Annotated in this window: 102 protein-coding genes and 4 tRNA genes; 17 read left to right on the top strand and 89 right to left on the bottom strand. The window is 70.4% G+C overall.

The window, feature by feature from the left end:
- Positions 1-185: 185 nt before the first annotated feature.
- From ADK86_RS09505 to ADK86_RS09485, 5 genes are all read left to right on the top strand, one after another.
- On the top strand, positions 186-866 hold the full coding sequence (locus ADK86_RS09505) for a response regulator transcription factor (protein WP_030589720.1): 681 nt from the start codon (positions 186-188) through the stop codon (positions 864-866).
- 64 nt (positions 867-930) lie between these two features.
- Complete coding sequence (locus ADK86_RS09500) at positions 931-2,358, top strand: sensor histidine kinase (RefSeq protein ID WP_053696165.1); 1,428 nt, start codon at positions 931-933, stop codon at positions 2,356-2,358.
- A gap of 55 nt (positions 2,359-2,413) precedes the next feature.
- The gene (locus ADK86_RS09495) at positions 2,414-3,727 is read left to right on the top strand and encodes an LCP family protein (RefSeq protein WP_234345781.1); all 1,314 of its coding nucleotides are present in this window, start codon (positions 2,414-2,416) and stop codon (positions 3,725-3,727) included.
- Between the two features lie 50 nt (positions 3,728-3,777).
- Positions 3,778-5,298 carry an FtsW/RodA/SpoVE family cell cycle protein gene (locus ADK86_RS09490; RefSeq protein WP_078951959.1) on the top strand — a complete coding sequence of 507 codons (1,521 nt, stop codon included), beginning with the start codon at positions 3,778-3,780 and terminating at the stop codon, positions 5,296-5,298.
- A gap of 60 nt (positions 5,299-5,358) precedes the next feature.
- Entirely contained in the window at positions 5,359-6,567 is a 1,209-nt protein-coding gene (locus tag ADK86_RS09485; RefSeq protein WP_053696164.1) for a class I SAM-dependent methyltransferase, read from the top strand.
- A gap of 5 nt (positions 6,568-6,572) precedes the next feature.
- Here the strand turns inward: ADK86_RS09485 and ADK86_RS09480 are convergent, their stop codons facing one another.
- The 4 genes from ADK86_RS09480 to tsaB form a co-directional block, all read right to left on the bottom strand.
- On the bottom strand, positions 6,573-6,938 hold the full coding sequence (locus tag ADK86_RS09480) for a hypothetical protein (RefSeq protein WP_053696163.1): 366 nt from the start codon (positions 6,936-6,938) through the stop codon (positions 6,573-6,575).
- Between the two features lie 409 nt (positions 6,939-7,347).
- Positions 7,348-8,487 (bottom strand): tRNA (adenosine(37)-N6)-threonylcarbamoyltransferase complex transferase subunit TsaD, encoded by a 1,140-nt coding sequence (gene tsaD / locus ADK86_RS09475; protein WP_053696162.1) that lies wholly within the window; start codon positions 8,485-8,487, stop codon positions 7,348-7,350.
- Positions 8,480-9,019 (bottom strand): ribosomal protein S18-alanine N-acetyltransferase, encoded by a 540-nt coding sequence (rimI, locus tag ADK86_RS09470; protein WP_078951958.1) that lies wholly within the window; start codon positions 9,017-9,019, stop codon positions 8,480-8,482. Before rimI ends, tsaD begins: the two co-directional genes overlap by 8 nt.
- Positions 9,020-9,072: 53 nt before the next feature.
- Positions 9,073-9,732, bottom strand: coding sequence for a tRNA (adenosine(37)-N6)-threonylcarbamoyltransferase complex dimerization subunit type 1 TsaB (tsaB, locus tag ADK86_RS09465; protein ID WP_053696161.1), 660 nt, complete (start codon positions 9,730-9,732; stop codon positions 9,073-9,075).
- An 86-nt stretch (positions 9,733-9,818) separates the two neighbouring features.
- Here tsaB and ADK86_RS09460 point away from each other — a divergent pair, with 86 nt between their 5' ends.
- Positions 9,819-10,385 (top strand): hypothetical protein, encoded by a 567-nt coding sequence (locus ADK86_RS09460; RefSeq protein WP_053696160.1) that lies wholly within the window; start codon positions 9,819-9,821, stop codon positions 10,383-10,385.
- 165 nt (positions 10,386-10,550) lie between these two features.
- Positions 10,551-10,769, top strand: a complete 219-nt coding sequence (locus ADK86_RS43035) for a hypothetical protein (protein WP_158712055.1) — start codon at positions 10,551-10,553, stop codon at positions 10,767-10,769.
- A 137-nt stretch (positions 10,770-10,906) separates the two neighbouring features.
- Here the strand turns inward: ADK86_RS43035 and tsaE are convergent, their stop codons facing one another.
- From tsaE to glmS, 6 genes are all read right to left on the bottom strand, one after another.
- On the bottom strand, positions 10,907-11,452 hold the full coding sequence (gene tsaE, locus ADK86_RS09450) for a tRNA (adenosine(37)-N6)-threonylcarbamoyltransferase complex ATPase subunit type 1 TsaE (protein WP_030375650.1): 546 nt from the start codon (positions 11,450-11,452) through the stop codon (positions 10,907-10,909).
- A gap of 85 nt (positions 11,453-11,537) precedes the next feature.
- Entirely contained in the window at positions 11,538-12,800 is a 1,263-nt protein-coding gene (locus ADK86_RS09445; RefSeq protein ID WP_053696159.1) for an alpha/beta fold hydrolase, read from the bottom strand.
- Positions 12,797-13,957 carry an alanine racemase gene (alr, locus tag ADK86_RS09440; protein ID WP_053696158.1) on the bottom strand — a complete coding sequence of 387 codons (1,161 nt, stop codon included), beginning with the start codon at positions 13,955-13,957 and terminating at the stop codon, positions 12,797-12,799. The genes ADK86_RS09445 and alr overlap by 4 nt, the downstream gene beginning before the upstream one ends.
- A gap of 92 nt (positions 13,958-14,049) precedes the next feature.
- On the bottom strand, positions 14,050-15,477 hold the full coding sequence (locus tag ADK86_RS09435) for a bifunctional ADP-dependent NAD(P)H-hydrate dehydratase/NAD(P)H-hydrate epimerase (protein ID WP_053696157.1): 1,428 nt from the start codon (positions 15,475-15,477) through the stop codon (positions 14,050-14,052).
- Between the two features lie 60 nt (positions 15,478-15,537).
- On the bottom strand, positions 15,538-15,906 hold the full coding sequence (locus tag ADK86_RS09430; protein WP_004571857.1) for a holo-ACP synthase: 369 nt from the start codon (positions 15,904-15,906) through the stop codon (positions 15,538-15,540).
- Positions 15,903-17,750 carry a glutamine--fructose-6-phosphate transaminase (isomerizing) gene (gene glmS / locus ADK86_RS09425; RefSeq protein WP_053696156.1) on the bottom strand — a complete coding sequence of 616 codons (1,848 nt, stop codon included), beginning with the start codon at positions 17,748-17,750 and terminating at the stop codon, positions 15,903-15,905. Before glmS ends, ADK86_RS09430 begins: the two co-directional genes overlap by 4 nt.
- A 158-nt stretch (positions 17,751-17,908) precedes the next feature.
- Here glmS and coaA point away from each other — a divergent pair, with 158 nt between their 5' ends.
- On the top strand, positions 17,909-18,907 hold the full coding sequence (gene coaA, locus ADK86_RS09420; RefSeq protein WP_030589689.1) for a type I pantothenate kinase: 999 nt from the start codon (positions 17,909-17,911) through the stop codon (positions 18,905-18,907).
- Positions 18,908-18,951: 44 nt separating this feature from the next.
- Complete coding sequence (locus ADK86_RS09415; RefSeq protein WP_053696155.1) at positions 18,952-19,887, top strand: DUF389 domain-containing protein; 936 nt, start codon at positions 18,952-18,954, stop codon at positions 19,885-19,887.
- 3 nt (positions 19,888-19,890) lie between these two features.
- Here the strand turns inward: ADK86_RS09415 and glmM are convergent, their stop codons facing one another.
- The 5 genes from glmM to ADK86_RS09390 form a co-directional block, all read right to left on the bottom strand.
- A complete protein-coding gene (glmM, locus tag ADK86_RS09410; RefSeq protein WP_053696154.1) occupies positions 19,891-21,249 on the bottom strand; it encodes a phosphoglucosamine mutase in 1,359 nt (452 codons plus the stop codon).
- A gap of 142 nt (positions 21,250-21,391) precedes the next feature.
- A complete protein-coding gene (rpsI, locus tag ADK86_RS09405) occupies positions 21,392-21,898 on the bottom strand; it encodes a 30S ribosomal protein S9 (RefSeq protein ID WP_030589680.1) in 507 nt (168 codons plus the stop codon).
- A gap of 41 nt (positions 21,899-21,939) precedes the next feature.
- Positions 21,940-22,383: a 50S ribosomal protein L13 gene (gene rplM, locus ADK86_RS09400; protein ID WP_004571851.1), complete on the bottom strand. Its 444-nt coding sequence runs from the start codon at positions 22,381-22,383 to the stop codon at positions 21,940-21,942.
- Positions 22,384-22,588: 205 nt separating this feature from the next.
- Positions 22,589-23,845, bottom strand: coding sequence for a glycosyltransferase 87 family protein (locus ADK86_RS09395; RefSeq protein ID WP_053696153.1), 1,257 nt, complete (start codon positions 23,843-23,845; stop codon positions 22,589-22,591).
- Positions 23,846-23,924: 79 nt separating this feature from the next.
- The gene (locus tag ADK86_RS09390) at positions 23,925-25,544 is read right to left on the bottom strand and encodes an ABC-F family ATP-binding cassette domain-containing protein (RefSeq protein ID WP_053696152.1); all 1,620 of its coding nucleotides are present in this window, start codon (positions 25,542-25,544) and stop codon (positions 23,925-23,927) included.
- Between the two features lie 56 nt (positions 25,545-25,600).
- Here ADK86_RS09390 and ADK86_RS09385 point away from each other — a divergent pair, with 56 nt between their 5' ends.
- Entirely contained in the window at positions 25,601-26,422 is an 822-nt protein-coding gene (locus tag ADK86_RS09385; protein WP_053696151.1) for a hypothetical protein, read from the top strand.
- A 21-nt stretch (positions 26,423-26,443) separates the two neighbouring features.
- On the opposite strand, the gene truA is transcribed toward ADK86_RS09385, so the two are convergent.
- From truA to ADK86_RS09220, 33 genes are all read right to left on the bottom strand, one after another.
- Positions 26,444-27,295: a tRNA pseudouridine(38-40) synthase TruA gene (truA, locus tag ADK86_RS09380; protein ID WP_053696150.1), complete on the bottom strand. Its 852-nt coding sequence runs from the start codon at positions 27,293-27,295 to the stop codon at positions 26,444-26,446.
- A 72-nt stretch (positions 27,296-27,367) separates the two neighbouring features.
- Positions 27,368-27,862, bottom strand: coding sequence for a 50S ribosomal protein L17 (rplQ, locus tag ADK86_RS09375; RefSeq protein ID WP_030589665.1), 495 nt, complete (start codon positions 27,860-27,862; stop codon positions 27,368-27,370).
- A gap of 231 nt (positions 27,863-28,093) precedes the next feature.
- Complete coding sequence (locus ADK86_RS09370; protein ID WP_003956430.1) at positions 28,094-29,116, bottom strand: DNA-directed RNA polymerase subunit alpha; 1,023 nt, start codon at positions 29,114-29,116, stop codon at positions 28,094-28,096.
- Positions 29,117-29,312: 196 nt separating this feature from the next.
- A complete protein-coding gene (rpsK, locus tag ADK86_RS09365) occupies positions 29,313-29,717 on the bottom strand; it encodes a 30S ribosomal protein S11 (RefSeq protein WP_004571845.1) in 405 nt (134 codons plus the stop codon).
- 64 nt (positions 29,718-29,781) lie between these two features.
- On the bottom strand, positions 29,782-30,162 hold the full coding sequence (rpsM, locus tag ADK86_RS09360; protein WP_004571844.1) for a 30S ribosomal protein S13: 381 nt from the start codon (positions 30,160-30,162) through the stop codon (positions 29,782-29,784).
- 206 nt (positions 30,163-30,368) lie between these two features.
- A complete protein-coding gene (gene rpmJ / locus ADK86_RS09355) occupies positions 30,369-30,482 on the bottom strand; it encodes a 50S ribosomal protein L36 (RefSeq protein WP_003956441.1) in 114 nt (37 codons plus the stop codon).
- A 59-nt stretch (positions 30,483-30,541) separates the two neighbouring features.
- Entirely contained in the window at positions 30,542-30,763 is a 222-nt protein-coding gene (infA, locus tag ADK86_RS09350; protein ID WP_003956442.1) for a translation initiation factor IF-1, read from the bottom strand.
- A gap of 196 nt (positions 30,764-30,959) precedes the next feature.
- Positions 30,960-31,796: a type I methionyl aminopeptidase gene (map, locus tag ADK86_RS09345; RefSeq protein WP_004571843.1), complete on the bottom strand. Its 837-nt coding sequence runs from the start codon at positions 31,794-31,796 to the stop codon at positions 30,960-30,962.
- 125 nt (positions 31,797-31,921) lie between these two features.
- Entirely contained in the window at positions 31,922-32,575 is a 654-nt protein-coding gene (locus ADK86_RS09340) for an adenylate kinase (protein ID WP_053696149.1), read from the bottom strand.
- The gene (secY, locus tag ADK86_RS09335) at positions 32,575-33,888 is read right to left on the bottom strand and encodes a preprotein translocase subunit SecY (RefSeq protein WP_053696148.1); all 1,314 of its coding nucleotides are present in this window, start codon (positions 33,886-33,888) and stop codon (positions 32,575-32,577) included. Before secY ends, ADK86_RS09340 begins: the two co-directional genes overlap by 1 nt.
- Before the next feature lie 235 nt (positions 33,889-34,123).
- The gene (gene rplO / locus ADK86_RS09330) at positions 34,124-34,579 is read right to left on the bottom strand and encodes a 50S ribosomal protein L15 (protein ID WP_004571840.1); all 456 of its coding nucleotides are present in this window, start codon (positions 34,577-34,579) and stop codon (positions 34,124-34,126) included.
- Between the two features lies 1 nt (position 34,580).
- A complete protein-coding gene (rpmD, locus tag ADK86_RS09325) occupies positions 34,581-34,763 on the bottom strand; it encodes a 50S ribosomal protein L30 (protein ID WP_004571839.1) in 183 nt (60 codons plus the stop codon).
- The gene (rpsE, locus tag ADK86_RS09320) at positions 34,763-35,368 is read right to left on the bottom strand and encodes a 30S ribosomal protein S5 (RefSeq protein ID WP_004571838.1); all 606 of its coding nucleotides are present in this window, start codon (positions 35,366-35,368) and stop codon (positions 34,763-34,765) included. The genes rpmD and rpsE overlap by 1 nt, the downstream gene beginning before the upstream one ends.
- 78 nt (positions 35,369-35,446) lie before the next feature.
- Entirely contained in the window at positions 35,447-35,830 is a 384-nt protein-coding gene (gene rplR, locus ADK86_RS09315; protein ID WP_004571837.1) for a 50S ribosomal protein L18, read from the bottom strand.
- Positions 35,831-35,833: 3 nt separating this feature from the next.
- The gene (gene rplF / locus ADK86_RS09310) at positions 35,834-36,373 is read right to left on the bottom strand and encodes a 50S ribosomal protein L6 (RefSeq protein WP_004571836.1); all 540 of its coding nucleotides are present in this window, start codon (positions 36,371-36,373) and stop codon (positions 35,834-35,836) included.
- Positions 36,374-36,395: 22 nt separating this feature from the next.
- Positions 36,396-36,794 (bottom strand): 30S ribosomal protein S8, encoded by a 399-nt coding sequence (gene rpsH / locus ADK86_RS09305; RefSeq protein WP_004571835.1) that lies wholly within the window; start codon positions 36,792-36,794, stop codon positions 36,396-36,398.
- 265 nt (positions 36,795-37,059) lie between these two features.
- Entirely contained in the window at positions 37,060-37,245 is a 186-nt protein-coding gene (locus tag ADK86_RS09300; RefSeq protein ID WP_004571834.1) for a type Z 30S ribosomal protein S14, read from the bottom strand.
- Positions 37,246-37,247: 2 nt separating this feature from the next.
- Complete coding sequence (gene rplE, locus ADK86_RS09295) at positions 37,248-37,808, bottom strand: 50S ribosomal protein L5 (protein WP_004571833.1); 561 nt, start codon at positions 37,806-37,808, stop codon at positions 37,248-37,250.
- Entirely contained in the window at positions 37,808-38,131 is a 324-nt protein-coding gene (gene rplX / locus ADK86_RS09290; protein WP_004571832.1) for a 50S ribosomal protein L24, read from the bottom strand. Before rplX ends, rplE begins: the two co-directional genes overlap by 1 nt.
- A gap of 3 nt (positions 38,132-38,134) precedes the next feature.
- Entirely contained in the window at positions 38,135-38,503 is a 369-nt protein-coding gene (rplN, locus tag ADK86_RS09285; RefSeq protein ID WP_003974257.1) for a 50S ribosomal protein L14, read from the bottom strand.
- A 131-nt stretch (positions 38,504-38,634) separates the two neighbouring features.
- Complete coding sequence (gene rpsQ / locus ADK86_RS09280) at positions 38,635-38,916, bottom strand: 30S ribosomal protein S17 (protein WP_030589651.1); 282 nt, start codon at positions 38,914-38,916, stop codon at positions 38,635-38,637.
- Positions 38,916-39,140 carry a 50S ribosomal protein L29 gene (rpmC, locus tag ADK86_RS09275; protein WP_004571830.1) on the bottom strand — a complete coding sequence of 75 codons (225 nt, stop codon included), beginning with the start codon at positions 39,138-39,140 and terminating at the stop codon, positions 38,916-38,918. The genes rpsQ and rpmC overlap by 1 nt, the downstream gene beginning before the upstream one ends.
- Positions 39,140-39,559: a 50S ribosomal protein L16 gene (gene rplP, locus ADK86_RS09270; RefSeq protein WP_004571829.1), complete on the bottom strand. Its 420-nt coding sequence runs from the start codon at positions 39,557-39,559 to the stop codon at positions 39,140-39,142. Before rplP ends, rpmC begins: the two co-directional genes overlap by 1 nt.
- A 5-nt stretch (positions 39,560-39,564) precedes the next feature.
- The gene (rpsC, locus tag ADK86_RS09265) at positions 39,565-40,389 is read right to left on the bottom strand and encodes a 30S ribosomal protein S3 (protein ID WP_030589649.1); all 825 of its coding nucleotides are present in this window, start codon (positions 40,387-40,389) and stop codon (positions 39,565-39,567) included.
- Positions 40,389-40,736 (bottom strand): 50S ribosomal protein L22, encoded by a 348-nt coding sequence (gene rplV / locus ADK86_RS09260; protein ID WP_009997296.1) that lies wholly within the window; start codon positions 40,734-40,736, stop codon positions 40,389-40,391. The genes rpsC and rplV overlap by 1 nt, the downstream gene beginning before the upstream one ends.
- 44 nt (positions 40,737-40,780) lie before the next feature.
- Positions 40,781-41,062, bottom strand: coding sequence for a 30S ribosomal protein S19 (gene rpsS / locus ADK86_RS09255; RefSeq protein WP_004571826.1), 282 nt, complete (start codon positions 41,060-41,062; stop codon positions 40,781-40,783).
- A gap of 12 nt (positions 41,063-41,074) precedes the next feature.
- Positions 41,075-41,911: a 50S ribosomal protein L2 gene (rplB, locus tag ADK86_RS09250; RefSeq protein ID WP_004571825.1), complete on the bottom strand. Its 837-nt coding sequence runs from the start codon at positions 41,909-41,911 to the stop codon at positions 41,075-41,077.
- Between the two features lie 39 nt (positions 41,912-41,950).
- Positions 41,951-42,274 (bottom strand): 50S ribosomal protein L23, encoded by a 324-nt coding sequence (rplW, locus tag ADK86_RS09245; protein ID WP_030589643.1) that lies wholly within the window; start codon positions 42,272-42,274, stop codon positions 41,951-41,953.
- On the bottom strand, positions 42,274-42,924 hold the full coding sequence (gene rplD, locus ADK86_RS09240) for a 50S ribosomal protein L4 (protein ID WP_030589640.1): 651 nt from the start codon (positions 42,922-42,924) through the stop codon (positions 42,274-42,276). The genes rplW and rplD overlap by 1 nt, the downstream gene beginning before the upstream one ends.
- 8 nt (positions 42,925-42,932) lie before the next feature.
- Positions 42,933-43,577 carry a 50S ribosomal protein L3 gene (gene rplC, locus ADK86_RS09235; RefSeq protein WP_030589636.1) on the bottom strand — a complete coding sequence of 215 codons (645 nt, stop codon included), beginning with the start codon at positions 43,575-43,577 and terminating at the stop codon, positions 42,933-42,935.
- 17 nt (positions 43,578-43,594) lie between these two features.
- Positions 43,595-43,903, bottom strand: a complete 309-nt coding sequence (rpsJ, locus tag ADK86_RS09230) for a 30S ribosomal protein S10 (RefSeq protein ID WP_004571821.1) — start codon at positions 43,901-43,903, stop codon at positions 43,595-43,597.
- Positions 43,904-44,371: 468 nt separating this feature from the next.
- Entirely contained in the window at positions 44,372-45,283 is a 912-nt protein-coding gene (locus ADK86_RS09225) for a helix-turn-helix transcriptional regulator (RefSeq protein WP_053696147.1), read from the bottom strand.
- Positions 45,284-45,430: 147 nt separating this feature from the next.
- Positions 45,431-45,709, bottom strand: a complete 279-nt coding sequence (locus ADK86_RS09220; RefSeq protein ID WP_030589628.1) for a hypothetical protein — start codon at positions 45,707-45,709, stop codon at positions 45,431-45,433.
- Between the two features lie 753 nt (positions 45,710-46,462).
- Here ADK86_RS09220 and ADK86_RS09215 point away from each other — a divergent pair.
- Positions 46,463-48,298 carry a nucleotidyltransferase domain-containing protein gene (locus tag ADK86_RS09215; RefSeq protein WP_053696146.1) on the top strand — a complete coding sequence of 612 codons (1,836 nt, stop codon included), beginning with the start codon at positions 46,463-46,465 and terminating at the stop codon, positions 48,296-48,298.
- A 70-nt stretch (positions 48,299-48,368) separates the two neighbouring features.
- Here the strand turns inward: ADK86_RS09215 and panD are convergent, their stop codons facing one another.
- The 16 genes from panD to ADK86_RS09135 form a co-directional block, all read right to left on the bottom strand.
- Complete coding sequence (gene panD, locus ADK86_RS09210; protein ID WP_053696145.1) at positions 48,369-48,800, bottom strand: aspartate 1-decarboxylase; 432 nt, start codon at positions 48,798-48,800, stop codon at positions 48,369-48,371.
- A gap of 182 nt (positions 48,801-48,982) precedes the next feature.
- Positions 48,983-50,176 carry an elongation factor Tu gene (gene tuf, locus ADK86_RS09205; RefSeq protein WP_030589621.1) on the bottom strand — a complete coding sequence of 398 codons (1,194 nt, stop codon included), beginning with the start codon at positions 50,174-50,176 and terminating at the stop codon, positions 48,983-48,985.
- A gap of 161 nt (positions 50,177-50,337) precedes the next feature.
- Positions 50,338-52,458 carry an elongation factor G gene (gene fusA / locus ADK86_RS09200; RefSeq protein ID WP_030589618.1) on the bottom strand — a complete coding sequence of 707 codons (2,121 nt, stop codon included), beginning with the start codon at positions 52,456-52,458 and terminating at the stop codon, positions 50,338-50,340.
- 39 nt (positions 52,459-52,497) lie between these two features.
- Complete coding sequence (rpsG, locus tag ADK86_RS09195; protein WP_004571813.1) at positions 52,498-52,968, bottom strand: 30S ribosomal protein S7; 471 nt, start codon at positions 52,966-52,968, stop codon at positions 52,498-52,500.
- A 2-nt stretch (positions 52,969-52,970) separates the two neighbouring features.
- Entirely contained in the window at positions 52,971-53,342 is a 372-nt protein-coding gene (gene rpsL, locus ADK86_RS09190; protein ID WP_003948652.1) for a 30S ribosomal protein S12, read from the bottom strand.
- Positions 53,343-53,765: 423 nt separating this feature from the next.
- Positions 53,766-54,239 carry a DUF1707 and DUF4190 domain-containing protein gene (locus tag ADK86_RS09185; RefSeq protein WP_053696170.1) on the bottom strand — a complete coding sequence of 158 codons (474 nt, stop codon included), beginning with the start codon at positions 54,237-54,239 and terminating at the stop codon, positions 53,766-53,768.
- Positions 54,240-54,540: 301 nt separating this feature from the next.
- Positions 54,541-58,440: a DNA-directed RNA polymerase subunit beta' gene (locus tag ADK86_RS09180; protein ID WP_030589612.1), complete on the bottom strand. Its 3,900-nt coding sequence runs from the start codon at positions 58,438-58,440 to the stop codon at positions 54,541-54,543.
- A 96-nt stretch (positions 58,441-58,536) separates the two neighbouring features.
- A complete protein-coding gene (gene rpoB / locus ADK86_RS09175) occupies positions 58,537-62,019 on the bottom strand; it encodes a DNA-directed RNA polymerase subunit beta (protein ID WP_030589609.1) in 3,483 nt (1,160 codons plus the stop codon).
- Between the two features lie 606 nt (positions 62,020-62,625).
- A complete protein-coding gene (gene rplL / locus ADK86_RS09170) occupies positions 62,626-63,015 on the bottom strand; it encodes a 50S ribosomal protein L7/L12 (protein ID WP_030589606.1) in 390 nt (129 codons plus the stop codon).
- An 89-nt stretch (positions 63,016-63,104) separates the two neighbouring features.
- Complete coding sequence (gene rplJ / locus ADK86_RS09165) at positions 63,105-63,656, bottom strand: 50S ribosomal protein L10 (RefSeq protein ID WP_030589603.1); 552 nt, start codon at positions 63,654-63,656, stop codon at positions 63,105-63,107.
- Positions 63,657-63,973: 317 nt separating this feature from the next.
- Positions 63,974-65,032: a hypothetical protein gene (locus ADK86_RS09160; protein ID WP_234345780.1), complete on the bottom strand. Its 1,059-nt coding sequence runs from the start codon at positions 65,030-65,032 to the stop codon at positions 63,974-63,976.
- A gap of 66 nt (positions 65,033-65,098) precedes the next feature.
- Positions 65,099-65,821 (bottom strand): 50S ribosomal protein L1, encoded by a 723-nt coding sequence (rplA, locus tag ADK86_RS09155; RefSeq protein WP_053696144.1) that lies wholly within the window; start codon positions 65,819-65,821, stop codon positions 65,099-65,101.
- A 106-nt stretch (positions 65,822-65,927) separates the two neighbouring features.
- Positions 65,928-66,362, bottom strand: coding sequence for a 50S ribosomal protein L11 (gene rplK / locus ADK86_RS09150; protein ID WP_004571802.1), 435 nt, complete (start codon positions 66,360-66,362; stop codon positions 65,928-65,930).
- Positions 66,363-66,531: 169 nt separating this feature from the next.
- Positions 66,532-67,434, bottom strand: coding sequence for a transcription termination/antitermination protein NusG (gene nusG / locus ADK86_RS09145; protein ID WP_053696143.1), 903 nt, complete (start codon positions 67,432-67,434; stop codon positions 66,532-66,534).
- 72 nt (positions 67,435-67,506) lie between these two features.
- A complete protein-coding gene (gene secE / locus ADK86_RS09140) occupies positions 67,507-67,800 on the bottom strand; it encodes a preprotein translocase subunit SecE (protein WP_030589592.1) in 294 nt (97 codons plus the stop codon).
- Positions 67,801-67,909: 109 nt separating this feature from the next.
- Positions 67,910-67,982: transfer RNA gene (locus ADK86_RS09135), tRNA-Trp, on the bottom strand.
- 184 nt (positions 67,983-68,166) lie between these two features.
- On the opposite strand from ADK86_RS09135, the gene ADK86_RS09130 reads away from it, so the two are divergent.
- Together ADK86_RS09130 and ADK86_RS09125 are read left to right on the top strand one after the other, a co-directional pair.
- Complete coding sequence (locus ADK86_RS09130) at positions 68,167-69,399, top strand: pyridoxal phosphate-dependent aminotransferase (RefSeq protein WP_053696168.1); 1,233 nt, start codon at positions 68,167-68,169, stop codon at positions 69,397-69,399.
- A 119-nt stretch (positions 69,400-69,518) separates the two neighbouring features.
- Positions 69,519-70,541, top strand: a complete 1,023-nt coding sequence (locus ADK86_RS09125) for an adenosine deaminase (RefSeq protein ID WP_053696142.1) — start codon at positions 69,519-69,521, stop codon at positions 70,539-70,541.
- Between the two features lie 6 nt (positions 70,542-70,547).
- On the opposite strand, the gene ADK86_RS09120 is transcribed toward ADK86_RS09125, so the two are convergent.
- The 6 genes from ADK86_RS09120 to ADK86_RS09095 form a co-directional block, all read right to left on the bottom strand.
- Entirely contained in the window at positions 70,548-71,603 is a 1,056-nt protein-coding gene (locus ADK86_RS09120) for a UDP-N-acetylmuramate dehydrogenase (RefSeq protein WP_053696141.1), read from the bottom strand.
- Between the two features lie 71 nt (positions 71,604-71,674).
- A complete protein-coding gene (locus ADK86_RS09115; RefSeq protein ID WP_053696140.1) occupies positions 71,675-72,109 on the bottom strand; it encodes a MaoC family dehydratase in 435 nt (144 codons plus the stop codon).
- A gap of 4 nt (positions 72,110-72,113) precedes the next feature.
- The gene (locus tag ADK86_RS09110) at positions 72,114-72,569 is read right to left on the bottom strand and encodes a MaoC family dehydratase N-terminal domain-containing protein (protein ID WP_030589579.1); all 456 of its coding nucleotides are present in this window, start codon (positions 72,567-72,569) and stop codon (positions 72,114-72,116) included.
- Between the two features lie 151 nt (positions 72,570-72,720).
- Positions 72,721-72,885 carry a 50S ribosomal protein L33 gene (rpmG, locus tag ADK86_RS09105; protein WP_004571794.1) on the bottom strand — a complete coding sequence of 55 codons (165 nt, stop codon included), beginning with the start codon at positions 72,883-72,885 and terminating at the stop codon, positions 72,721-72,723.
- An 87-nt stretch (positions 72,886-72,972) separates the two neighbouring features.
- A tRNA-Met gene (locus ADK86_RS09100) sits at positions 72,973-73,045 on the bottom strand.
- 47 nt (positions 73,046-73,092) lie between these two features.
- Positions 73,093-73,165, bottom strand: a tRNA-Thr gene (locus ADK86_RS09095).
- A gap of 181 nt (positions 73,166-73,346) precedes the next feature.
- On the opposite strand from ADK86_RS09095, the gene ADK86_RS09090 reads away from it, so the two are divergent.
- Positions 73,347-74,636 (top strand): hydrolase, encoded by a 1,290-nt coding sequence (locus tag ADK86_RS09090; RefSeq protein ID WP_053696139.1) that lies wholly within the window; start codon positions 73,347-73,349, stop codon positions 74,634-74,636.
- Between the two features lie 66 nt (positions 74,637-74,702).
- Entirely contained in the window at positions 74,703-75,362 is a 660-nt protein-coding gene (locus ADK86_RS09085; protein WP_053696138.1) for an SDR family oxidoreductase, read from the top strand.
- Positions 75,363-75,541: 179 nt separating this feature from the next.
- On the opposite strand, the gene ADK86_RS09080 is transcribed toward ADK86_RS09085, so the two are convergent.
- Positions 75,542-75,623, bottom strand: a tRNA-Tyr gene (locus ADK86_RS09080).
- 191 nt (positions 75,624-75,814) lie between these two features.
- On the opposite strand from ADK86_RS09080, the gene ADK86_RS09075 reads away from it, so the two are divergent.
- Positions 75,815-76,303 carry a YajQ family cyclic di-GMP-binding protein gene (locus ADK86_RS09075; RefSeq protein WP_030589571.1) on the top strand — a complete coding sequence of 163 codons (489 nt, stop codon included), beginning with the start codon at positions 75,815-75,817 and terminating at the stop codon, positions 76,301-76,303.
- Between the two features lie 159 nt (positions 76,304-76,462).
- Positions 76,463-77,191, top strand: coding sequence for an antibiotic biosynthesis monooxygenase (locus tag ADK86_RS09070; RefSeq protein ID WP_053696137.1), 729 nt, complete (start codon positions 76,463-76,465; stop codon positions 77,189-77,191).
- Between the two features lie 79 nt (positions 77,192-77,270).
- Here ADK86_RS09070 and ADK86_RS09065 read toward each other — a convergent pair whose 3' ends face one another.
- From ADK86_RS09065 to ADK86_RS08980, 18 genes are all read right to left on the bottom strand, one after another.
- Entirely contained in the window at positions 77,271-79,835 is a 2,565-nt protein-coding gene (locus ADK86_RS09065; RefSeq protein ID WP_053696136.1) for an ABC transporter permease, read from the bottom strand.
- Positions 79,836-79,904: 69 nt separating this feature from the next.
- Positions 79,905-80,687, bottom strand: coding sequence for an ABC transporter ATP-binding protein (locus tag ADK86_RS09060; protein ID WP_053696135.1), 783 nt, complete (start codon positions 80,685-80,687; stop codon positions 79,905-79,907).
- 291 nt (positions 80,688-80,978) lie between these two features.
- Positions 80,979-81,257, bottom strand: coding sequence for a hypothetical protein (locus ADK86_RS09055; protein ID WP_159393822.1), 279 nt, complete (start codon positions 81,255-81,257; stop codon positions 80,979-80,981).
- A gap of 224 nt (positions 81,258-81,481) precedes the next feature.
- Positions 81,482-82,750 carry a sensor histidine kinase gene (locus ADK86_RS09050; protein WP_420718831.1) on the bottom strand — a complete coding sequence of 423 codons (1,269 nt, stop codon included), beginning with the start codon at positions 82,748-82,750 and terminating at the stop codon, positions 81,482-81,484.
- A 5-nt stretch (positions 82,751-82,755) separates the two neighbouring features.
- A complete protein-coding gene (gene cseB / locus ADK86_RS09045) occupies positions 82,756-83,424 on the bottom strand; it encodes a two-component system response regulator CseB (protein ID WP_234345782.1) in 669 nt (222 codons plus the stop codon).
- A gap of 295 nt (positions 83,425-83,719) precedes the next feature.
- Entirely contained in the window at positions 83,720-84,112 is a 393-nt protein-coding gene (locus ADK86_RS09040) for a YccF domain-containing protein (protein ID WP_053696132.1), read from the bottom strand.
- A 113-nt stretch (positions 84,113-84,225) separates the two neighbouring features.
- Positions 84,226-85,089, bottom strand: a complete 864-nt coding sequence (gene htpX / locus ADK86_RS09035) for a zinc metalloprotease HtpX (protein ID WP_053696131.1) — start codon at positions 85,087-85,089, stop codon at positions 84,226-84,228.
- Positions 85,090-85,386: 297 nt separating this feature from the next.
- Complete coding sequence (locus ADK86_RS09030) at positions 85,387-86,922, bottom strand: NADH-quinone oxidoreductase subunit N (protein ID WP_053696130.1); 1,536 nt, start codon at positions 86,920-86,922, stop codon at positions 85,387-85,389.
- Entirely contained in the window at positions 86,922-88,571 is a 1,650-nt protein-coding gene (locus ADK86_RS09025) for a complex I subunit 4 family protein (RefSeq protein ID WP_053696129.1), read from the bottom strand. Before ADK86_RS09025 ends, ADK86_RS09030 begins: the two co-directional genes overlap by 1 nt.
- 17 nt (positions 88,572-88,588) lie before the next feature.
- Positions 88,589-90,622, bottom strand: coding sequence for an NADH-quinone oxidoreductase subunit L (locus ADK86_RS09020; protein WP_053696128.1), 2,034 nt, complete (start codon positions 90,620-90,622; stop codon positions 88,589-88,591).
- Complete coding sequence (gene nuoK / locus ADK86_RS09015; protein WP_053696127.1) at positions 90,619-91,017, bottom strand: NADH-quinone oxidoreductase subunit NuoK; 399 nt, start codon at positions 91,015-91,017, stop codon at positions 90,619-90,621. Before nuoK ends, ADK86_RS09020 begins: the two co-directional genes overlap by 4 nt.
- A complete protein-coding gene (locus tag ADK86_RS09010) occupies positions 91,017-91,655 on the bottom strand; it encodes an NADH-quinone oxidoreductase subunit J (protein ID WP_053696126.1) in 639 nt (212 codons plus the stop codon). Before ADK86_RS09010 ends, nuoK begins: the two co-directional genes overlap by 1 nt.
- The gene (locus ADK86_RS09005; RefSeq protein WP_053696125.1) at positions 91,652-92,281 is read right to left on the bottom strand and encodes a NuoI/complex I 23 kDa subunit family protein; all 630 of its coding nucleotides are present in this window, start codon (positions 92,279-92,281) and stop codon (positions 91,652-91,654) included. The genes ADK86_RS09010 and ADK86_RS09005 overlap by 4 nt, the downstream gene beginning before the upstream one ends.
- Positions 92,281-93,246: a complex I subunit 1/NuoH family protein gene (locus ADK86_RS09000; RefSeq protein ID WP_030589547.1), complete on the bottom strand. Its 966-nt coding sequence runs from the start codon at positions 93,244-93,246 to the stop codon at positions 92,281-92,283. Before ADK86_RS09000 ends, ADK86_RS09005 begins: the two co-directional genes overlap by 1 nt.
- Entirely contained in the window at positions 93,243-94,529 is a 1,287-nt protein-coding gene (locus ADK86_RS40620; protein WP_053696124.1) for an NADH-quinone oxidoreductase subunit C, read from the bottom strand. The genes ADK86_RS09000 and ADK86_RS40620 overlap by 4 nt, the downstream gene beginning before the upstream one ends.
- The gene (locus tag ADK86_RS08990; protein WP_063788970.1) at positions 94,526-95,290 is read right to left on the bottom strand and encodes an NADH-quinone oxidoreductase subunit B; all 765 of its coding nucleotides are present in this window, start codon (positions 95,288-95,290) and stop codon (positions 94,526-94,528) included. Before ADK86_RS08990 ends, ADK86_RS40620 begins: the two co-directional genes overlap by 4 nt.
- Positions 95,281-95,682, bottom strand: a complete 402-nt coding sequence (locus tag ADK86_RS08985; protein ID WP_003983386.1) for an NADH-quinone oxidoreductase subunit A — start codon at positions 95,680-95,682, stop codon at positions 95,281-95,283. The genes ADK86_RS08990 and ADK86_RS08985 overlap by 10 nt, the downstream gene beginning before the upstream one ends.
- A 166-nt stretch (positions 95,683-95,848) precedes the next feature.
- Positions 95,849-96,683 (bottom strand): hypothetical protein (locus ADK86_RS08980; protein ID WP_053696123.1); only part of this gene is annotated, 835 nt, incomplete at its 5' end.

The raw sequence follows: 96,683 nt of genomic DNA, 5'->3' as shown, positions 1-96,683 counted from the left end.
GTCCATACATTTCGGCCGCTCCAGGCAACGAGGAGAGACCCCTGCGGGGCCCCGAGCCCCCACCCACCGAACCCAAGGCGCCAAGGCGCACCCCCACCGAGGCAACCGCACACCACCGGAGCCAACCGCACACCCCCACCCCCAACCGGCACCACAAACCAGGGCACACCCGCCACAATGGCCCCATGCACATACTGGTCGTGGAGGACGAAGAGGGCCTGGCCGACTCGTTGCGCCGGGGGCTGGCCGCCGAGGGGCACTGGGTGGACGTGGCCCGGGACGGGCATCGGGGGCTGGAGCTGGCGCTCTCCGCGGCGTACGACGCGATCGTGCTGGACGTGATGCTGCCGGGGCCCAGCGGATACGAGATCTGCGGCCGGCTGCGGCGCCGCGACGACTGGACGCCCGTACTGATGCTGACCGCCAAGGACGGCGAGTACGACGAGGCCGAGGGGCTGGACGCAGGCGCCGACGACTACCTCACCAAGCCGTTCTCCTTCGTCGTGCTGCTCGCCCGCCTCCGCGCCCTCACCCGGCGCGGCCGCGCCGCCGAGCGCCCCCGTACGCTCCAGTGCGGCGATCTCACCCTGGACGCCGAGGCCCGCCGCTGCCGCCGCGGCGACACCGACATCGAGCTGACGGCCCGCGAACTGGCCGTACTGCGCTGCCTCATGGCGGGCGACGGCCAGGCGGTCGCCAAGCGCGACATCCTCGACGAGGTGTGGGACTCACCGGCCGACGTGGACCCCAACATCGTCGAGGTGTACGTCTCGTCCCTCCGCAAGAAGGTCGACACCCCGTTCGGCCGCCACTCGATCCGTACGGTGCACGGCACGGGTTACCGAATGGCACCCGGTGAGGACTGAACCCCGTTCACGGAACCGGAGCCAGAACCGGACCACCCGGTTCTGGCACCGGCATCCGACGTCCATGCGCGGCCGCACCGCCGCAGCCGCCGCCCTGGCCATGGCGCTCGTGCTGGCGGTCGGCGGCGGCTGGCTCTATGTGCTGCTGCGCGCGAACCTGCTGGACAACACGACCAGCCGCACCGAGGTGGCCGCCCGCAAGGTCGCCGCGCAGGCCGACACCGGGGCGCTCCCCGGCGTACTGACGTCGCCCGCCGACGGCGTCGACCTGGTGCTGGTCCTGGACGAGGCGGGCCGGGTCGTCGCCACGAGCCTGCGGTCCGCCGATCCGCCGGCCGCCGAACTGCGGGACCTGCGCCCGCCGCCGGGCCAGGATTCCGCCGACCGTGTCCTGACCGGCGCCCCGGCCGCGACGGCGGGCGGCTCGCGTGCGGACGTGGTCGTGGTGCGGGCCACGCCGCCGGGCGAGGGCGGCCGGGTGCGGTACGTGTACGCGGTCACCGTGCTCTCGGACGTGGACGACGCCACCCACGCCATCGGCGTGGCCCTGCTCGCCAGCGCCCCGCCGCTGATCGCGCTCGCCGCCGCCATCGCCTGGGCGGTGACGGGGCTGGCGCTGCGTCCGGTCACCGCGATCCGCACGGAGCTGGCCGCGGTGAGCGAGAGCGAGCTGGACCGGCGGGTGCCCGATCCGGCGGGCGGTGACGAGATCGCGCTGATGGCCCGTACGGTCAATGCCACGCTGGACCGGCTGGAGCAGGCGGTCACCCGGCAGCGCCAGTTCGTCGCCGACGCGTCGCACGAGCTGCGGAATCCGATCGCGGCCGTGCGCTCCCGGCTGGAGGTCGCGCTGGCCGCCGACCCGCCCGCCGGCGATCTCCGTACCTCCGTGCAGGCGGCCCTCCGCGACACCGAGCGCCTCCAGCGGATCGCCGCCGACCTGCTGCTTCTCGCCCGGCTCGACGCGCATGCCCCGCGCGCCGCCGAGCCGGTCGACCTGGCTCTGCTGGCGGCCGAGGAGGCCGCGCGCCGACCGGCGGACGGCGGACCCCGGCTGGTGGTGGTGGCCGACGAGCCCGTACCCGTACGGGGTGATCCGGCGCAGCTGGAGCGTCTGCTGACCAATCTGGTCGACAACGCGCTGCGCCACGCGGCTTCAGAGGTCCGGGTTGTCGCGCGAGCCCGGGAATGTGCCGCCGCAGAGAACCAGGCCGTAGAGAACCAGGCCGTCCTCGAAGTGATCGATGACGGCCCCGGCATCCCGCCGCCCGCCCGCGAGCGCGTCTTCGAGCGCTTCGCCCGCCTCGACGCGGCGCGCGACCGCGAGAGCGGCGGTACGGGGCTGGGCCTGGCCATCGCCCGCGGCATCGCCCGCGCGCACGGCGGCGAGCTGTCCGTACGGGACCGGGAGGAGGACGGGCGCTCCGGCGCGCGCTTCGTGGCCGTACTCCCCGGGACGCCCGGAAAGCCCGGGGCCCCCGCCCGATCCTGAACCCGCCTTCAGAACCTTCAGGCTTCTTTCAGCCCCGCCCGGCCAGCCTGTTCGAATGAAGCACCGTCGCAGGCCCACCGCCCCGGACGCGCCCCGCCCGCAGGGGCGCCCGCAGGGACGCCGGCACGGGCGCAGACCGCGGCGCCGTGCTCTGCGCAGGCTCGCGCTGTGCGTCTGCGTGCTTCTGCTGTGCACCGCCGGTGCGGGCTGGTACTTCTACCGGGACCTGGCCGGGCAGATCGGCTCGTCGCGGGCGCTCGGCGACGGCGCGCCGAAGTCGTCCGGCGGGGCGACCAACATCCTGCTCATGGGGCTGGACAGCCGTAAGGACCGCAACGGCGACGATCTGCCGAAGGACGTACTGGCGAAGCTGCACGCGGGCGCCTCGTCCGACATCGGCGGCTACAACACGAACACGCTGATCCTGCTGCATGTGCCCGCCGACGGCGGGCGGGCCACCGCGTTCTCCATTCCACGCGACGACTTCGTCGACATTCCAGGGCACGGCAAAGACAAGATCAAGAAGGCGTACGGGCTGGCCAAGGCCGCCGCGCAGGACCGGCTCGCGCGCCAGGGCGTCACCGACCACGACCGGCTGGAGCACGAGGGGCGGGAGGCGGGCCGCCGCGCCGAGATCGAGACGGTCCGCACCTTCCTGGGCGTGCCGGTCGACCACTTCGCCGAGGTCAATCTGGTGGGCTTCCTGCACATCGCGGACGCGCTCGACGGTGTGCCGGTGTGTCTGAAGCACCCGGTCAAGGACCGGTACTCGGGCGCCGACTTCCCGGCCGGGCGGCAGACCCTCGACGGGCCGCAGTCGCTGGCGTTCGTACGGCAGCGGCACGGCCTGCCCGCGGGCGACCTGGACCGTACCCGCCGCCAGCAGGCGTTCCTCGCCTCCGCCACGCACAAGCTGAACTCGGCGGGCACCTTCACCGACCCGCTGCGGCTGCTGAAGCTGATGGATGTCGCCAAGCAGGACCTGGTCATCGACGATGGCTGGGACCTGCTGTCGTTCCTCAAGCAGGCGAAGAACCTTTCGGGCGGTAACGTACGATTCTCCACGCTGCCCGTCGAGGGCTTCGCCAAGCACCGCGGCGAGGACGTGAACCTGGTCGACCCGGAGAAGATCCGGCGGCTGGTCGCCCGGGAGACCGGGGCGGCGAACGGCGGCAGTGCCGCGCCCGGCACCTCGGCCGGGTCCGGTGAGACATCCGGCACCTCCTCCGCCGCACCCCGCTCACCTGCGGGAACCCTGCAACCGTCACCCTCGTCTTCCCCATCGGCGGCGGAGTCCGGTTCCGGGGCGGGAGGTTCCGGGCAGACGGCTCCCATGATCGATGGCGGAGGCATCCCGTGCGTGGACTGACGAGCTCGCTCCGGCCCCAGGAGGGCCCGGAGAGCGACGCCGAGCGCACGATGACGTTCGCCGCCCTGGCCCAGGCCCCCAACCGGCGGCGTACGGAGATGTGGCTGCTGGCCTTCGCCGTGCTGATCACGGTGTTCGGCTACACGTACACCGGCCTGTCGATGACCGGCAAGCTGCCCGACGGGCTGCCCGGCTTCGCCACCGCGATGTTCTTCATGGCGCTCGTCCCGCACCTGGTCGTCCGCCGCTTCGCGCCGCGCGCCGACCCGCTGATCCTGCCGCTCGCCACACTGCTGTCCGGCATCGGCCTGGTGCTGCTGAACCGCCTCGACATCACGTACGCGGCGAAACCGAGCCTTCACATGGCCCCGGCGGCGGGCGGGCAGCTGGTGTGGACGGTGATCGGGGTGGCGGTGTGCACGGGCACGCTGATGCTGCTGCGCGACCACCGCTTCCTCCAGCGCTACATCTATCTGACGATGGCCGTCGCGCTGGTGCTGCTGATGGCACCGGCGTTCTTCACCGCGGACACGTACGGCGCCAAACGCTGGATATTCATCGGGCCGCTGTCGCTGCAGCCCGGCGAATTCGTGAAGATCATGATCGCGGTGTTCTTCGCGGGCTATCTGACCCTGAACCGCGACGCGCTCGCGCTCACCGGGCGCCGGGTGATGGGCGTCCAGCTGCCGCCCGGCCGCCAGCTCGGGCCGATCTTCACGATATGGATCATCAGCCTGCTGGTGCTGGTCTTCGAGCGCGACCTCGGTACGTCGCTGATCTTCTTCGGCCTCTTCGTGATCACCCTCTACATGGCCACCGAACGCACCAGCTGGGTGCTGTGCGGCCTGGCCATGGCGGTGGCCGGCGCCGCCGTCGTCGGCACGACCGAGCCGCACGTCAAAGGCCGGGTCATGGCCTGGCTGCACCCCATGGACATCTTCCTGCCCGAGAAGGAGCGGCCGCCGGGCCTGATATCCGACCAGGCCGCACAGGCGCTCTTCGGCTTCGGCAGCGGCGGCATCAGCGGTACGGGCCTGGGCCAGGGCCACCCCGAACTGATCGGCTTCGCGGGCAACAGCGACTTCATCCTCACCACCGTCGGCGAGGAACTGGGCCTGGCCGGCGTGATGGCCGTACTGCTCCTGTACGTCCTGCTCGCGCAACGCGGCCTGCGGGTGGGGCTCACCGCCCGCGACCCCTTCGGCAAGCTGCTCGCGGTGGGCCTGGCCAGCGCGCTGCTGCTCCAGGTCTTCGTGGTGTCCGGCGGCGTCACCGGGCTGATACCCCTCACCGGCAAGGCGCTGCCGTTCCTGGCCAAGGGCGGGTCGTCGCTCGTCGCGAACTGGGTGATGGTGGCGCTGCTCATCCGTATCAGCGACAGCGCGCAGCGGCGGCGCGAACCGGTGGGGCCGCCGGGCGGGCAGGGCGGCTCGCGGCGGAGCGCGCGGGCGGCTGACCCCGACGAGACACAGGCCACGCCGCGAGTGGTGGCGGCGCTGCCGGGACCGGCCGTGCAGGGAGGCGGCAGCCGCGGCGGCGGTCATGGGCGCCGCGCCCGCCGACGCGGCTAGAACGCGCTGCGGGGCCGCCCGAACCGCCCCGCCTCTCCCCCACCCGCCCCCTGGCCCACAATGGACCGGGTGAACCAGGCGAACGACCTCGACTCCTTCTCAGCGCTGCACACGCCCGAAGGGCAGGCGCTACTGGCCGAACTGCGCGATCACGACCCGGCCGACGAGCTGGCGACCGCCACCCGGCTGCGGCGCGACCACCCGGCGTCGCTGGTCTCCGCCGCACTGGGCCAGGCGCGGCTGCGCCAGCGCGCTGCCGCCAAGTTCGGGGCGGACGCCGCGCGCATGTACTTCACGCCCAACGGCGTCGAACAGTCCACGCGCAGTACGGTCGCCGCCCACCGCGCCACCCGCCTCGCCGCCCTCGGCGTCCGCTCCCTCGCCGACCTGTGCTCCGGCATCGGCGGCGACGCGATCGCGCTGGCGCGCGCCGGCATCCACGTCCTGGCCGTCGACCGCGACCCGTTGGCCTGCGCGGCGGCCCGCGCCAACGCGGAGGCGCTGGGGCTGGCCGACCGGATCGAGGTGCGCTGCGCCGATGTCACCGAGGTGGACACCTCGGCGTACGACGCGGTGTTCGTCGACCCGGCGCGGCGGGGCGGTCGGGGTGGACGCGGCGGCCGGATCTTCGACCCCGAGGCGTACTCGCCGCCGCTGTCCTGGGCCGTACAGGCCGCCCGTACGGCGCCGCACGCCGCCCTGAAGATCGCGCCGGGCATCCCGCACGAGATCGTCCCCGACGAGGCGGAGGCCGAGTGGATCTCCGACGGCGGCGACGTGAAGGAAGCCGTCCTGTGGTTCGGCACCGCGCCGGGCGCCCGCCGCGCAACCCTCCTGCCCGCCGGCGACTTCCTGCTCGGCACCGGCCTGCCCGACCCCGAGCCGGGCCCGGTCGGGCGCTGGCTGTACGAACCGGACGGCGCCGTCATCCGCGCCCACCTCGTGGCCGAGGTCGCGCAGCGGGTGAACGGCCGCCTGATCGACCCGACGATCGCCTACGTCACGGCCGACGAACACCACCCGACCCCGTACGCCACGGCCTACGAGATCACCGACACGCTGCCCTTCAACGTCAAGAAACTGAAGGCACTGCTGCGCGAGCGCGGCATCGGAATCGCCGTGATCAAAAAGCGGGGTTCGGCCGTCGAACCCGACGACCTGCGCAAAAAGCTCAAGCTCTCCGGACCGAACTCCTGCGTGGTCTTCCTGACCCGGGTGGCCGGCGCGCCCACCATGCTGCTGGGCCGCGAGGCACCGGCCGCCTCCTGAGGCGCTTACGCCCGGTCCGTCAGCTCCTCCGCGTACACCTGCGAGAGGGGCTGCGGGCCGACGTACTGCTGGCAGGTGCACTGCCCCGGCTCGTACGCGACCGGCTTCTTCTCCGCGTCCCAGGCCGTCGGCACCTGCGTCACCTCGTGGCACCGGCCCCGCTTGTCGTGCTTGGCCAGATGATGCGTACACCCGCACACCGGCTCCGGCGGCCGCTGCGCCGCCTCCAGCTCCAGCCGGTCCCGCCGCGCGAGCTCCAGCCGCTCCATCTTCCGCGAGTGCCGCGCGCTCATCGCCTTGCGCCCCACGTCGACCACCTTGGCGAAACCCCCCGCCATGAAGAACGCGAACACCCACCAGAACCAAGGCACAGCCTGCCGCCTCCCCGTATGTCTGCATTTCGGCTTGGCCAGGGTATGACGTGGTGTCGTGGGGTGAACGGGGCGGGGCGCGCGTCTTCACGGCGCTTCCCGCGCCACGGCGGCGTGGGCTGCGTCCAGGATGCGGCCGAGTTCGGCCACGGCGCTCGGCGGCCTGGATCAGTTCACGGGCGAAGGCGGGCAGGGCGGCTGGGGCGATCTGCGCCACGGCGTCGCGGAGCAACCTGATCGATGCCGGCGGCTGCGGAATCAGGGGCTGCTCGGAGGCACTGGCGGACATCGGTTCATCCATGGCCCGGATTCTGGGCCGGGGGCCCGGAGCAGCCAGTGGGAACCGGACTGCTTCATGCGAACGAGCAGTGCCGTGACCGCCCCGGCCCAACCCGCCACAGCCCCCCGCCTACGAGTACAAGTTCCCCTTGCTCAGCTCATGGAAGTGATCGTGGTCGTGCGCGTGACCATGACCATGCCCGCGCCCGTCCCCATGATCATGATCCGTCCCCGGCACATGCGGCTCCGTCACCGGCAGCGACGAGTCGGCCGGGAGGTCCCAGGAGGACGCGGGGCGGTTGCGGGCGACCATTTCGGCGCCCAGGGCGGCGACCATGGCGCCGTTGTCGGTGCAGAGTTTGGGGCGGGGGACGCGGAGGGTGATGCCGGCGTCCTCGCAGCGGCGCTGGGCCATCGCGCGGAGGCGGGAGTTGGCCGCTACGCCGCCGCCGATCATCAGGTGGTCGACGCCGTTGTCCTTGCAGGCGCGTACCGCCTTGCGGGTCAGTACGTCGACGACCGCCTCCTGGAAGGACGCGGCGACGTCCGCGACCGGGACCTCCTCGCCCGCCGCGCGCTTGGCCTCGATCCAGCGGGCGACGGCGGTCTTGAGGCCGGAGAAGGAGAAGTCGTAGACCGGGTCGCGGGAGCCGGTCAGGCCGCGCGGGAAGCGGATCGCGTCCGGGTCGCCCTCGCGGGCGTAGCGGTCGATGACCGGGCCGCCCGGGAAGCCGAGGTTCAGGACGCGCGCGACCTTGTCGAACGCCTCGCCCGCCGCGTCGTCGATGGTCGAGCCGAGGGGGCGCACGTCGGCGGTGATGTCGGGCGCGAGGAGGAGGGAGGAGTGGCCGCCGGAGACCAGCAGGGCCATCGTCGGCTCGGGCAGGGCGCCGTGTTCGAGCTGGTCGACGCAGATGTGCGAGGCGAGGTGGTTGACGCCGTACAGCGGCTTGCCGAGGGCGTAGGCGTACGCCTTGGCCGCCGAGACGCCGACGAGGAGGGCGCCGGCCAGGCCGGGACCTGCCGTGACGGCGATCCCGTCGAGGTCGGACGCGGCGACGCCGGCCTCCTTCAGGGCGCGCTGGATGGTGGGGACCATCGCTTCCAGGTGCGCGCGCGAGGCCACTTCCGGTACGACGCCGCCGAAGCGCGCGTGCTCGTCGACGCTGGAGGCGACGGCGTCCGCGAGGAGGGTGTGCCCGCGCACGATGCCGACGCCGGTTTCGTCGCAGGAGGTCTCGATGCCGAGGACGAGCGGTTCGTCAGCCATGGGTCGGGGTTCCTTGCGCGGTGGGAGGTTCGGAGGACGGGGAGGTGGCGGCCGGGGTCCCGGGCGCGGAATCGGCCGGAGATTCGGAGGGGGACTGGGTGGTACGGCGCATGACGAGGGCGTCCACGTTGCCGGGCTGGTAGTAGCCGCGCCGGAAGCCGATCGGCTCGAAGCCGAAGCGCTCGTACAGCCGCTGGGCCCGCGTGTTGTCGACGCGTACTTCGAGCAGCACCTCGGCGCATTCGAAGGCGGTCGCGGCGGACAGCAGCTCGGTCAGCAGCCGGGAGCCGAGGCCGGTGCCCCACTGGTCGCGGGCGGTGGCGATGGTCTGGATGTCGCCGGTGCCGTCGACGGCGGCCAGTCCGCCGTAGCCGACCAGGCGGCCGTCGAGTTCGGCGACGACGTAGCGGCGGTTGGCGGCGGGTCCGCGCGCGTGCGCCAGCTCGGACCAGAACATGCCTGCCGACCAGGCGTCCTCGGGGAACAGCTCGCGTTCGAGTTCCAGTACGGGGGCGATGTCCCACCAGCGCATCTCACGGAGTACGGCGCCGTCCCGCGCGCCCTCTCCGGCTGCCACCCGCGCGGTCACTTCGGCGTGACCACCTTGTAGTTGGCGGGCACCTGCGCGTCCGGGCGGCGCAGGTACAGCGGCTGCGGCGGCAGCATGTCCTCGCCGCGCGCCAGCTTCTCGGCGGCCAGCGAGGCGAGCGCGCCCGCGGACTGGTGCTCGGGGGCGCCGTCCCGTACGCCGGTGAAGGTGCCGGCGTACAGCACCGCGCCCGCACCCACCGCCGGCACGCCGCCGACCTGGTCCGCGATGTCCGCGGGGCGGTCCACGGCGGGCTCGGTGAGGCGCGTGCGGGCGTCGGCGTAGCGCGCCCAGTAGACCTCCTTGCGGCGCGCGTCGGTCGCCACCACGAACGGCTCGTCGAGCCCGGCGGCGTACGCGATGCCGTCCAGCGTGCACAGGCCGTGGACCGGCACGTCGAGGGCGGCCGCGAAGGTCGCCGCGGTGACGAGCCCGACCCGCAGCCCGGTGTACGGGCCGGGGCCGACGCCGACCACGATGTCGCTGACCGCGTCGAGTTTCACGCCCGCCTCGGCGAGCGCCCGGTCGACGGCGGGCAGCAGCAGTTCGCCGTGCCGGCGCGCGTCCACCTGACGCTCCTCGGCGAGTACGCGGGAGCCGTCGTGGACCGCGACGGTGACGGCGGGGGTTGCGGTGTCCAGAGCAAGCAGCAGCACGCCTTCAAGACTACGGCGCGGCCGGGGGTGCCCTGCCGGGTGCTACCGTCACCCGTAGTCACGCGCGTACGAAAGGTGGCACGGCGGTGTCCGGTAAGAGCAGCACGATCGTCACCGCTTTGACCGCGGCCGCGCTCGCCGCCGTCGGCTTCCTGGCCTATCAGGCGTCCGCCTCGGCCCCGGACCACACCACCGCGGGCAAGCACCCGTCGGCCTCCGCGAGCCCGTCCCCCGGCAAGGGCAAGGACGGCGCGGACCAGCAGAAGACCGAGGTCCCGGTCCCGCCGAACTCGGGCGAGGGCGAGCGGGTCGTCTACGCGCTGGGCGCGCGCCGGGTGTGGCTGGTCACGGCGGACGGCAAGATCAAGCGGACGTTCGAGGTCACGCCGAGCAGCGTGAGCCCGGCGCCGGGCACGTACAAGGTCACCGGGCGCTCGCTGAAGATCCCCGGCTCGGACGGCGTGCCGATCGAGCACGTGGTGCGCTTCACGGTCGCCGAGGGCGTGGTGATCGGCTTCAGCTCGGCGGTCGACGGCTCGATGCCGACCCCGAACGCGAAGAAGAAGACCGGCGGCATCCGGGAGACCCGCGAGAACGGCACGGCGCTGTGGGACTTCGCGCTGGGAGGGACGAAGGTCGTCGTCGTTCCCTGAGGGGCGACACCGGCGGGGCGGCCTGAAGGGCACCGGCCGAGCGGCGACGTCCCAAGGCGTACGGGCTCAAGACGCACGAGCTGAAGTCGTACGGGCGAAGGCGTACGCGTCCGAGGCCGTACGGGCCCCTACGCCGCGTCCCGTCTCCCGGCCTCCTGCGGACCGATGACCCGCGGTCCACCCGCTTCCGCGGCCTCCGCGTCCTCCTCCGCGCGCGACGGCGGCTCCGGCGGCGTCGAGACCGCGCTGGCCGCGGCGCACGCCGCCAGCAGTTCGTTCATGGTCGGGGTCGGCTCGGTCGCGCCGCTGCGGACCCCTGGGGTGACGGGCTGGTGGGCCGACATGGATGCCTCCCGTGGCTCCTGGGCGGGCAAGCGGGCGTAGTTAGGCAGACCTAACCGGCTCTCTCTTCACCCATGTGACCACGTTCGGCGCCGCGCGCGCAACATCTTCCCGACGGCTTGTCGGAAACTACGGTACGACCGGAGCCCGCTCCCCCGCCCGGCGCGGCCCCTGCCCGCCTACTCCCCGGCCAAGACCGTCAGGTCCACGTCCGCCCAGCGGGCACCGACACCGCGTACGGTGACCTCGCGCACGTCGTCCTCGTCCGTGACCACGTCGGAGTGCGCGCCGTCCGGCAGGCCCGGCGCGTCCGCGCCGACCGTGCGCTCGATGACCAGGTGCAGCCGGTCCTCGGACAGCTCCTCGACCTTGTCCTCGCCCCACTCCACGACGACCACCGACTCCGGCAGCGACACGTCGAGGTCCAGGTCCTCCATCTCGTCCAGCCCGCCGCCGAGCCGGTACGCGTCCACGTGCACCAGGGCCGGGCCCTGGGCCAGCGGCGGGTGCACCCGGGCGATCACGAACGTCGGCGAGGTGACCGCGCCGCGCACGCCCAGGCCCTCGCCCAGGCCGCGGGTCAGCGTCGTCTTGCCCGCTCCCAGCTCCCCGGTCAGCATCACCAGGTCACCCGGCCGCAGCAGCCCGGCCAGCCTGCGGCCCAACTCCTGCATGCGGGTGGGCGACTTGACGGTTACGTGCACGGTCGTCTCGGTGGCGCTCATGCGCCGATGGTACGGCGCACACAACCGGCATTCCGAACCCGGCGCCCCGGACCCGTCCGCGGCGGGCGGGCGCCGGAACGCCGCCCTACGCCCGCGCCGACCGCGCCGCCGCGGCCGCCGCCGCGGCCCGTTCGATCAGCGTCTCCAGGTGGCCGGTGACCACCTCGGGGCGCTCCAGCATCACCAGGTGGCCCGCGCCCGGCTCGCACACCGACTCGGCGCCCGGCAGCAGCTCGGCGATGGTGTCGCTGTGGTCGGACGGGGTGATCAGATCCCGGTCGCCGGCCAGCACCAGGGCCGGCACGGCGTCGAAATTGGCCAGCGCCTCGGTCTTGTCGTGCACCGCGAAGGCCGGGAAGAACTCGGCGACGACATCGATCGGCGTCGCCTCGATCATCCGCTCGGCGAACCGGGCCACCCCCGGGTCCACGTCCTTCGGCGTACCGAAGGAGTAGCGTTTGACGAGCCCGGCGAAGAGGTCGGCGGTCGCCCGGCGGCCCTTCTCGACCAGTTCGCTCTGCGAGCCGAGCGCCTTCAGCACGCCCGGCGCCAGCTTGTGGAACGCCTTGACGCCCAGCGACGGCAGCCCGAAGGCGACCTCGCTGAGCCGGCCCGCCGAGGTGCCGATCAGGGCGACGCCGGCCACCCGCTCCGCGACGTAGTCCGGATACTGGTCGGCCAGCGCCATCACGGTCATGCCGCCCATGGAGTGCCCGACCAGCACGATCGGCCCCTCCGGCACGGTGGTGTCCAGCACCGCCTTCAGGTCCCGGCCGAGCAGGTCGATGGTGACCCGCTCGGTGCCGTCGCGCTGGGACCTGCCGCGCTCCGAGCGGCCGTGGCTGCGCTGGTCCCAGTGGACCGTGCGCACCGCGCCGCGCAGGGCCGCGCGCTGGAAGTGCCAGGAGTCCTGGTTGAGGCAGTAGCCGTGGCAGAAGACGACCGTGGGCGCCTCGGCGCGGCGCCCGAGCAGCTTCAGCAGCCGCTTGCGGCGCGCGCTGCCGGTGCCGCCGCCCTTGGTGTTCTTGCCGTCGCCCGGCTCGTCGATCTCGTAGTGCAGCTCCGTGCCGTCCTCGGCCACGGCCGTGCCCGGCGTGCCGCGCAGCGTGCCGTACGGGCCCGCCGCGTCCAGCGCGAGCCGCGCCTTGCGCCGCATGCCCCGGCCGACCGTCAGCCGCTCTATGGCCACGCCCGCCGCGGCACCCGCCGCCACCACGCCGATCGCCGCCCCGGCGATGCCCGCGTGGCGCCCGGCCCGTGTCCAGCCGCCGACCGCCGTGGCCGCCCCGGCCGCCGCCTGCGCCGCGTCGATCGCGGTGTCGGCGGCCGCCCCCGTCCTGTCGCTCATGTCCCGCTCCCCGTGTCCGCGCGCTCATCAACATAGACGCGTGGCACCCGGGTACCGATCCGCGTGACGATTTCGTACCCGATGGTGCCCGTCGCACGCGCCCAGTCCTCGGCGGTCGGCTCGCCCCGGTCCCCCGGGCCGAACAGCACAGCCACGTCTCCCACCTGGGCCGGGTCCCCACCAAGATCGACCACAAACTGATCCATCGCGATCCGGCCGGCGACCGTCCGCCATTTGCCCGCGACCAGCACCGGTCCGCTGCCCGACGCATGCCGCGGGATGCCGTCGGCGTAGCCGAGCGGCACCAGGGCGAGGGTGGTCTCGCCGGACGTCGTGTACCGGTGCCCGTACGAGACACCGTGGCCGCCGGGTACCCGCTTCACCGACGCCAAAGATGCCTCCAGCGTCATCACCGGCCGCAGTCCGAAGTCCTCCGGCACGCCCATCTCGGGGCTGGGCGAGAGGCCGTAGACACCGATTCCGGCGCGCACCAGGTCGAAGTGCGCCTGGGGCAGGCTGAGCAGCGCCGGGGTGTTGGCGTGATGCCGTACCTCAGGGTCCAGTCCGGCCTTGCGGACCACCGCGTCGGCCTCGGCGAAGGCCGCGAGCTGGGCGTCGATGGAGGGGTGGCCCGGCTCGTCGGCGCAGGCGAAGTGCGACCAGACGCCGGTGACGCGGATCGCGCCCTCGGCCTCGGCGGCGCGCGCGGCGGCGACCAGTTCGGCCCAGTCGGCGGGCTGGCAGCCGTTGCGCCCCAGCCCGGTGTCGACCTTCAGCTGTACGCGGGCGGTACGGCCGCAGGCCCGCGCCGCGTCCGTGACCTCGCGCAGCGCCCACGTCCCGCTGACGGACACGTCGATGTCCTGCTCGACGGCCTGCCGCCAGGGCCCGCCGGGCGTCCACAGCCAGCACATCAGGCGGCCGGTGTCGCCCGCCTCCCGCAGCGCGAACGCCTCCTCCGGCAGGGCCGTGCCCAGCCACGTCGCCCCGGCCTCCCGCGCGGCACGGGCGCACCGGACGGCGCCGTGGCCGTACCCGTCCGACTTCACCACGGCCATCAGCTCGGCCCGCGGCGCGCGGGCCCGCAGCGCCCGCACATTGGAGCGCACCGCGGCGAGGTCGATGGCCGCACGGGCACGCATGGCTGTGTGGTTCATCCACCCAGTGTCTCAGGACGGCGGTTGGGGCCTGGAGAGGCAGGTGCGCGGGGCCGCGGGCAGCGGGCCTGGCGGCAGCTCGCGGGCACGCCTCAGAACCGGCTGATGTCCCGCCACGCCTCCCCCAGCGCCCCCGCCACGTCCGTGGCCAGGATCGGCGCTCCGTCCGGGGTGGCCGCCAGCCGGGCGGCCAGGCCGTGCAGGTACGCGCCCGCGGAGGCGGCGTCGCGCGCCGACAGGCCGGTGGCCAGGAGGGAGCCGGTGAGGCCGGACAGCACGTCGCCGCTGCCGGCGGTGGCCAGCCAGCCGGTGCCGGTGGGGTTGGCGCGTACGGGGCCGCCCGCCGGGTCGGCGACGAGGGTGGTGGAGCCTTTCAGGAGGGCCGTGGCGCCGTACCGCCCGGCCAGTTCCCGTACGGAGCGCAGGCGGGACGCCTCCACGTCCGTCCGGTCGGCGCCGAGCAGCGCGGCGGCCTCCCCGGCGTGCGGTGTCAGCAGGGTCGGCGCGGCGCGGTCCCGTACCCGTGCGGCGTCCAGGAAGCGCAGCCCGTCGGCGTCCACCAGCACCGGTACGTCGGAGTCGAGCACGTCCGCCACCGCGTCGCCGTCGTCGCCGATGCCGGGGCCGATCACCCAGGACTGGACGCGGCCCGCCTTCGACGGCGGCCCGGCGTGCACCAGGGTCTCCGGGAACTGGGCCAGCACTTCGTCGGCCGCCGGGCCCACGTACCGTACGGCTCCGGCGCCGCCCCGCAGCGCCCCGGACACGGCCAGCACCGCGGCGCCCGGATAGCGCGAGGACCCCGCGACCACGCCCACCACACCGCGCCGGTACTTGTCGCTCTCCGCCGAGGGCCGGGGCAGCAGCGCCGCCACGTCCGCGTACTGGAGCGCTTCCACCGCGGCCTCGGCAGGCAGGCCGAGGCCGATGTCCACCAGCCGCAGCGCGCCCGCGTACTCGCGTGCCGGGTCGATCAGCAGGCCCGGCTTGTACGCGCCGAAGGTCACCGTCACATCGGCCCGTACGGCCTCTCCCGGCACCTCCCCGGAGTCCGCGTCCACGCCGCTCGGCAGGTCGACGGACACGATCATGGCCTGCCGGGCCGCCTCCGCCAGCCGCGCCGCCTCCGGCCGCAGGCCCCCCTTGCCGCCGATGCCGACGATGCCGTCCACGACGAGGTCGGCGCGGGCGATGTCCGCGAGGGCGTCGTCGGACACCCGGCCGCCGGCCGCCCGCAGGGCCGCCAGGCCGCCCGCGTGCGCCCGTTCCGGAGAAAGCAGGACGGCGCGTACGCCCGCGCCGCGCCGGGCCAGCCGGGCGCCCGCGTACAGCGCGTCGCCGCCGTTGTCGCCGCTGCCCACGAGCAGCACGACCCGCGAGCCGTACACCCGCCGCAGCATCTCCGCACAGGCCACCGCCAGCCCGGCGGCGGCCCGTTGCATCAGGGCCCCTTCGGGCAGCCGCGCCATCAGGTCCCGCTCGGCCGCCCGTACGACATCCACGCTGAACGCAGTCCTCATGACCCCAGTCTCACCCCGCGCGGCGCCGGCATTCCTGTCGGCTCGCCCGGCCGCGGCCGCTCACCCCTCCGCGATCACCACCGCCGAGGCCACGCCCGCGTCGTGACTGAGCGACACGTGCCAGGACCGTACGCCCAGTTCCGCGGCCCGCTCGGCCACCGTCCCGCGGATCTGGAGTATCGGCTGCCCGGACTCCAGCACCGCGACCTCCGCGTCCGTCCAGCGCAGCCCGCCGGGCGCCCCCAGCGCCTTGGCCACCGCCTCCTTGGCGGCGAACCGGGCGGCGAGCGAGGCGATGCCCCGGCGCTCCCCGCTGGGCAGTATCAACTCCCGCTCGACGAACAGCCGGTGCGCCATCTCCGGGGTGCGCTCCAGGGCCGCCCCGAAACGGTCGATCTCGGCCACGTCGATACCGACCCCGATGATCATTCGACGGTCACCGACTTGGCGAGGTTGCGCGGCTGGTCCACCTCGTTGCCGCGCGCCGTGGCCAGCTCGCAGGCGAACACCTGGAGCGGCACCGAGGAGACCAGCGGCTGGAGCAGGGTGGGCGTGCGCGGGATGCGCACGATGTGGTCCGCGTACGGGACGACCGCCTCGTCGCCCTCCTCCGCGATCACGATGGTGCGCGCGCCACGGGCCCGGATCTCCTGGATATTGGAGACGATCTTGCCGTGCAGGACGGACCGGCCGCGCGGCGACGGCACGACCACCACCACCGGCACGCCCTCCTCGATCAGCGCGATCGGGCCGTGCTTCAGCTCGCCCGCCGCGAAGCCCTCCGCGTGCATGTACGCGAGTTCCTTGAGCTTGAGCGCGCCCTCCAGGGCGACCGGGTAGCCCACGTGCCGCCCCAGGAACAGCACCGTGTCCTTGTCCGCGAGGCTGCGCGCCAGCTCCCGTACCGGCTCCATCGTGCCGAGGACCTGCTCGACCTGCGTACCGACACCGGCCAGCTCGCGCACCACGGCCCGGATCTCGTCGCCCCACTGCGTGCCGCGCACCTGCCCCAGGTACAGCGCGAGCAGGTAGCAGGCCACCAGCTGGGTCAGGAACGCCTTGGTGGAGGCGACCGCGACCTCGGGCCCGGCGTGGGTGTAGAGCACCGCGTCCGACTCGCGGGGGATCGTCGAGCCGTTGGTGTTGCAGACCGCGAGCACCTTCGCGCCCTGCTCGCGGGCGTGCCGCACCGCCATCAGGGTGTCCATCGTCTCGCCGGACTGCGAGATGGCGACGACCAGGGTGCGCGGGTCCAGGATCGGGTCCCGGTAGCGGAACTCGCTGGCCAGCTCCACTTCGCAGGGGATGCGGGTCCAGTGCTCGATCGCGTACTTGGCGATCATCCCGGCGTGGAAGGCGGTGCCGCAGGCCACTATCACCACCTTGGTGGCCTCGCGCAGCACCCTGTCGTCGATGCGCACCTCGTCCAGCGAGAGCACCCCGGAGGCGTCCACCCGGCCCAGCAGCGTGTCGGCGACCGCCTTCGGCTGCTCGGCGATCTCCTTGAGCATGAAGTAGTCGTAGCCGCCCTTCTCGGCGGCCGACGCGTCCCAGTCGATGTGGTACGCGCGCACCTCGCCCGGCGCCCCGTCGAAGTCGGTGACCGTCACCCCGTCCCGGCGCAGCTCCACGACCTGGTCCTGGCCCAGCTCGATCGCCTCACGGGTGTATGCGATAAACGCCGCCACGTCCGACGCCAGGAACGCCTCGTCCTCGCCGACGCCCACCACCAGCGGCGAGTTGCGGCGCGCGCCCACCACCACGTCCGGCGCGTCCGCGTGCACCGCGACCAGCGTGAACGCGCCCTCCAGCCGGCGGCACACCTGCCGCATCGCCTCGGCCAGGTCGCCGCAGGAGGAGAAGCTCTCCGCCAGCAGGTGCCCGACCACCTCGGTGTCCGTCTCGGAGGCCAACCGGTGACCGCGCCCGGACAGTTCGGCCCGCAGCGCCGCGAAGTTCTCGATGATGCCGTTGTGGACGACGGCGACCCGCCCGGCGTTGTCCAGGTGCGGATGGGCGTTGGCGTCCGTGGGCGCGCCGTGCGTGGCCCACCGGGTGTGCCCGATCCCGGTCGAGCCGGCCGGCAGCGGACGCTCGGCCAGCTCCTTGTCGAGATTGGCGAGTTTGCCCGCCTTCTTGGCCGCGGCCAGACCGCCGTCGGCCAGTACGGCCACCCCGGCCGAGTCGTAGCCGCGGTACTCCAGCCGCTTCAGCCCGGCGAGCACGACGTCCAGGGCGGACCGGCCGCCCGCATACCCCACGATTCCGCACATGGGGGCAGCCTACGGGGCTGCGTGATCAAAGCCGCCGCTCTATACGGTCAACCGCGTCGCCGCTGCCGTACGGCGCCGCGCACGGCACGCCCGCGACACGGACCGCCACAATCCGACCCCGGGGAGAACCGGGCGCCGCACGCGCGGACAATGGGCGCGTGCCCCTCACCACAGAGCCGACCGAGTCGCAGCACCGCCGCCGCGCCGAGCGCACGCCGTACGTGGACCTGACGCGCGCCGAGTGGAGCGCCCTGCGGGAGAAGACACCGCTGCCGCTGACCGCCGAGGAGGTCGAGCGGCTGCGCGGCCTGGGCGACGTGATCGACCTGGACGAGGTGCGCGACGTCTACCTGCCGCTGTCCCGGCTGCTCAACCTGTACGTGGGCGCCACCAGCAACCTGCGCGGCGCCCTGAACACCTTCCTCGGCGACGCGGGCGGCGGCCACGGCGCGCAGCCCGGCACACCGTTCGTCATAGGGGTCGCGGGCAGCGTGGCGGTCGGCAAGTCCACCACCGCCCGGCTCCTCCAGGCGCTGCTGGCCCGCTGGCCGGAGCACCCGCGCGTCGAGCTGGTCACCACCGACGGCTTCCTGTTCCCCAACGCCGAGCTGCACCGCCGCGGCCTGATGTCGCGCAAGGGCTTCCCCGAGTCCTACGACCGCCGCGCCCTGACCCGCTTCGTCGCCGATGTGAAGTCCGGCAAGTCCGAGGTCAGCGCGCCGGTCTACTCCCACCTGATCTACGACATCGTGCCCGGCGAGCGGCTGACCGTGCACCGGCCCGACATCCTGATCGTCGAGGGCCTGAACGTCCTCCAGCCCGCGCTGCCCGGCAAGGACGGCCGCACCCGCCTCGGCCTCGCCGACTTCTTCGACTTCTCGGTCTACGTGGACGCCCGTACGGAAGACATCGAGCAGTGGTACCTGGGCCGCTTCCGCAAACTGCGCGACACCGCCTTCCAGAACCCGTTCTCGTACTTCCGGAAGTACACCCAGGTTTCCGAGGAAGAAGCCCTCGACTACGCGCGCATGATCTGGCGCACCGTCAACAAGCCCAACCTGGAACAGAACGTCGCACCGACCCGCGGGCGCGCCAACCTCGTCCTGCGCAAGGGCCCCGACCACAAGGTGCAGCGGCTGTCGCTGCGCAAGCTCTGACGCGGAAGCCCATAACCACCACTGCCCGCCCGCCAGGAGTACATGTGCTGCACCTTCGCCTGATTGTCCCCGCCGACCGGACGCAGGCCGTCCTGCACCTGGTGGAGAACACCGTCGGCACCACCCACCTCGCCGTCCTGACCGGCGCCGCGCGCGAACCGCGGGGTGATGTGGTCCTCTGCGACGTGGCCCGCGAGGCCGGTGACGGACTGCTGCACGAGCTGCGGGCGCTCGGTATCGACCGGGACGGCGCCATCGCCGTCGAGAACATCGACCTGTCCCTGTCCGTCCGCGCGGACCGGGCGGAGGAGGATGCGCCCGGCGAGGGCGTGGACGCGGTGCTGTGGGAGTCGCTGACCGACGCCACCCACGAGGAATCCACGCTCTCCGTCACCTACCTGGCATTCCTGACCCTCGCCACGATGATCGCAGCCTGCGGTGTGGTGCTGGACAACGCGATCCTGATCGTCGGCGCGATGGCCGTGGGCCCCGAGTTCGGCCCGCTGGCCGGCATCTGTACGGCCCTGGTGCGCCGGGCACCCCGGCTGGCCTGGCGCTCCCTGCTGGCGCTGGTCGTGGGCTTCGCGGTGGCGATGGCACTGACGGTGGGGTTCAGCCTGTTCATGGACGCGGTGGGGCTCTTCCACGCCGGGGCGCTGACGGCGGACCGGCCGAACACGAACTTCATCTACCGGCCGGACTGGTTCTCGTTCGTGGTCGCCGTCCTCGCCGGAATCGCCGGGGTCCTCTCGCTGACCTCGGCGAAGTCCGGCGCGCTGGTCGGCGTGGCGATCTCGGTCACCACCGTCCCGGCCGCCGCGAACGCCGCCGTCGCCTTCGGCTACAGCTCGTACAGGCAGGCGTGGGGCTCCACGGAACAGCTGCTGCTGAACCTGGCCGGCATCGTCGTCGCGGGCACGCTGACGCTGCTGGCCCAGAAGCTCTTCTGGGCCGGCAGCAGAAAGGGCGTACGCGTCTGAAGGTCAGCCCAGCGCGGACTTCACCGCATCGGCCAGCCGCCCGGCGACGGCCCCGGCCTGCTCGATGTCGGCGGCCTCGACCATGACGCGGACCAGCGGCTCGGTGCCGGAGGGGCGCAGCAGGACGCGGCCGGTGGCGCCCAGCTCCTTCTCGGCCTCGGCGACCGCGGTGGTCAGCTCCGGCGAGGTGCCGACGCGCGTCTTGTCCACGTCGGGGACGTTCACCAGCACCTGCGGCAGCCGCTCCATGACGCGGACCAGCTCGGCCAGCGGGCGGCCGGTCGCCGCGACGCGCGCGGCCAGCATCAGGCCGGTGAGGGTGCCGTCGCCGGTCGTGGCGTGGTCCAGCGCGATGACGTGGCCGGACTGCTCGCCGCCGAGCGCGTAGCCGCCGGCCTTCATCTCCTCCAGGACGTAGCGGTCGCCGACCGCCGTCTGGACGAAGGTCAGGCCCTCGCGCTCCATGGCCAGCTTGAAGCCCAGGTTGGACATGACGGTCGCCACGACGGTGTTCCTGCGCAGCGTGCCGGCCTCGCGCATGCCGAGCGCCAGGACGGCCAGGATCTGGTCGCCGTCGACCTCGTTGCCCTCGTGGTCCACGGCCAGGCAGCGGTCCGCGTCGCCGTCGTGCGCGACACCCAGAGCCGCGCCGTGCTCGACGACCGCGGCGCGCAGCTTGGCGATGTGGGTGGAGCCGCAGTCGTCGTTGATGTTCAGGCCGTCGGGCTCGGTGCCGATGGTGACGACCTCGGCGCCGGCCCGCGCGAACGCCTCCGGGGAGACCCGGGAGGCCGCGCCGTGCGCGCCGTCGATGACGATCTTCAGGCCGTCCAGGCGGTTGGGCAGCACGCCCACCAGGTGGGCGACGTAGTTGTCGAAGCCCTGGTCGTAGTCCTTGACCCGGCCGACACCGGCGCCGGTCGGCCGGTCCCACGGCTCGCCGGCGCTGTGCGCCCGGTACGTGCGCTCGATGCGGTCCTCCAGCTCGTCGGCGAGCTTGTGGCCGCCGCGGGCGAAGAACTTGATGCCGTTGTCGGGCATCGGGTTGTGGCTGGCGGAGAGCATCACGCCCAGGTCGGCGCCGAGCGACCCGGTCAGGTACGCCACGGCCGGGGTCGGCAGCACGCCCACCCGCAGCACGTCCACGCCCGCGCTGGCCAGGCCCGCCACGACCGCGGCTTCCAGGAACTCCCCCGAGGCCCGCGGATCGCGCCCGACCACGGCCACCGGCCGGTGCCCCTCAAAGGTGCCGGCTTCCGCGAGCACATGCGCCGCCGCGACCGAGAGACCGAGCGCCAGCTCGGCCGTCAGATCGGCGTTGGCGACACCGCGCACACCGTCCGTGCCGAAGAGTCGTCCCACTGGTGTCCTCCGAGTTGATGTACGTGGACCAGAGCATTGCGTCCAGGTATACGCCGCTGGTCCCGGATAGCCGAACGCCCCGGCAGCACGGATGGTGCCACCGGGGCGTTCGCCAAGAGCCGCGCGAGCAGCCGAGCGGCAATTAGCGCTTGCTGTACTGCGGCGCCTTGCGGGCCTTCTTCAGACCGGCCTTCTTGCGCTCGACCGCACGGTCGTCGCGCTTGAGGAAGCCGGCCTTCTTCAGCGGGCCGCGGTTGTTGTCCTCGTCCGCCTCGTTCAGCGCACGGGCCACGCCCAGGCGCAGCGCACCGGCCTGGCCGGAGATGCCGCCGCCGGAGATGCGGGCCACGACGTCGTAGCGGTTGTCGAGCTCGAGCACCTTGAAGGGCTCGTTGACTTCCTGCTGGTGCACCTTGTTCGGGAAGTAACCCTCAAGGGTGCGGCCGTTGATCTTCCACTGGCCGGTGCCCGGGATGATCCGCACGCGGGCGATGGCGTTCTTGCGACGGCCGAGGCCGGCGGCCGGCTGCGGGTCGCCGAAGCGCGACGCGAGCGACTCGGAGGTGTACTCGCCCTCCAGCGGGACCTCGGTCTCGGTGGTGTACTCCTCGACCTCGTCCAGCGGGGTCTCGGGGGTGGTCTCAGCCACGATGCTCCTCAGATTCTCTTCGTCTTAGGGGGTGGCCGGACTTACTGCGCGACCTGGGTGATCTCGAACGGGACCGGCTGCTGGGCAGCGTGCGGGTGCTCGGCGCCCGCGTAGACCTTCAGCTTCGAGAGCATCTGACGGCCCAGGGTGTTCTTGGGGAGCATGCCCTTGATGGCCTTCTCGACGGCCTTCTCGGGGTTCTTCTCGAGCAGGTCCTCGTAACGGACCGCACGCAGACCGCCCGGGAAACCGGAGTGGCGGTAGGCCATCTTCTGGATGCGCTTGTTGCCGGACAGGTGCACCTTGTCGGCGTTGATGATGACGACGAAGTCGCCGGTGTCGACGTGCGGCGCGTACACCGGCTTGTGCTTACCCCGCAGGAGGGAAGCGGCCTGGGAGGCCAGACGGCCCAGGACGACGTCCTGGGCGTCGATGATGTGCCACTGGCGCTGGACATCGCCGGGCTTGGGGCTGAACGTACGCACGGTTAGCCTTCGCTTCTTCAGTGAATAGGGTCCTGTACTGGTCACCACGATCGATCGCCAGCACTGGCGGCCCCACGGGTGACGCAACCCGGGTTCCTGCCGCTGGTCATCGGCCCGGTGGACCGGCGTAAGGGCCCCTCACGTGAGATAGAGCAAGCCAATACGCATAACGAACTGGCAGAATACCGGGCCGCCCCCGGCCGGGTCAAAACACGTCCCGAACCGGCGTGCGATCGGTGCTCTCGGGCCCCACGGGCATGGTAACCACCGCTCGCAGCACGCGCGGGCGGATGCATGTCCATGCCATCACCGCCGCGACGGTCCACAGCATCACCGCGTCCCGGAAGGCCCGCCGGTGCAGCGCTTCCAGATGCGGCCAGACCAGCCCGCTGACCTGCGGCACGAGGGCGATCCAGAACCAGACCGCACGGGCCGCCGAGCCCGGCAGCGCCACGGACGCCACCAGCGGCGGCAGCACCACCAGAAGATAGTGGTCGAAGGACGGCCGGGACACCAGGAAGGCCGCGAGCATCAGCATCGCGGCGGTCTCGACGAGCCGCGACGGGCCCTCGTCACCACGCCGCCACCGCGCCCAGGCACACCCGGTCCCGGCCACCGCCGCCACCGCGGCGACCCCGTACGCCGCGGTCTCCGGCACGCCCAGCCGGGTCAGGATCATCCCGAGCGAGGCGTCGAAGGGCCGCGCGAAGCTGTCCTGGCCGTGCAGCAGGAACGGCAGCGTACGGGTGAAGAACATGCCCGGGTGCGGCATCACCAGCGCCGCCAGCACGGACGCCACGGCGGGCACCGCGACCGCCACCGCGAGGGCCCGCCACCGCCGCGCCAGGACCAGCAGCAGGAGCACCGGCGCCAGCAGCGGCTTGAGGGCCAGCGCGAGGCCGAGGACCGCGCCCGCGGCCACCCACCGGGAGCGCAGCGCCAGCAGCAGCACCAGCGGCAGCGCGACCACCGAGGCCAGCGTCCAGTTGCCGATGTTCACCACGTTGCGGAACGGCTCGAAGAACGCCAGGGCCGCCACCCCGAGCGCCGCCAGCCTGCTCCGTACGGGCACCCGGAAGATCCGCAGCGCGAGCAGCCAGCCCAGCACCACCGCCCCCACGCCCGCCACCGGCACCAGCAGCCGCAGCTTCCCGGCGGACAGCAGCGCCTCGGGCACCGCGGCGAGCACCGCGCTCGGCAGATACAGGAACCGCTTGTCGGCGTACGGGGCGTCGCCGTCCAGCAGCGCCCGCGCCGCCTTGACCACGAAGTCGTTGTCCATGCCGACGGTGGGGCTGTGCCGGTGGACGTTGAAGATCACCGCTCCCATCAGCACGGCGGCCACCGCCCACAGCGGCCGGGGGGCTCGCCCGAGCAGCCATCCGACGACCGGGGAGGCCGGGGGCTCCACCGCGTCCCCCACCTCTCCGGCGCCCGCTATGCCCGTTTTCTCCGCGCTCATGCGTCCATCTAAGAGCCGCTGGTACGGGCCCACCACCGGACGGACTCCAAGCGGAGCGCAGGAGCGAAACGAACGGCCGCTACCGCTTGCGCTGCACTCTCCGCTCATCCCACACCGGCTCCGCCGTCTCCCGCACCTGCCCGTCCGAACCGAAGACCAGGTACCGGTCGAAGGACCGCGCGAACCAGCGGTCGTGCGTCACCGCCAGCACCGTGCCCTTGTACGCTTCCAGCCCTTCCTGAAGGGCCTCGGCGCTCTCCAGGTCGAGGTTGTCGGTCGGCTCGTCCAGCAGCAGGGCGGTCGTTCCCGCCAGCTCCAGCAGCAGGATCTGGAAGCGCGCCTGCTGGCCGCCCGACAGGCGGTCGAAGCGCTGCTCGGCCTGCCGCTCCAGTTCGTACCGGCGCAGCGCGCTCATCGCCTTGCCCCGGTCCTTGGCGTGTTCCTTCCAGAGAATGTCCAGAAGGGTGCGGCCCTCCAGCTCCGGATGAGCGTGGGTCTGCGCGAAGTGACCGGGCACGACACGCGCGCCCAGCTTCCAGCTCCCCGTATGCGCGACGTCCTCGCCCGCCAGCAACCGCAGGAAGTGCGACTTCCCGGAGCCGTTCGACCCGAGCACCGCGACCCGCTCCCCGTAGAAGACCTCCAGGTCGAACGGCTTCATCAGCCCGGTCAGCTCAAGGTTCTCGCAGGTCACGGCCCGTACGCCGGTACGCCCGCCCCGCAGCCGCATGGTGATCTCCTGCTCGCGCGGCGGCTCCGGCGGCGGCCCGGCCTCCTCGAACTTGCGCAGCCGGGTCTGGGCGGCGTGGTAGCGGGAGGCCAGCTCATGGCTGTTCTCCGCCGCCTGCCGCAGGCTGCGCACCAGCTTCTTCAGCTGCTCGTGCTTCTCGTCCCAGCGCCGCCGCAGCTCCTCGAAGCGCGCGAAGCGCTCCTTGCGCGCCTCGTGGTACGTACCGAAGCCACCGCCGTGCACCCATACGTCCGAGCCGGCGGGCCCCGGCTCCACACTGACGATCTTGTCGGCGGCGCGCGCCAGCAGCTCCCGGTCATGGGAGACGAACAGCACCGTCTTCTTCGTCTCGCGCAGCCGCTCCTCCAGCCAGCGCTTGGCCGGAACGTCCAGGTAGTTGTCCGGCTCGTCCAGCAGCAGCACCTCGTCGGTGCCTCGCAGCAGCGACTCCAGCACCAGCCGCTTCTGCTCGCCGCCGCTGAGCGTGCGCACCTGCCGCCACTGCGCCTTCTCGTACGGGATGTCCAGCGCCGCCATGGTGCACATGTCCCAGAGCGTCTCGGCCTCGTACCCGCGCGCCTCGGCCCAGTCGCTGAGCGCCTGCGCGTACCGCATCTGCGCGGCCTCGCCGTCGACTGTCATCACCGCGTGCTCGGCGGCATCCACAGCCGCCGCCGCTTCCCTGATCCGCGGCGACGCCACCGACACCAGCAGGTCCCGCACGGTCCACTCGTCCCTGACGGACCCCACGAACTGCGGCATCACCCCCAGCCCGCCACTCACGGTCACCGCGCCCCCGTGCGGCTGGAGCTCCCCCGAGATCAGCCGCAGCAGCGTCGTCTTGCCCGCCCCGTTGGCACCGACCAGCGCCACCGAGGCCCCCTCACCGACCCGGAACGAGACGTCCCCCAACAGGACCCGCCCGTCCGGCAGGTAGTACTCCAGATGCCCGGCCTCCACGTGTCCCATGAGCCGGATTGTCGCCGCCCGCCCTGCGTTCCACCAACCGGTTTAGGATGCGCGGCATGAGCTTTGGGCATGGTGGGCCGTTCGGGCCCGGGGGACCGGACTCCTCGACTCCTGACTGGGAGGCGCTCGCCGACGAGAGCGAGTCACGCGACAAGCGCCGCCGCTGGCTGTTCATCGGCGGCGGCGCACTGGCGACCGTCGCCGTGGCGGGCATCGTCGCCACCGCCGTGATCACCAGCAACAAGGACAACGGCCTGCCGCACGCCCAGCAGCTCCCGGACGAGCCCGACGCCCCCAAGCCGTCCTTCTCCGAGGTCTCCGTCCCGCCGCCGCCGAACCCGCGGGACTACATCACCGACCCCAAGAAGGACACCGCGGCCCTCACCCCCGACACGCTCTTCCCCGAGAAGAACATGGTGATCGACAAGCGGTCCTACCCCCGGGTGACCGCCGCCGCCACCGACGACTGCACGGCCGGCACGCACGGCGCGCTCGGCTCGGTGCTCCAGCACAACGGCTGCAAGAAGCTGCTGCGCGCCACATACTCCAAGGACGGCGTCGCGGTCACCGTCGGTGTCGCGGTCTTCGACTCCAAGGGTGCCGCCTTCAAGGTCAAGGACGCCAACAAGCCCAGCCTCGCGCCGCTGGCCGGCGGCGGCGTCGGCGCCTTCTGCGAGGGCACGGCCTGCACGATGTACACCAACGCCACCGGCCGCTACGCCTACTTCACCATCGCCGGCAACCTCGACGGCTCGGCCGTCACCAAGGCGTCCACGAAGGCCCTGCAGATCGGCCGGGACGGCGGCCGGTACGCGTACAACCGCATCTGGCAGCGCGGCACGGACCAGGCGGCCAAGGCCGCCCGCGCCCAGTCCTGACGAGGCCCGCGCCGGGGCGGCTCAGCAGCAGCCGCCCCCGGGCAGGCTCCGCTTGTTGCGGGCCTCCTTGTTACGGGCCATGAGCAGGTCGTCCGCCGGATAGCCGACCTCCTCCAGGGTCAGCCCGTGCGGCCGTACGACGTGCACCGCCGAGTCCCGTACCCCGGCCGCCAGCACCTTCCCCGGCCACTCCACCGGCCGGTGCCCGTCCCCCACGAACAGCAGCGCGCCCACCAGCGAGCGCACCATGTTGTGGCAGAAGGCGTCCGCCTGCACGGTCGCCGTGATGATCCCGTCCGCGTCCCGCACCCAGCTCAGCTCCTGGAGCGTACGGATCGTCGTCGCGCCCTCGCGCCGCTTGCAGTAGGCCGCGAAGTCGTGCTCCCCCAGCAGCGCCTGCGACGCCTCGTTCATCGCGTCGACGTCCAGGTCCCAGTCGTGCCACAGCACGTGGCCGCGCAGCAGCGGATCGACGCCGCCCGGGTGATCGGTGACCCGGTACGCGTACCGCCGCCAGATCGCCGAGAACCGCGCGTTGAACCCGTACGGCGCCTCGGCGGCCCGCCACACCCGTACGTCCTTCGGCAGCCGCCCGGCCAGCCGCCGCAGCAGCTTGTCCGCGTGCTCGGCCCACAGCTCCGCCGGCAGGTCCACATGGGCCACCTGCCCCCGCGCGTGCACCCCGGCGTCCGTCCGCCCCGCCACCGTCAGCTCGTACGTCCCGGCCGACCGCGTCACCGTCCGCAGCGCGGTCTCCAGCTCCTCCTGGACCGTGCGCCGCGCCCGCTGCTTCGCCCAGCCGGAGAAGTCCTTCCCGTCGTACGAAAGGTCCAGCCGCACCCGTACGAACCCGGGCTCCACTTCATCGCTCACGCGTGCATCCTCTCAAGCGGAACGGGCCCGCCCCCTGAGGGGAGCGGGCCCGTCCGGTGGCCTGTGTCAGGCTCAGGCGTCCTTCGACTCCTCGGCCGGGGCCTCGGCGGCCTCGCCCTTGGTGTCCTCGGCCTTGGCGGCCTCCTCGGACTCCTTCACCGCGCGCTTGGTCGCGGCCTCGGCCTCGGCAACGGTGGCCTTCTTGGCGATCTCGCCCTCGACCAGCTCGATGACCGCCATCGGGGCGTTGTCGCCACGACGGTTGCCGATCTTGGTGATACGGGTGTAACCACCCGGACGCTCCGCGAAGCGCGGCGCGATCTCCGTGAAGAGCGTGTGCACGACGCTCTTGTCCGAGATCAGCTGCATGACCTGACGGCGGTTGTGAAGGTCACCCTTCTTCGCCTTGGTCACCAGACGCTCGGCGTACGGACGCAGACGACGGGCCTTGGCCTCGGTCGTCGTGATGCGGCCGTGCTCGAACAGGTTGGTGGCCAGGTTGCGCAGCATCGCACGCTCGTGCGCAGCGCTGCCGCCCAGACGGGCACCCTTGGCGGGCTTCGGCATGGTATTTCTCCTTCATTGCTGCACCGGCCGTATCAGGTACCGGTGTCAGTTCCCGGGGGGCGGGTGCCCCGCGGAAGTTCTTTTCGCGCTGGAAGCGGCCGGGTCGCCCCGCCGCTTCCAGTCTCGGCCAAATCAAACCCGTCCGGCGATTGAGGACGAGGCCGCAGGCCGATAAGCCTGCACCCGAACACGGCGGGCCAGCCGAGACCGGCCAACCCGCCGTACGGCGGCTCAGTACTGCTCGGTCTCCACGAAGCCCGCATCCGCATCGTCGTCGGCCCCAAAGGCGTCAGCCGCAGCCGTCGGGTCGAACCCAGGAGGCGAGTCCTTCAGCGCCAGGCCCATACCGGCCAGCTTCGCCTTGACCTCGTCGATCGACTTCGCACCGAAGTTGCGGATGTCGAGCAGGTCCGCCTCGGAGCGGGCGACGAGCTCGCCCACCGAGTGGATGCCCTCGCGCTTGAGGCAGTTGTACGACCGAACGGTGAGCTCCAGCTCCTCGATCGGCAGCGCCAGGTCGGCGGCCAGGGCGGCGTCCGTGGGGGACGGGCCCATGTCGATGCCCTCGGCGTCGATGTTGAGCTCGCGGGCCAGACCGAACAGCTCCACCAGGGTCTTGCCGGCGGACGCCATGGCGTCACGGGGACGCATGGCCTGCTTGGTCTCGACGTCGACGATCAGCTTGTCGAAGTCGGTGCGCTGCTCGACTCGGGTCGCCTCGACCTTGTAGGTGACCTTGAGGACCGGCGAGTAGATGGAGTCGACCGGGATGCGGCCGATCTCCTGACCGACCTGCTTGTTCTGCACGGCGGAGACATAGCCGCGACCGCGCTCGACGGTCAGCTCCATCTCCAGCTTGCCCTTGCCGTTGAGGGTGGCGAGGACCAGGTCGGGGTTGTGCACCTCGACACCGGCCGGCGGGGCGATGTCCGCGGCGGTGACCAGGCCGGGGCCCTGCTTGCGCAGGTACATCACGACCGGCTCGTCGTGCTCGGAGGAGACGACCAGCTGCTTGATGTTCAGGATGAGGTCGGTGACGTCCTCCTTGACGCCCGGCACGGTGGTGAACTCGTGCAGGACACCGTCGATGCGGATGGACGTGACCGCCGCACCCGGGATCGAGGAGAGGAGCGTACGACGCAGGGAGTTGCCGAGGGTGTAGCCGAAGCCCGGCTCCAGCGGCTCGATCACGAACCGGGAGCGGTATTCGTCGACGACCTCTTCGGTCAGCGAGGGACGCTGAGCGATCAGCATGAGGTGTTTCGCCTTCCAGTCTTGGCACCCGCTATTTGATGCCAGCTGCGCCGGACGGTGGCCCGGCGGTTTCTACAAGGGTACGGGCGGCACGGCGCGACTCCCAGGAGTCGCGGCGTACCGCCCGAAAAGTGCCTGGTGACGGCCCGCGCCGGAGCGCGGACCGACAGGCTGCGGCCCTTACAGGCCGCGAGCGTCAGACGCGACGACGCTTGGGGGGACGGCAGCCGTTGTGCGGCGTCGGGGTGACGTCCTGGATCGAGCCGACCTCCAGGCCGGTGGCCTGGAGCGAGCGGATCGCGGTCTCACGGCCGGAGCCGGGACCCTTGACGAAGACGTCGACCTTGCGCATGCCGTGCTCCTGCGCGCGGCGGGCGGCCGACTCGGCAGCCATCTGCGCGGCGAACGGCGTGGACTTGCGCGAGCCCTTGAAGCCCACGTGGCCCGCCGAGGCCCAGGAGATCACGTTGCCCGTGGGGTCGGTGATCGAAACGATGGTGTTGTTGAACGTGCTCTTGATGTGAGCGTGCCCGTGGGCGACGTTCTTCTTCTCCTTGCGGCGCACCTTCTTGGCGCCGGCCGTACGGCCCTTCGGAGGCATGTATTACTCCCGGTGGAGGTGGTCGGTCCTACAGCGAAGACCGCTGATGAGCGTCCGCTGAGGACTACTTCTTGCCCGGCTTCTTCTTGCCGGCGATCGCGCGACGCGGACCCTTGCGGGTACGGGCGTTCGTGCTGGTGCGCTGACCGTGCACCGGCAGGCCGCGGCGGTGACGCAGACCCTGGTAGCAGCCGATCTCGACCTTGCGGCGGATGTCGGCCTGGATCTCGCGACGGAGGTCACCCTCGGTCTTGAGGTTGTTGTCCACGTACTCGCGGATCTTGACCAGGTCCTCCTCGGCCAGGTCGCGAACGCGGGTGTCCGGGTTCACGCCGGTGGCGGCGAGGGTCTGCTGCGACAGGGTGCGCCCGATGCCGAAGACGTAGGTGAGGGCGACCTCGACGCGCTTGTCGCGCGGGAGATCAACGCCTGCGAGGCGTGCCATGTATTGGCTCCTGAGGTATTCGGAGGTCTTCCGCAGCACCGTTCCCGTAAGACTCTTCGTCACTTACGAGCCGGGTCCCCGGCCTCCGAGCCGGGGGTGTCGTCCCCGCGCGACGAACGCGAGGGGTCGGGTGTCTGCGTATGTACGTATTGCTGTGCGTTTGCGTCGCGCGAAGAAACTGCGAAATGCAGAGAGGTCGGCGTGCGTCAGCCCTGGCGCTGCTTGTGGCGCAGGTTGTCGCAGATCACCATGACCCGGCCGTGACGGCGGATCACCTTGCACTTGTCGCAGATCTTCTTGACGCTCGGCTTGACCTTCATGGGATGTGAGGTTCTCCGGGTCAGTGCCGCCACCCCACGGGAGGGGGCGTCGACAAGATCTACTTGTAGCGGTAGACGATCCGGCCACGCGTCAGGTCGTACGGAGAAAGCTCCACGACGACCCGGTCATCCGGGAGGATACGGATGTAGTGCATCCGCATCTTGCCGCTGATGTGCGCGAGGACCTTGTGACCGTTCTGAAGCTCCACCTTGAACATCGCGTTCGGGAGGGACTCGATCACGGTGCCCTCGATCTCGATGGCACCTTGCTTCTTGGCCACGCTTCGCCCTTCGAATCGGCTACCTTGATCGACTTCGTACGGATGCATACCCGGAAAACAGGCACACGGATGCACGACAGCCGACGCGTCAGTCTACGTCAGCGTTCCCGAAAAGACGAATCCACGATTATTGCCCACGCTCTGTGATCGTTACGCCTCGGGGTCGGCCAGGTGCCACACGCCGTACGGGCGGACATCAGCCCAGCGGGTCCGGCGCGGCCTCGATGCCCAGCTCCGCCAGCTTCGCCTTGCCGCCGTCCGGCGCGGTCAGCACCAGCGGGCCCTGCTCGGTCAGCGCGACGGAGTGCTCCCAGTGCGAGGACCAGCTGCCGTCGTTCGACTTGACCGTCCAGTCGTCCTCCAGGACGTGGGTCTTGGGCGTGCCCAGGTTGACCATGGGCTCGATGGCGATGCAGAAGCCCGGGACCAGCTTCGGGCCGCGGCCGCGCTTGCGGTCGACGTAGTTCAGCAGGTGCGGGTCCATGTGCATCTCGGAGCCGATGCCGTGGCCGCCGTAGTCCTCGACGATGCCGTACTTGCCGTTCGACGGGCGCGGCTGCCGGCGGATGTAGCCCTCGATGGCCTTGGAGATGTCGACCAGCCGGTTGCCCTTGCGGACGGCCGCGATGCCGGCCCACATGGACTCCTCGGTGACCCGGCTCAGCTCGACCAGCTCCGGAGAGTGACCGGAGCCGACGAAGGCGGTGTAGGCCGCGTCGCCGTGCCAGCCGTCGATGATCGCGCCGCAGTCGATGGAGATGATGTCGCCGTCCGCGAGGACGGTCTCGGTGTCGGGGATGCCGTGGACGACGACGTCGTTGACCGACGTGCAGATCGTCGCGGGGAAGCCGCCGTACCCGAGGAAGTTCGACTTGGCGCCGTGCTCGGCCAGCACCTTGCGCGCGGCGTCGTCCAGGTCCTTGGTGGTGGCGCCGGGCACCGCCACCTCACGGGTGGCCGCGTGGATGGCGGCGACCACCAGCCCCGCCTCGCGCATCTTCGCGATCTGCTCGGGGGTCTTGATCTCCACCATGGTGGCGTACGCCTTCCTCAAACCGACTACTACGACGCTGCCGCGGCACCGGGCCGCGCCATTACACGATACGGCCGCGGTCCCGTACCCGGGCACCGCGGCCGTAAGCGCTGATCTTCGGGGAACTACTCGCCCTTGTCGAGCGCGGCCATCGCGCGCTGGGTGACCTCGTCCACCTTGCCCAGGGCCGGGATCGTGACGACCAGGTCCTGCGCCTTGTAGTGGTCGATGATCGGCTCGGTCTCCGTGTGGTAGACCTCCAGCCGCTTGCGGACGGTCTCCTCGCGGTCGTCCTCGCGCTGGTAGAGGTCGCCGCCGCAGATGTCGCAGACACCCTCGGTCTTCGGCTTGTGGTAGTCCACGTGGAAGACATGGCTGCTGTCGTTGCGGCAGATCCGGCGGCCGGCGATCCGCTTGACCACCTCGTCCTCCGGGACCTCCAGGTCCAGGACGGCGTCCAGCTTCACGCCCTTGCCCTTGAGGTAGGCGTCCAGCGCCTCGGCCTGGCCGATGTTGCGCGGGAAGCCGTCCAGCAGGAAGCCGTCCTCGGCGTCCGGCTGGTCCATCCGGTCCTCGGCCATCGCGATCGTCACCGAGTCGGGCACCAGGTTGCCCGCGTCCATGTAGGACTTGGCCTCTTTGCCCAGGTCCGTGCCCTGGCTGATGTTGGCGCGGAACAGGTCGCCCGTGGAGATGTGCGGGATCGAGAGGTTCTTGGCCAGGTACGCGGCCTGCGTACCCTTGCCTGCCCCAGGAGGCCCGACGAGGACGATTCGCATCAGCGGAGGAACCCTTCGTAGTTGCGCTGCTGGAGCTGGCTCTCGATCTGCTTCACGGTCTCCAGACCCACACCCACGATGATCAGGATGCTCGTCCCGCCGAACGGGAAGTTCTGGTTGGCCTTGAACAGCACCAACGCCACTGTTGGCACAAGCGCGATCAGACCCAGGTACAGCGAGCCCGGCCACGTGATCCGGTTGAGCACGTAGCTGAGGTACTCGGCCGTGGGGCGACCAGCCCGGATGCCCGGGATGAAGCCACCATACTTCTTCATGTTGTCGGCAACTTCCTCGGGGTTGAAGGAGATGGCGACGTAGAAGAACGCGAAGAAGACGATCAGCAGGAAGTACGTGACGATGTAGACCGGGTGGTTGCCCTTGGTGAAGTTGGTCTCGATCCAGACCGCCCAGCTCGCCTTCGAGCCGCTGAACTGGGCCACCAGGGCCGGGATGTAGAGCAGCGACGAGGCGAAGATGACGGGGATGACGCCCGCCTGGTTCACCTTCAGCGGGATGTAGGTGGACGTGCCGCCGTACGAGCGGCGGCCGATCATCCGCTTGGCGTACTGCACGGGGATACGCCGCTGGGCCTGCTCGACGAAGACCACCAGGGCGACCATGGCCAGGCCCACCACGATGACGGAGAAGAACTCGATCCAGCCGTCGGCCAGCTTGCCGGACAGCTTGATCTGCCACAGCGAGCCGGGGAAGCCGGCCGCGATGCCGACGAACATCAGGATCGACATGCCGTTGCCGATGCCGCGGTCGGTGACCAGCTCACCGAGCCACATGACCATGGCCGTACCGGCGGTCATCGTGATCACCATGGTGATCGTGGTGAAGATCGAGTCGCTCGGCACGATCTGGTTGGCCACCTGGCAGCCCTGGAAGAGCTGACCGCCCTTGGCGGTGGCGACCAGGCCGGTGCCCTGGAGGACCGCCAGCGCGACGGTCAGGTACCGGGTGTACTGGGTGATCTTCGCCTGTCCGGACTGCCCCTCTTTCTTCAGGGCCTCCAGACGGGGGATGACCACGGTCAGCAGCTGGAGGATGATGCTTGCCGTGATGTACGGCATGATCCCCAGCGCGAAGATCGTGATCTGGAGCAGCGCACCACCGCTGAACATGTTCACCAGGCCGAAGAGACCGCCATTGGCGCCGGCCTGCTTCATGCAGGTTTCGACATTGGAGTAGTTCACCCCCGGCACCGGAACGTGCGCTCCGAGCCGGTAGACGAGCACGATGCCCAATGTGAACAGCAGCTTCTTGCGCAGGTCGGGCGTCTTGAACGCTCGGGCGAACGCGGTGAGCACGGTGCCTCCTGCGCCTCCCGCCTCTGGAGCGAGAGGTGACGGTCTAAAGGATCGACGGATACAAAGCGGCCAAAACCGCGCAGACATTAGCCCACGCGGTGGGGGCCCGGGGGAAGAACCCCCGGAAAATACAGCAACAGTGCACGCCACCTTACCGGCGACCAGGCCCCCCTTGGAACGACCGACCGGGGATGCCCCAATACGTGGGCATCCCCGGTCAGTTGATTCACTGAGCTCAGATGAGCTCGGTGACGCTGCCACCGGCAGCGGTGATCTTCTCCTTGGCGGAGCCGGAAACGGAGTCCACCGTCACCGTCAGCGCCACGGAGATCTCGCCCTGGCCCAGGACCTTGACGAGCTCGTTCTTGCGCACCGCGCCCTTGGCGACCAGGTCGGCCACCGTGACCTCGCCACCCTGCGGGTAGAGCGCGGCCAGCTTGTCCAGGTTCACGACCTGGAACTGCTTGTGGGCGGGGTTCTTGAAGCCCTTCAGCTTCGGGAGGCGCATGTGCAGCGGCATCTGGCCGCCCTCGAAGCGCTCCGGAACCTGGTAACGGGCCTTCGTGCCCTTGGTACCACGACCAGCGGTCTTACCCTTGGACGCCTCACCACGACCCACACGGGTCTTGGCGGTCTTGGCGCCCGGGGCAGGACGGAGGTTGTGGACCTTCAGCGGGTTGTTCTCCGCCATGTCAGTCGACCTCCTCGACCGTCACGAGGTGGCGGACGGTGTGCACCATGCCGCGGTACTCGGGGCGGTCCTCCTTGACAACCACGTCGTTGACCCGCTTGAGGCCGAGCGAACGCAGGGTGTCGCGGTGGTTCTGCTTGCTGCCGATGATGGACTTGGTCTGCGTGATCTTGAGCGAAGCCATTACGCGTTCACCCCGGCACGCGCCCGCAGCAGAGCGGCGGGAGCAACGTCCTCCAGCGGCAGGCCACGACGGGCGGCGATCTCCTCGGGGCGCTGCAGGCCCCGCAGAGCGGCCACCGTGGCGTGCACGATGTTGATCGGGTTCGACGAGCCGAGCGACTTGCTCAGCACGTCGTGGATGCCCGCGCACTCCAGGACGGCGCGCACCGGGCCACCGGCGATCACACCGGTACCGGGGGAAGCCGGCTTGAGCAGGACGACGCCCGCAGCCTCTTCGCCCTGGATCGGGTGCGGGATGGTGCCGGCGATACGGGGGACCTTGAAGAAGTGCTTCTTGGCCTCCTCCACACCCTTGGCGATGGCGGCCGGCACCTCCTTGGCCTTGCCGTAACCGACACCCACGGTGCCGTCACCGTCGCCCACCACGACCAGCGCGGTGAAGCTGAAGCGACGACCACCCTTCACAACCTTGGCGACGCGGTTGATTGCGACAACCCGCTCGACGTAAGCGGTCTTCTCGGCAGCTGCGCCGCCGTCCCGCCGGTCCTTACGGTCCCGCCGCTCGCCGCCACCGGCACCGCTGCCGCGGCGCTGGGGTCCAGCCATTGGAATTACCTCTCTCTGTTACTCCCTCCGGACACCGTCACCGGCGCTGGAGGGGCCCAGTAGCTACGGAACCGGGACTTAGAACTTCAGTCCGGCTTCGCGGGCTGCATCGGCCAGAGCGGCAATCCGCCCGGCGTACTGCTTACCACCACGGTCGAACACGACGGCCTCGACGCCGGCGGCCTTGGCGCGCTCGGCGACCAGGGAACCGACCTGCTTGGCCAGGTCCGTCTTGTTGCCCTCGCCACCGCGGATCGACGCGTCCAGGGTCGACGCCGACGCCAGGGTGTGACCCTTGATGTCGTCGATGACCTGGGCGGCGATGCCGCGGTTGGACCGCGTCACGACCAGACGCGGACGCTCCGGCGTACCCGAAATCCGCTTGCGGATGCGGATGTGGCGACGCTTGGCGGCGGCGCGCTTGTAGGCGTCGCCCTTCGCGACCTTCACACCGTATGCCATGGCTTACTTACCAGCCTTTCCGACCTTGCGGCGGATGACCTCGCCGGCGTACTTGACGCCCTTGGCCTTGTACGGGTCGGGCTTGCGCAGCTTGCGGATGTTCGCGGCGACCTCGCCGACCTTCTGCTTGTCGATGCCCTCGACGCTCAGCTTGGTCGGGGACTCGACCTTGAACGAGATGCCCTCGGGCGCCTCGACCAGGATCGGGTGGCTGTAACCGAGCGAGAACTCCAGGTTGGAGCCCTTCGCCTGGACGCGGTAACCGACACCGCTGATCTCGAGCGCCTTGGTGAATCCCTGGGTCACGCCGGTGATCATGTTCGCCACCAGCGTGCGGGACAGGCCGTGCAGGGCCTTGTTCTGACGCTCGTCGTTCGGGCGGGTGACGTTGATGACGCCGTCCTCACCCTTGGCGACCTCGATGGGCGCGGCGACGGTGTGCTGCAGGGAGCCCTTGGGACCCTTCACCGAAACCGTGCGGCCGTCGATGGTGACGTCCACACCAGCGGGAACCTGGATGGGCAGCTTGCCAATACGCGACATTAGCTATTCCTCCGTTCCCGAATTACCAGACGTAGGCGAGAACTTCTCCGCCTACGCCCTTCTTGCTGGCCTGCTGACCGGTGAGGAGACCGTGCGACGTGGAGATGATCGCCACGCCCAGGCCGCCGAGCACCTTCGGCAGGTTGGTGGACTTTGCGTAGACCCGCAGGCCCGGCTTCGAGATGCGCTTGATGCCGGCGATCGAGCGCTCGCGGTTGGGACCGAACTTCAGCTCGAGGATGAGGTTCTTGCCGACCTCGGCGTCCTCGACCTTCCAGCCGGTGATGTAACCCTCCTGCTGGAGGATCTCCGCGATGTGCGACTTGATCTTGCTGTGCGGCATCACGACGGTGTCGTGGTACGCCGAGTTCGCGTTCCGCAGACGCGTGAGCATGTCTGCGATGGGGTCAGTCATGGTCATGAATTGGCCTTCGGCCTCTCTCGCCGGGGTTTCCTGTATGCGCCATCCCTCTCCCCGATCAGGGTCGGGACGGGTGCGGCGCGGGGACCTTCGGCGTAGTAAGTCGTTCCTGGGCGGCGGGGCGCCCAACCCTTCTACCCTACGGGATCAAAGGGCGGGGCCCCGCCGAACAGATGCTTACCGAGAGACTCCGGAACCACCCACGTGACTCCTTTCGTCCGCCGGGCGCCCGTGCGGGCGCTGGTCGGACGAACGGGAAGGGGTGTTACCAGGAGCTCTTGGTCACGCCCGGCAGCTCGCCACGGTGAGCCATCTCACGGAGGCACACGCGGCACAGGCCGAACTTGCGGTACACGGAGTGCGGCCGGCCGCAGCGCTGGCAACGCGTGTACGCGCGCACAGCGAACTTCGGCTTGCGGGCCGCCTTAGCGATCAGAGCCTTCTTCGCCACGGTCAGTTCTCCTTGAACGGGAAGCCGAGGTGACGAAGCAGGGCGCGGCCCTCATCGTCGTTGGACGCCGTGGTGACCACGGTGATGTCCATGCCCCGCTGCCGGTCGATCTTGTCCTGGTCGATCTCGTGGAACATGACCTGCTCCGTGAGACCGAAGGTGTAGTTGCCCCGACCGTCGAACTGCTTCGGGGACAGACCACGGAAGTCGCGGATGCGCGGGAGCGCGAGCGACAGCAGGCGGTCCAGGAACTCCCACATGCGGTCACCGCGGAGGGTGACGTGGGCACCGATCGGCTGGCCCTCGCGCAGCTTGAACTGCGCGATGGACTTACGGGCCTTGGTGACGGCCGGCTTCTGGCCGGTGATCGTGGTGAGGTCGCGGATGGCGCCCTCGATCAGCTTGGAGTCGCGGGCGGCGTCGCCCACACCCATGTTGACCACGATCTTGGTCAGACCGGGGATCTGCATGACGTTCTCGTAGGAGAACTCGTCCTTCAGCTTCCCGGCGATCTCTTCGCGGTAGCGCTGCTTGAGGCGCGGCGCGTTGGTGGTGGCAGTCATCAGATGTCCTCACCGGTCCGCTTGGCAACGCGGATCTTGTTGCCTTCGTCGTCGAAGCGGTACCCGACGCGGGTGACGACCTTCTTGCCGTCCTTCTCCACGACGAGCTGCACGTTGCTCACGTGGATCGGGGCCTCGGTCGTCACGATGCCGCCGGTCTTGGAGCCACGAGCGGTCTGACCGGCCTTGGTGTGCTTCTTGACCCGGTTGACACCCTCGACCAGGACACGGTCCTCGCGGGGGAAGGCCGCGATGACCTTGCCCTGCTTGCCCTTGTCCTTGCCGGTGATGATCTGGACCAGGTCGCCCTTCTTGATCTTCATCGGTTACAGCACCTCCGGCGCGAGCGAGATGATCTTCATGAACTTCTTCTCGCGCAGCTCCCGGCCCACGGGGCCGAAGATGCGGGTGCCGCGGGGGTCGCCATCGTTCTTGAGGATGACGGCCGCGTTCTCGTCGAAGCGGATGTACGAGCCGTCCGGACGGCGGCGCTCCTTGACGGTGCGAACGATGACCGCCTTGACGACGTCACCCTTCTTCACGTTGCCACCGGGGATCGCGTCCTTGACGGTGGCGACGATGACGTCACCGATGCCCGCGTAGCGGCGGCCCGAACCACCGAGAACACGGATGGTGAGAATTTCCTTCGCACCCGTGTTGTCGGCGACCCGAAGCCGCGACTCCTGCTGGATCACGTCTATCTCCTGATCGTCTGCCGGTTCCCGGCGGGGGCCTCACTGCGGAGGCCCACCGCCGAGCCTGGCGGAACTGACCTGGGGGAAACCCCCCAGGCGGTATCTAGCGGAATTCCCGAACGGGAAATTCCTTACTTGGCCTTCTCGAGGATCTCGACGATGCGCCAGCGCTTGCTCGCCGAAAGCGGACGCGTCTCCATCAGGAGGACGCGGTCGCCGACACCGGCAGCGTTCTGCTCGTCGTGCGCCTTGAGCTTGTTCGTACGGCGGATGACCTTGCCGTACAGCGCGTGCTTGACACGGTCCTCGACGGCGACGACGACGGTCTTGTCCATCTTGTCGCTGACGACCAGACCCTCGCGGGTCTTGCGGAAACCGCGCTCGTTCGTCTCAGTCACATTCTTCTCGCTCATCAGGCGCTCTCCACCGTCTCGATGCCGAGCTCGCGCTCACGCATCAGGGTGTAGATCCGGGCGATGTCCTTGCGGACGGCCTTCAGCCGGCCGTGGTTCTCAAGCTGTCCGGTCGCCGCCTGGAAGCGGAGGTTGAACAGCTCCTCCTTGGCCTCACGAAGCTTCCCAACGAGGTCCTCGTTGTTCAGCTCGCGCAGCTCGGTCGCCTTGGTACCGGCCGCCATCACGACTCACCTGCCTCGCGCCGCACGATGCGGCACTTCATCGGAAGCTTGTGGGCGGCGCGGGTCAGCGCCTCCTTCGCAACCTTTTCGTTCGGGAAGGACAGCTCGAACATCACCCGACCGGGCTTGACGTTCGCGACCCACCACTCCGGAGAACCCTTACCGGAACCCATGCGGGTCTCGGCCGGCTTCTTCGTCAGCGGGCGGTCCGGGTAAATGTTGATCCAGACCTTGCCGCCACGCTTGATGTGACGGGTCATGGCGATACGAGCGGACTCGATCTGCCGGTTCGTCACGTAGGCGGGGGTCACGGCCTGAATGCCGTACTCACCGAAGGCAAGCTCGGTGCCACCCTTGGCCATACCGTTGCGCTTCGGGTGGTGCTGCTTGCGGTGCTTGACCCTGCGAGGGATCAGCATGTCGGTCAGCCCTCCGTTCCGGTGCTCTCAGCAGCCGGAGCAGCGGCAGCGGCCTCGGCCTTGGGGGCCTCGGCAGCGGCGTTCTGCTGCGGCTTGCGGCCGCCACGGCCGCCACGCTCGCCACCGCGGCGCGGACGGTCGTTGCCACCGCGGGCCGGGCGGTTGCCCGCACGGGCGGCGGCGTTCTCGGCGCGGACCTCGGCGATGTTCTTGACGTCGCCCTTGTAGATCCAGACCTTCACACCGATGCGGCCGAAGGTGGTCTTGGCCTCGAAGAAGCCGTAGTCGACGTTGGCGCGGAGGGTGTGCAGGGGCACGCGGCCCTCGCGGTAGAACTCCGAGCGCGACATCTCGGCGCCGCCGAGACGGCCACCACACTGGATCTTGATGCCCTTGGCGCCGGCCTTCATCGTCGACTGCATGCTCTTGCGCATGGCGCGACGGAAGGAGACGCGGGAGGACAGCTGCTCGGCGACGGCCTGGGCCACGAGCTGAGCATCGGTCTCGGGGTTCTTGACCTCGAGGATGTTCAGCTGGACCTGCTTGCCGGTCAGCTTCTCCAGTTCGCCGCGGATGCGGTCGGCCTCGGCGCCGCGGCGGCCGATGACGATGCCCGGACGAGCGGTGTGGATGTCGACGCGGACGCGCTCACGGGTGCGCTCGATCTCCACCTTCGAGATACCGGCGCGCTCCATGCCCTTCGTCATCATGCGACGAATGGCGACGTCTTCCTTGACGTAGTCCTTGTACAGCTTGTCGGCGTACCAACGCGACTTGAAGTCGGTGGTGATGCCGAGCCGGAACCCGTGCGGGTTTACCTTCTGGCCCATTACCGGGTTCCTTCCTTGCTGCTGACGACCACGGTGATGTGGCTGGTCCGCTTGCGGATCCGGTAGGCACGGCCCTGGGCACGCGGACGGAACCGCTTCAGGGTCGGACCCTCGTCTACGTACGCCTCGCTGATGACCAGCGTGGAGGCGTCCGTGTGGTCGTAGTTGTGCGCGGCGTTGGCAATGGCGCTGTCCAGCACCTTGCCGACGGGCACGCTCGCGGCCTGCGGGGCGAAACGCAGGACCGCCTGAGCCTCCGTGGCATCCATGCCACGGATAAGGTCCACCACGCGGCGGGCCTTCATGGGCGTGACGCGGATGTACCGCGCCTGGGCCCTGGCTTCCATGGTTGTCCCTTCGGTGTCAGTCATAGTCTTCGCACTCCGGTCGATCAGCGACGACGCGACTTGCGGTCGTCCTTCTCGTGGCCGCGGAAGGTGCGGGTCGGCGCAAACTCGCCGAGCTTGTGGCCGACCATCGACTCGGTGACGAACACCGGGACGTGCTTGCGGCCGTCGTGCACCGCGATCGTGTGGCCGAGCATGGCCGGGACGATCATCGAGCGGCGGGACCAGGTCTTGATGACGTTCTTGGTGCCGGCTTCGTTCTGGACATCCACCTTCTTGGCGAGGTGGTCGTCGACGAAGGGCCCCTTCTTGAGACTACGCGGCATCTAAACCCGCTCCTAGCGCTTCTTGTTCGTCTTGCGGCGGCGGACGATGTACTTGTTCGAAGCCTTCTTCGGCGAACGCGTACGACCCTCCTTCTGGCCCCACGGCGAGACCGGGTGGCGACCACCGGAGGTCTTGCCCTCACCACCACCGTGCGGGTGGTCGACCGGGTTCATCACGACACCACGCACGGTCGGGCGGACGCCCTTCCAGCGCATACGGCCGGCCTTGCCCCAGTTGATGTTCGACTGCTCGGCGTTGCCGACCTCGCCGACGGTGGCGCGGCAGCGCACGTCGACCAGGCGGATCTCACCGGACGGCATACGGAGGTGGGCCATGGAGCCCTCCTTCGCCAGCAGCTGCACGGAGGCACCCGCGGAGCGGGCGAACTTCGCGCCGCCGCCGGGCCGCAGCTCGATGGCGTGGATCGTCGTACCGACCGGGATGTAGCGCAGCGGCAGGTTGTTGCCCGGCTTGATGTCGGCGCCCTGGCCGTTCTCGATGCGGGCGCCCTGCACCAGGCCACGGGGGGCGATGATGTAGCGCTTCTCGCCGTCCGCGTAGTGGAGCAGCGCGATGCGAGCGGTGCGGTTCGGGTCGTACTCGATGTGCGCGACCTTGGCCGGCACGCCGTCCTTGTCGTGACGACGGAAGTCGATCACGCGGTAGGCGCGCTTGTGGCCACCGCCCTGGTGGCGAACGGTCACACGACCGGCGTTGTTACGGCCGCCCTTGCTGTGCAGCGGGCGGACCAGCGACTTCTCCGGCGTGGACCGCGTGATCTCGACAAAGTCGGCGACGCTGGAGCCACGACGGCCCGGGGTCGTCGGCTTGTACTTGCGGATACCCATTTCTCAGTCCTCGTCCGATTCCGGACGACTCGGACTCCGTTAGGAGACCGGGCCGCCGAAGATGTCGATACGGTCGCCCTCGGCGAGGGTCACGATGGCGCGCTTGGTGTTGGCGCGCTTGCCGAAACCGGTGCGGGTGCGCTTGCGCTTGCCCTGCCGGTTGATCGTGTTGACCCCGGTGACCTTGACCGAGAAGACCGCCTCGACGGCCTGCTTGATCTGGGTCTTGTTCGCACGCGGGTCGACGACGAACGTGTACTTGTTCTCGTCCAGCAGCGCGTAGCTCTTCTCGGACACGACCGGCTTGACGAGAATGTCGCGCGGGTCCGTGAAGGACTTGCTGGTAACGGTCGCCTCAGCCATCAGGCGGCGCTCCCTTCGGTCTCAACGGCCTTGGGGCCAGACACGAAGGACTCGAAGGCGGCCTTGGTGAAGACCACGTCGTCGGAGACGAGCACGTCGTACGTGTTCAGCTGGCCCGGCTCCAGGATGTGGACCTGGGGCAGGTTGCGGGCGGACAGCCACGCGGCCTCGTCGGCGCGCTCGGCGACCAGCAGCACATGCTTGCGCTCGCTGATCTTGCCGAGGAGAACCTTGGCGGCCTTGGTGGAGATCTCGCCCTCGACCACGCCGGAGACGACGTGGATGCGGCTGTTGCGGGCCCGGTCGGTGAGGGCACCGCGCAGGGCGGCGGCCTTCATCTTCTTCGGGGTCCGCTGGCTGTAGTCACGCGGCACGGGGCCGTGGACGACGCCACCGCCGGCGAACTGCGGCGCACGGGTCGAGCCCTGACGCGCGCGGCCGGTGCCCTTCTGGCGGTACGGCTTCTTGCCACCGCCGCGGACCTCGCCACGGGTCTTGGTCTTGTGCGTGCCCTGACGGGCCGCGGCCAGCTGCGCGACAACGACCTGGTGGATCAGCGGGATGCTGACCTTCGCGTCGAAGATCTCCGCGGGGAGCTCGACGGTCCCGGCCTTGTCGCCTGCCGGCGAAAGGATGTCAATGGTGCTCATCGGTTACCTCAGGCCCCCTTGGCCGCGGTACGGACCAGGACGAGGCCGCCGTTCGGACCAGGAACTGCGCCCTTGATGAGCAGCAGACCCTTCTCCGCGTCAACGGCATGGACGGTCAGGTTCTGGGTGGTGACCCGCTCGTTGCCCATACGGCCGGCCATCCGCATGCCCTTGAACACGCGGCCCGGGGTGGCGCAGCCACCGATGGAGCCCGGCTTGCGGTGCACGCGGTGGGCACCGTGCGAAGCCTTGCCGCCGTGGAAGCCGTGACGCTTCATGACACCGGCGAAGCCCTTGCCCTTGCTCTTGCCGGTCACGTCCACCTTGACGCCGGACTCGAAGGTCTCGGCGGTCAGCTCCTGGCCGAGGGTGTACTCGCTGGCGTCAGCGGTACGGACCTCGACGAGGTGACGGCGGGGGGTGACGTCGGCCTTCGCGAAGTGGCCCTTGAGGGGCTTGTTCACCTTGCGCGGGTCGATCTCGCCGAAGGCGATCTGGACGGAGTCGTAGCCGTCCGTGTCACTGGTGCGCACCTGGGTCACGACGCAGGGGCCGGCCTTCACCACGGTCACCGGGACGACACGGTTGTTGTCGTCCCAGACCTGGGTCATGCCGAGCTTCTCGCCCAGGATGCCCTTGATCTGCTTAGCCATTCTCAGATCACCGACCCTCAGAGCTTGATCTCGATGTCGACACCGGCCGGAAGGTCGAGTCGCATCAGGGAGTCAACGGTCTTCGGCGTCGGGTCGAGGATGTCGATCAGGCGCTTGTGCGTGCGCATCTCGAAGTGCTCGCGCGAGTCCTTGTACTTGTGCGGCGACTTGATGACGCAGTACACGTTCTTTTCGGTGGGGAGCGGCACCGGGCCCGCGACCGACGCACCAGTACGGGTCACCGTCTCGACGATCTTCTTCGCCGACGTGTCGATGACCTCGTGGTCGTAGGCCTTGAGCCGGATGCGGATCTTCTGTCCCGCCATGGCTACTTCGTAGTCCTGTCTCTCGTAACGCTCTGGGACCCGGTACGTTGCCGTTCATCCACCGACCCACGCGGTCGGGCGTGTCGCGCCCCTTCCCGCAGATCTCCGCAAGGGCGATCCTTCGAGAAGGAGAACGTGGGGGATGAACACCCACCGGGCGCCTGGCTGAGGCACCCCGCTGACGCTTCCCGGAAGATTCCCGTACTTCCGCCCCTACACCTTTCGATGTAAATCATGAGGCGACGAATACCTAGGACTCGCTTCCAGTCCTCCCGGCGGGAGGCGCGCAGCATCGGCACTCAACCGAGCAACCTGGACAGTGTGCCATACGAGCGGCGAACGCCGCCAATCAAGCCGGAGATCGTACACCGATCCGGGGGCGCCGATTGCACGGACCCGTCGACGACACGCCGAATCCGGCCGGTACGGGACGCGTTTTCGCAGGCCAGGGCGGGCCCGCGCGCTGCGTCACGCCGCGATCGCCATCTGCCACTGGATACGGGCGGGCTCCTCCGTACGGCGGTCCCCGGTCTCCATGGCGAAGGCGGCGCGCGGGTGGTCCCGGACCAGGCGGAGCCACTCGCCGACGGTGGCCGTCGCCGGTACGGGCACGACGCGGCCGGAGCGGGCCGGGCCGCGGCTGGACAGCACGGTGACGGTGAACCGGTCCGTCTCGGTGACCAGCACCGCGTCGTGCGGGAAGCGCGCCACGCACTCCATCACGCCGCGCGCGGGCTCCCGCGCGTCGGCCACGACCAGGACGTGGTTGCCGTGCTCGTCCGTCGTCCCGTCGAACCCCGCCAGCAGGGTCAGGAAGCGGCTTATGTGGCGGCTGCGCAGCTCGTCGATGACGCGCTGGCGCCCGTCCTTGAAGCCCGGGGTGGTGGCGAAGCGGAAGGTCAGCGAGATCCGCCCGGCCAGCGCGACGTCGATCTGGGCCATCTCCTCGCGCGTGGGGTGCGCGGCGCCGTCGTCCATGCCGTGCCCGGCGAGCCAGCGGTTGACCTCGGACCACAGCCACGCCTGCGACCGGCCGACGGTCCCCTCGGGCGCCGGGAAGGGCGCGCCCCGGGCCTTGCGCGCGCCGGCGACCCACTGCGCGACGTTCTGCCGCGAGCGTCCGGTGCGTTCGGCGATCTCGTGTATGCCGACCAGGTCGCGGTCGAGGCGGCACACCCGCAGGCGCGGCGCGGTGGCCCGTACGGCCGACGCGGCTTCGAGGGCGGCCTGCACGGCGCAGTCGCCGGGCCAGCTGACGCTGAGCAGGTCGACGCCGCCGGCCCGCGCCAGGAGGGCGTCACAGGTTTCGCGCAGCGCGTCGACGGCGTCCTGGTCGTCGACGGTCGCGCCCGTGACGACGAAGGTGAAGTCGTAGTCCATGGCGGCGTCCCCCTAGTCCTTCCGCAGGGTCGCAGAGTCCGTTGTCGTTCGTCAACAGACAAAGCATGACAAAGCCTGTCGCACCCTGCCAGAGCAACTGTCGCAAAACACACGGACCCCGACGGCCCACCTCAGTTGACGCAGTGGTCACGCTTCGCCGCGCGGCATGCCCGTCAGACTGCGGTTCGGCGCCTCCCCGGGCAGCGGGCAGCGGGCCGCCAGCCGGTCGATCACCCGGGCGTGCGCGGTCGGGCTGCGCGGCGTGCCCGCCACGGGAATGACCGTGCAGCGGCCCTCGCACGGGCAGTAGAGACGCCCCCAGTGCCCGTCCTTGCGCAACACCCAGCCCCGGGCGGTCCACTTCTCCAGGACGCGGCGTACGTCCTTCTTGGGGTGGTCGCAGGGCCTGATCTCGCTGCCGACCACCCGCTCACCGCCCGTCGGCGGATACGGACGACCCCCAGGGGCCGCGACACGCGGACGGCTTCGGGACGGCTGCGGGGCCGGCGCCGCGCGCGGCGGGGGCGACGGGGTGAGCAAGTACCACGAGAGGCTGACTCCTCTGGTGCCGACGGGACTTCTTGTGGCGACGCCTGATCCCCCTCGGCGCGCGCCGACCCTCCCAGACCCGTCACGCTCCGACATCAGTACGTTACTCCAAATGACGGATGGCGTTCGGCAATTCGTGCGCGCCACACCCCGCGCCCCGGTCTTCCGCGGTCGCACGCCCCGCTCCCCTGCGCTCCGGCTCGTCGTCGCGACGCATTGCGCCCCCTATTCCGATTCGCCGCAAAATCCTATAGCTCACAAGAAATGGAAGCCGTCCGAATGAAGCTCGAAAGCCGGTGACTGAAGGCCCCCGCCAAGGGAATCCTGACTCCCGTGCCGAGGGGCAGAAGGGGCGGGGCCCTCCCGGCTTCCCGCGGGCCCGGCGCCGGAGGCGTGTGCCAGCACGCGCGGCCTCGTGTCCCGCGCTCCCCGCCACACCGATATCCGTAAGGCGGAACGACGGAACCGGCCGCCCCTTACGCGCGCCTTTCCGGACCGTACAACCGATGATCGGCTCACCGATAAACCCTTCGCAAAGAGATCCCCGTACCGAGGAATCAATCCGACCGCCTATGCACACCACCCTGCCGAAATCCCCCGCCCGGACTTTCCACCACCGGAGGAAGTGCCATGCCCCTGAGCCCACCGGCCGAAAACGGCCCGTCGGCGCCGCCCCGCGTCATCGCCGTGAGCGGCCCGGCCCACGTGGGGAAGGGCACGCAGCTGCGGCTGCTGGCCCGCCGTGCCCCGCAGCTCGATGTCTGCCGTCCCGCGGAGGAGCACGTCCCGCAGTGGCCGACGCTCATCGGTACGGACCCCACCGGCTGGTGGCTCCAAGGCGCTTCGTACCAGGAGCTGGCGGATGTGCTGGCCGCCTCCTTCCTGGCCCGCACGCGACAGCCGCACGCGGGTGGCCTGCGCTGCGTACGGCAGGGCCTGCCCATGCTGGAGGCGACGCTGGCTGCGGTGGCCTCGGTGCGCGAGAAGCGTTCGACGGCGCGCGCGGCCGATGACGCGCGCGCCGTGCTCGCCCCGTACCGCGCCGCTCTGTACGCCGCCGAGGAGAGCGAGTACGGCATCGTCCTGCTGCACGACGAGGACCCAGCACAGGATGTCGCGCGCGGTCTGGCCCGGTCACCGGCGCCGAACGGGCTCCTGGAGAACTACCGGCGGCGGCTGCACGAGCAGATTCACCGCCTGGTCGACGAAGGTCGGTTCGACACGGCCGTCGTCGTCGGCGACCGGCCGGTCATCGACGTACAGCACGAACTGCGGCAGTGCCTCCACCGGCTGTACCCAGCGGTGCCGGAATGTGCGCTCTCGCGCGTACGGGTGGTGGCGCTCGGCGGCGGCAGCGACCAGGCGCGCGAGGCCGCGGGCGAATACCTGCGGACCCGGCGCGGCTATGCCCGCCTGGATGCCGCGCACCTGGTCGGCGAGGCGGCGTCCGACGCCCGGACCTGGGCCGAATGCCTCACCGACGGCCTCGACCGGTACTGCGCCGCGCATCCCTTCCTCGATCGGGTGAGTGTCGAGCCCGTACGTGACGCCGACGCGCTCGCGGAGCTGCGGAAGCTCTTCGGCGACCGGCTGCGCGTCCAGGACGGGCCGCCTGCCGGGCGGGCCGCCGCTCCCTGGGCCCGACTGTCCCTTCAGCGCGGTCTCGACCGCCTGGCCTTCGATTCGGCCTGGACGTTCCGGACGCCGAAGCCCGTCTCCGTCCACAGCCTGGGGTTGCCGCCATGCCTCGGCGTCTACCTGCGCGCGCTGCGCGAGCGGCTCACCCGGCCCTCCCCCGTCGTGGACCTGATCGCGGTGACCGGCAGCGCGGCCCGGGGGACGTACGAGCACGGCTGGAGCGACCTGGACGTCCTCGTCCTGGCGCCGCAGGACCGGCTCCCCCGGCTCCGGCAGGTACGCGCCGACCTGGCGCCCGAGCTGGCCGGGGTGCGGCTGACGATGACGGTCCTCACCGAGGACGAGTTCCGCGCGGGCGCCCTGCCACCGCAGCTGCTGCACGTCCTCACCCTGAGCGGGGCGGGCGCCATCGCTCCCCTGTGGTGCGCCCCCGGCCTCGCCCTGCCCGTACCGGACGCGGTGACGTACGCGGACGGCAGCCTGCGCGACGGGGTGCGGGCCGCCGTCACCCTCCGCAGGCAGCTCCTGCTGGACGCCCCGGACCCGCACGCGCTCTACAAGGCCACCGCCCTGCTCGCGAAGATCATGCTCCGGGTGGAGTGCGGGGCCGAGTACCCGGCCGACGACCAGGCCATCGCTGCCTTCCACCGGCGGCAGCCCGACGGCGGTGGCGACGGGCCCGGCGACGTACGCAACGACCGGGCCGGGGCCGAGCGGATGGCCGGGGCCGTACTGCGCGGCTGGCTGGCCACGCTGGGCGCCGGACCGGCGGCCGGGGCACCGGGGGCCGCACAGCCGCGTACGGCCGAAAACCGCTCTCCCTCGTAGAGGCAGAACCGTCCGGACCGCGATCACGCCTTCCGGTCCGCCGAGCCCGGCCTCTGCACCCCCGCGCCCGTCAGACCGCCGGCCGCGCCGCCACCGCCCCGGGGCTCCGCCGGTCGTCGCCGCCCGGTACCGGCTCCGAGGCGTCCGCCCCCACACCGACGATCCGGTTGGCCGCGTCCACGTGCACCACGCGCGGCCGCAGCGTACGGGCCTCCGCGTCGTCCACCTGCGCGTAGCTGATGAGGATCACCAGGTCGCCGGGGTGTACGAGGTGTGCGGCGGCGCCGTTGATGCCCAGGACACCGGAGCCGCGCTCGCCCTCGATGATGTACGTCTCCAGGCGGGCGCCGTTGGTGATGTCGACGATGTGGACCAGCTCGCCGGGGAGCAGATCGGCGGCGTCCAGCAGGTCGGCGTCGACCGTCACCGAGCCGACGTAGTGCAGGTCCGCCTGGGTCACGGTGGCCCGGTGGATCTTGGACTTGAACATGGTGCGCAGCATGGCGTCACTTCCGTCAGAAGGGTCGCGTCCCGAGGGGGTACGCGCCGACCCGCACATGCTAGGCAGCCGCGGGCGCGAGCAGAAGACGCTGCCCCCGAACAGCGAGAAGCCCCGCTCACCCGAAGGTGAGCGGGGCTTCCCCGAGCGCTCGAAAGAGCTGCCGGGTCTCCCCGACCGTCGAATTACTTGACGATCTTGGTGACCTGGCCGGCGCCGACGGTCCGGCCACCCTCACGGATGGCGAACTTCAGGCCCTCCTCCATGGCGACCGGCTGGATCAGCTGGACGGACATGGAGGTGTTGTCGCCCGGCATGACCATCTCGGTGCCCTCGGGGAGGGTCACGACGCCGGTCACGTCCGTGGTACGGAAGTAGAACTGCGGGCGGTAGTTGTTGAAGAACGGGGTGTGGCGGCCACCCTCGTCCTTCGACAGGATGTACGCCTGCGCCTCGAACTCCGTGTGCGGGGTGACCGAGCCCGGCTTGATGATGACCTGGCCGCGCTCGACGTCCTCGCGCTTGATGCCACGGAGCAGCAGACCGACGTTCTCACCGGCCTGGCCCTCGTCGAGCAGCTTGCGGAACATCTCGATGCCGGTGACCGTGGTGGTGGTCTTCTCGGTCTTGATGCCGATGATGTCGACGGTCTCGTTGACCTTGAGGACACCACGCTCGATACGACCGGTGACAACGGTGCCACGGCCGGTGATCGTGAAGACGTCCTCGATCGGCATCAGGAACGGCTTGTCGGTGTCGCGCTCCGGCGAGGGGATGGCCTCGTCGACGGCGTTCATCAGGTTCAGGACCGACTGGCCCCACTCCTTGTCGCCCTCGAGCGCCTTGAGCGCCGAGACCTTGACGACCGGAACGTCGTCGCCCGGGAACTCGTACTCCGAGAGGAGCTCACGGACCTCGAGCTCGACGAGCTCCAGGATCTCCTCGTCGTCCACCATGTCGGCCTTGTTCAGGGCCACCACGATGTAGGGCACGCCGACCTGGCGGGCCAGGAGCACGTGCTCCTTGGTCTGCGGCATCGGACCGTCGGTCGCGGCGACCACGAGGATCGCGCCGTCCATCTGGGCGGCACCGGTGATCATGTTCTTGATGTAGTCCGCGTGACCGGGGCAGTCGACGTGGGCGTAGTGACGGTTCTCCGTCTGGTACTCGACGTGCGCGATCGAGATGGTGATACCGCGCTGGCGCTCCTCGGGAGCCTTGTCGATCTGGTCGAAGGCCGAGGCCTCGTTCAGGTCCGGGTACGCGTCGTGCAGCACCTTGGTAATGGCGGCCGTGAGGGTCGTCTTACCGTGGTCGATGTGACCGATGGTGCCGATGTTGACGTGCGGCTTAGTCCGCTCGAACTTCGCCTTCGCCACTGGGGTCCTCCTGTGGAGTGGTTCTGTACGCCTTACTCATCGGCGCCAGGTGATCTTTGCTGGGGTGCCGGCTGCCGGGGGCCCACCCCGCGGGGTGGCGGGGACGGGCCCCGGCAGACGGTGTCAAGCCTAAAGCGTGTTCCGACTCGGGGGAGCCGGGACTACTCGCCCTTGGCCTTCGCGATGATCTCCTCGGCGACGTTCCGCGGAACCTCGGCGTAGGAGTCGAACTGCATCGAGTAGCTTGCGCGACCCGAGGTCTTGCTGCGGAGGTCTCCGACGTAGCCGAACATCTCCGAGAGCGGAACCAGGCCCGTGACGAGCTTGGCGCCGTGGCGGTCCTCCATGGACTGGATCTGACCGCGACGCGAGTTGATGTCGCCGATGACGTCACCCATGTAGTCCTCGGGCGTCGTCACCTCGACCTTCATCATCGGCTCCAGCAGGGCCGGGCTGGCCTTGCGGGCGGCCTCCTTGAAGGCCATCGAACCGGCGATCTTGAAGGCCATCTCCGAGGAGTCGACCTCGTGGAAGGCACCGTCGAGAAGCACGACCTTGACGCCGGTCAGCGGGTAGCCGGCGAGCACGCCGAACTCCATGGCCTCCTGGCAGCCCGCGTCCACGGACGGGATGTACTCCCGCGGGATACGGCCACCGGTGACCTTGTTCTCGAACTCGTACCCGTCGCCCTCAAGGGGCTCCAGCGCGATCTGGACCTTCGCGAACTGACCGGAACCACCGGTCTGCTTCTTGTGCGTGTAGTCCAGCCGCTCGACGGCCTTGCGCAGGGTCTCACGGTAGGCGACCTGCGGCTTGCCGACGTTGGCCTCGACCTTGAACTCGCGCTTCATACGGTCGACCAGCACGTCGAGGTGCAGCTCGCCCATACCCGCGATGATGGTCTGGCCGGTCTCCTCGTCCGTGTGGACCTGGAAGGACGGGTCCTCCTCGGCGAGACGCTGGATGGCGACACCCAGCTTCTCCTGGTCGCCCTTGGACTTGGGCTCGATGGCGACCTGGATGACCGGGGCCGGGAACTCCATCGACTCCAGGATGACCTGGTGCGACGGGTCGCAGAGGGTCTCACCGGTGGTGGTCTGCTTCAGACCCATGACGGCGACGATGTCACCGGCACCCACCGACTCGATCTCCTCACGCTTGTTCGCGTGCATCCGGTAGATCTTGCCGATGCGCTCCTTCTTGCCCTTCACCGAGTTGGTGACCTGCGAGCCGGCCTCAAGGCGGCCCGAGTACACCCGGATGAAGGTGAGCTTGCCCAGGTGGGGGTCGCTCGCGATCTTGAAGGCCAGCGCGGCCAGCGGCTCGTCCTCGGAGGGACGGCGCTTGATGACCTCGTCCGCGTCGTTGACGGCGTGGCCCTCGATGGCCTCGACGTCCAGCGGCGACGGCAGGTAGCGCACGACCGCGTCGAGCAGGGGCTGCACGCCCTTGTTCTTGAACGCGGTGCCGCAGAAGACCGGGGTGACGGTGGTGTCGCCGCCCTTGCCGGAGTTGATGGTGATACGGCGGATCGCCGCGTGCAGCTGGTCCGTGGTGGGCTCCTGGCCCTCCAGGTACAGCTCCATCATCTCTTCGTCGTTCTCGGCGACGGCCTCGAGCAGCTTGCCGCGCCACTCGTCGGCGGCCTCGGCGTGCGTGGCCGGGATGTCGACGGTGTCGTACATCTCGCCCTTGGCGGCCTCGGCGGACCAGACCAGCGCCTTCATGGAGACGAGGTCGATGACGCCCTTGAAGTCCGCCTCGGTGCCGATCGGCAGCTGCATCACGATCGGGGTCGCGCCCAGGCGGTCCACGATCATGTCGACGCAGCGGTGGAACTCCGCACCGGTGCGGTCGAGCTTGTTGACGAAGCAGATACGCGGCACGCCGTAGCGGTCGGCCTGGCGCCAGACGGTCTCGGACTGCGGCTCAACACCGGCAACGCCGTCGAACACCGTCACCGCACCGTCGAGCACGCGCAGCGAACGCTCCACCTCGACGGTGAAGTCGACGTGGCCCGGGGTGTCGATGATGTTGATGGTGTGGTCGACGTTGTTCAGCGGCCAGTGGCAGGTCGTCGCGGCAGACGTGATCGTGATGCCGCGCTCCTGCTCCTGCTCCATCCAGTCCATCGTGGCAGCGCCGTCGTGGACCTCACCGATCTTGTAAGAAACACCGGTGTAGAACAGGATCCGCTCGGTGGTGGTCGTCTTGCCCGCGTCGATGTGGGCCATGATCCCGATATTGCGGACCTTGGCCAGGTCAAGCGAAGTGGTAGCCATAGTGGCTCAATCTTCTCTCGGTCTCGATGTGGGTAGCGACTACCAGCGGTAGTGCGCGAAGGCCTTGTTGGACTCGGCCATCTTGTGCGTGTCCTCGCGCTTCTTGACCGAAGCGCCGAGGCCGTTCGAGGCGTCCAGCAGCTCGTTCATCAGGCGCTCGGTCATGGTCTTCTCACGGCGGGCGCGGGAGTAGCCCACGAGCCAGCGCAGCGAGAGCGTGGCGGCACGGCCGGGCTTGACCTCGACCGGGACCTGGTAGGTCGCGCCACCGACACGGCGGGACTTGACCTCGAGGGTCGGCTTGATGTTCTCGAGCGCGCGCTTCAGCGTGATGACCGGGTCGTTGCCGGTCTTCTCACGCAGACCCTCCATGGCGCCGTAGACGATGCGCTCGGCGGTGGAGCGCTTGCCGTTCAGCAGCACCTTGTTGATGAGGGAGGTCACCAGAGGAGAGCCGTAGACCGGGTCGATGATGACCGGGCGCTTCGGGGCGGGGCCCTTACGAGGCATTCTTACTTCTCCTTCTTGGCGCCGTAGCGGCTGCGAGCCTGCTTGCGGTTCTTGACGCCCTGCGTGTCGAGGGAGCCGCGGATGATCTTGTACCGAACACCCGGCAGGTCCTTCACACGGCCGCCGCGCACGAGCACGATCGAGTGCTCCTGCAGGTTGTGGCCCTCACCCGGAATGTAAGCGGTGACCTCGATGCCGCTGGTCAGACGCACACGCGCGACCTTACGCAGGGCCGAGTTCGGCTTCTTCGGGGTGGTCGTGAAAACACGCGTGCAGACGCCGCGGCGCTGGGGCGAACCCTCCAGTGCGGGCGTCTTGTTCTTCTCGACCTTGTCCTGCCGGCCCTTGCGGACCAGCTGCTGGATCGTAGGCACCGTTTCTCCGGTTTCTGTGTGCCAGTCTCGGTAAAGCTAACCTGGAACAGTCCCCGACCCACGCGGTCGGGTGTGTCGAATACTGCAGACCCCTCGCTGGGACGAGGACGGCGGCAGATTGCGGTGTCGAGACCCGGCTTCCGTGCGGACGAGTGCACGCACGGCAGCCCGAGGACACCCCAGGCACAAGGTCAGAGCGTACCTACCGCATGGGCTGCGGTCAAAACAAATGCACACGCGAAGGACACGCCGGACTCCTCCGGCGCTGCGGCCACCGTAGTGCGATCAGGAGCCGTACGGAAGAAGGCTCCACCTCCGCTCCGCGAGCCGTTCGGCCCGCGGAATGGGCCGTACGGGTGGGCCGGACACCGTCACTCCGGCTTGTACCACGCCGGCGCCGGCTTCGCGCGTGTGACGTTCTTCCTAGGCGCGGGAAAGCACCGCCAGCATCATCACGAAGAGGAAGAACGCCCACCCGCCGATGCTCAGCCAGCCCAGGACCAGCCCGGCCAGCGCCTGGCCGTCCCCGCGCTCCCCGGACCGGCGGATCTCGGCACGGGCCTTGTGGCCCAGGATCACCGCGGGTATCCCGGTCAGACCCCCCGTCGCCATGGTGAGAATGCCGCAGATCAGCGCGCCGGTCGCGGTGCCGTTCGTCGGCACCTGCGGCGGCGCCGGCATGAAGGTCTGGGGCACCGCCGGAGGGGGCGCGAACTGTGCCTGCGGCACCGGGCCCTGCGGCAGATCCGCGACCAGCATCTGCAGCTCGCCATGGGTCTGTGCCTGGTAAGCGCGGCCGATCCGCTGCTCGTACTCGTGCTGCGGAAGCCGGCCCTCGGCGAACCCGGCCTTCAGCACGTCGACCGCACGCTCGCGGTCGGCGTGCGAGGCACGCATCGCCGATGTCTGCCCCGACGCCTGGGCCGGCGGCTGACCGCCTTGCCACTGCGCCGGCTGCCCGCCCTGCCACGGCTGAAACGCCACCTGGAGCACCTCCCCCATTCTGAGCAGTACACCCATCATTCAGTACGCGTCAGGAGATCGCACGGTTCCCCCGCACGAATCTACGCGGCGCGTCCCCCCGCCGTCCGGCCGCGGTGGGGCCGGGCCGAAACGCCGCAGGGCGGCCACCCCGGGAGGGTGACCGCCCTGTCGCCACAGCGCGTGTCCGGTGAGCCGGCCGCTGCCGTGCGGGACCTTACTGGTTGTACGGACCGTAGTCGTAGTCCTCCAGCGGGACCGCCTGGCCGGAGCCGGTGCCGAAGGGCGAGTAGTCGATGTCGTCGTAACCGACGGCCGAGTACATCGCGGCCTTGGCCTCCTCGGTGGGCTCCACCCGGATGTTGCGGTAACGGGACAGGCCCGTACCGGCCGGGATGAGCTTACCGATGATGACGTTCTCCTTGAGGCCGATCAGGGAGTCCGACTTGGCGTTGATCGCCGCATCGGTGAGCACCCGGGTCGTCTCCTGGAAGGACGCCGCCGACAGCCAGGACTCGGTGGCCAGCGAAGCCTTGGTGATACCCATCAGCTGCGGACGGCCGGAGGCCGGGTGGCCGCCTTCCTGGACCACACGACGGTTCTCGCTCTCGAACTTCGTACGCTCCACCAGCTCGCCCGGCAGCAGCTCCGCGTCGCCGGACTCGATGATCGTCACACGGCGCAGCATCTGCCGGATGATGATCTCGATGTGCTTGTCGTGGATCGCCACGCCCTGGTTGTTGTAGACCTTCTGGACCTCGCCGACCAGGTGGACCTGGACGGCCCGCTGGCCCAGGATGCGCAGCACGTCGTGCGGGTTGACGGCACCCACGGTCAGCGGCTGGCCGACCTCGACGTGGTCACCCTCGCCCACCAGCAGACGGGCACGCTTGGAGACGCCGTAGGCCGTCTCGTCGCTGCCGTCGTCCGGCGTGACGATGACCTTCTTGGTCTTCTCGGTCTCCTCGATCCGCACGCGGCCGGCGGCCTCGGAGATCGGGGCGACACCCTTGGGCGTACGGGCCTCGAAGAGCTCGACGACACGCGGCAGACCCAGGGTGATGTCGTCACCGGCCACACCACCGGTGTGGAAGGTACGCATCGTCAGCTGGGTGCCGGGCTCACCGATGGACTGGGCGGCGATGATGCCGACCGCCTCACCGATGTCGACCAGCTTGCCGGTGGCCAGCGAGCGGCCGTAGCAGAAGGCGCAGGTGCCGACGGCGGACTCACAGGTCAGGACCGAGCGGGTCTTGACCTCCTCCACGCCGTGCGCGATCAGCTGGTCGATGAGCACGTCACCGAGGTCGACATTGGCCGACGCGACGACCTTGCCGTCCACCACGACGTCCTCGGCCAGCATCCGCGCGTACACGGAGGACTCGACGTCGTCCGCCTTGCGCAGCACGCCGGAGGCGTCCTTGCTGGCGATCCGCAGCTTGAGGCCGCGCTCGGTGCCGCAGTCCTCCTCGCGGATGATGACGTCCTGGGAGACGTCCACGAGACGACGGGTGAGGTAACCCGAGTCGGCGGTACGCAGCGCGGTGTCCGCGAGACCCTTACGGGCACCGTGGGTGGAGATGAAGTACTCCAGCACGGACAGACCCTCGCGGAACGACGCCTTAATGGGCCGCGGGATGGTCTCGTTCTTCGCGTTCGACACCAGACCACGCATACCGGCGATCTGCCGCATCTGCATCATGTTTCCTCGGGCACCCGAGTCAACCATCATGAAGATGGGGTTCGTCTTGGGGAAGTTGTCGTTCATCGCCTCGGCGACCTCGTTGGTCGCCTTGGTCCAGATGTTGATCAGTTCCTGAGTGCGCTCGTCCTTGGTGATCAGACCGCGCTCGTACTGCTTCTGGACCTTCTCGTCCTGGGCCTCGTAGCTCGCGACGATCTGCTTCTTGGCCTCGGGCACGACGATGTCGGAGACCGCGACGGTGACACCGGAACGGGTCGCCCAGTGGAAACCGGCCGCCTTCAGGTTGTCCAGCGTCGCCGCCACGACGACCTTCGGGTAGCGCTCGGCCAGGTCGTTGACGATCGCGGAGAGCTGCTTCTTGCCCACCGAGTAGTCGACGAACGGGTAGTCCTCGGGCAGCAGCTCGTTGAAGAGCGCGCGGCCCAGGGTCGTACGCAGCCGGAAGCTGTCACCCTGCTGCCACTCCGGCTCGCCCTCCTCCTGCACCGGCGGGGTCCAGCCGCGGGGCGGGACGGTGCCGATCGGGAAGCGGATGTCGACCTTCGCCTGGAGCGACAGCTCCCGGTTGTCGAAGGCCATGATCGCCTCGGCGACCGAGCCGAAGGACCGGCCCTCACCGATGACCTCGCGCTCCGCCTCGTCGGTGGTGAGGAAGAACAGGCCCAGCACCATGTCCTGGGTCGGCATGGTGACCGGACGGCCGTCGGCCGGCTTGAGGATGTTGTTCGAGGACAGCATCAGGATGCGGGCCTCGGCCTGCGCCTCCGCGGACAGCGGCAGGTGCACGGCCATCTGGTCACCGTCGAAGTCCGCGTTGAACGCGGTGCACACGAGCGGGTGAATCTGAATGGCCTTGCCCTCGACCAGCTGCGGCTCGAAGGCCTGGATGCCGAGGCGGTGCAGCGTGGGCGCACGGTTCAGCAGAACCGGGTGCTCCGCGATGACCTCTTCGAGGACGTCGTAGACGACCGTGCGGCCGCGCTCGACCATCCGCTTGGCGCTCTTGATGTTCTGCGCGTGGTTCAGGTCGACCAGGCGCTTCATCACGAACGGCTTGAAGAGCTCCAGCGCCATGGCCTTGGGCAGGCCGCACTGGTGCAGCTTCAGCTGCGGACCGACGACGATCACGGAACGCGCGGAGTAGTCCACACGCTTGCCGAGCAGGTTCTGACGGAACCGGCCCTGCTTGCCCTTGAGCATGTCGCTGAGGGACTTCAGCGGACGGTTGCCCGGACCGGTGACCGGCCGGCCGCGGCGGCCGTTGTCGAACAGCGCGTCCACGGCCTCCTGGAGCATGCGCTTCTCGTTGTTCACGATGATCTCGGGCGCGCCGAGGTCGAGAAGCCGCTTCAGGCGGTTGTTGCGGTTGATGACACGGCGGTACAGGTCGTTCAGGTCGGAGGTCGCGAAGCGGCCACCGTCCAGCTGCACCATCGGACGCAGGTCCGGCGGGATGACCGGGATGCAGTCCAGCACCATGCCGTTGGGGCTGTTGCGGGTCTGCAGGAACGCGGAGACGACCTTCAGGCGCTTGAGCGCACGGGTCTTCTTCTGGCCCTTGCCGGTACGGATGATCTCGCGGAGCTTCTCGGCCTCTTCGTCGAGGTCGAAGGACTCCAGGCGCTTCTGGAGCGCGGCCGCGCCCATGCCGCCCATGAAGTACGTGCCGAAGCGGTCACGCAGCTCGCGGTAGAGCAGCTCGTCGCCCTCCAGGTCCTGGACCTTGAGGTTCTTGAAGCGGCTCCACACCTCGTCGAGGCGGTCGATCTCGCGCTGCGCGCGGTCGCGCAGCTGCTTCATCTCGCGCTCGGCGCCCTCGCGCACCTTGCGGCGCACGTCGGCCTTGGCGCCCTCGGCCTCCAGCTCGGCCAGGTCGGTTTCGAGCTTCTTGGCGCGGGCCTCCAGGTCGGCGTCGCGGCGCTGCTCGATCTGCTGGCGCTCGACGGAGACGTGCGCCTCCAGCGAGGGCAGGTCGCGCGTACGGCGCTCCTCGTCCACCCACGTGATCATGTAGGCGGCGAAGTAGATGACCTTCTCCAGGTCCTTCGGGGCGAGGTCGAGCAGGTAGCCCAGCCGCGACGGAACGCCCTTGAAGTACCAGATGTGCGTGACGGGAGCGGCCAGCTCGATGTGGCCCATCCGCTCACGGCGCACCTTGGCGCGAGTGACCTCGACGCCGCAGCGCTCACAGATGATGCCCTTGAAGCGGACACGCTTGTACTTGCCGCAGTAGCACTCCCAGTCCCGGGTGGGGCCGAAGATCTTCTCGCAGAAGAGGCCGTCCTTCTCGGGCTTGAGGGTGCGGTAGTTGATGGTCTCCGGCTTCTTGACCTCGCCGTGGGACCACTGTCGGATGTCGTCCGCGGTCGCCAGGCCGATCCGCAGCTCGTCGAAGAAGTTGACGTCGAGCACTGTCGTCAATCCCTCTTTCAGGGTCGAGTCTCAATCATGGTCTGAGGGGGTCCGGGGTGGGGCCGGGACCTCGCTGGGAGGTCCCGGCCAGACCCGTCAGACCTCTTCGACGCTGCTCGGCTCGCGCCGGGACAGGTCGATGCCGAGCTCCTCCGCGGCGCGGAAGACATCCTCGTCCGTGTCGCGCATCTCGATGGACATGCCGTCCGAGGACAGCACCTCCACGTTCAGGCACAGCGACTGCATTTCCTTGATGAGGACCTTGAAGGACTCGGGAATGCCGGGCTCGGGGATGTTCTCGCCCTTGACGATGGCCTCGTAGACCTTCACGCGGCCGGTCACGTCGTCGGACTTGATGGTCAGCAGTTCCTGGAGGGCGTACGCGGCGCCGTATGCCTCCAGCGCCCACACCTCCATCTCACCGAAGCGCTGGCCACCGAACTGGGCCTTACCACCCAGCGGCTGCTGGGTGATCATCGAGTACGGGCCGGTCGAACGCGCGTGCAGCTTGTCGTCGACCAGGTGGTGGAGCTTCAGGATGTACATGTACCCGACCGAGATCGGGTCCGGGAACGGCTCACCGGAACGGCCGTCGAACATCCGGGCCTTGCCGGAGTTCTTGACCATCCGCTCGCCGTCGCGGTTGGGGAGCGTCGCGTCGAACAGACCGGCGAGCTCGTCCTCGCGCGCACCGTCGAAGACCGGGGTCGCGACGTTGGTGCGCGGCGCGACGTCGTCGGCGCCGATCGCCTGGAGGCGCTTCTGCCAGTCCTCGTCGCCCTCGACCTTCCAGCCCTGGCTGGCGAGCCAGCCGAGGTGGATCTCCAGGACCTGTCCCGGGTTCATTCGGGACGGGACACCCAGCGGGTTGAGGATGATGTCGACCGGGGTGCCGTCCTCCAGGAACGGCATGTCCTCGACCGGCAGGATCTTGGAAATGACGCCCTTGTTGCCGTGGCGGCCGGCGAGCTTGTCACCGTCGGTGATCTTGCGCTTCTGCGCCACGTAGACGCGGACCAGCTGGTTCACGCCCGGGGGCAGCTCGTCGCCCTCCTCGCGGTCGAAGACGCGGACGCCGATGACCTTGCCGATCTCGCCGTGCGGGACCTTCAGCGAGGTGTCACGGACCTCACGGGCCTTCTCACCGAAGATCGCGCGCAGCAGGCGCTCCTCGGGGGTCAGCTCGGTCTCACCCTTGGGCGTGACCTTGCCGACGAGGATGTCGCCGGCAACGACCTCGGCACCGATCCGGATGATGCCGCGCTCGTCGAGGTCCGAGAGGACCTCCTCGGAGACGTTCGGGATGTCCCGGGTGATCTCCTCCGGGCCGAGCTTGGTGTCCCGGGCGTCGACCTCGTGCTCCTCGATGTGGATCGAGGACAGGACGTCGTCCTGCACGAGGCGCTGCGACAGGATGATCGCGTCCTCGTAGTTGTGGCCCTCCCACGGCATGAACGCCACGAGCAGGTTCTTGCCGAGCGCCATCTCGCCCTCGTCCGTGGACGGACCGTCGGCGAGCACCTGGCCCACGACCACACGGGCGCCCTCGTCCACGACGACCTTCTGGTTGAAGGAGGTGCCCTGGTTCGAGCGGGTGAACTTGGCGACGCGGTACGTGGTGTACGTGCCGTCGTCGTTGGCGACGGTGATGTAGTCCGCGGAGACCTCCTGGACCACACCGTCCTTCTCCGCCTTGATGACGTCACCGGCGTCGACCGCGCAGCGGTACTCCATGCCGGTGCCGACCAGCGGGGCCTCCGCCTTGATCAGCGGCACGGCCTGGCGCATCATGTTCGATCCCATGAGCGCGCGGTTGGCGTCGTCGTGCTCCAGGAAGGGGATCATGGCGGTCGCGGCCGACACCATCTGGCGCGGCGAGACGTCCATGTAGTCCACGTCCTCGCGGGCGGCGAGGTCGACCTCACCACCGCGGCGGCGGCACATCACGCGGCCCTCGGCGAACTGCATGTCCTCGGTGAGGGGCGCGTTCGCCTGGGCGATCAGGAAGCGGTCTTCCTCATCGGCGGTCAGGTAGTCGACCTGCTCGGTGACCCGGCCGTCGACGACCTTGCGGTACGGCGTCTCGATGAAGCCGAAGACGTTGACCCGGCCGTACGAGGCGAGCGAGCCGATCAGACCGATGTTCGGGCCTTCGGGCGTCTCGATCGGGCACATGCGGCCGTAGTGCGAGGGGTGCACGTCACGGACGTCCAGGCCGGCCCGCTCACGGGAGAGACCACCGGGGCCCAGCGCCGACAGACGGCGCTTGTGGGTCAGGCCCGACAGCGGGTTGGTCTGGTCCATGAACTGGGACAGCTGGCTGGTGCCGAAGAACTCCTTGATGGAGGCGACGACCGGCCGGATGTTGATCAGGGTCTGCGGCGTGATCGCCTCGACGTCCTGGGTGGTCATGCGCTCGCGCACGACACGCTCCATACGGGCGAGACCCGTACGGACCTGGTTCTGGATCAGCTCGCCGACGTTGCGCAGACGGCGGTTGCCGAAGTGGTCGATGTCGTCGGTCTCGACGACGATCTCCGTGCCGTTCTCGCCGATCGTCTCGGTCTCGCCCGCGTGGAGCTTCACCAGGTACTTGATCGTGGCGATGATGTCGTCGGTGGTCAGCACGCCCGCGTCGAGCGGCTCGTCACCGCCGAGCTTCTTGTTGACCTTGTAGCGGCCGACCTTCGCCAGGTCGTAGCGCTTCGGGTTGAAGTAGAGGTTCTCCAGCAGCGTCTGCGCGGCCTCGCGCGTCGGCGGCTCGCCCGGACGCAGCTTGCGGTAGATGTCGAGCAGCGCGTCGTCCTGGCCCTGGGTGTGGTCCTTCTCCAGGGTGGCGCGCATGGACTCGTACTCGCCGAACTCCTCCAGGATCTGCTCGGTCGTCCAGCCGAGGGCCTTCAGGAGGACGGTCACCGACTGCTTGCGCTTGCGGTCGATGCGCACGCCGACCATGTCGCGCTTGTCGATCTCCATCTCCAGCCAGGCACCCCGGGACGGGATGATCTTGGCGGTGAAGATGTCCTTGTCGGAGGTCTTGTCGATCTGGCTGTCGAAGTAGACGCCCGGCGAGCGGACCAGCTGCGAGACGACGACACGCTCGGTGCCGTTGATGCAGAAGGTGCCCTTGTTGGTCATGAGCGGGAAGTCGCCCATGAAGACCGTCTGGGACTTGATCTCCCCGGTCTCGTTGTTGGTGAACTCGGCGGTGACGAAGAGCGGGGCCGCGTACGTGAAGTCGCGCTCCTTGCACTCGTCGATGGAGTTCTTCGGGGGCTCGAATCGGTGGTCGCGGAACGTCAGCGACATCGACCCGGAGAAGTCCTCGATCGGGGAGATCTCTTCGAAGATCTCCTCCAGACCGGACTTGGTGGGGACGTCCTGACCACTTTCCAGCGCAGCCTCGACGCGACCCTTCCATGCGGCATTGCCGAGCAGCCAGTCGAAGCTTTCGGTCTGCAGCGCAAGGAGGTTCGGAACCCCGAGGGGCTCCTTGATCTTCGCAAAAGAGATGCGCAGCGGGGCGGTGCTGTCGCCGTTGTTCGTATTGGCAGTCGAGGCGTTGCGCGAGGCGGCCAAGAGGGGGTCCTTCCGAGGGCTCGGACTCACTACGCGCGTACCGGTCCCGGTCCGAACACAGCCGGAGGAAAGGCCCAGGTCAGGGCGGTTCGGTCGGCATTGCTCGGGCTCGGGTATGCCCCTGGTGACGGGCAGGGAGCAGCTAACAGGCAGCGCAAAGGGTCAGTGTAGCCACTCGGCACACTGATGTCCAGAGCGAGTTTCCGGAGACCGGTACAGCACTGTGATACCGATCTTCTCCCTCCGGGAGGCGGCACCCTCCGTGACGGAGGTACCCCTCTTTGTTCTTCTCAACGCCCAACGTCTCATGCCTGCCGCAAGCCGTGCGCCAAGAGGCGCACCCCGATGCTTCCCTCTTCGCCGGCGATCCATGCCTCGAACCCGGATCGCTTCTGGCGTCGCGTCCTGAGAATTGCGCGCTGCGTGCGGTTCGTCAAGGCCCCCCACCCGTTGGAAGATCGTCACGGGGCGCGGGTCCGCGGGCACGAAGATCACCATACTCGCACGGAAGGGCGGGTCGGCGCAGCCGCGGCCCGAACGCCCGAAGGCGACCACCCGCATGGGTGATCGCCTTCAGGTTCGCGAAGAGTCAGCGGACTCCTGAGGTCACTTGACCTCGACGGAGGCGCCGGCGCCCTTGAGGGCCTCGGCGGCCTTGTCCGCGGCGTCCTTGGCGACCTTCTCGAGGACCGGCTTCGGGGTGCCGTCGACGAGGTCCTTGGCCTCCTTCAGACCCAGCGAGGTCAGCTCGCGCACGACCTTGATGACCTGGATCTTCTTGTCGCCGGCGCCGGTCAGGATGACGTCGAACTCGTCCTGCTCCTCGGCAGCGGCGGCGCCGCCGTCACCCTGGGCCGGGCCGGCAGCGACGACGGCGGCCGGGGCGGCAGCCTCGACGTCGAACTTCTCCTCGAACTTCTTCACGAAGTCGGAGAGCTCGATGAGGGTCATCTCCTCGAACTGGGCGAGCAGTTCGTCCTGGGTGAGCTTCGCCATGGTGGCGGTCCTTCCACTAATTCGGCTGGTGCCGGATGTACATTGCGGCGGGCGTGCTGAGCAGACGTGCCCGCTGGACTGCGAAGTGGTTACTCCGCGGCCTCGGCGGGAGCCGGCTCACCGGCACCGCCCTGCTCGACCTTGCTGCGAAGAGCTTCCGCGGTGCGGACCATCTTCGTGAGCGGGGCCTGGAAGGTCGCCGCGGCCTTGGCCATGGACGCCTTCATGCCACCCGCCAGCTTGGCGAGCAGAACCTCGCGGGACTCGAGGTCCGCAAGCTTCTTGATCTCGTCGGCGGACAGCGCCCTGCCTTCGAGGACACCGCCCTTGATGACGAGAGAGGGGTTCTCCTTGGCGAAGTCACGAAGACCCTTCGCCGCCTCGACCGGGTCACCGGTCACGAAGGCGACGGCCGTCGAGCCCTTGAGGTGCTCGTCCAGCGTGATCCCGGCCTCATTGGCCGCAATCTTGGTCAGCGTGTTCTTCACCACACGGTACTGAGCGTTGTCACCGAGCGAACGGCGCAGCTGCTTGAGCTGAGCGACGGACAGTCCGGTGTACGCGGTCACAACAGCGGCGTTGGAGTTACGGAGCTTCTCCGTGATCTCCTCGACGGCTGCGACCTTGTCGGGCCTCGCCATGAGCCTCGGCCTCCTTCCGGGTGATGAGGACCGCGCAGAAGGGGCTGGGCAAAACAAACGCCCCGGCGCAAGCGCACGGGGCATGGCTCAACCGGTCGAAACGGAGTTCTTCCGGGAGATCTTCCTCGTCCACCTGCGCAGGCCGTCCGCAGCTAGCGGATCCTTCGGTTCCGTACGCCCATACGGGCGCGCGGAGACAACCAGCGGTCTTTGGCTTCCTCGCTACGGTACGCGAACGGCCCAGGCGCAGGCAAATCCGTCCCCGGGCCCGGCGGCGCGCGGCGCGCCGGGCCCGCGAACGGCGGGTGTCGGCGGCGTCAGCCCGCCAGGCCGCCGCCCATGGCGCCGGAGCTGAGCTTGGCCGCGTCGTTGACCTGCGAGGCCGGCGGCTCCTCGACGGAGACCTTGGTGCCGTAGTCCGAGTAGAAGACCGTGTTCTCGTAGCCGCCCTGGTTGTTCTGCATCTTCTCGGTCTTCTTGACGAGCAGGTCGTCGGGGCCGATCCACAGGTCGATGGTCTCGTTCTTGGTGCCGCTCTTCTTGAGCGCCTCCTCCATCGACTTCATGTCCTTCTCGCTGAAGTCCTTGGACGCCTGCATGCGGGTCAGCTCGGCCACGTCGAAGGTGGCGGTGTAGTGGGTCGCCTTGACGCCGCGCACGTCCTCCGAGCCGACCTTCTTCGCCTTGCCCGTCGCGAGGAGCAGGCCCACGGACCGCGACGGGTTGTTGTTCTGCATCTGGTCCTTGAGCAGCGCGAAGACCGGGCTCTTCTTGGCCATGGCGTTGTAGTCGTACTTCATCCAGGGCTTGCCGCCGAGCCCGAGCTTGAGGTACATCGCCTCCGGCGTGTAGATGCCCTGGATGGGCTTGCCGCCGCCGAGGCCGCCCTGGCCGGTCGTCTCGACGTTCATCCGCATGCCCTGGGACCAGTCCATCCCGCCCTTCATGGACTGGGTCGTGCCGCCCTGCTTGGTCGTGCTCTCGACCTTGGCCGACTTCTCCGAGCCGGTCTTCTCGGACGCCGTCCGCAGGGCCGCCGCGGCGGCCTGGACCGGCGAGCCGCCGCCCGCGCTGTCGCCGCCCGCCTTGTTGCCGTCCTTGCCGCCGCAGGCGGTCAGTCCGGCCAGCTGACGACGCCGGCGGCCGCGGCCGCGGTGATCCGCGCAGTACGCACGTGAACTCTCCCCGTTGTAGATCAGCTTTACGACTGCGAGTGAGCGTAGTGCAGGGGGCTGACAGCGGCCGCTGCCGGGCCCGGAGGCGTCCCAAACGCCCGGCGCGCCCCGAACCGCCCGCGACGCCCGTACGGGCCCGGTATCGGCCGCCACGCCGCTCGCGCCGCCCCGGCCGCCCGCGGCCGTCCACTGCCCGGACATGCGTCGGGCCCCGCACCTCGGTGAGATGCGGGGCCCGGCGTACGCGTACGCGCGGCGTCGTCAGTGTCAGACGGCGGCCGGGTCCTCCTCGACGAGGAGGTTGCGGGTGCGGTTGGCGTCGACCTGGACACCGGGGCCCATCGTGGTGGTGATGGTGGCCTTCTTGATGTACCGGCCCTTGGCGGCGGACGGCTTGAGACGGTTGATCTCTTCCAGCGCCGCGGCGTAGTTCTCCACCAGCTTGGCGTCGTCGAAGGACACCTTGCCGATGATGAAGTGGAGGTTCGCGTGCTTGTCCACGCGGAACTCGATCTTGCCGCCCTTGATGTCGGTGACAGCCTTGGCGACATCCGGGGTGACGGTGCCGGTCTTCGGGTTCGGCATCAGACCACGGGGACCGAGCACGCGGCCGAGGCGGCCGACCTTGCCCATGAGGTCCGGCGTGGCGACGACGGCGTCGAAGTCCAGACGGCCCTTGGAGACCTCGTCGATCAGTTCGTCGGAGCCGACGATGTCGGCGCCCGCGGCTTCCGCGGCCGCAGCACGGTCGCCGGTCGCGAAGACCAGGACCCGGGCGGTCTTACCGGTGCCGTGCGGAAGGTTCACGGTGCCACGGACCATCTGGTCGGCCTTGCGCGGGTCGACACCCAGACGCATGGCGACCTCGACGGTCGCGTCGAACTTGGCCGTGGAGGTCTCCTTGGCCAGACGGACGGCCTCGAGCGGGGCGTACAGACGCTCCCGGTCGACCTTCGCGTCCGCGTTGCGAAGATTCTTGCTGCGCTTCACTGCTGCTCCTGAATGATGGCGATGGAGTCGTGGTGCGGGCCAGCGCCTGGCCCTGCCACGTGCCCCTGGGTGCGGCGGGTGCCGCGGGGCGGGTGCGGGGTGGCTGTCAGCCCTCGACCGTGATGCCCATGGAACGGGCGGTGCCGGCGATGATCTTCGACGCGGCGTCCAGGTCGTTGGCGTTCAGGTCGGGCATCTTGGTGGTGGCGATCTCGCGAACCTGGTCGGCCGTGATCTTGGCGACCTTGTTCTTGTGCGGCTCGCCGGAGCCCTTCTCCACGCCCGCGGCCTTCAGGATCATCTTCGAGGCCGGCGGGGTCTTGGTGATGAAGGTGAAGGAACGGTCCTCGTAGACCGTGATCTCCACCGGGATGACCCAGCCGCGCTGCGACTCGGTCGCGGCGTTGTAGGCCTTGCAGAACTCCATGATGTTGACGCCGTGCTGACCCAGCGCGGGGCCGACCGGCGGGGCCGGGTTCGCAGCACCGGCCTGGATCTGGAGCTTGATGAGCCCCGTGACCTTCTTCTTCTTGGGAGGCATGCTCTCTCCGGGTCCTAGTGAGAGGTTTTTCGCCAGTCCATCCGGTCATCCGGATGGAGGCATACCGCACCACGATAACGGGTATAGCAGTACGGCCAAAAACCGAGCAGGTCAGACGGTCCCCGGAGGGCCCGTCCGACCTGTTCGGAAGCTGGTGTCCTGAAGAGCGTCAGTTCTTCTGGATCTGGTCGAAGCTCAGCTCGACCGGGGTCTCGCGGCCGAAGATCTCGACGAGGCCCTTGACCTTCTTCGAGTCGGCGTTGATCTCGTTGATCGTGGCCTGCAGCGTGGCGAACGGGCCGTCGGTGACGGTGACCGAGTCGCCCACCTCGAAGTCCAGCACCTGGACCTCGACCTTGCGGGACGGAGCCGGCTTGCCCTCGGCCTCGGCGGCCTCCTTGGCGGCCTTCTCCTCGGCCTCCGGGGCGAGCATCTTGACGATCTCGTCCAGGGTGAGCGGGTACGGGTCGTAGGCGTTGCCCACGAAGCCGGTGACGCCCGGCGTGTTGCGCACGACGCCCCAGGACTCGTTCGTCAGGTCCATGCGCACGAGCACGTAGCCCGGGAGCTTGTTCTGGCGGACGTTCTTGCGCTCGCCGTTCTTGATCTGGACGATCTCTTCCTCGGGGACCTCGGCCTGGTAGATGAAGTCCTCGACGTTGAGCGAGACGGCGCGCTGCTCCAGGTTGGCCTTCACGCGCTTCTCGTAGCCCGCGTAGGTGTGGATCACGTACCACTCGCCCGGCAGGGTCCGCAGCTCCTCGCGCAGCGCGGCGATCGGGTCGACCGGCTCGTCCTCGCCCTCGGCCGCCGCGTCCCCGGCGGTCTCGGCACCCTCGGCGGCGTCCTCGTCCTCGACGGTGACCGCGGCCTCCTCGGCGGGCTCGCCCGCCTCGGCGTCCTCGGTGTCGAGCTCGTCGGCCGCGTCGGCGCCCTCGACGATCTCGCGGGCGGCCTCTTCGTCGGCAAGCGCCGCAGCGTCGCCCTCGACCTCGGCCGAGGCAGCCGCGTCAACGTCGGCCGCTGCCGTCTCGACGGAGTCGGCGGCGTCGTTCAGGTTCGGGTCAGACACGGTGGCTGCTTCTTCCTGGCTTCAAGGGGTTGAACATGCAAAGGGGCGCCCGCAAAGGCGCCCTTCGCGGGATCAGCCGAAGACGTACTTGACGGCCTGGTTGAATCCCAAGTCAATCACGGTTACGAGACCGATGACGATGACGACGAAGACGATCACCACAGTGGTGTACGTCGAAAGCTGTCCCCGCGTGGGCCAGACGACCTTGCGGAGTTCGGCGATGATCTGCCGGTAGAAGAGCGCCAGCCGGGCGAAGGGGCCCTTCTTGCCGCGCTTGCCGCCGCGACGGGGCTTCTTCGACTCCGCGGCCTCGCCTTCGGAACGACCGCGCTCAGGCATGTCGATGGAGCCCAGGGCGTCCGTCACTCGTCCTCACCTGAATCCGGGTCGTTGGCCGTGCCGCGCCCGGTAGAGCCGCACGGCGGTGCATTTCAGTACGTACGCGTGCACGCGACTCGGTGAAGAGTGCGTGTAGCAGGGCCGGAGGGACTTGAACCCCCAACCGCTGGTTTTGGAGACCAGTGCTCTACCAATTGAGCTACGACCCTTTGTGGTTCCCCCAACCTACCGCATGCCGGCCGGTGCACCAGGTGCACGGTCGCCGACGGCCTGTTGGGTGCCAACGGTCAGCGAGTGTACGTGCTTCGCGGCCGGGCGTCGAACAGAAAGCCCCGAGGTGGCGCCTCCAAACCCGTGTGCCCGCCCCCTGAGCGGTCTGGGAACATGCAGTACATGAGCGCTACTCCTCCCGCACAGTCCCCCACCGACCGTCGGGTGTCGGCCCGCGTCGGGGCGATCTCCGAGTCCGCGACCCTCGCCGTGGACGCCAAGGCCAAGGCCCTCAAGGCCGCCGGGCGACCGGTGATCGGCTTCGGCGCCGGCGAGCCCGACTTCCCCACGCCCGGCTACATCGTCGAGGCGGCCGTCGAAGCCTGCCGCAACCCGAAGTACCACCGCTACACCCCGGCCGGCGGCCTGCCCGAGCTGAAGGCCGCGATCGCCGCCAAGACGCTGCGCGACTCCGGTTACGAGGTCGAGGCGGCGAACGTGCTGGTCACCAATGGTGGCAAGCAGGCGATCTACGAGGCGTTCGCGGCGATCCTGGACCCGGGCGACGAGGTCATCGTGCCCGCCCCGTACTGGACCACCTACCCGGAGTCGATCCGGCTGGCGGGTGGCGTGCCGGTGGAGGTGGTGGCCGACGAGACCACCGGCTACCGGGTGTCCGTCGAGCAGCTGGAGGCGGCCCGTACGGACCGTACGAAGGTGCTGCTGTTCGTCTCGCCGTCCAACCCGACCGGCGCGGTCTACACCCGCGAGCAGGTCGAGGCGGTGGGCCGCTGGGCCGCCGAGCACGGCCTGTGGGTGCTCACCGACGAGATCTACGAGCACCTGGTCTACGGCGACGCGACGTTCTGCTCGCTGCCGGTGGTCGTGCCGGAGCTGCGCGAGAAGTGCATCATCGTCAACGGCGTGGCGAAGACGTACGCGATGACCGGCTGGCGGGTGGGCTGGGCGATCGGCCCGAAGGACGTGATCAAGGCCGCGGCGAACCTCCAGTCGCACGCCACCTCGAACGTCTCCAACGTGGCGCAGGCCGCGGCCATCGCGGCGGTCTCCGGCGACCTGACGGCCGTCGAGGAGATGAAGACCGCCTTCGACCGGCGCCGCCAGACGATGGTGCGGATGCTCAACGAGATCGACGGCGTGCTGTGCCCGGAGCCGGAGGGCGCGTTCTACGCGTACCCGTCGGTCAAGGACCTGCTCGGCAAGGAGATCCGCGGCAAGCGCCCGCGGACCAGTGTGGAGCTGGCCGAGCTGATCCTGGAGGAGGCCGAGGTCGCAGTGGTCCCTGGTGAGGCGTTCGGCACGCCGGGCTACCTGCGCCTGTCGTACGCGCTCGGCGACGAGGACCTGGTCGAGGGCATCACGCGCGTCCAGAACCTGCTGGCCGAGGCGAAGTAGCGCCCGGCCGGACGTGTGCGGGCCCCGGGGTTTTCCCGGGGCCCGCATCTGCTTTCGGGCGAGCGCTCGTTCGGGAAAGGGCCTACCGGCCCGTCGGCCCCGTACGGCAAGATCCTGGGATGGAACGTGTACGCGATGTCCGGGCCCTGCCCAAGGCCCACCTGCACCTGCACTTCACCGGATCGATGCGGCCCGCGACCCTGCTGGACCTCGCCGACAAGTACGGCGTGCACCTGCCGGACGCCCTGAAGGGCGGCGAGCCGCCCCGGCTGCGGGCGACGGACGAGCGCGGCTGGTTCCGCTTCCAGCGGCTGTACGACATCGCCCGGTCCTGTCTGCGCTCCCCCGAGGACATCCAGCGGCTGGTCCGCGAGACCGCCGAGGAGGATGTGCGGGACGGCTCCGGGTGGCTGGAGATCCAGGTCGACCCGACCTCGTACGCGCCGCGGCTGGGCGGGCTGATCCCCGCGCTGGAGATCATCCTGGACGCGGTGCACGCCGCCTCCAGGGAGACCGGCCTCGGGATACGTGTCCTGGTGGCCGCGAACCGCATGAAACACCCCCTGGACGCCCGTACGCTCGCCCGGCTCGCCGTCCGCTACGCCGACCAAGGGGTGATCGGTTTCGGGCTCTCCAACGACGAGCGGCGGGGTTTCGCGCGCGACTTCGACCGGGCCTTCGCCATCGCGCGCGACGGCGGGCTGCTGGCGGCGCCGCACGGCGGCGAGCTGTCCGGGCCGGCGAGCGTGCGGGACTGCCTGGACGACCTGCACGCGGCGCGCGTCGGCCACGGCGTACGGGCCGCGGAGGACCCGGCGCTGCTGCGGCGGCTGGCCGAGCGCGGCGTGACCTGCGAGGTCTGCCCGGCGTCGAACGTGGCCCTGGGGGTCTACGAGAAGCCCGAGGACGTGCCGCTGCGGACCCTCTACGACGCCGGCGTCCCGATGGCGCTGGGCGCCGACGACCCGCTGCTGTTCGGCTCCCGGCTGGCGGCCCAGTACGAGATCGCCCGCACCGCGCACGGCTTCTCGGACGCCGAACTGGCCGAGCTGGCCCGCCAGTCGGTCCAGGGCTCGCGGGCGCCGGAGGACGTGCGGCAAAAGCTGCTGGCGGGGGTGGACGCGTGGCTGGGCGAGGAGTGACGCGTCCTAAAGGGTGACGCCGACCGTCACCGGCTCGTTGACCAGCGTGATGCCGAAGGCCGCGCGGACGCCCTCGCGGACCTCGCGGGCCAGCGCGAGCAGATCCTCGGTGGTGGCCCCGCCGCGGTTGGTCAGGGCGAGGGTGTGCTTGGTGGAGATACGGGCCGGGCCGTCGCCGTAGCCCTTGGTGAAGCCCGCGCGGTCGATGAGCCAGGCGGCCGAGGTCTTCACGCGGCCCTCCCCCGCCGGGAAGGCGGGCGGGGTGACGTCCGCGCCGAGGCGTTCGCGGACGCGGGCGAGGAAGTCGGCGTGCTGGGCCTCGGTGAGGACGGGGTTGGTGAAGAAGGACCCCGCCGACCAGGTGTCGTGGTCCTCCGGGTCCAGGACCATGCCCTTGCCGGCCCGCAGCTTGAGCACGGTCTCGCGGGCGTCCGCGGCCGGCACCCGCTCGCCCGCCTCGACGCCGAGGGTGCGCGCGGTCTCCGCGTACTTGATGGGCGCGGACAGCCCGCCCGCGTCCTCCAGGGCGAAGCGCACCCGCAGCACGACGAAGCGGTCGGGGTGCTCCTTGAAGCGGCTGTGGCGGTACGAGAACGCGCACTCGGCATTCGAAAGCGTCACGGTCTCGCCCGCAGTGCGGTCGTACGCGACCACCTCGGTGATCGTGGAGGACACTTCCTGTCCGTACGCGCCCACGTTCTGGATGGGTGTGGCACCCGCCGAGCCGGGGATGCCGGCCAGGCACTCGATGCCCGCGAGCCCGGCGGCGACCGTACGGGCCACCGCGTCGGACCAGTTCTCGCCCGCGGCCAGCGTCAGGTCGGTGCCGTCGAGGGTGAAGCCGCGGGTGGCGATGCGCAGCGCGGTGCCCTCGAAGCCCTTGTCGCCGATGACCAGGTTGCTGCCGCCGCCGATGACGAGCAGCGGCGTACCGGAGGCGTCGGCCTCGCGGACGGCCGCGATCACTTCGTCGTCCGTGGTGGCGGTGAGCAGCCGGGTGGCCGGTCCGCCGAGCCGGAAGGTGGTCAGCGGGGCGAGGGGGGCATCGTGGAGTTCCTGCACGGGCTCAAGAGTACGGGGGCGGTCCCGGCACTCGGGCCGGGACCGCCCCCGTAGGGCTGCGCACACGCTTTTCAGGCGAGCTTGACCACCGCGCGCGACATTCCAAGCACCTTCTGACCGGCGCTGGTCGCGGTCAGATCGACACGGACCGTACGGGCCTCGTCGTCCAGCTTGGCCGCGACCTTGCCGCTGACCTCGATGACCGCGCCCTCGTCGTCGTTGGGGACCACGACGGGCTTGGTGAAGCGCACGCCGTACTCGACGACCGCGCCCGGGTCGCCGGTCCAGTCGGTGACCACGCGGACCGCCTCGGCCATGGTGAACATGCCGTGGGCGATCACGTCGGGGAGGCCGACCTCCTTGGCGAACTTCTCGTTCCAGTGGATCGGGTTGAAGTCGCCGGAGGCGCCCGCGTAGCGCACGAGTGTGTCACGGGTCACGGGAAAGGACTGCGCCGGGAGTTCGGTGCCGGCCTCGACATCGTCGTAAGAGATCTTCGCGGTCATCGCGTCAGCCCTCCTGTCCGGCGGCACGCGCCACCAGCTTCGTGAAAGCGGTCACCACGTGTTCGCCCGCTTCGTCGTGCACCTCACCACGGATATCGAGAATGTCGTTTCCCGCCATGGATTTGATCGCCTCGATGGTCGAGGTGACGGTCAGCCGGTCACCGGCGCGCACCGGCCGGGTGTAGACGAATTTCTGGTCGCCGTGCACGACCCGGCTGTAATCGAGGCCCAGCTGCGGGTCCTCGACGACCTGGCCCGCGGCGCGGAAGGTGATGGAGAACACAAAGGTCGGCGGGGCGATCACATCGGGGTGCCCGAGCGCCCTGGCGGCCTCGGCGTCGGTGTACGCCGGGGCGGCATCCCCGATCGCCTCGGCGAATTCGCGGATCTTCTCCCGGCCGACCTCATAAGGAGCGGTGGCCGGGTAGCTCCGCCCGACGAAGGACTGGTCGAGCGCCATGGGCTCGTAACCTCCCTGAACTGGTCCCTGTAACGGTCCCTGACCTTGTCATACCGGTGCGCGGGCCCGGCACGGCGCCGCGCGCCCCGGCACCACAACGCCGCGAGGCCGCCCCCATGGACTGGGAGCGGCCTCGCGGTCGAGCCTGGTGTTATCGCGTCTCGCGGTGCGCGGTGTGCGCGTTGCAGCGCGGGCAGTGCTTCTTCATCTCAAGACGGTCCGGGTCGTTGCGCCGGTTCTTCTTGGTGATGTAGTTCCGCTCCTTGCACTCCACGCAGGCCAGCGTGATCTTCGGGCGGACGTCGGTGGCAGCCACGTGAGTGCTCCTTGACGGACGGATGGACGGGTGAACGCATGAAGAGTAGCCGATCGGGAGACCGACCCCACAATCGGCTACTGTATGTAGCGGTGACCGGACTTGAACCGGTGACACAGCGATTATGAGCCGCTTGCTCTACCGACTGAGCTACACCGCTGTGATGCGAGCGGACCCCGCCCGAAGGCGGGATACCTCACACATCAGAGCCCCAATACGGAATCGAACCGTAGACCTTCTCCTTACCATGGAGACGCTCTGCCGACTGAGCTATTGGGGCGAGCGATGAAGACATTACACGGCCTGCCGCCAAAGGTGAAATCCGTATCCGGCGACCGCCCCGCCCGCCCCCCGCACCACACCGGTACGACTATTTCGCGCCTCCGCGAAGCCACCCGGGCGGCCCCCTAGGCTCGGACCACGCTGCGTGATCTTGCACGCCCGGTCCTTCGAGGAGCGCGATGTCCGAGAGCAGTCAGCCGCAGCCGGGCCCCGAGAAGGCTTCCGGCGGCGACGGCACCGGCGCCGCGGCGGGCACCCTGGTGCTCTGCGACGCCCGGCTCGCCGACGGCCGCGTGGTGGACGTACGGCTCAGCGGCGGGCGCATCGAGGCGGTCGGCACGGCGGGCAGCCTCGCCCCGCAGGGCACCCGTATCGACCTCGGCGGCTACCTTCTGCTCCCGGCCCCCGCCGAGCCGCACGCGCACTGCGACACCGCGCTGACCGCGGACGCCGCGGGCCCCGCCACCGACACCCTCGAAGACGTGCAGCGCCGCACCACGGAGGCGGCCCTCCTGCAACTGGGCCACGGCGCGACGGCGCTGCGCACCCACGTACGCATCGGCGACGTCCAGGCGCTGCAAGCACTGGAGGCCGTCCTCCAGGCGAGCCGGTCACTGCGCGGGCTGGCCGAGATGACGGCGGTGGCGGTGCCGCGGATGCTCACCGGGGCGGCCGGGGCAGACGGGCTGGCGATGCTGCGGGACGCCGTGAAGATGGGCGCCACGGTCATCGGCGGCTGCCCGGACCTGGACCCCGACCCGGCCGGGTACGCCGAAGCCGTCCTGGAGGTCGCGGCCGAGCACGGCTGCGCGGTGGACCTCCACATGGACGGCGACGACCCCGCGCGGCTGGCCCGGTTCGCGGCGATGGCGGGCGGGCTGCGCCCCGGGGTGGCGATCGGGCCGTGCGCGGGCCTGTCGGCGCTGCCGCCGGAGGTGGCGGCGCGCACCGCCGAGCACCTCGCGGCGGCCGGCGTGACGGTCGTGTGCCTGCCGCAGGGCGGCTGCGCGGCCCTGGAGCGGCGCGGTGGCGCCCTGCCGGGCTCCCGGAGGGCGGCGGGCCCGGCGGCCCGTCAGGCGCCCGTACGGCTGCTGCGCGCGGCCGGGGTGCGGGTGGCGGCGGGCAGCGGCGCCCTGCGCGACGTGGCGAACCCGGTGGGCCGCGGCGATCCTCTGGAGGCCGCGTACCTGCTGGCCTCCCTGGGAGAGGCGAGCCCCGGCGCCGCCTACGAGATGGTCGGCACGGCCGCCCGCGCGACGCTGGGCCTCCCGGAGGTCCGCGTCGAGGCGGGCTTCCCCGCCGAGCTGCTGGCCGTACGGGGCGACAGCCTCGCCGGGGTGCTGTCCCTCGCGTACAGCCGGATCGTGGTGCACAAGGGGCGCGTGGTGGCCCGGACGAGCGCGGTGCGCGAGTACTGCGACTCGGCGGCGGTGGTCGCGCTTGAGCTGCCGCGGCAGTCGCAGCGCTGAGCGGCCTGGCGCCCGCATCGCCCCGGTATCGCGCCCTGACGGAGTGACAGGCGTACGGTCGGGATCATGCGCATTGTCATCGCAGGTGGACATGGTCAGATCGCGCTGCGGCTGGAACGGCTGCTCCACGCGCGCGGGGACGAGGTCGCGGGCATCATCCGGCGGCCCGAACAGGCCGGGGACTTGCTGTCCGCCGGCGCCGAACCGGTCGTCTGCGACCTGGAGACGGCCACGGTCTCCGATGTCGCCCGGCACCTCGAAGGGGCGGACGCGGCGGTCTTCGCGGCGGGCGCCGGCCCCGGCAGCGGAATCGACCGCAAGGAGACGGTGGACCGCGCCGCCGCCACCCTGTTCGCGGACGCGGCGGAGGCGGCCGGCGTACGGCGCTTCCTCGTCGTCTCGTCGATGGGCGCCGACAAGGAGCCGCCCGAGGGCACCGACCCGGTCTTCGCCGCGTACCTGCGCGCCAAGGGCGCCGCGGACGCCGACGTACGCGCCCGGTCCGGCCTGGACTGGACGATCCTGCGCCCCGGCCGCCTGACGGACGACCCGGGCACCGGCCTGGTCAGCCTGGCCGAGTCGACCGGCCGCAGCGAGATCCCCCGCGACGACGTCGCGGCCGTACTCGCCGCCCTCCTGGACGAACCGGGCACGATCGGCCGCACGCTGGAGCTGATCAGCGGCGACACCCCGGTCGAGGACGCGGTCCGCGCGGCGGCCGGCTGACCGAAGCCCGCCAAAGCCCCCCGCTCCTCCGGGACGCGGGGGCTTTCCGTCATCCCGGCGCCGTTCCCCGACGCGTACGGCGGACGGCCGACCGGGTAGGTGTGAGCTGCGCGACACGGGTGCCAGTACGAAAAAGAGGCCCCGGTCCGCATTCACGGACCGGGGCCTCTTCTCACCTGTGGCGGCGCCAGGATTCGAACCTGGGAAGGCTGAGCCGGCAGATTTACAGTCTGCTCCCTTTGGCCGCTCGGGCACACCGCCTGGGTCTGCTGCCGGGAGATCCGCCTGTCGGGCGTCGCTCCGTGGCAACGACGTAAACCATACCCGATGGCCGGGGGTGGTCCGCCACCCGGTTCTTGCCGGATCGATCATGCGCGGGGTGACTAGGCTTGCACAGCGGTCCGGACCGGGCCGCACCCCTGACGGATCTACGTACGAGGAGCCAACTCAAGATGGCCGACTCCAGTTTCGACATCGTCTCGAAGGTCGAGCGGCAGGAGGTCGACAACGCCCTCAACCAGGCCGCCAAGGAGATCTCGCAGCGCTACGACTTCAAGGGCGTGGGCGCGTCGATCGAGTGGTCGGGCGAGAAGATCGAGATGCGGGCCAACGCCGAGGAGCGGGTGAAGGCTGTCCTCGACATCTTCCAGTCCAAGCTGATCAAGCGCGGGATCTCGCTGAAGGCGCTGGACGCGGGCGAGCCGCAGGCGTCCGGCAAGGAGTACAAGATCTTCGCCTCCATCCAGGAGGGCATCTCGCAGGAGAACGCGAAGAAGGTCGCCAAGATCATCCGCGACGAGGGCCCGAAGGGCGTCAAGGCGCAGGTGCAGGGCGACGAGCTGCGGGTCAGCTCGAAGAGCCGGGACGACCTCCAGGCAGTGCAGCAGCTGCTCAAGGGCAAGGACCTGGACTTCGCGATCCAGTTCGTGAACTACCGGTAGCGGTGGTTTCCCCGGGCCGCGGCCCGGGGCCGACCGGCGGGGGGGTGCGCGGGTGCGTGCCGCCCCGCCGGCGTGTTCGGGCGCGGCCGGAACCGGGGCCGGGAAGTCGCACGGTTCGGGCCTTGACCTCAAGTTTGGTTGAGGTCGGAGAGTGTCCGTATGACTTCCGAAACGGAAAACCAGCAGGCCACGCACGTCCGGACCACGGTCACGGGCGGTTTCCAGGACCCGGCGCGCTTCCTGGTGGACGTGCTGCCCGAGATCCGGCGCCCCGGTGTCGGGCCCGTACTGATCAGTGAGTGGGACGCGGCGGACACCGCGCGGCAGCAGGCCATGATCGAGGGGGCCGCACGGGCTCTGGGGGCGGCGCCGCTGCCGGACGGGCTGGTGTCGCAGGTCTTCCTGGCCGGGACGGACGGCCGTACGGTGCTCGGCCTCGGGCAGTGGGAGGAGGGGGCCGCCGCCGCGCCCCTGCGGGCCGTCGAGGAGGGCGGGGCGCGGCGCTACCGCTACTACCGCAGCCTGCTGCCCCAGGGCGAGCCGCCGGAGCCGGGGTGCATCGTGACCGTCCGCTTCCGGACGACGGGGCACGAGGCCGCCCGGCAGCTGGTCGACGGCCTGGTGGACATGATGAACGGCCTCCAGCCGGGCGCCGCCGACCGCTCCCGGACGCCGTCCGGCGGGATCTCCTCGAACTTCCACATCAGCGAGGACGGCACCCGGGTCTTCAACTACAGCGAGTGGACGGACGAGGCCGCGCACCAGCGTGTGGTCGAGACGTCGCTCCAGGAGGGCGGTGCGGTGATGCGGTTCATCGAGAGCGTCCCGGGGGTCACGCCGCTCGGGTTCAAGCGGTACGTGGCGCCCCGGGGGCTCGTACGGCGGTGAGAAAACGGAGCGCCGGGAAGGGCGGGCGGCAGGCGCCCGCCCTTCTCAGTGGCGCGCATTGCTGGTGAGAGGCGGTGCGTTACGCCTCCGCCACGGCCTCCAGCGGGCTCAGGGCGGCGGCCCGGCGGGCCGGGACGGCGGCGGCCAGCGCGCCGATCACGAGGGAGAGCAGACACACCAGGAGCAGCGTCCCCCAGGGCAGGGCCAGGGAGTACTGCGGCATCGCGCCGCTGGCCAGCGAGCCGACCGCCCAGGCGCCGAACAGGCCGCCCGTCAGGCCGATGAGCGTGCCGAACGCGGCGACGGTCACCGCCTCCAGACGGATCATCCGCCGGATGCCGGAGCGGTCCATGCCGACGGCCCGCAGGACGCCGATCTCCCGGGTGCGTTCGGCGACCGACATGGCCAGGGTGTTCATGATGCCGAGCGCGGCGATGACGATGCCGATGACGAGCATCCCGTACATCAGGGTCAGCAGTTGGCCCATGGTGCCGGCGGCCTCCTGGACGAACTGCTCCCGGTCCTGCACCTTCAGCAGCGGGCTGTTGCCCACGGCGGTGCGCAGCCGGTTCTCGGTGGTCTTCGAGACCGCGCCGTCTTCGGTGCGGACGAGGACGCGCTGGACGGAGCCGGGTGTGTAGCTGTTATGCGCCACCTCGGTACGGCTGCCGAGCGCGTCGTGGGCGACGGGGTTGTCCTTGTAGACGCCCACGACCGTGTACTTCGTGAACTCCGGCTTCCGGCCGATGTGGGCATTGAGCCGGCCGCCCGTGGTCACGCCGTTCTTTTTGGCGAAGGTGCTGGAGACGGCGATCCGGCCCGGCCCGAGATCCTTGGCGGAGCCGCTGACGAAGTCGAGCTTCATGAGGTCGTTCACGGCGTGGGGGTCGACACCGGAGATCGGCTGGGCACCGCTGCTGCCGGTGGTCAGGGTGGAATCCGTGACGGCGCTCGCGGCCCGCACCCCGGGGGTGTCGGCCACCCGCTGTACGGCAGCCGGGTCGACGCTGTTCGTGACGCTGCGGGAGCTGATCACATAGTCGGCGCCGAGGCCGGCCGCGGCCTGGCGGTCGAGTGCCTGACTGGTGGAGTTGCCGATGACGGCGAGGCCCGCGACCAGTGCGGTGCTGATCAGCAGGGTGGCGGCGGTGGCGGCGGTGCGCCTCGGGTCGCGGAGCGCGTTGCGCTGGGCGAGATGGCCGGTGAGCCCGAAGCGGCCGGTCAGCCGTCCGGTCAGCCGGATCACCGGGGAGGCGAGGAGCGGCGCGAGGACGATCAGGGCGGCGATGAGGAGGGCGCAGCCGAACATCGCGTTCTGCAGGTTCTTCTCCGAGGCGTCCTTCGCCCCCGAGAGCGACACCAGCACGCCGGCGCCGACGACGAGGAGAGCGAGACCCACCCCGCCGCGGATCCGGGACCGCTTGGCGGAGGGCGGTTGTTCGGTCGTACGCATCGCCTCGACGGGCGCGACCTTCGCCGCCCTGCGGGACGGCAGCCATGCGGCCAGCACGGTGACGCCCACGCCCACGCCGAGCGCTGCCATGACCGGGCGCGGGCCGATCACCAGCGGGCCTTGGGGCAGCGTGTTCCCGTCGGTGCTCAGGATGCTGGGCAGCACCGAGGCGATGCCGAGGCCGAGCAGGAAGCCGGCCGCCGACGCGACGAGGCCGACCATCAGGGCCTCCAGGAGCACGGAGCGGGACACCTGGCGGCGCGATGCGCCGATCGCCCGCAGCAGCGCGATCTCACGGGTGCGCCGCGACACGAGCATGGTGAAGGTGTTGATGATCAGGAAGGAGCCGATGAACAGCGAGACCCCGGCAAAGACCAGCGGCATCTTCTCGTAACCCCGGGTCACGGTGTTGACGAAGATGGCCTGCTGGTCGGCCTGGCCCGCGCCGGTGGTGGCCACGGCCCGGTCGGCCGGCAGCATGGCGGTGACCCGGCGGGAGAGTTCGGACTGGTCGGTGCCGGGGGCGGCGGACAGGTCGATCCCGGTGTAGTGGCCCGGGGACGCGAACAGCTTCTGGGCGGTCGCCTTGTCGAACACGGCGAGGGTGCCGCCGGCGGTCACCCGGGTGTCCTCGGTGGTGACGATGCCGACGAGCCGCTTGGTCATGACGGGTCCTTTGGTGGCCAGCGTGACCGTGTCGCCGATGCGGAAGTGGCCGGCAGCGGCGGTGCCGCTGTCCACGGCGAGTTCACCGCTGTCCGCCGGGGCGCGGCCCTCGGCCAGCGGGTAGCGGCTGTCCTTGCCGTCCTTGCCCGGTACGTAGCCGGCGGCCTGGTTCGCCCCCGGCTTGACCCGCAGCGGGGTGCCGTCCGCCGCGTTCAGGGCGGCCGAGCCGTCGGCCTCCGGCCGCACGGAGGCGACACCGGGCACGTCGGCCAGCTTCCGTACGAGCGCGTCGTCGAGCGCGCTGTTGCGCTGGTTCGCGGCGGCCCCCGGCGGGGGTTCCTTCGCGGTCACGGTGACCGCGATGTCGGCGAAGCTCTTCGATGCGGCGGCGCGTTGCGCCTCGGCGGTGGAGTCCGCGAAGACCAGGGTGCCGCTGACGAACGCGACACCCAGGCAGACGGCAAGGAGGGTCATGATCTGACGGGCCTTGTGCGCCAGGAGGTTGCGCAGGGCTGTTTTCAGCATGGGAGGCTTCCTGAGGGGCTCGGTGGATGCGAGCGGTGGGCCGGGGTCGGTCCTGGGGGCGAGGGCGGCTCAGCGGGTGCGGGCGCGGGTGTCGAGGCTCTTCATCAGGTCCAGGACCCGGTCCGGGGTGGGGACGGTCATCTCGTCGACCAGGCGGCCGTCGGAGAGGAAGACCACGCGGTCGGCGTAGCCGGCGGCGACCGGGTCGTGGGTGACCATCACCACGGTCTGGCCCAGCTCGCGCACCGAGTCGCGCAGGAAGCCGAGGACCTCGGCCCCGGCGCGGGAGTCGAGGTTGCCGGTGGGCTCGTCGCCGAAGATGATCGCGGGCTGCGCGGCCAGGGCGCGGGCGACCGCGACGCGCTGCTGCTGCCCGCCGGACAGCTGCGTGGGCCGGTGGCCCAGGCGCTGGGAGAGGCCGACCATGGCGACCACGCGGTCCAGCCACTGCTGGTCGGGGCGGCGTCCGGCGATGGTCAGCGGCAGTGTGATGTTCTCCAGCGCGGTCAGCGTCGGCAGCAGGTTGAACGCCTGGAAGATGAAGCCGATCCGGTCCCGGCGCAGCGCAGTGAGCTGCCGGTCGCCCAGCCTGCTCAGTTCGGTGGTGCCGACGCGCACGGAGCCGGAGGTGGGCGAGTCGAGTCCGGCGGCACAGTGCATCAGGGTGGACTTGCCGCAGCCGGAAGGCCCCATGATCGCGGTGAACTCGCCCTCGCGGAACTCGATGCTGACCGAGTCCAGGGCTACGACACGGGTGTCACCGCTGCCGTAGACCTTCGTCAGGTCGGAGGTGGCGGCTGCGACCCCGGGCGCCGCGTGCTGCGCGCGCAGAGGGGAGGGGACGGCGGACATGGGGACTCCTCTTCGGGTGCGGAACGGTGCACTCCGAAGGGTGTCCGGGGAACGTATCCGGGCCTGAGCTGCTGTGTATCGGCGACCGCGCCGCTTCGTAGCAGTTCTGTAGGGGTGGGCGCCCGGTGGCTGCGGACAACAGCGGCGGGAGCGGAGACGTACACAAAATCCGACAGGACCTCTCGGTTCACCTGTGCATGGACAGCGCAGGTGCTACCGAGAGGCCCTGGCCCTTCGGAGTACGTCTCCCACTTCCCCCGACCGCTGAGCGATCGGCTCATTCACGCGCTCTTACGGGCGCTCCGACTTCTTTACGATGCTCCGGGCCAGCGTTCCGACGGCCAGGAGCGTCCCGCCGAAGCACATCGCGATCAGGCCGAGCAGGCCGGCGGGCTGCCAGTTCGCACCCGCCGCCCTGTCCATGCTGAGGGCACCGATGAACAGCAGCACGGACGTGATGACGGCGAGTGCGCCGACGCTCCACACGCCTATGAACGTGCCGGTCTGCACGCGGGAGGCGACGCCGCTGCGGTTCGGCTGAACAGGGGCTGCGTTGTCAGACGTGTTCACGGTTCTCTCCTCGGGATTCGTGTGGCCCTCTTCGGTCACGCGCAGAGGTGACCGGCCGGTGACAGGGGTTCCATTTCAGGTGCGGAATGGCACGCTTCGAAGGATGCCGAGGGAACGTATCGGGGCCTGAGCCGCCGCGTACCGACGTCCCCGCCGTCTCGTAGCAGTTCTGTAGCAGCAGGTCTGTGGCAGCAAATCTGTAGCAGCAGGCCTGTGGCCGGCCGTCATTCCGAGGGGGCGGTTCCATCCGAGCCGGATGGCGGGGACGGCAGGCGAAGGATGGCGACGGCGCCGCCGTCCGGGGCGTTTTCCAGGTCCAGCCCGGCGCCGAGGAGCCGGGCCTGGCCCATGGCGATGGTCAGGCCCAGGCCGTGGCCCGTACCGCGCTCCGCCGCACCCGTCTGGAACCGGCGGGGACCGTTGCGCAGCAGGTCCGCCGGGAAGCCGGAGCCGTGGTCGCGCACGACGACCGTACGGTCCTCGACGGTGATCTCCACCGGGGGCTCTCCGTGGCGGTGCGCGTTGACGACGAGGTTGCCGACGATCCGCTCCAGGCGGCGCGGGTCGGTCTCCACGGTCCGGTCGGCTGCCGCCTCGGGGACGGTGACTTCGGTACGCAGACCGGTGCGCGCCACGGCCTCGCAGACGACGGCGCCGAGCGGCACCCGGGCGCGGACCGGCCGCTCGGCCCCGGCGTCCAGCCGGGAGATCTCCAGCAGGTCCTCGACCAGGCCGCGCAGATCCCGCACCCGGCCCCGCAGCAGGTCCTCCGTCTCACCGGCCGGCAGCAGATCGACGGTGGCCAGCAGACCGCCGACGGGGGTACGCAGCTCATGGGCCACGTCCGCGGTGAACTGCCGCTCGGCGCGCAGCAACTGGCCGAGGCTGTCGGCCATCCGGTCGACGGTGGCGGCGATCTCGGCCACTTCGTCGCGGCCCTTGGTGGAGCCGGTGCGGGCGTCCAGGTCCCCGGCCGAGATCCGGCCCGCGGTCTCGGAGACCTGCCGCAGCCTGCGGGCGAGCAGCCCGGCCCCGTAGACCACCAGCGGCACGGCCGCCGCGAGCGCGATCAGCGAGGCCACCACCATGGTCACATCGAGTTGGCGCAGATTGTGCAGTTCCGTGCCCATTTGGTAGTCGACGGCCAGCACCGGGCTGCCCGGGCCGCCGGTCCGTTGGGCGGCCCAGTAGACCGGGATGTCGTAGGCCGTGTGCCGCTCGCCGTCAGCGGGGTGGCGCAGGGCCGCGGGCAGCTCGGCCGGATCGAGCTGGGCACCCTCGACCATCGTTCCGGTACTCCGGTAGACGCTCATGGCCGAGACCAGGGCGTTGTGCGCCTGCGCTTCGGCCCGGGAGCGGATGTCCTGCGCGGTCCACAGGTGCACCAGCACGCCCACCGTGGCCACGACCAGGAACGCCGCGGCTGCGGCCAGCGCGGCGATCTTCCAGCGCAAGGACGAGAAGTCGGGCCGCAGCCGGCGGAACACACGCACCGGTCTCAGCGCCTGAGCTTGTAGCCGAAGCCGCGGACCGTCTCGATCCGGTCCCGGCCCACTTTCCGGCGCAGCCGCTGCACACATAGGTCCACCACCCGGCTGTCACCGTCCCAGCCGTACTCCCAGACATTGCGCAGCAGCGTGTGCCGCTCCAGCACGACGCCCGGGTGGGCGGCGAACTCCAGCAGCAGCTTCAGTTCGGTCGGGGTCAGCGCCACCGGGCTCCCGGAGACGGACACCTCCATGCCGCCGGTGTCGATCGTCAGGTCGTCGAAGACCAGCACGTCCCCCTCGGAGGGCGCCGGTTCCTCGCCCGCGGCCCGCCCGGGTTCCGGGGCGGGCGCGTAGGACGCCCGCCGCAGCAGCGAGCGGATGCGCGCCACCAGCACGTAGGTGTCCACGGGCTTGACCACGTAGTCGTCCGCCCCGGCCTCCAGACCGGCGACGACATCGAGTCCGTCCCCGCGCGCGGACATCATCAGCACCGGCACCAAGCTGGTCTCCCGGATCCGGCGGCACAGGCCGATCCCGTCCAGACCGGGCAGCATCACGTCCAGGATCAGCAGGTCGAAGCTCTCGTCGCGGAAGAGCTCAAGGCCCGTGAGACCGTCGGCCGCAGCCTTCACCTCGTAGCCGTAGCGCTCCAGGGCGACGGCGAAGGACCGTCGCATCAGGTCGTCGTCCTCCACCAGCAGCACGCGCACAGGGGGCGAAGAGGCGTCGGCGGGGTCGGGTGAGGACACGAGCGGCTGACTCCTGTTCGGACGGTTCGGGTGGGGCGTCAGTCCCCGTAGGTACACACGCGGAGCCGAATGTACGCGTGCCCGGCCGACGATCTATAAGAAACGATAAGGCAGACACCGGACGCGGCAACCGCTTCGCACCACGGACACGTATCGCGCCCCGATGGCTCAAGGGCGGGTGCGGATGGCTCAAGGGCAGGTGCGGGGCACCCGCCCTTCGTGCTCAGCGGGCCGCGAACGGCTGGTCCGTGGGGACGATCTCGCGGCCGAGCGGCAGCAGCGAGATCGGCACCATCTTGAAGTTGGCGATGCCGAACGGGATGCCGATGATCGTCACGCACAGCAGGAGCCCGGTGACGATATGGCCGAGCGCCAGCCACCAGCCCGCGAAGATGACCCAGATGACGTTGCCGACGACCGACCCGGCGCCCGCGTCGCGGCGCTCCACTGTCGTACGGCCGAAGGGCCACAGCGCATAGCCGGCTATCCGGAACGAGGCGATCCCGAACGGGATCGTGATGATCAGGATGCAGCAGATGATGCCCGCGAACACATAGCCGATGGCCATCCACAAGCCGCTGAGGATCAGCCAGATGACGTTGAGGATGAGCTTCATGTGCGGCAGCCTTCCATGCACCCGAGCGGTGCGGTGGTCGAGTCTTACCTCCAGGTAGACGCAGGGGCGGCGTGAATCGTTGCAGGGCTGCGCGGGTGCCGCGGAACCGGGCCTCAGGAGTGGCGGCCCGCCATCTGTTCCAGGCGGGTGATGCGCTCGCGCATCGGCGGGTGGGTCGAGAACAGCTTGGTCAGGCCGTCGCCGGGCCGGAACGGGTTGGCGATCATCATGTGGCTCGCCGTCTCCAGCCGGGGTTCGGCCGGCAGCGGGAGCTGCTGGGTGCCCGCCTCCAGCTTGCGCAGCGCGGAGGCGAGGGCGAGCGGGTCGCCGGTGAGCTGGGCGCCGGAGGCGTCGGCCTGGTACTCGCGGGAGCGGCTGACGGCCAGCTGGATCAGGGAGGCCGCCACCGGGCCGAGGATCATGATCAGCAGCATGCCCAGGATGCCGGGGCCCTCCTCGTCGTCGGAGCGGCCTATCGGGATCAGCCAGGCGAAGTTGACCAGGAACATCACGACCGAGGCCAGCGCCCCGGCCACGGAGGAGATGAGGATGTCGCGGTTGTAGACGTGGCTGAGCTCGTGGCCGATGACGCCGCGCAGTTCGCGTTCGTCCAGGAGGCGCAGGATGCCTTCCGTGCAGCAGACGGCGGCGTTGCGCGGGTTGCGGCCGGTGGCGAAGGCGTTGGGGGCCTGGGTCGGCGAGATGTACAGGCGGGGCATGGGCTGGCGCGCCGCCGTGGACAGCTCGCGGACCATCCGGTAGAGCTGCGGGGCCTCGAATTCGCTCACCGGGCGGGCGCGCATGGCCCGCAGGGCGAGCTTGTCGCTGTTCCAGTACGCGTAGGCGTTGGTTCCGAGGGCCACCAGGACCGCGACGATCAGGCCCGTACGGCCGAAAAAGCCGCCGATGACGATGATGAGCGCGGACAGTCCCCCGAGGAGTACGGCGGTCCTGAGCCCGTTGTGCCTGCGGTGCACGGTACGCCCTCCAGGTGGTACGGCAGGGGAACCCTTTGCTGACGTTTCCTCCACTTTTCAGTGGACCCTTTCTGTCTGGTCAACGCCAGATGGAGGGTGCTGGTTCCCTTGCGCACGGGAAGGCGGCGTACGGCCGTACGAGTGAGCCCCCGAGCGGGTGCACCGCTCGGGGGCTCCGGCACGGGTGGCGGCCGGGCGGATTCCGGCCAGGGAGGGGCGGGGCGCTGGCGATTTCCGGCCAGGCCGGTGCGGGGCGGTCAGGCCGCCGCGGGAAAGCGCTCGCGCGACGCGCTCAGATCAGAGGAGCGCGCCGGAGGCGAAGCGGAGGACCAGCTGCGGCGCGCCGGACAGGACGATGCCCAGTACGGCGGCCAGGGCGATGGCGGCGGTGAGCGGGACGGGCCGCGTCCCGGCCACGGCCGCAGCCCCGGCTCCGGCCACGCCCTCGGCCGGCTCCTCCGCCGTACGGAAGAGCACCGCCGTCCACTGGAGGTAGTAGTAGAGCGCGATCACCACATTGACGGCCATGACGACGGCGAGCCACGCCAGGCCCGCGTCCACCGCCGCCGAGAAGACCGTGACCTTGGCGAACAGGCCGATGATGCCGGGCGGCAGACCCGCCAGGCAGAGCAGGAAGAAGCCGAGGGCGAGCGCGGCCAGCGGGCGGCGCGCGTAGAGGCCGCGGTAGTCGCTGATGCGGTTGGCGGGGCTCGTACGGGCCACGAGGGCGGCGACCCCGAAGGCGCCGAGGTTCACGGCCGCGTACATCAGGGCGTACGCGACGGTGGACCCGATGGCGTGCGCGGCGTCGTCGGCGTACCCGGCGGCGGCGATCGGCACCAGGAGGTAGCCGGCCTGGCCCACCGAGGACCAGGCGAGCAGGCGTACGGCGCTGTGCGCGCGGTCCGGGGCCTGGCGCAGCGCGGCGACGTTGCCGACGGTCATGGTCAGGGCGGCCAGTACGGCGACGGCCGGGCCCCAGACGTTCGCGTACGAGGGGAAGCCCTGGACCGCGACCAGGATGAGACCGGAGAAGCCGACGGCCTTGCCGACCACGGAGAGGTACGCGGCGACCGGCAGCGGTGCGCCCACGTAGGTGTCGGGCACCCAGAAGTGGAACGGCACGGCGGCGGTCTTGAAGGCGAAGCCGACGAGGGTGAGGGCGACGCCCGCCGAGGCCAGGGTGGCCAGCTGGGGGTCGGGCAGGCGGGTGAGGGCACCGGCGACGCGGCTCAGGTGCAGGCTGCCGGTCGCCGCGTAGACGAAGCTGACGCCCAGGAGCATGACCGCGGTGGCCGCTACCGAGGACAGGAAGAATTTCAGGGCCGCCTCCGAGGAGAGGCGGTTCCCGCGCTTGAGCCCTACGAGGGCGAAGGCGGGCAGCGAGGCCACTTCGAGGGCGATGACGAGGGTCGCCAGGTCCCGGGAGGCGGGCAGCAGGGCCGCGCCCGCCGCCGAGGACAGCAGCAGGAACCAGAACTCGCCCGCGGGCAGACGGTGGTCCTCGATGGCGGTGACCGACAGCAGGGCGGTGAGCAGCGCGCCGGCCAGGACCAGGAACTGGATGACGACGGCGAAGTGGTCGGCCGCGTAGCTGCAGACGCCGGGGTCCGTGGTCAGGCAGAAGGTGCGGCGGTCCCCCGCCACCAGGGGGATGAGCGAGAGCGCGGCCAGGGCGAGGCCGCCGGTCGCGCACCAGCCGAGGACCGGCTTGCGGTGCCCGGGGACGAAGAGGTCGGCGACCAGGACGGCCAGGGCGACGACGGCGGTGATCGTGGGCGGTGCGACGGCGAGCCAGTCGACGGACTGGACCAGGGAGGTCACGGAACTCATCACTTACCGCCTCCGAGGAGCTGCTGTACGGCCGGGTCGGTGAGGCCGAGGAGGGCCGCGGGCCACAGGCCGGCGAGGACGGTGAGGGCGGCGAGGGGTGACCAGGCCGCGTATTCGTAGCGGGCCAGGTCGGGGATGACGGGGGCGGTACGGGTGGCGCCGGGCTCCTCGGAACCGGCCGTCGCGAAGGCACCGGGTTCCTCGGAGCCCGTGGCCCCGGCGGCTTCGGTTCCGTCGCACTCGGCGGTCTCCTTGCTCCCCATGCAGACCCGGCGTACGACGATCAGCAGGTACGCGGCGGTGAGCAGCGTGCCGAGGCCGGCCAGCGCCATGAACGTGAGGAACGCGGGGCGGCTGAGGCCCTCGGCGGGCCGGAACGCGCCGAACATGGCCAGCATCTCGCCCCAGAACCCGGCGAGTCCGGGCAGGCCGAGGGAGGCGATGGCGCCGAAGGCCAGCAGGCCGCCGAAGCGCGGGGCGCGTCCGTACAGGGCAGCGCCGGTACGGCCGGCGAGCCGGTCCAGGTCGGTGGTTCCGTACCGGTCCTTGAGGGCGCCGACCAGGAAGAACAGGAGGCCGGTGATCAGGCCGTGCGCGATGTTGGCGAACAGCGCGCCGTTCAGGCCGGTCGGTGTCATGGTCGCGATGCCGAGCAGGACGAAGCCCATGTGGCCGACCGAGCTGTACGCGATCAGGCGCTTGAGGTCGCCCTTGGCGCCGCGCCGGGCGAGCGCCAGGCAGGCCAGCGAGCCGTAGACGATGCCGACGGCGGCGAACGCGGCGAGGTACGGGGCGAAGGTGTGCATGCCGTCGGGCGCGATGGGCAGCGCGATGCGCACGAAACCGTACGTGCCCATCTTCAGCAGGACGCCCGCCAGCAGCACCGAGCCGACGGTGGGGGCGGCGGTGTGCGCGTCGGGCAGCCAGCTGTGCAGCGGCCACATCGGCGCCTTGACGGCCAGTCCGATGCCGATCGCGAGCACCGCCAGCAGCTGGACGGTGTGGCTGAGCTGGGATTTCGGCCCGTTGTCAGTGGCCAGTGCCACCATGTCGAACGTGCCGGACTTCAGGCCGATGAGCAGCAGGCCCAGCAGCATCACGACCGAGCCGAGGAGGGTGTAGAGGATGAACTTCCACGCCGCGTACTGCCGTTGCGCACCGCCCCACCGGGCGATGAGGAAGTACATCGGGATGAGGACCATCTCGAAGGCGAGGAAGAACAGCACGAGGTCCAGGACGGCGAAGGTGGCGAGGGTGCCGGCCTCCAGGACCAGGAGCAGGGCCACGAATGCCTTGGGGGACGGGCCCGCGGGCAGGTGGAAGTAGCTGTAGAGCGCGCAGAGGAAGGTCAGCAGCGCGGTCATCACGAGAAGGGGGAGCGAGATGCCGTCGATGCCGAGGTGGATGCGGATGCCGAGCGCCTGGATCCAGCTGATGTCGGTGGTGGCCTGCATCCGGGCCGGGTGGTCGTGGTCGAAGCCGATGGCCAGGGCGACGGCCGCGGCCAGCACGGCGCCGGTGACGGTCACACCGTGGCGCAGTACCGCCTGGTCGGGGTCGCGGCCCTTGAGGCCGGGCGGGGCCGGGAGCAGAGCGGCAACCGCGCCCAGCAGGGGCAGGACGACGACGGCCGCGAGGAGAAGCTGCATAGCGGTGTGATTCACGGTCAGGCTCCCGTGCCCGTAGCGACGAGGACGACGGCGACGGCCAGGACGAGCGAGCCCGCGAGCAGCGCGCCCAGATAGGTCTGCACATTGCCGGTCTGGGCACGGCGGACGGCGGTGCCCAGCCAGCGGGAGGCGGTGCCCGCGCCGTGCACATACGTATCGACGACCTCGCGGTCGAGGAAGCGCACGAGCCGGGCGCCGGCCCGCACCGGCCGTACGAACAGCGCGGTGTAGACGGCGTCGAGGCGGAAGCCGACGGCGGCGGGGCGGTGCAGCGGGCCCAGCAGGAGCCGGCCGGGGTCGGCGGGGTCCGGGGCGCCGGCGTTGTCGCCGTAGGCGGCGGCGTGGGTGGCGATGGCGCTCTCCTCGGAGTCCGCGGGGGCGGCGTCCGGGGCCACCGCGACCGCGCCGAGCGGGACGCGGGCCGCGAGGGCGGTGGTGTGCCGCCAGGCTCCGTAGGTGACCAGGGCGCCGACGAGGGCGACGCCGGTGCCCAGGACGGAGGTGGTCAGGGTCGGGGTCAGCGAGCGGCCGTCGAACCAGTCGGGCAGAACGGGGGTGGCCAGGCCGAGGGCCAGGGTGGGGACGAACAGCACCCACAGGACGGTGTTCATCACGAGCGGCTGCTTGCCGTGGTCGGGGGCGGTTTCCGGGCCCTTGCCGTGGAAGGCCAGCAGCCACAGCCGGGTCGCGTAGGCGGCGGTGAGGAAGGCGGTGACGAGTCCGGCGAGCAGGACGGTCCAGCCGGCCGCCGTGGGGACGGCGGCGAGCGTGCCGGAGGCCGTCGCGTGGCCGGAGGCGGCGTGTTCGGCGGCACCGAGGACGGCTTCCTTGGAGAAGAAGCCGGCGAACGGAGGGATGGCGGCCAGGGCGAGCAGCGCGACCGTCATCGTCCAGTAGGCGTCGGGGATGCGCCGGGACAGGCCGCGCATCCGCGACATGGCGGCCAGCGAGTTGGTGCCGGCGGCGTGGATGACCACACCGGCGGCGAGGAAGAGCAGGGCCTTGAAGGCGCCGTGCGACAGGAGGTGGAAGACGGCGGCGCCGCGGTCGCCGACGGCCAGCGCGCCGGTCATGTAGCCGAGCTGGCCGACCGTCGAATAGGCCAGTACCCGCTTGATGTCGTCCTGCGCCAGGGCGGCGAGTCCGGAGCCGACCATGGTCACCGCGGCCATGACGGCGAGCACGACCATCGCGGCGGCGGAGGCCGCGAAGACGGGAAGGAGACGGGCGACGAAGTAGACGCCGGCGGCGACCATGGTGGCCGCGTGGATGAGGGCCGAGACCGGGGTCGGGCCGGCCATCGCGTCGGGCAGCCAGGTGTGCAGCGGGAACTGCGCCGACTTGCCCGCGACACCGGCCAGGAGCAGCAGCGCGATGAGGGTGGGGTGGTCCAGTCCGCCGACGGCCACGGTCTTGAGGATGCCGGTGATGCGGAAGGTCCCCGCGTCGGCGGCGAGCGCGAAGATGCCGAAGAGGAAGGGGACGTCGCCGAGCTTGGTGACGAGGAACGCCTTGAGGGAGGCGGAGCGCGCGGCTTCGGTCTCCCAGTAGTGGCCGACCAGGAAGTACGAGCAGATGCCCATGATCTCCCAGCCCACCAGCAGCACCATCAGGTCGCCGGAGTAGACGACCAGCAGCATCGCGGCGGTGAAGAGGGAGACCAGGGCGGCGTAGGAGGGGTAGCGCGGGTCGTCGCGCAGGTAGCCGGTCGAGTAGATCTGCACGCAGCAGGCGACGACCGCCACGAGCACGGCGACGAGGGCGGCGAAGCCGTCGATGTGCAGGGCCAGGTCGACGGGGACGGAGCCGGTCGGTGTGAGCCGGGTCGCGGCGTCCACCGGGGCCTTGCCCGCACCGGCGCCGCCGCCCTGGGCGACGGCCACGACGACGGCCAGGGCGGCCGCGGCGACGGTCGGCAGTATGGCCAGCGGGCGCACGAAACCGGGCGCCCGGCGGCCGAGGAAGAGGCCCGCGAGGGCCCCGAGGAAGGGCAGGAGGGGTACGAGTACGGCGGTGGTCGTGGTCGTCACGCGGCGGCCTCCGCCTGCTGGTCCGGCCGCGGCCGGCCGGCGGCGTCCGCGCCGCCGGTGAGGTCATCGTTCGGGTCCGTGCCGTCCGGGCGTTCGGCGAGGTCGCGGAGGCGGTCCACGTCCGAGCTGCCGCGGTTGCGGTAGACGAGCAGGACGATCGCCAGGCCGATGCCGATCTCGGCGGCGGCCACGGCGATGGTGAAGAGGGTGAGCGCCTGGCCGGCGTGCAGCGTGTCGCGCAGCCAGACGTCGAACGCCACGAGGTTGAGGTTGACGGCGTTGAGCATCAGCTCGACGGACATCAGGACCAGGATCGCGTTGCGCCGGGCGAGCACGCCGTACAGGCCGACGCAGAACAGGAGGACGGCGAGGACGGCGGGATAGGCGAGGTGCATCAGCCTTGGTCCTCTCTGAGACGTGCGCGGGCACCGGGTTGTTTGAGAGAGCCGGGCTGTTCGCGTGAGCCGTGCTGCTTGCCGCCGTCGGCCTGCCCGCGGTCGCCGTTCTGGCGGGAGAGCACGATCGCGCCGACGAGGGCGGCGAGGAGGAGGACGGAGAGCGCTTCGAACGGCAGCACCCAGTACTGGAACAGGCTGCGCCCGGAGGCTTCGGTGGAGCCCTGCACCGCGCCGTCCAGGTCGATCCAGGTCGTACGGAACGCGTCCGTGACGACCCAGACCAGCGCGGCGGCGGAGGCGACGGCCACCGTGAGCGCGGCCCAGCGGTTGCCCGAGTCGGCGTCCGGGGAGCGGCCGATGGGCGCCTTGGTGAGCATCAGTCCGAAGAGGAGGAGGACGACGACGGACCCGACGTAGATCAGGACCTGCACCCAGGCGATGAACTCGGCGGTCAGCAGCAGGTACTCGACGGCGATGCCGCCGAGGGTGACCACCAGCCACAGGGCGGCGTGCACCAGCTGCCGGGTGGTGACGGTGACCACGGCCGCGCCGAGGGTGACGAGGCCGACGAGGAGGAAGGCGATCTCGACCCCGGTCGGGGAGAGGAAGCCGTGGCTTGCGGCGGCGAGCGTCACGCTCCCCCCTCCTGTTCCTGGGCGGTGTCCGGGGCTGCTTGCTGGGCTGCTTCCTGCGCCGCCTGCCGCTCGGCGGCTTCCTGGGCGGCGAGTTTGTCGGCGGCCTTGCGGGCGGCGCCGATCTCCTTGGGCTCCTCGGCCGCGGGGTCGAGGGCGGGCGGTTCCGGCACCGTCCACATCCATTCACGGAGTTTGTCCCGCTCATGGGTGAGGTTGTGGATGTCGGTCTCGGCGTACTCGAACTCCGGCGACCAGAACAGCGCGTCGAAAGGACATACCTCGATGCAGATACCGCAGTACATGCACAGGGAGAAGTCGATGGCGAAGCGGTCCAGCACGTTGCGGCTGCGTTCGCGGCCGCCGGGGGCGGCGGGCGGCACCGTCTCCTTGTGGGAGTCGATGTAGATGCACCAGTCCGGGCACTCGCGCGCGCACAGCATGCAGACCGTGCAGTTCTCCTCGAACAGCCCGATCACCCCGCGGGTGCGGGGCGCCAGTTCGGGCTGGACGTCCGGGTACTGCTCGGTGACCGAACGCTTCGTCATGGTCCGCAGCGTCACGGCCAGGCCCTTGGCGAGGCCGCTGCCGGGCCAGCCGGACTTCTTCTGCGGGGTCTCCGGGGCCATTACGAGATCACCACCTTGACGACGCCGGTGAGGGCGATCTGTGCGAGGGCCAGCGGGATCAGCACCGTCCAGGCCAGCTTCTGCAGCTGGTCCTCACGCAGCCGCGGGTAGCTGACACGCAGCCAGATCACGCCGAAGGCGAGGATCGCGGTCTTCAGGAGCGTCCACAGCCAGCCGAGGCCGTCGGCGCCGAACGGCCCGTGCCAGCCGCCGAGGAAGAGCACGGAGGTCAGGGCGCACAGCACGACGATGCCGGCGTACTCGGCGAGCAGGAACAGCGCGAAGCGCAGCCCGGTGTACTCGGTGTACGCGCCGAAGATGATCTCGGAGTCGGCGACCGGCATGTCGAACGGCGGCCGCTGGAGCTCCGCCAGCCCCGCTGTGAAGAAGACCAGGCCGCCGACGATCTGCCAGGGCACCCACCACCAGTGGAAGGCGTCGAGGATGCCGGGCAGCGAGAGGGTGCCGGCGGCCATCGCGACGGAGGCGGCGGTGAGCAGCATCGGCAGCTCGTACGCCAGCAGCTGGGCTGCCGTACGCAACCCGCCGAGCAGCGAGAACTTGTTGGCCGAGGCCCAGCCCGCCATCAGCGAGCCCAGCACGCCCACGCCCATGACGGCGAGGACGAAGAAGACGCCCGCGTCCAGCGACTGCCCGACCGCGTTGTCCGGGCCGATCGGGATGGCGATCAGGACCAGCAGATACGGCAGCAGGGCGACGGCGGGCGCGAGCTGGAAGATGCGCCGGTCGGCCCCCGCCGGTACGACGTCCTCCTTCTGCGCGAACTTCACACCGTCGGCGACCAGCTGCGCCCAGCCGTGGAACCCGCCCGCGTACATGGGCCCGAGGCGGCCCTGCATATGGGCCATGACCTTGTGCTCGGTCTGGCCGATGACCAGCGGGAAGACCAGGAAGGCGACGAAGACGGCGATCAGGCGCAGGGCGATGTCGAGGGCGTCGCTCATGGTCTGGTCCCGCCTTCTTCTGTCGCGCTGCCGGTGCCGGTGCCGGGGGTTTCGCCGTTGTCGGGGGTCTCGCCGTTGTCGTTGGCTTCGGCGGCTCGGGGTTTTTCGGCCGGGGCCGGGGCCGGGGTCGTTTCATCCGCCGGCTTCGGCTCGGGCTCGGCCTTCGGCTCGGGCTTCGGCTCGTCCTCGAAGGCGGGACGGGCGTGGTGCCACGGGGCGTCGGAGGATGCCGGGGTGGCGGGCGCCTTACGGGCGGCCGGTTCCTTACCGGCTTCCTGAGCGGCCGGTCCCTGGCCGGGCCGGCCGGGCTCCTGCCCGGCCACAGCTGCCGCGTCGGTCGTACCAGCCGCATCGGCGGTACCGGCCGTATCAGCCGTACCGGCCGCCTGCTGGCTGGCCGACCCCTGGCTGGCGCTGCGCGTTCGGCGTGCGGGGCGTTCCGGGCGGGCGGGGCGCTCCGGCCGGGTGGCCGGGGCCGACGGCTCGGCGGCGGCCGGCGCGTCCGCTGCCGGTGTCTGCGCCGCATCCGCAGCGCTCGGCTGCTGGCTCGCCGACCCGGCGCTCGCCGTACGCGTACGGCGGACCGGCCGCTCCCCCGCGGCCCCACCGGCCGCACGGGCCCCGCCGGCCGCGCGCGCACCGCGGGCCGGTCGGGCCGGGGCAGGCGGCAGCTGGCCCTTCAGCGGGCCCCACTCGTTCGGGTCGGGCACGCCGGGCGGCAGCATCTGGCGGCGCTTGGGCCCGCCGTGCTCGGACTCGCCCGGCTCCTTCGCGCCGGGCCACGCCTTGGCGACCCGCGCCGCGAGCACGAAGTCCTTGCGCAGCGGGTGGCCCTCGAAGTTCTCCGGGAGCAGCAGGGGCTCCAGGTAGGGGTGGCCGGTGAAGTCGACGCCGAACATCTCGTGCGTCTCGCGCTCGTGCCAGCCCGCGCCCGCGTACACACCGGTGGCGGTGGGCAGTACGGCCGCGTCATGCGGGACGGTGGTGCGCAGTACCAGGCGCCGTACGGTTTTGGGCCGGGCGATGTCGGCGAGGTGGGCGCAGACGCGGAAGCCCGTACCGGGCTCGTCGACGGCGCTCAGCCAGTCGAAGTAGCTGCATCCGAGATCGTCGCGGGCGGCGGTCAGCGCCGGGATCCAGGCTTCGGCGGGCACGTCGACGGTGAGCAGGTCGTAGGACTCCTCGGCGGTCGCGCCGGGGCCGAACAGCTCGGTGGCGGGTCCGGGCAGCCAGCCGACGGCCGGCTCCTCGCCCTGCGGGCCCGGGGACTGTTCGTCGCTCACTGCTCCCCCGCTCCCTTCGGCTTCCCGTCACCGTTGCCGGCATCCGCATCGGCCTCAGCCGAGGCTCCTGGCGCCCCCGGCGCCCCGGGCTCCGGCGGCGCGACCAGCCCGCTGCGCAGCGCGGCGGCCGACGGCCCGGCCGGAGCGGCACCGCCGCCGTTCACGGACGGCTGAGCACCGTTCGCGGGCGGCTGGTCCCCGTTCCCGTACCGCTCCCCCAGCGACTCGCGGGCGATCTTCTCCTGGAGCTTGAGGATGCCCTGGAGCAGCGCCTCGGGCCGGGGCGGGCAGCCCGGTACGTACACGTCGACGGGGATGATCTGGTCGACGCCCTTGGTGACCGCGTACGAGTCCCAGTAGGGGCCCCCGCAGTTCGAGCAGGCGCCGAAGGAGATGACGTACTTCGGCTCCGGCATCTGCTCGTACAGCCGCTTGACCGCGGGCGCCATCTTGTCCGTCACCGTGCCGGAGACGATCATGAGGTCGGCCTGCCGCGGCCCCGGCGCGAACGGGATCACGCCGAGCCGGATGAAGTCGTGCCGGGCCATCGACGCGGCGATGAACTCGATCGCGCAGCAGGCGAGCCCGAAGTTGAAGACCCACAGGCTGTAGCGGCGGCCCCAGTTGAGGACCACCTTCATGGGTTCGGGGGCCAGCCGGGCGAGCGGGCCCAGCCGGCGCCGTTCCACGGCGCCGCCGGCGGACACGACGGGCAGCTCGGCACCCGCCGTCGCGGTCGGCTTGGCGTTCGTCACGTCCATTCCAGGACGCCCTTCTTCCATGCGTAGAGCAGGCCGACGGCGAGGAAGCCGAGGAAGATGAACATCTCCACCAGCGTGACGCCGCCGAACCCGGGGGCGGCGAAGACCGTCGCCCAGGGGAACAGGAAGATCGAGTCGACGGCGAAGATCACGTACAGGAAGGCGTAGACGTAGTAGCGGACCTGGGTGTGCGCCCAGCCCTCGCCCACCGGGTCCACGCCGCATTCGTAGGTGAGCAGTTTCTCCGGGGTGGGCACCACGGGCCGCAGCAGCCGCCCGGCACCGAAGGCCACGGCCACGAAGAGCACACCGATCACGGCGATGAGGCCGACGACCGAATAGCCCTGGAAATAGTCCGCGGCGATGCTGGTGCGTACGGTCGCGTCCGGCACGTCCGCCCTCGCTCCCTGACTGCTCTTGTTCAACGACTTCGACGATCTGTACGCACGGGAGTCTAGGCCCTGCCCCGCCCCAGGTGAGCAGTCGCGTCACAGGACGGACGGCTATGGCCCGACTTCGCCCCGCCCGGCCCCGTCACCGGGGCCCCGCGCGGCGGCGTCAGACCTGGCGCTGCCGGCCCGCGCCGCGCGACACCGCGCGGTCCATCACCTCGGCGGCGAGCCGCGCCGCCGCCTCGCGCGTCCGCTCGCCCAGCAGCTCCGTACGTACGGCACCGCCGCCGGCCAGATGCCGGTCGTACGGCAGCGGCAGCACCGCCGCGCCCCCCGTCCCCAGGTGCTCGACGGCTTTCCGTACGTCGATGCCCCCGTCGGGTGACGTGTGGTTGAGCACGACGACGCACGTCGGCAGCAGCCCGCGGTGCACACCGCCCATCCACTCCAGTACGGACTTGGTCGCCAGCACGCCTTCCACGGTCGCCGGGGTCACCAGAACGCGCGCCTGAGTGGTGACCAGCGCGGTGCGCGCCACCTCGGCGGGCAGCGTCTCGCAGTCCACGACCGTGGTGGCGAAATGGCGGCGCAGGGAGGTCATGACGGTGCGGTACGTGTCGAGATCCAGCCGTGTGCCGATCGCGCCCTGGCTGCCGGGCAGCAGCCAGCCGCCGCCCGTGAACGGCAGGAGATAGCCGGTCAGGTCGGTGATCAGCATGTCAGGGCCGACGATCTGCGCCAGATCGGTGCCCGACCAGCGCACCTCCCGCGCGCCCAGCCGGTGCGGCAGCGTGCCCAGCGCCGGGTCGGCCTCCACCGCCAGCACCGGGTCGGAGCGGTAGTGCGCGTAGGTGAGGGCGAGCAGGGCGGCGACCGTGGACTTGCCCGCACCTCCGCGGATGCTGGAGACGGCGAGCTGCCGTCCGGTGGTCACCGGCTGCTGGATGGCGTGCGCGGCCCGGGTCAGCGCCTCGGTCTCGGCCGCCGTGGACGAGGCGAAC

The sequence above is a fragment of the Streptomyces sp. NRRL F-5755 genome (assembly GCF_001279365.1).
Classification (GTDB): Bacteria; Actinomycetota; Actinomycetes; order Streptomycetales; family Streptomycetaceae; genus Streptomyces; species Streptomyces rimosus.
This window is presented reverse-complemented; position numbering and strand designations above follow the sequence as displayed.

Coding starts and splice junctions, on each gene's coding strand:
- rpsJ (WP_004571821.1), bottom strand. CDS start 43,903: ATGGCGGGACAGAAGATCCGCATCCGGCTCAAGGCCTACGACCACGAG.
- ADK86_RS09030 (WP_053696130.1), bottom strand. CDS start 86,922: ATGAGTTCCGTGACCTCCCTGGTCCAGTCCGTCGACTGGCTCGCCGTC.
- rpsG (WP_004571813.1), bottom strand. CDS start 52,968: ATGCCTCGTAAGGGCCCCGCCCCGAAGCGCCCGGTCATCATCGACCCG.
- rpmC (WP_004571830.1), bottom strand. CDS start 39,140: ATGGCGGCCGGTACCAAGGCGACCGAGCTGCGCGAGCTGAACAACGAG.
- ADK86_RS09040 (WP_053696132.1), bottom strand. CDS start 84,112: ATGAAGCTCATCCTCAACGTCATCTGGCTGATCCTCAGCGGCTTGTGG.
- cseB (WP_234345782.1), bottom strand. CDS start 83,424: ATGCGACGGTCCTTCGCCGTCGCCCTGGAGCGCTACGGCTACGAGGTG.
- ADK86_RS09110 (WP_030589579.1), bottom strand. CDS start 72,569: ATGGCGCTCGACCAGTCCTTCGTCGGGCGGAGCTACCCGGCCACCGCT.
- rpsM (WP_004571844.1), bottom strand. CDS start 30,162: ATGGCACGCCTCGCAGGCGTTGATCTCCCGCGCGACAAGCGCGTCGAG.
- ADK86_RS08990 (WP_063788970.1), bottom strand. CDS start 95,290: ATGGACGTGACGAACGCCAAGCCGACCGCGACGGCGGGTGCCGAGCTG.
- nuoK (WP_053696127.1), bottom strand. CDS start 91,017: ATGCACCTCGCCTATCCCGCCGTCCTCGCCGTCCTCCTGTTCTGCGTC.
- panD (WP_053696145.1), bottom strand. CDS start 48,800: ATGCTGCGCACCATGTTCAAGTCCAAGATCCACCGGGCCACCGTGACC.
- ADK86_RS09070 (WP_053696137.1), top strand. CDS start 76,463: ATGACTTCCGAAACGGAAAACCAGCAGGCCACGCACGTCCGGACCACG.
- ADK86_RS09130 (WP_053696168.1), top strand. CDS start 68,167: ATGAGCGCTACTCCTCCCGCACAGTCCCCCACCGACCGTCGGGTGTCG.
- ADK86_RS09125 (WP_053696142.1), top strand. CDS start 69,519: ATGGAACGTGTACGCGATGTCCGGGCCCTGCCCAAGGCCCACCTGCAC.
- ADK86_RS09390 (WP_053696152.1), bottom strand. CDS start 25,544: ATGGGACACGTGGAGGCCGGGCATCTGGAGTACTACCTGCCGGACGGG.
- rplF (WP_004571836.1), bottom strand. CDS start 36,373: ATGTCGCGTATTGGCAAGCTGCCCATCCAGGTTCCCGCTGGTGTGGAC.
- rpsC (WP_030589649.1), bottom strand. CDS start 40,389: ATGGGCCAGAAGGTAAACCCGCACGGGTTCCGGCTCGGCATCACCACC.
- rpsE (WP_004571838.1), bottom strand. CDS start 35,368: ATGGCTGGACCCCAGCGCCGCGGCAGCGGTGCCGGTGGCGGCGAGCGG.
- rimI (WP_078951958.1), bottom strand. CDS start 9,019: ATGCGCTGGTGGGACATCGCCCCCGTACTGGAACTCGAACGCGAGCTG.
- rplC (WP_030589636.1), bottom strand. CDS start 43,577: ATGGCTAAGCAGATCAAGGGCATCCTGGGCGAGAAGCTCGGCATGACC.
- rplV (WP_009997296.1), bottom strand. CDS start 40,736: ATGGAAGCCAGGGCCCAGGCGCGGTACATCCGCGTCACGCCCATGAAG.
- ADK86_RS09160 (WP_234345780.1), bottom strand. CDS start 65,032: ATGTCCGGGCAGTGGACGGCCGCGGGCGGCCGGGGCGGCGCGAGCGGC.
- ADK86_RS09490 (WP_078951959.1), top strand. CDS start 3,778: ATGACGTTCGCCGCCCTGGCCCAGGCCCCCAACCGGCGGCGTACGGAG.
- rplK (WP_004571802.1), bottom strand. CDS start 66,362: ATGCCTCCCAAGAAGAAGAAGGTCACGGGGCTCATCAAGCTCCAGATC.
- ADK86_RS09065 (WP_053696136.1), bottom strand. CDS start 79,835: ATGCTGAAAACAGCCCTGCGCAACCTCCTGGCGCACAAGGCCCGTCAG.
- alr (WP_053696158.1), bottom strand. CDS start 13,957: ATGAACCACACAGCCATGCGTGCCCGTGCGGCCATCGACCTCGCCGCG.
- fusA (WP_030589618.1), bottom strand. CDS start 52,458: ATGGCTACCACTTCGCTTGACCTGGCCAAGGTCCGCAATATCGGGATC.
- ADK86_RS09445 (WP_053696159.1), bottom strand. CDS start 12,800: ATGAGCGACAGGACGGGGGCGGCCGCCGACACCGCGATCGACGCGGCG.
- ADK86_RS43035 (WP_158712055.1), top strand. CDS start 10,551: ATGACCCGCGGTCCACCCGCTTCCGCGGCCTCCGCGTCCTCCTCCGCG.
- ADK86_RS09385 (WP_053696151.1), top strand. CDS start 25,601: ATGAGCTTTGGGCATGGTGGGCCGTTCGGGCCCGGGGGACCGGACTCC.
- ADK86_RS09430 (WP_004571857.1), bottom strand. CDS start 15,906: ATGATCATCGGGGTCGGTATCGACGTGGCCGAGATCGACCGTTTCGGG.
- ADK86_RS09370 (WP_003956430.1), bottom strand. CDS start 29,116: ATGCTGATCGCTCAGCGTCCCTCGCTGACCGAAGAGGTCGTCGACGAA.
- rpsS (WP_004571826.1), bottom strand. CDS start 41,062: ATGCCGCGTAGTCTCAAGAAGGGGCCCTTCGTCGACGACCACCTCGCC.
- ADK86_RS09075 (WP_030589571.1), top strand. CDS start 75,815: ATGGCCGACTCCAGTTTCGACATCGTCTCGAAGGTCGAGCGGCAGGAG.
- ADK86_RS09500 (WP_053696165.1), top strand. CDS start 931: ATGCGCGGCCGCACCGCCGCAGCCGCCGCCCTGGCCATGGCGCTCGTG.
- ADK86_RS09000 (WP_030589547.1), bottom strand. CDS start 93,246: ATGAGCGACGCCCTCGACATCGCCCTGCGCCTGATCGCCGTCTTCGTC.
- ADK86_RS09060 (WP_053696135.1), bottom strand. CDS start 80,687: ATGTCCGCCGTCCCCTCCCCTCTGCGCGCGCAGCACGCGGCGCCCGGG.
- ADK86_RS09505 (WP_030589720.1), top strand. CDS start 186: ATGCACATACTGGTCGTGGAGGACGAAGAGGGCCTGGCCGACTCGTTG.
- rplP (WP_004571829.1), bottom strand. CDS start 39,559: ATGCTGATCCCTCGCAGGGTCAAGCACCGCAAGCAGCACCACCCGAAG.
- ADK86_RS09495 (WP_234345781.1), top strand. CDS start 2,414: ATGAAGCACCGTCGCAGGCCCACCGCCCCGGACGCGCCCCGCCCGCAG.
- rplX (WP_004571832.1), bottom strand. CDS start 38,131: ATGAAGATCAAGAAGGGCGACCTGGTCCAGATCATCACCGGCAAGGAC.
- ADK86_RS09435 (WP_053696157.1), bottom strand. CDS start 15,477: ATGAGGACTGCGTTCAGCGTGGATGTCGTACGGGCGGCCGAGCGGGAC.
- rplW (WP_030589643.1), bottom strand. CDS start 42,274: ATGGCTGAGGCGACCGTTACCAGCAAGTCCTTCACGGACCCGCGCGAC.
- ADK86_RS09395 (WP_053696153.1), bottom strand. CDS start 23,845: ATGAGCGCGGAGAAAACGGGCATAGCGGGCGCCGGAGAGGTGGGGGAC.
- rplD (WP_030589640.1), bottom strand. CDS start 42,924: ATGAGCACCATTGACATCCTTTCGCCGGCAGGCGACAAGGCCGGGACC.
- rplE (WP_004571833.1), bottom strand. CDS start 37,808: ATGACTGCCACCACCAACGCGCCGCGCCTCAAGCAGCGCTACCGCGAA.
- ADK86_RS09215 (WP_053696146.1), top strand. CDS start 46,463: ATGCCCCTGAGCCCACCGGCCGAAAACGGCCCGTCGGCGCCGCCCCGC.
- ADK86_RS09115 (WP_053696140.1), bottom strand. CDS start 72,109: ATGACCGCGAAGATCTCTTACGACGATGTCGAGGCCGGCACCGAACTC.
- rpmJ (WP_003956441.1), bottom strand. CDS start 30,482: ATGAAGGTCAAGCCGAGCGTCAAGAAGATCTGCGACAAGTGCAAGGTG.
- ADK86_RS09485 (WP_053696164.1), top strand. CDS start 5,359: ATGGACCGGGTGAACCAGGCGAACGACCTCGACTCCTTCTCAGCGCTG.
- ADK86_RS09025 (WP_053696129.1), bottom strand. CDS start 88,571: ATGCAGCTTCTCCTCGCGGCCGTCGTCGTCCTGCCCCTGCTGGGCGCG.
- tsaD (WP_053696162.1), bottom strand. CDS start 8,487: ATGGCTGACGAACCGCTCGTCCTCGGCATCGAGACCTCCTGCGACGAA.
- rpsK (WP_004571845.1), bottom strand. CDS start 29,717: ATGCCTCCGAAGGGCCGTACGGCCGGCGCCAAGAAGGTGCGCCGCAAG.
- rplR (WP_004571837.1), bottom strand. CDS start 35,830: ATGGCATACGGTGTGAAGGTCGCGAAGGGCGACGCCTACAAGCGCGCC.
- map (WP_004571843.1), bottom strand. CDS start 31,796: ATGGTGGAGATCAAGACCCCCGAGCAGATCGCGAAGATGCGCGAGGCG.
- ADK86_RS09340 (WP_053696149.1), bottom strand. CDS start 32,575: ATGCGAATCGTCCTCGTCGGGCCTCCTGGGGCAGGCAAGGGTACGCAG.
- ADK86_RS09085 (WP_053696138.1), top strand. CDS start 74,703: ATGCGCATTGTCATCGCAGGTGGACATGGTCAGATCGCGCTGCGGCTG.
- ADK86_RS09185 (WP_053696170.1), bottom strand. CDS start 54,239: ATGCGTGCCTCGCACGCCGACCGCGAGCGTGCGGTCGACGTGCTGAAG.
- rplL (WP_030589606.1), bottom strand. CDS start 63,015: ATGGCGAAGCTCACCCAGGACGAACTGCTCGCCCAGTTCGAGGAGATG.
- rplB (WP_004571825.1), bottom strand. CDS start 41,911: ATGGGTATCCGCAAGTACAAGCCGACGACCCCGGGCCGTCGTGGCTCC.
- tsaE (WP_030375650.1), bottom strand. CDS start 11,452: ATGAGCGCCACCGAGACGACCGTGCACGTAACCGTCAAGTCGCCCACC.
- ADK86_RS09090 (WP_053696139.1), top strand. CDS start 73,347: ATGTCCGAGAGCAGTCAGCCGCAGCCGGGCCCCGAGAAGGCTTCCGGC.
- rpmD (WP_004571839.1), bottom strand. CDS start 34,763: ATGGCTTCGCTCAAGATCACGCAGACCAAGTCCATCATCGGCAGCAAG.
- rplJ (WP_030589603.1), bottom strand. CDS start 63,656: ATGGCGAGGCCCGACAAGGTCGCAGCCGTCGAGGAGATCACGGAGAAG.
- rpsQ (WP_030589651.1), bottom strand. CDS start 38,916: ATGAGCGAGAAGAATGTGACTGAGACGAACGAGCGCGGTTTCCGCAAG.
- ADK86_RS09005 (WP_053696125.1), bottom strand. CDS start 92,281: ATGGCCCCGGAGACCCCGCAGAAGAAGTCCGGCTGGCCCGGCAGCGGC.
- rplO (WP_004571840.1), bottom strand. CDS start 34,579: ATGGCGGAGAACAACCCGCTGAAGGTCCACAACCTCCGTCCTGCCCCG.
- rplQ (WP_030589665.1), bottom strand. CDS start 27,862: ATGCCGAAGCCCGCCAAGGGTGCCCGTCTGGGCGGCAGCGCTGCGCAC.
- glmS (WP_053696156.1), bottom strand. CDS start 17,750: ATGTGCGGAATCGTGGGGTATGCGGGCGGCCGGTCCGCCCTGGACGTC.
- ADK86_RS09225 (WP_053696147.1), bottom strand. CDS start 45,283: ATGGACTACGACTTCACCTTCGTCGTCACGGGCGCGACCGTCGACGAC.
- rpsH (WP_004571835.1), bottom strand. CDS start 36,794: ATGACCATGACTGACCCCATCGCAGACATGCTCACGCGTCTGCGGAAC.